The sequence below is a fragment of the Mesorhizobium sp. M00.F.Ca.ET.216.01.1.1 genome (assembly GCF_004010325.2).
Lineage (GTDB): Bacteria > Pseudomonadota > Alphaproteobacteria > Rhizobiales > Rhizobiaceae > Mesorhizobium.
The window spans coordinates 1-111,274 of the sequence record NZ_SADR02000005.1 but is presented as its reverse complement, the minus strand read 5'-3'; the positions used below and the strand labels follow the sequence as shown (position 1 = coordinate 111,274).

Below are 111,274 nucleotides of genomic sequence, written 5' to 3'. Positions count from 1 at the left end.
CAGCCGCTTCAGCAGCACAAGATATTCGTCGATGCGCTGCCAGACGGCGGTATGGCCGGCCGGACGTGTCTCGGCATCGTCGTCGCTAAGCGGCTCGCTGAGCATCCTGAGCGACAGCCGCCCGCCGCTTTTTGCGTCGAGGGCCGCCAGCTGCCGCGCCGCGACCGTCGGCTCGATCACGCCTGCCCAATGCGTCAGGACCACCTCCAGGGACGAGGTGCGGTCCAGCGCCTGGGCAGCGATATCCATGTTGGTCAGCAGCCCGGCCTGGTCGTCGACGACGATCTTCCGGAATCCGGCGTCCCCAATCAGCGACAGCTTTGTCGCTGTCTCGACGAAATCGTAGAAAAAGCCGGCGTCGGCAGGGTGAATTTTACCAGGAACATGCGTGAACTCGATCGGCATTGCCATCTCCTCCATCACGTTGGGAGCACAGGAGCGCAAAAGCACACCAGCGTTCGGTTCATTCAACTCCGATTGCCTGACGGGCCGTTGTCCTGATCAGTCACGACCCGATAACTGAGGGCTGGCCCCATGAATCAGGACCCCACGAATCAGGACCGCATGAATCAGGGCCCCAATCATCAGGGGATAAGGCCCACAACGACCGCCCCGGTGAACGCAAACGCAAGGGCAAAAACGAGATAGGCGAAGGCGCCTGCATAGGCCGGCCGCCAGGTCTGGTTAGTATCAAGCCTTTGGCCTCTGCGGTCAGTCCGAGCATTCTGGAAATAGGACATATCGACCTCCATCTCGGGATTAATCTATAAAATCAGTAGACTTTGTCGATTGCTATTTTCGAGCGGTTCTTGGAAGGATTTTCTCCAGCCGGAGGGCAAATTGGTTTTTTGCTGCTTAGCGCAAGCGTTTTCGAGACCATTGCCACGATGGCGGGAACGCCGGCGACGCGCTTGGCCACCCCGTGCATGAGGGATAGCATTGCCGCTTGGGCGAACAACGCGACGTCACAAGAACAGGGAGCAAAAACATGGGCGGAAGACTGGCCGGCAAGGTCGCCATAATTTCGGGCGGAGCGACGGGAATGGGCGGAGCGGCCTCGAAACTTTTCGCCGCCGAAGGCGCCAGGGTGGCGATCATCGATCGCAACGGCGAGGCCGCAGCCGCCACCGCGGCGGCGATCCGGGCACGCGGCCATGCCGCCGAGCACTGGGTTGCAGATGTGTCGGATGAAGCGCAGGTCGAGGCCGCAGTGAAAGGGGCGACCGAGAAATTCGGCCCGGTCACCACGCTGTTCAACCACGCCGGCACCATCGTCATCAAACCCTTCCTGGAAACCACGCTTCAGGAATGGGAATGGCTGCATGCCGTCAATGTGCGCTCGATGTTCCTGATGACGCGCGCCGTGCTGCCCGGCATGATCGCCGCCGGCGGCGGTTCGATCGTCTGCACCTCATCGATCTCGGCGGTAGCGGCGACGCCGATGGAAGTGCTCTACGACACCACCAAGGGCGCTTGCCACATGTTCGCGCGTGCCATCGCCGTCGAGTTCCGTGACCGCAACATCCGCTGCAATGCGGTCTGTCCCGGCTTCATCAAGACGCCGCACGGCCTGCGCGAGGTCGCCGATCTCGGAAAACTCGGCGTCGACGTCTCCGACGCGGCGATGGCCGCGCAACAAGGACGCATCGGCGAGCCAGAGGAAGTGGCGAAGGCGGCGCTGTTCCTGGCCAGCGACGACTCCAGCTTCGTCAACGGCGCGCATCTGTTCGTCGACAACGGCTTTACCGCGATGTGAGAAGGGAGTGGCGATCACCGTTCTTCCCGGCGGAACGGCTTGAGCAGCGCCGAGGGTGCGACGGCGCTGCGCGACATCACCGCCATGGCGACGATGGTGAAGACGAAAGGCAGCATCAGGAACGCCTCGTAGGGGATGTGGCCGAGTCCGCTTGCCTGCATGCGCAGTTGCAAGGCATCGACGAAGGCGAACAAAAGTGCCGCGCCTGCCGAACGCCAGGGATCCCAGCGGCCGAAGACGACGAGCGCGATCGCCACCCAGCCACGCCCCGAGACGACGCCGAAGGTAAAGGCGTTGAACTGCGCCATCGACAGGAAGGCGCCGGCCAGCCCCATCAAGGCGCCGCCGAGGACCACCGCCTGGAAGCGCGTCGCGATGACGCCGACGCCGGCTGAGTCGGCGGCGCGCGGATTTTCCCCGACCATGCGCACAGACAGGCCCCACGGCGTGCGGTAGAGCACGAAAGCGGCCAAGGGAATGGCCAGCATCGCCATATAAACCAGCGAAAACTGGTTGAACACCGCCGGCCCGAGCACCGGGATGTCGGACAGAATCGGGATCGGCAGCGTCTCGAACCCCTTGATGTTCGGCGGCACCGATTGCTGGCCGAAGATCAGCCGGTAGAGGAAATAGGCAAGGCCGGAGCAGAACAGCGTCACGCCGATGCCACAGACATGCTGGCTGAGGCCGAGCGCCACTGTGAACAGCGCATGCAGGGCGCCCATCAACGCGCCGGTCAGCACGGCGACGAGGACGCCAAGCCACAGGCTGCCGCTGAGGCTGGTCGCCGTGAAGCCGGTCATCGCCGAGAGCAGCATGATGCCTTCGATGCCGAGATTGAGCACGCCGGCCCGCTCGGAGAACATCTCACCCAGCGTCGCGAAGGCCAAAGGCGTGGCGATGCGGATGATCGCCGCCAGGAAGCCTACCTGAAAGATCTGTTCCAGCACCACGCTCATCTAGCTGCCCCGACCCGGCGAATGCGATAGGCGGTGAACAGCAGCGCCACCAGCATGGCGAGCAGCGCCGTGCCTTGGATGACCTCGCTGAGGAAGGCAGGGACACCGGTCGCCCGCGACATCGCCTCGGCACCGGTCATGACGGCGGCAAGAAAGATCGCCGCCGGCACCACGCCGAGCGGGTTGAGTCGCGCCAGCATGGCGACGACGATGCCGGAATAACCATAGCCCGGCGAGATATCGCTCATCACCTGGAAGTGCACGCCGCCGACCTCGCCGACGCCGGCAAGGCCGGCGAGTGCACCGGACAGCAGCGCCGTCGAGATCAGCACCCGCTCGACATGGATGCCGCCATAGCGCGCGGCTTCGGGGTTTTCGCCGGTGACCCTGATCCTGAAGCCGAGCGTCGTGCGCACGATCAGGAACCAGATCAAGGGTGCGGCGATCAGTGCCGCCAAAACGCCGAGATGCAGCCGCGTGCCTTCGAGCAACACCGGGAAATTCGCGGATTCCTCGATCGGCGGCGAGATCGGATAGCCGCTGAAACTGTCCTTCCACGGTCCCTCGATCAGCGCCATCAGCGCATAGAAGATGACCGAGTTGAGCAGCAGCGAGCTGACCACGTCGTCGACCTTGAATTTCACCCGCAGCGTCGCGGGGATGAGGGCCACCGCCGCTCCAGCACCCGCACCCGCCACCGCCATCAAAAACATGGCGAGCGGGCCCGGCATCGGGATGGCGCCGACAGCACAGCTCGCCACCGCACCGGCCAGCAATTGCCCCTCAGCGCCGATGTTCCAGAATTTGGCGCGGAAGGCGACCGCCACGGCAAGCCCGGTGAAGATCATCGGCGCGGCGCGCACCAGTGTCTCGGTGATGGCGTAGCTATCGCCCAATGACGCCGAAAACATCACGCCATAGGCCTCGATGACGCCAGCGCCGGCCAGCGCGATGAGGCCGCTGCACAGCACCAGCGTTGCCCCGATCGCCAGCAGCGGCAGGGCGAGGTTGAACCAGGCAGGCGTGCTGGTGCGGGCCTCGAGGCGGAACATCAGGCGGTCCCCTCCGCCCCGGTCATCATCAGGCCGAGTCGAGCCACAGTGGCGTCGGCGCTGGCCAGCGTGCCGGCGATGCGTCCCTCATACATCACCGCGATGCGATCCGAGAGCATCAGCAACTCTTCGAGATCCTCGCCGATGACGATGATGCCGCAGCCTTTCGTCCGCATGTCGAGGAACTTTTCGTGGATGAAGCGCGCGGCGCCGATATCGAGGCCGCGTGTCGGCTGCGAAACGATCAGCACCTTGGGATCGAAGGCAAGCTCGCGCGCCAGCAGCGCCTTTTGCAGATTGCCGCCGGACAGCGCGCCGGCGCGCGTCATCGGTCCGGGGCAGCGTATGTCATAGGCCTTGATCTGCGCCTCAGCGAAAGCGCGGATCGCGTCCGGCTTGAGCAGGCCGTTGCGGCTGAACGCGCCCGTGCCGATGCGCGGCAGCACCATTGAATCGGCGAGCGGCAAATTGGTGACCAGCCCGGTCGTCATGCGGTCTTCCGGAATGCGACCGAGACCGAGCGCCTGCACTTCGCGCGGCGAAAACCGCGAAACCATTTTGCCGGCTATCGTCATCTGGCCGGCATCGGCGGCGCGCACGCCGGAGATCACGTCCGCAAGCGCCCGCTGGCCATTGCCCGAAACACCGGCAATGCCGAGAATCTCGCCCGCGCGGACAAAGAGCGATACATCGCGCAGCGGCGTGCCGGCGTGGCCGGAGGTCGAGATACCCTCCAGCGTCAGCACCGCCGCACCCGGCGTCGATGGCCCCCTGGCCGGCGGCACGATCTCGTGGCCGCACATCAGCCGCGCCATCTCGGATGATGTGGTGCTGGCGGGAGCATCGACGCGGCCGGCGACGCGCCCATGTCGCAGCACCACGCAGCGATGGGTCAGCGCCCTGACCTCGTTGAGCTTGTGCGAGATGAAAATGATGCCGAGCCCCTGGGCTGACATCGAGCGCAGCGCGGCAAACAGCCCATCGACCTCGGTTGGCGCCAGCACCGCCGTTGGCTCATCGAGGATCAGCAGCCTTGCGCCGCGAAACAGCGCCTTGACGATTTCGAGCCGCTGCTGCTCGCCGACCGACAATGCCGAGACCGGAAGGTCCGGATCGAGGGTGAGCCCGTGCTGGCGGCCGATCTCGCCGAGCCGTGCCAGCCCGCCGGCGCGGTCGATCCGGCCTGATCTCCCTGATATGCCGATGAGCAGGTTTTCCAGCACCGAAAGCCGCGGCGCCAGATGAAAATGCTGGTGCACCATGCCGATGCCGGCGGCAAGCGCATCGGCCGAGCTGTTGATCGTCACTGGCTTGCCCTGGACCAGGATCTCGCCGGCGTCGGGCGCATAAGCGCCAAACAGCACGTTCATCAGCGTCGTCTTGCCGGCGCCGTTTTCGCCGAGCAGCCCGAGGATCTCGCCCGGCGCGACGCTCAGGTCCACGGCCTCGTTCGCCTTCACGGCGCCGAAGCTCTTGGAGATGCCGCGCATTTCAATGAGAGGGGCGGACAAGGGCAAGGGTGCTCCCGATCGGAATTGGCTTTACGATTCAGCTTTGACCTGTGGGAATGCGCTGCGCCCCCTCTGGCCTACCCTCTTTGCCAAAACTTGGCATCTCACCCTCAAGGGGGAGATCGGATGTCACTTCTGCTTTCGCCAATTTCCACATCGAAGAGCAGTACCGCCGGCGAAGCTGCCAATCTCCCCCCTTGAGGGGGAGATGTCCGGCAGGACAGAGGGGGTGGGACAAGCACCAGACCCCGAGACAGAGTCTTTAGTCCGATACTGGCGTGTTCTCGTCGACATCGACGCGGAAATTGCCGTCGAGGATTTCGGCCTTTTTCTTTTCGACCATCTCCTTGACCTCGGCAGGCAGGGTCTTGTCGAACTTGTGGTAGGGCGCGAGATACGACCCGCCCTTGGCCATGCGCGAGAAATCGCCATAGTCCTGCGCCGTGAAGACGCCGGCCTTGACCAGCTTGATCGCCTGCTCGACCGTCGGATACATGTCCCACACCGGCCCCGTGATCACCGTGTCGGGGCCGAGGCTCGCCTGGTCGGACATGTTGGAGATGGCGAGGATCTTCTTTTCCGCCGCCGCCTCGATGACGCCGAAGCGCTCGGCATAAATCACATCCGCGCCGGCGTCGATCTGGGCGACAGCCGCCTCCTTTGCCTTCGGCGGGTCGAAGAAGGAACCGATGAAGGCGACCTTCTTCTTGATGTTCGGATTGACTTCCTTGGCGCCGGCAAAGAAGGCGTTGACCAGCCGGTTCACTTCCGGAATGCCCATCGCCGCGACCGCGCCGATCGTGCCTGATTTCGACATCTTTCCGGCAATCATGCCGGAGAGATAAGCTGGCTCATGGATCCAGTTGTCGAAGACACCGAAATTCGGCTCGGCCGGCCCAGCGCCGGAGCCGAACAGAAAGGCTGTCTTCGGGAACTGCTTGGCCGTGCGGCGGGATTCACGTTCTGCCGCGAAGGCATCGCCCAGCACCAGCTGGTAGCCGCCTTGCGCATATTCGCGCATGACGCGGCTGAAATCAGCAGTCTGAACCTTCTCCGACCATTTGTACGCGATGCCGAGTTCCTTCTCGGCCTTCTGCAGGGCGACATGGATCTGGTTGTCCCATGGCTCCTCGATCGGTGTGGCGAAGATCGCCGCCACCTTCAGCTTCTTGTCCTTGGCGAAGGCACTGCCCGGCAGCAAGGCTGCCGCCAGGCCGAACGCGCCCAGCTCCAGCACATTGCGCCGCGAAAGCCCTTCGCGTTTCGATTGGATTTTGCTCTTCCCGTTTTCCATTGCATGCCCCTCTGATTGGCGCCGTGTCGAGCCGGCTTTGTTCTCTGGAATATCAGCAACGGAACTATGGAACGGCGCCTGGCTTTTGTCCACGTGGTCAAATTTGACGGCAAAAGAAATGTCGCCTTGGCAGTCGCCTCAGCGCAGCGCCTTCTGGCCGCCGGCGGCGGTGATGACGCCGACGATGATCAGCCCGGTCAGCACCAGGCGCACGCCGACGCTGACGCCGAAGGTGTTGAGCATGGTGAGCAGCAGCACCAGGAACAGCGCCGCGCCCCAAACTCCAGGCACATTGGCCTTGCCGCCCGCAACCGAGGTGCCGCCGATGACGACGACGGCGATCGAGGCCAAAAGGTACTCGTTGCCGATATCGACATTGGCGCCGCGGAAATAGCCGGCAAGCAGCGCCCCGTCGATGCCGCCGAGCGCGCCGCATAGCGTGTAGGTGAAAAAGCGGATGCGGCCGACATTGACGCCTGCCAGCCAGGCGGCACGGATGTTCTGGCCGATTGCCAGCACCGAGCGGCCATAGATCATGCGCTGCAGCGCGATGGCGGCGCCGATGGTGAACAGCACGGTGAGCATCGCCAGCACCGGAATGCCAAGAATCTGCCAATTGGCGAAATCGGCGAAGCCCGGCGGCGGCTTGATCTGCAGGCCGCGCCCGTAGCTGATGTCGATCGACTGGATGATGAAGCTGGCCGACAGCGTGGCAATGATCGGCGGAATGCGCAGAGCCCAGATCAGCAGATAGTTGGCGGCACCGATCGCCATGCCGCAGGCGAGCGCCGCCAGTAGCCCGACGGCGATCATCGAATCATTGCCGTCCATGACCTTCATGGCCACCGCGCTGGCGAGACCGATATTGGCCGGCAGCGACAGGTCGACATTGCCCGGCCCGAGCGTGATGACGAACATCTGCCCGACCCCGACGATGACAGTGAACACGGCGAGCGACAGCGCCGCGGTGATCATGCCGCCGCCGCCGTAGCCGCCGGTGAAGGCGATTGTCGCCAGCCACACAAGCAGCGCGCCGAGGAACGACCAGATCCACGGTTTGGTTAGCAGCATCCGCAGCGAGGTCATTGCTCATCTCTCCCTGCGGCTGATCAGCACCCGAGCCGCCAGCACGATGATAAGGATGGCGCCATTGGCCGCCACCTGCCAATCGGGCGGAATGTGCATGAAGGTCAGCAGCGGTGAGGCGGCGAGCGCCAGCGTCAGCGCTCCGATCACCGCGCCAATCGGCGACACCCGCCCGCCGACGAATTCGCCGCCGCCGAGGATGACGCCGGCGATCGACAGCAGCGTGTAGCCATTGCCGATATTGGCATCGGCCGAGGTGGTGATGCCGATCAGGGCCATGCCGGACAGCACGCCGAACAGGCCGGTCAGCGCAAACAGCACGATCTTGGTCCTGAGCAGCGACCAGCCGGCGCGCTCGAGGGCTGCGGCATTGCCGCCCGACCCGCGCAAGATCACGCCGTAGGAGGTGCGCATCAGGCCGAAATGGACGACCGCGGCGATCAGCAGCGCCGCGATGATCGGGAACGGAATGAGAGGCGGCTTGAAAGCCATGATCGACAGCAGCCAGTCCGGCGCCTTGCCGCCGGGCTTGGGCAGGATAAGGATGGCCAGGCCCTGCCAGACGAAGCTCATGCCGAGCGTCACCACGATTGATGGCAGGTTGCGCAGATGGATCAGAGCGCCGAGCAGCGCGTAGACGCCGATCGATCCGGCGAGGACCGCGACGCCGAGCAGCGGCGCATCCTTCAGCCATGTCGCCGTGACGCAACCGACGAAACCGACGAAGGTGCCGATCGACAGGTCGAGCTCGTTGCCGGAGATGACGAACATCTGCGCGATCGTCGCCAAAGCGATCGGGATCGCCAGGTTGAGCATCAGGCTGAAGCCGAAATAGCTGATGGCGCGCGGGTTGAGCCAGGCGATCGCCATCAGCACCAGCGCCAGTGACAGTGCCGGCAACAGGCTGCGCAGCATGCGCGCCCGCGCCGCGGCGCGGCGGGTAGAGGAACTCCTGAGGCCGTTCTCGACGGACGCCGCTGTCATCTCAGGCCGCGTCGCCGAACGAGGACTGGATGATCTTTTCCTCTGTCAGTTCGTCGCGACGAAGATTGGCGACAATCCGGCCGTTCTTGAACACGTAGATGTGGTCGCAATTGTCGAGCTCTTCGGTTTCCGTGGTGTACCAGAGGAAGGTGCGGCCGTTGCGAGCCTCTTCGCGCACGAGATCGTAGACCTCGAGCTTGGTGCCGATATCGACGCCGCGCATCGGATCGTCCATCAGCACAATCTTCGCGTCGGAGCCGAGCGCGCGGGCAAACAAGGTCTTCTGCTGGTTGCCGCCGGACAGCGAGAAGATGTTGTTGTTCAGGTCGGGCGTGCGGATGCCGATTTTCCCCCGCCAGAATTCGGCGAGTTCGGCTTCGCGCTGCGGCGAGATCAAGAGACCGTTGCGCAATCGCGCCAGCGAGCGGATGCCGATATTCTCGGCGATCGACCACTGCGGGAAAATCCCGTCCGCTTGGCGGTCGCCGGCGACCAGCGCCACCGGCGCGGTGACCTCGATGCCAGCCTTGGCGCGCGAAGCCGCGGCGAAGATCGCCAGCAGCAGGTCGGTCTGTCCATGTCCGGCAAGTCCGGCAAGTCCGATGATCTCACCCGCATTCGCGACAAGCTGCTTGCCGTCCTCTTGCCGCGCCGGACGAGCCCGGACCCGCAAGGGGCCGGCCTCTCGTTTCGCGATTTCGGCCGCGATCTTCTCACGCGCTTCCGCACCACCCATCGTGGTGACCAGCCTGTCGCGATCGAAAGCCTTCGCCGCATCGGCCGCGACGACCTTGCCGTCGCGCATGACCACGATGCGGTCGGCATTTTGCAGCACCTCGCCCAGCACATGCGAGATCAGGATGCAGCTTCCGCCAGCGGCGACGAAGCGGCGGACGAAGGCCAGCAACTGGCCGGCCGTATGCGCATCGAGCGAGGAGGTCGGCTCGTCGAGGATGACCAGCTCGAGCGGATCCTGCGTCACCGTGAAGGCGCGCGCCACCTCGACCGTCTGCCGCCTGCCGATGGAGAGGTCGCCGGCAATATCGGAAGCCGAGATGCTGTGGTCCGGAAAGATCTCGTCGAGTTTGGCGGCGATGAGATCGGCGGCCTTGCGCCGCCAACCGAGCCCGCGCAGCGCTGGATGGTTGATGCGCGTGTTTTCGGCGACGCTGAGGTTCGGGCACAGCGACAGTTCCTGGAACACGCAGCGTATGCCGAGCTGCTGCGCACGCGGCACCGAATAATTGTGCTCGATGCCGCCGCGCACTGCGATCTGCCCGCTGTCGGGCACCAGCGTGCCCGCCACCATATGCATGAGTGTCGATTTACCCGCGCCATTGTGACCGACAAGGCCGACGCACTCGCCGGCACCGACGTGGAAATCGACGCCGTCGAGCGCGCGGACGGCGCCGAAATGCTTTTCGGCGCCGTCCAGCCTGACGATGTCTGCGCTATCTCCAGCCATACTCCACGATATCCGGTTGGCACCGATCGTGCCACATCACTTGATGTTGGCTTTGATGGCCGCGATGGCATCTTCCTGCGTGTATTCGTGGCTGGCGACACCGCCCTTGGGAATGTTCGGCAGCGCCGCCTCGAAATCATCCTGGGTGAAGGCGAGGTACGGCACCAGCAGATCGTGCGGAATGTCTTTGCGACCGTCGAGCACCTGCTGCGCCACCCAGAAGGCAAGCGACGACACGCCGGGCGCAATGGAAGCCGACCAGGTCTGGTAGCCGTCCTTCTCCTTCTGTTCCTTCCACCATTGCAACTCGTCCTGGCGGTTGCCCATGATGATGGTCGGACGCGGCTTGCCGGCGGCCGCGAAGGCCTGCGCCGCGCCGTAGCCGTCACCGCCCTGGTCGACGATGCCGACGACTTCCGGCAGCGACGGCAGGATCGTCGCCACCGCCTTCTGCGCCGTCGTCTGGTCCCAGTCGCCGGTGACCGAGCCGACGATCTTGAATTCGGGATGGGCGGCGACGCCCTCCAGGATGCCGGCATGGATGGCATCGTCGATCGACGTGCCGGCAAGGCCGCGGATCTCCAGCAGGTTGCCGCCCTTGGGCTGGAACTTGGCCATCTGCTCGACTTCCTGCTTGCCCATGTCCTTGAAATCGACCACGACGCGGTAGGCGCAGGGTTCGGTGACGATGCCGTCGAATGAAACGACGGTGATGCCCGCATCGCAAGCCTGCTTGATGGCACCGTTGAGCGCGTCCGGCGAGGCGGCGTTGATGACGATGGCATCGTAGCCCTGCAGGATCAGGTTCTGCACCTGCGCTGCCTGGGTCGGAACTTCCTTGTCGGCAGTCGTGAAGACGTCGGCTGCCGCGACCACCTTGTCTTCGACCGCCTTCTTGGTGACGATGCCGTAGCTGTTCAGCATCGCCTGCCGCCACGAATTGCCGGCATAATTGTTGGAGAAGGCGATCTTCTTGCCGCTGGTATCGGCAAGTGCGGTGCCCGACGCGAGCATCGCCGCAAGGGCGCTTAAGATGAGTATCTTCTTCATGTCATAGTCCTCCCTGGTGTTGTCGACTGCTACAATTCTCGCCGGTTTTGACGCCGGCCTACCTCCAATCCTGATTTGAGCATGAATGGCCTCGGACTCAAAACAGTCTCAATCCCGGCACGCGCACCCTGAGCCGGTACAGCGATCTCGACGCGGCGATGTAAAGGCTCTTCAGATCGTCGTCGCCGAATGTGAAGTTCGCACAGTATTCCGGTGTCCGGATGACGCCCAAAATGTCGCCCGATGCGTCAAAAACATGGATGCCGCCCGGACCGGTGCAATAGACATTGCCGCGGCTGTCGATCTTCATGCCATCAGGCGATCCCGGTTCCTCGCCTTCGACCACCGCCCACACGGCGCCGCCATTCAGATCGCCATTCGCCTCGACGCCAAACACCCTGATGTGCCCTTGCTCGGTGTCGTTGATGAACAGGCGCGACTCGTCCAGCGAGAAGCAGAGGCCGTTCGGCTGCACGAAGTCATCAGCTAGCAGCGTCACTCGGGCGCCGTCGGCATCGATCCGGTAGATGCCCTGGAATGACAGCTCCTGCGCCCGCGGCACGCCGTAAAATTCCATCCGGCCGAAGCTCGGGTCGGTGAAATAGATCGACCCACCGGTGGCAACGACGATATCGTTCGGGCTGTTGAGCTGCCTGTTGCCGTGATGGGTGGCAAGAACCGTCGTGGTGCCGTTCGGCTCGGCGCGCGTAACCCGGCTCGTCGCATGCTCACAGGTGACCAGCCGTCCCTGGCGATCGAGCGTATTGCCGTTGGCCTTGTGGCTCGGCTCCCGGAACAGCTCGACTTCGCCCGAAGGTCGCCGCCGATACATGCGGTTTTCCGAAATGTCGCTGAACACCAGCCACTTCTCATAGGGGTGCCATACCGGCCCTTCGACGAAGCCGAAACCGCCCGCCAGTTTTTCCAAGGTGGCATTTCCGACGACGTCGCCGAAGCCGGAATGGCGAGCTCTCGCCGGCATCGACATTACTAGCCCTTAGGCTCGCCGACGGGCTTGCCGGCGACGAACCAGTCGCTGGCCGCTACGTCTTCGATCACCACCCAGATGGCGTCCATCGGCAGCTCGGCGATCTCGCTGATCGCCTCGGTGACGCGGCGCGAGATCTCGTTCTTGCGCTTTTGCGAATGGCCTTCGAGAACCCGTATGTTGACGAACGGCATGAGCGCTTTCCCATATTTTTTCTTCTTATGGGATTGAGGTTAGTCGCCGCTCAACCAGTCCGATACGGGTCAAAACACAACAGCGACTGTGCGTTTGCACAGTCGCTGCCCAGCGGCCGCGCCGCTGTTTCGCCGCAGGAATTATCCATCCTGCCGCGATGCCGCCTGTGCCAGCCAGGCATCGAGGCGGTCCTGTTCGCGCCGCAGCGCGTCGACATTGATCAGCCCGCGCGCCATCGCCAGATAGATTGCCCGGGTGCGCGAGTTGAACACCGAGGTATCGCTTGCTCCGTCCTCTGCCGGCACGATGCCAAGTTTATCGTAGACATGCTTGATACGGCTCTGTGCGCCGCGGATCGACAGGCCCCGGCGCTGCGCAATGGCCCTGTCGGTGAGGCCGAGCGCGATATCGATCAGGCTTTCATACTCGCCGTCGGTTATCCCTTCGAACCGGTCCTGGACGCGATGCTGGATGCCGCGTATCTCGCGGTCGATGATGCAGTGGCCTTCGCGGAAGACGCCGCGCAGCGCCAAACGCATTCCCTCTTCCGTCGCCGATTTGAGCACGTAGCCGTAGACCGAACCGGGCGGCACGATGCGCGCCACGCCGCGGACATAGGCCTCGTCGGCGAAATTCGACCAGAACAGGATGTGCGTGCCGGCATGGCGGTTCCAGATCGACCGGGCTACTTCGATCCCGGTCGCCTTGGGTAGCTGCAGGTCGAGCACGACATGCGGCGGCTCGCGCGCGGCCGCCAGATTGATGGCGTCCTCGCCGTCGCTCGCCTCGATCACCTCGACATCGCCGGGCCATAGTTGCTCCACGGTTCGGCGCGCGAATGTACGGTGCAGTCCATCGTTTTCCGCGATCATGACAAGCATCACATGGCCTCCGACACGGCTCGGTGTTCTGGCACAACTGCGGCCGTCATGGCCGGCTCCCGGTCAACCTCGATCACCACCCGCGTGCCACCGCCCTTGCGGCCGGCCCGCTCGAAGTGCAGGCGCGCTCCGATCAGGGCAGCGCGGGTGTGCATGTGCCCGATGCCACCAGGGGCGGCCGGATCGACGGTGCCGCATCCCTGGCCGTCGTCGGTGACGACGACCCGCAGCACGTGCTCGGTCGACGCCAGCAGGACATCGATGCGGCGCGCCGCGGCGTGACGAACCGCGTTGTTGATCGCTTCCTGCACGATCCGGTAGAGTGTCGTGCGCATCGTTTCCGACAGGCTGTCGGCGCCGCCGTCGCTGGTGTCGGCGATGCGCACGGCAATCGGCGGCTTAGCCCTGGCGACGCTGCGGTTGAGATGCGCCTCGACGGCGTCGCGCAAGCCGAACAGCTCGAGCACGCTCGGCCGCATGTCGTCGACGATGTGGCGCAACTCGGTGAGGCAGCCGACGACCTCCTGTTCGAGATCGGCGAGCTGGGCCGCGCGTGCCACGCCCTGGCTGCGAAAGGCCGAGACCTGGCGCGATATGCGGGCCAGGTCGGCAAGCGTCTGGTCATGCAGATCCATGGCCATGCGGCGGCGCTCCCGCTCCATACCCTCGGTCAGTTGCGAGGCTCCGACCCGCAACAGTTCCACCCGGTTGTGCGCCTCGCTCTCGGCAAGCATGGCCCGGCGCGCTTCCTCGGTCTGGATCAACGCAAAAATGTAAGGCGCGATGAGATCGGCGCATTGCTGGGCGACAGCCACGTCCGAAAGCGTGTAGCAGCCAAGGTTATGGCGGCTGATGTTGAGAGCGCCGATGATGCCACCCCGCGCCCTGAGCGGCACGACGATGCGGCTGCGCAACTTTGCGGCAAAGATCGGCCCATCGATTGCCTTGGCGAAATGGAAGCGCTGGTCGCAAAGCGCGTCGTCGGAAAGCAGATAGGGCACCTCGCCCCACAGCACGGAGCGTATCGGGCTGACCTCGGTCGGCAGCGGATGCTGTGCCAGCTCGCTCCAGCTGGTGTAGAAACCGGCTTCATAGCAGGCGTGCTTATGCCCGTCCTGCGACAGCACCGCCAAGTCCATATGGTCGTGCGGAATGAGCGTGCCGATCTCGATGGCGGTAGCCCGAAATGCGGTGCCCGGGTCGATATGGCCGGCAAGCGCCCGTGAAATCGCCAGCAAGCGGTCGATCAGTACCGGAGATACCTCCGACATCGTTTTGAGACCTCCCGTGACGACTTGGGCTGATTGCACCGAGCGAGACCGCAGCGTTGCCGTTCCTCAGACGCGCTCCCGATCCCTGTATTTCGCCAAGCTTCCCTGTCGTCGAAATAGTGGGCACTTGCCAGCGGCCCTGTCAACGAGGCCTGCGTTGCGGCAGGGCGATCAACTTGCGGTGCGCAGATTGAAAAGACTTCGCCTACTGGTCTAGGGATGAGGCAGGAGACCGATTGAATGGCAGCGACGCCGACTGTTGCTCAGGGCTCACCCGGAATCCCGGCGCGCTGGACGTCAAGCGCCAAGACCGGTCGGAACAGCGCTTTCGCCAGCTGGCCGCATCTGGTTCACGATCAGCCACGGCATTCGCCGGGTGACAGGATCGTCTTCACTTTTTTCTGGCCCGATGCCGGCCGTTGGGAGAATGTCGACTTTTCCGTCGGTATCGATGAGCCGGACAGATCTTCGATTCCTCAAGAAACCAGGACGAGACCATGCAGATAGGAATGATGGGACTGGGCAGGATGGGCGCCAACATGGTGCGGCGCCTGCTGCGCGATGGTCACCAATGCGTCGTCTACGACATCAACCCCGCGAGCGTCGAAGCCCTGGCCAAGGATGGCGCGATCGGCACGGCGTCGCTTGAAGAATTCGTCGGCAGGCTGACCAAGCCGCGCAGCGCCTGGCTGATGCTACCGGCGGCGATCACCGGCCGGATCGTCGACCAGGTGGCCGCGCTGATGGAGCCTGGTGATATCATCGTCGACGGCGGCAACTCGTATTACCACGATGCCGTCGACCAGGCAGCGCGGCTGGCGTCGAAGGGCCTGAGCTATGTCGATGTCGGCACCAGCGGCGGCGTCTGGGGTCTCGAGCGCGGCTATTGCCTGATGATCGGTGGCCCCGATGGCGCGGTCCAGCATCTCGATCCGATTTTCGCTACGCTGGCGCCGGGCACCGACGCGGGCGTGCCTGGTCCCAGCAAGGATGCCGGGACCGCGCCCTTCGGCTATCTCCATTGCGGACCGAGCGGCGCCGGCCATTTCGTCAAGATGGTCCACAACGGCATCGAATACGGCGTCATGGCTGCCTATGCCGAAGGCATGAACATCCTGAAGTCGGCAAATGCGGGCAAGCGGCTGCGGACGGCGGACGCCGAAACCAGCCCATTGGAAAATCCTCAATATTACCAGTTCGACATCGATCTTGCGCAAGTGGCCGAGGTCTGGCGGCACGGCAGCGTCATCGGCTCCTGGCTGCTCGACCTGACGGCAGGCGCGTTGAAGGCCGACTCAGCGCTGACGCAGTTCGGCGGCCGGGTTTCGGATTCCGGCGAAGGCCGCTGGACGCTGAAGGCGGCGATCGACACCGGCGTGCCGGCGCCGGTGCTGTCCTCGGCCCTGTTCGACAGATTCTCCTCGCAAGGCGAATCCGAATTCGCCGACAAGCTGCTGTCCGCCATGCGCTACGCTTTCGGCGGCCATGTCGAAAAACCGAAGACTGGCTTGTGACGGGCGAAAGGGAGACAGTCTCATGAGCCAGGACCGGTCCGACACGCTGGTGCTTTTCGGGGCGACCGGCGATCTCGCCCACAAGAAGATCTTTCCCGCACTTTACGCCATGGTGGCCAAGGGAACCCTGACCGAGCCGGTGATCGGCGTCGCCTTCGACCCTTGGGACTTGAGCAAGCTGCAGGCGCGCGCCCGCGACGGCATCGTCGATGCCGTTGGCAGCGTCGATGAGAAGGTCTTCGCCAAGCTCGCCGCGCTGCTTCGCTATGTCAGCGGCGATTACCGCAACGCTGCGACCTTCGATAAGCTGAAAGGCGCGCTCGGCCCGGCACAGCGGCCGCTGCACTATCTGGCGGTGCCACCAAACATGTTCGAAACGGTGATTCAGGGGCTGGAGCAATCGGGCGCGGCGCATGATGCGCGCCTGATGGTGGAAAAGCCGTTCGGCCATGATCTGCAATCGGCGCGCTGGCTGAACCGGGTCCTGCATCTGGTCTTCGACGAGCAGTCGATCTTCCGCATCGACCACTATCTCGGCAAGGAGGCGATCCAGAACCTGCTCTATTTCCGCTTCGCCAATTCCTTCCTTGAGCCGATCTGGAACCGTAATTTCGTCGAGAGCGTCCAGATCACCATGGCCGAGGATTTCGGCGTCGAGGGCCGCGGCCGATTCTACGACGAGGTCGGCTGCATCCGCGACGTCATCGAGAACCATCTGCTCAACATCCTGTTGCTGCTCGCCATGGAGCCGCCCGTCGGCCGGTCGGCCGACGATTTGATCGACGAGAAGGTGCAGGTGCTGCGGGCGATCCGGACGCTGACCAGGGACGATGTGGTGCGCGGCCAGTTCGACGGCTATCTCAACGAGCCGGGCGTGGCGCCGAACTCGCCGGTCGAGACCTTCGCCGCGGTGCGTTTCTTCGTCGACACATGGCGTTGGCAGGGCGTGCCCTTCTTCATCCGCGCCGGCAAATTCATGCCGGTGCACGCCACCGAGGTCATTGTCCGGCTGAAGCGGCCGCCCCTTAACGTCTTCGACCCGATCAAGCCCGACGACACCAACCACGTGCGTTTCCGCATCAATCCGCAAGTGGCGATCTCGATCGGCGCCCAGCGCAAGGCGCCTGGCGACGACATGATCGGCGAGCAGGTCGAACTCACCGCCCTCGACGACAGCAAGGGCGACATGCCGGCCTATGAGCGGTTGATTGGCGATGCCATGAACGGCAACCGCCAGCTGTTCACCCGCCAGGACGCCAGCGAACTCGCCTGGCGGATCGTCGGTCCAGTGCTCGGCGATACCACGGCTCCCCATATCTATAAGCCGAAAACATGGGGCCCCGCGGATGCAATGAACGGTTTCGGACCGCCCAATGGCTGGATCAATCCGTCGAAATAGTTTCCGGGAGGCAATGCAATGGCCAAGAGGGTGACGCCGTGCTGCCTGCCGACAGCACCGCGGCGACAACACGCGCGCCTTCGCAGGCGGATTTCGACTGTGGCGCGACAAGGCCTTGATTGTCTGATATTGTTCCGGTTTAGTATAGTTATTCAAAATAACGTGTGACGCCGGACCAAGTCGTTGCGTTGTGCAGATTTGCCGACTAGGAATTCCGCCACACTACAGCGCCGCGCGCCCTTTCTGGGGCGCGCAAAGGACGCTGCAGGATTTTGAGTTTGCGCATGATCTCTTTCCGAAAATCAATTCCGATTTTCGGGGTCATGGGCATGGACGGAGAAAATAGATTGGCCGACGACAGCAACAACGCTCGCAAAAACATCGACCTGCTCGAGCTGACAGCCCATATCGTATCTGCTTATGTCGAGAAGAATCGCTTGCCCGCTTCCGGCCTGAGCGATCTTATCGCCAGCGTCAGCGCCTCGATAAGCGGGCTTGGACAACCGGCCGCCCCTGCCGCCGCGCCGCTTACTCCTGCGGTCAACCCAAAGAGGTCGGTGACGCCGGACTACATCATCTGCCTCGAAGACGGCAAGAAGTTCAAATCCCTGAAGCGTCATATCGGCGTTCATTTCGGTCTGACGCCGGATGCATACCGCGCCAAATGGGGCTTGCCGGCCGACTATCCCATGGTCGCTCCGAACTATGCCGCCTCACGCTCGCAGCTGGCGAAAGCGATCGGCCTCGGCCGCAAGGCCGCCGTGCCGGCGCCCGCCAAAAGCAAGGCTAGGAAGGCCAAGGCCTAGGCCCGACCGATAACAGCGCCCCACCAATACAAGCGGGATGGGTGAGGCTGAATTGGTCGGACAGGCCGGGAATTCCTTGATCCAGGCCCGATTTTGACGCACACCCGCCGCGAACTGAGTTAAAGTTCCCTTGGCCGGACCAGCGCCCATCGTGGAAGTGCCCCGCCGGCATCGCATCCGCCCCGAAAATCGGTTCCGATTTTCGGACAGCACGATGCGAAGGCTAAAAAGTGTTGGAGCGTATTTTGTGCGTCCAAGTTGGACGCACGTCGCTCCAATGCGATCACAACGGGGCCTAACTCCATGACATCCCAGTCCCAATGACATCCCAATCCCACGCGTCTTCAGACCAGCGCTATGCCGCCTTCCGGCACAGAGCCTTCTTGAGTTACTGGACGGCGCGTTTCCTCTCCACATTCGCCACCCAGATCGTCTCCGTCGCCGTCGGCTGGCAGATTTACGACCTGACCCGCGATCCGTTCGATCTCGGTCTCGTCGGCATCGTCCAGTTCCTGCCGTCGCTGCTGCTGGTGCTGGTCACCGGGGTTGTCGCCGACCGTTTCGGACGCCGCCTGATCATGGCCGTGGCGGGGCTGCTGGAGGCGAGCTGCGCGCTCGCCCTTCTGCTGCTGACGCCACGCGGCCTCGGCGGACCGGTGCCGATCTTCATCGTGCTTGCCATGTTCGGCATCGCCCGCGCCTTCTTCGGACCGGCCTCTGCCTCGCTGTTCGCCAATCTTGTGCCACCCGAGGATTTCGGCAATGCGATCGCCTGGAATTCATCCGCCTGGCAGACGGCGACCATCGTTGGACCGGTCGCCGGCGGCTTACTCTACGGGCTTTCGGCGCAGGCTGCATATGGCACCGCCGCCGTCTTGATGCTCGTCGCCGCGGTGCTGATCTTCACCATCCCGAAGCCTGCGCAGCGCAGCGAGACCGATAAGCCGACGATGCAAACCCTGTTTGCCGGTTTCGGCTATATCTGGAGCGAGAAGATCGTGCTTGGCGCCATCTCGCTCGACCTGTTCGCGGTGCTTTTGTCCGGCGCCTCGGCGCTGTTGCCGGTCTATGCACGCGACATCCTCGAACTCGGCCCCTGGGGTCTCGGATTATTGCGCTCGGCCCCGGGCGTCGGCGCCATCTGCGTCGCCATCTGGCTGGCCGGACATCCGATCCGCGACCATGCAGGCTTGGTCATGCTCGGCTTCGTCGCTCTGTTCGGCGCCTTTACCGTGCTGTTCGGCCTTTCGACGATCACCTGGCTGTCGATTGTCGCGCTCGCCTTCCTCGGCGCCACCGACATGTTCAGCGTCTATATCCGCGAGACGCTGATCCAGCTGTGGACGCCGGACCAGGTGCGCGGTCGCGTCAATGCCGTCAACCAGGTTTTCGTTGGTGCCTCCAACGAGTTGGGCGAATTCCGCGCGGGCATCATGGCGGCATTGATCGGTACGGTGCCGGCAGTGGTCATTGGCGGTGTTGGGGCCGTTGCGGTCGCCGGCCTATGGGCTTTCCTGTTTCCCGAGCTCCGGAAAGTACAGCATCTCAGCGGCCGCGTCTGATCCTCATCGCGCCGCAGGCTTGCCGAAGATCATCGGCAGAAATTCGCCCAGCCAGCGTTTGAGATGCATGTCCCAGATCAGCCGGCCGCCGAGATGGTCGCGGCCGGGCTGAGCGCCGGGCAATTCGAAACGGTGCGCGCCACGCACCACCCAGCGCTGCATCATCACCCTGGTCAGTTCGCCATGGAACTGGATGCCCCAGGCATTGTCGCCGTAGCGAAAGGCTTGGTTGGGATAGGTTTCGGCTGTCGCCAGCAGCGTCGCATCCTTCGGCAGCGAAAAGCCCTCGCGATGAAACTGGTAGACCATCTCCGGCCAGTGCACCAGCTTCTTGCCTTCCTCGGTGGCTTTCAGCGGATACCAGCCGATCTCGACCAACCCCTCGCCGTGACCCTCGACCTTGCCGCCGAGATGCCTGACTAGCATCTGCGCACCAAGGCAGATGCCGAGCAACGGCCGGTTCTCCCCGAGCGGAACTTTCAGCCAGTCGGTCTCGTGGCGGACGAAATCATCCTCGTCATTGGCGCTCATCGGCCCGCCGAACACCACGGCGCCGGCATGGCCTTCCAGCGTTTGCGGCAAGGTGTCACCGAGCGGCGGACGGCGGATGTCGAGATCGAACCCTTCCTCAAGCAGCATGTGGCCGACGCGTCCGGGGCTCGAACTCTCCTGATGCAGCACGATCAGGATCTTTGGTTTCGAGCTCGGCTTGGGCGGCAAGGCTGGATCCTGTCTATTCGTCGCTTGACGTTCCGCTGGCGCCCGGTGCCGCGGCTGCCGCCTTGCGGCGCGCCTCGACACGGTCGCGGCGTTCGACGCCGATCAGCTCGGCGACGCGCCAGACGGTATTGTCCTCGAGCTCGTGCAACTCGCCGTCGGCATAGACGATCTCCCACATCAGGCCGATGAATGCCTTGCGCGCCTCGACGTCGAGGTGGCGCTTCAGGATACTGGTGAAGGCGTAGAGGTCGATCGCCTCGTTGTCGGCCCGCTCGCCGGCGGCGACCAGCGCATCGAGTTCGTCACCGGAGATCGAGTAGCTCTCCGCCAGCACCGCCTTGAACCGCTCCCACTCGACATCCTGGCGCACGCCGTCGGCGCTCATCACATGGAAGAGAAGGGCTGCGGCCGCGACGCGTGGATCGTCCGCGCTGGGGCGAGCACCGCCGCCGGTTGGCAACTCCTTCAGAAATGACAGAACACGTTCGAACATCGAATTATTCTCAATCGGCCGAAACTACCGTTTTCAAGACTATTGTCACGGTCGGGCGAGATCAAAACAAGCGGAACCGGCGTGGCGATTTCTCCGCTTCGTCGTCGGGGTCAACGCCCGGATCGTCGGGTAGTCGGGCCAGTTCCTCCGCCGGTTCGACGGCTTCGGCATTAGCCGGCACCGCGGCAAAGCCGGCGGCGGTGACCGCAGTGACCTGCTCTTCGCTGATGCGGCGCTCGGCTTCTCTTTCGATCGGAGTAGACGTCTTGCCGGCGGAAACGGCCGGATGATCGATCACCTCGGCCATCTTTTCCGTTGCCGGCCTGGCTGGCCCCGCAATGGCTGGCACAATGGCATCCGCTTCCTCATGGCCGTCGATGAGCTGGCCAAGCCGCTCCATCGGGGCGCGCCATTCGAACGCGTCGAGCTTGCCGGTGACAGGCGAAACCGGTGCCCAGCGTTCGGAAACGAAGCCGTCGGCAACCCAGGCCGGGTCGCGCGGTGCCCTGACCGCCTTCGCCAGCAATTGCCGCACCTTGCCTTGGTCGCCGGTCTCGGCTTCCTCGATGTCGGCCAGAAGCAGATACGCGCCTTCGCGGCGATCCATGCGGATCGCCGCCTCGGCCTCGCGCCGCGCGGTGGCGAAATCCTGCGCGTCGAGCGCCGCGCGCGCCACCGCCAGCGAGGATTCGGCGTGGTTCTTCTTCATCTCCTGCAGCTTCTTCGCCCGGCTCAGACGATCGAGCGCAGCATCGCCCGGTCGGGCGTGGGTATAAAGCTCGGCGATCTCCGGATGCGGCTCTGCCTTCCATGCCGCTTCGAGGATCTTCGAGCCCTTGCGTACGTCGTTTTGCCTGAATAGCAAGGTCGCCGCGACGACAGCCGCCGGTGCGAAATCCGGCCGCAGCCGGTTGGCCTCGACCGCTGCAGTCCTGGCGGCATCGGGATCGCTGTCGATCAGCGCTTGCGCCTTGGCGGTGAGCAGCACGGCGCGGCGGCGGTTGGCGGCGTCGCGCTCGATCTGCCGCGTCGACTTCTGTGCCTCGACCAGCTTCAGCGCGCCGTCCCAGTCGCCGCGCCCAGTCAGTTCCTCCAGCGTCGATTCGGCCGCCCATGCCAGTTGCGGCGCCATCACCGCGGCGCGGCCGGCATAGTGTCTTGCCGCGTTGCGGTCGCCTAGCCGCTCGGCCTCGAGATAGAGCCCGCGCAGGCCGAGCAGCCGCATTTCCGGGTCGTCGAGCATGGTCTCGAATTTTTCGCGCGCGCCTTCGTGGTCGCCTTCGAGCAGCGAGGCCTGTGCATCGAGCAGATGGATCAGCGGCTCCTGATCCGAGCGGATCAGCTTTGCCGCTTCCTTGGTCTTCTTGCGAGCGAGCGCGCCATCGCCGGCGCCGGCGGCGATCATGCCGGTCGACAGCGCCTGATAGCCACGGTCCCGGCGGCGCACGCGGAAATAGCGCGAGATGGTGTAAGGGCTGTTCCACAGCGCCTTGATCAGCCACCACACGATCATCACCGCGGCGACGACGGCGACGACAGCCACCGCCGCCACCATAAGGCTGACCTGGTACTGATAGCCGCCGAAGGTAACGACCATCTCGCCCGGCCGGTCGGCCAGCCAGGCGAAACCGAGCCCGAGCGCGAAAACGACGGCGAGGAAAAGCAGGATTCTGATCATCGGTTTTTCCTCACGCCTTCATCGCGCCGGCAATCAGCGAATCGATCTGCGTCTCGGCCTCCATCCGCGCCTTCAGTTTGCCGGCAAAGCCGACACCGGCAGCCTTCACCGCTTCGGGCAAGGTTCCGTATTCGCTAAGCGCCTTGGCATAGTCGCCCTGGTTGACCGCCACCTCCATGCGCGCGACCGTTTCCGGCACGCCACGACCTTCGACGGCGCCGATCGGCCTGACCTTGACCAGTGATTCGGCGCTCGACAGCAGATTTTGGAGGAAGCCGGCATTCTGGTCGGCGGGCGTCGCGGCAGCAACCATGGCATTGGCCGCATCGCCCGCTTCGGCGGCGATCTGGGCGCGGGTCGGAACGCCTTTCCCGGCATAGCTGCGCAAGGTCGCGATCTCCGGCGCGTCCGGCGAAATCGCTGCAAACGTTTCGAGCTCGGCCGAAAACGGCGCACCGCGGTCGAGCGCTGCCTTCAGCGCCGACGCGGCGATGGAAAGCGCGATCTTCGGCTGCGACGCCTGCGCTTCGACCTTGGCGGAAAGCTGCGACACCGATTGCTCCAGCGCCGCAAGCCGGCCTTGCTGCGCATTTGTCGTCTCGCCGGCGGCTTTCACCGCCGCGTCGAGCCCGGCCAGCTTCTCGTTGAGCGGACCGAGATCGACCGGAGCCATGTTGCCGGCCTTGCCGAGTGCGGCGACCGCCGTCTCGATCTGCTTGACCCGGTCGCCGAGCGCGGCAAGGTCGGCATTGTCGCCCGCGCCGCCCTGCTCGGCCGGCGATTTCAGCGCCGCTATATCAGCCTTGACCTGATCCAGCGCCGACGACAGCCCATCCACCTTGGCCGATGCCGTGCTGTTGCCGCCGGCCAGCCCGGCGATCTCGGTCTTCAGCGAGGCGATTTCGCCTTTGACGCCGTCAAGTGACGCAGTCTCTGCACCCGGACTCGGCGCGCCGAGCAGGCCGGCAAACTGCAGCCCTCCAGCGCCGACCAGGGCGATCACCCCGCCGATGATGCCGGCGGCGATACTGTTGATGCCGCCCCGCTTCGGCTCCGTAGCCATGTATTCATCCCCCATTTCGGCTGTTTTCGGCGCCTCTTCCGGCCCGCTGGCCTTGCTGGATGCATTCTCGAAATTGTAGTCGAAGGCCTTGGCGCGGCTTGGCGGCGCGTCCGAGCCGGCCGGATAGTGGGATTCCGGTTCCTCGGAGCCTTTGATACCGGCATCTTCCGTCCCCGCCTGCGCGGCGGCGTCAGCGTGTTCCCACGGCTCGAGATCGGTCTGGTCGGCGTGCACCGGCTCTTCTGGAGCCTGCGGCTGCGGGGCTGTTTCCTCCGCCTTCGCCTCGTCGGTCTTCGCGTCGTTGGTTTGGGCCTCGTCGGTCTGGGCCTTGGCGGCGTCCTCCTCGGCGACGCGCGCGACGGCACCGGGTTCGAGCTCGATGGTCACCGGCTCGCGACGGCTTTTCGAATGTCGCATCTTCGGCGTCTTGACCATGCTTGGGCTCCGCAAAATTTGGCTCGGGATGGTTGGAAAGGGTCTAGCACATCACCAAGCGGTGAAAAGGGGCGGCGTGATGACACGGGGTCAGCGCGGCGCCTGCAAAAGCTCCAGAAGCGCTTCCTCGCTGGCCTCCGGCGCAATGCTGATTTCTTCGCTAGAGATATCGTCCAAGGCTGCGGCGATACGTCCGGACAAGGCGAAAAACTGCGTCTTTTCAAAGAGAGCACGCAGCGCCGGTCGCCTTGTCAGGGCCTGCATCGCTACGGCTGCCTTGGCCGAATAGAGCAACACCGCCTCGACCGGCTGGCCGGACAGGCGCGCAACAATTGCCTCGTCGGAATAGTCCAGCGCGACGGTGTCGTAGGTCTCGATGGCGCGGACCCGGACGCCAGCAGCCTGCAGCCGCTCCTCGAATGCCGGAAACCGCACGCGCCCGCACAGATAGACGATCGGCTGTCCCGCAAAACCGCCGGCAATCGCTTCAGCCAGCGCCTCGGCATCGCCCGCGCCTTCGCTGACGAACAAAAAACCTGCCGCGCGGGCCGTTTCCGCAGTCCTTTTGCCGACGGCATGACAGGGCAAGGCGGCGAGCGCCGCGATGAGCTCTTTCGGTGCATGGCGCACGCCATTGGCGCTGGTGACGGCAACGGCCAAGGCATTGCCGGCGACCACACCGGCATCGACCGGCAAGGCAACCGTTTCCGTCAACGGTAGCAGGATCGGCTGAAAATCCTTGTCTCGCAGTCGTTGTGCTGTGCGCGAGGCGCCCGGTTGCGGCCTCGTCACCAGGACACGGGCCATGTCAGACCCAGCCGTCGAAGAATTTTTTGCCGGCCTTGGCCCGCACCATCCTGGCGGCTTCCTCGCCGATGCGGGCGGCCTCCGGCGCCGGTCCTTGCAGCTTGACCTCATGCGATTGCCTGCCGTCCGGCGAGATGATCAGCCCGGCGAAGAACACCGTTTCGTTGGCGATCGTCGCATGGCCGGCGATCGGTGTGCGGCAGGACCCGTCGAGGGCGCCCAGGAAGGCACGTTCGCAGGCCAGCGCCTGCCCGGTCGGCAAATCATGGATCGCCGTCAGCATGCGTTCCACATCGCGATCGCCGATGCGGCTTTCGATGCAGATCGCGCCTTGCCCCGGCGCCGGCGGAAAGACATCGAGCGGCATCAGGTTGGTGACGACGTGTTCAAGCCCGAGCCGCTTCAGCCCGGCAAAAGCGAGGATGGTGCCGTCAGCGATACCCTCGTCGAGCTTGCGCAGCCGCGTCTGCACATTGCCGCGAAACATCACCACGTCGATATCGGGCCGCATGCGCCGGATCAGCGCCTGGCGCCTGAGCGACGACGAGCCGACTTTGGCGCCTTGCGGTAAATCGCCAATCTTTTTCGCCGCCTTGCCGACAAAGGCGTCGCGCGCATCCTCGCGCGGCAGGAAGGCGGACAATTCCAGCCCGTCGGGCAACACCGTCGGCATATCCTTCGACGAATGCACGGCAATGTCGATGCGGCGCGCCAGCAGCGCTTCCTCGATCTCCTTGGTGAACAGGCCCTTGCCGCCGGCCTCCGACAGCGGCCGATCCTGGATGCGGTCGCCGCTGGTCGAGATGACAACCACTTCGAACGCCTGCTCCGGCATGCCGTGCGCCGCCATCAGCCGCGCCTGCGTCTCATGCGCTTGCGCCAACGCCAGCGGGCTGCCGCGTGTTCCGATTTTCAAGGTTGTTTGCATGGCGCGCGGTCCGTGATAACCCCCGGCAGACTGATGTCGCGATTTCGAAGTTTGCTTGATTTCGACATCGGGACACCGGCCTTGCCGGACTTTTCTCCTAGCGGGGAAAGCCCTGTTGTACAATCTCTAGGGACAGCGACCAATTGATCCGCGTTCTGGGCATTGAGACGAGTTGCGACGAGACCGCCGCCAGCGTGGTGACGCTTGATGGCAAGTCTTCGCCCAAAATCCTGTCTAACATCGTGCTCAGCCAGATCGAGGAGCATGCCGCCTTTGGCGGCGTCGTACCGGAGATCGCCGCGCGCGCCCATGTCGAGGCGCTGGACGGCATCATCGAGGCAGCGCTTGCCGATTCGGGCGTCGATCTCGCCGACATCGACGCGGTTGCCGCGACCGCTGGCCCCGGCCTTGTCGGCGGGCTGATCGTCGGGCTGATGACGGCGAAGGCGATCGCCGCGGCGGCGAACAAGCCGCTGATCGCCGTCAACCACCTCGAAGGCCACGCGCTGACGGCAAGGCTGACCGACGGGCTCGATTTCCCTTACCTGCTGCTGCTGGTTTCCGGCGGCCACACGCAGATCGTCGCCGTGCGCGGCGTCGGCGACTACCAGCGCTGGGCCACGACCATCGACGATGCGCTCGGCGAAGCCTTCGACAAGACCGCCAAAATGCTCGGCCTGCCCTATCCCGGCGGACCCAATGTCGAGAAGGCGGCGGCAACCGGCTACGCGACGCGTTTTGCCTTCCCGCGCCCGATGAAGGGCTCAGTGCAGCCCGATTTTTCCTTTTCCGGTCTCAAGACCGCCGTGCGCCAGGCGGCGACAGCGATTGCACCGTTGAGCGACCAGGATGTCGCCGACATCTGCGCCTCGTTTCAGGCGGCGGTGGCGGATGCGCTGGGCGATCGCGTTTCGAGAGCGCTGACGCGTTTTCGCGAGGCGTTTCCCAACACGAAAAATCCGGCTCTGGTCGCCGCCGGCGGCGTCGCCGCCAACCGCACGATCAAGGCGACGCTCGAAACCCTGTGCGATCAAGCCGGCTTCGCCTTCATCGCGCCGCCGCTGAACCTCTGCACCGACAATGCCGCGATGATCGCCTGGGCCGGCATCGAACGGCTGCGAGCCGGCATCGCGCAAGAAAACGCAGCCGATTTCGTGCCACGTTCGCGCTGGCCGCTGGACAGCATTTCTGCCCCGATGGTCGGCTCGGGCCGGCGCGGTGCCAAGGCATGACCGGCTCGAACAAACCCATGAGCGGCTGGCGGGTCGCCGTGCTCGGCGGCGGCGCCTGGGGCACGGCGCTGGCTCTGGCCATGCTGCGCGCCGGCCATTTCGTCCGCCTCTATGCGCGCGACCCGGAGACCGTCGCCGCGATCGACCGTGGCGAAAATCCGCGCTATCTGCCGGGCATCGCGCTCCAGGCCGGCATCGTGGCGACGACCGACATCGAGGCAGCGCTCGATGATGCCGACTGCGTGCTGGCGGCGACGCCGGCGCAGTCGCTGCGCGCCATGCTGACGGTTGCAAAAGATCATGTGCCGAAAGCCATCCCGCTGGTTCTCTGCGCCAAAGGCATCGAGCGCGACACCGGCGCGCTCCTGTCGGCGATCGTCGAGGAGGTCCTGCCCGGAAATCCGATCGCTGCCCTGTCCGGCCCGAGCTTCGCTACCGACGTGGCCCGTGGCCTGCCGACGGCGGTTGTGGTTGCCGCCCGTGACGAGGTCCTGGCGGCGGACCTTGCCGCCCGCTTTTCGGCTGAGAACCTGCGCTGCTATTCGAGCGACGATTTGATCGGCGTTGAGATCGGCGGCGCGTTGAAGAACGTCTTTGCCATCGCCGCCGGCGCGGTCACCGGTGCCGGACTCGGTGCCAGCGCCCAGGCTGCCATGGTGACACGCGGCTTCGTCGAACTGCGCCGCATCGGCGCCGCCTTCGGCGCCAAGCCGGAGACGCTGATGGGGCTTTCCGGCCTCGGCGACCTGTTGCTGACCTGCTCGTCCGCCCAGTCGCGCAATTTCGCTTACGGGCTGGCGCTAGGTCAAGGCAAGCCGCTTGCCGGGCTGCCGCTGGCCGAAGGCGTGCCGACGGCGGCGATCGCCGCTCGTATCGCAGCCGAACGCCTGATCGAGGCGCCGATCATCACCGCCGTCGCCGCCATACTGGACGGCACCATCACCATCAGCCAAGCTGTAACGGCGCTGATGACACGGCCGCTGAAGACCGAAACCGACGTATAGTTCCCCTACAATCCGGAGCTGGAAAGAAATGCTGTTTGCGTTGATTTGCAAGGACAAGCCGGGAAGCCTGCAGGTGCGCCTCGATACGCGGCCCGACCATGTCGCCTTTCTGGAAGGGTTGAACCGCGAGCAGAAGCTGGCTTTCGCCGGTCCCTTTCTTGATGCCGAGGGCAAGCCGAACGGTACCCTCGCCGTCGTCGAGGCGCCTGATCTGGCCGCGGCAAAAGCTCTGTCGGCAACTGACCCCTATGCCAAGGCAGGGCTGTTCGAGAGTGTCGAAATCCGGCAGTGGAACTGGAGCTTCAACAAGCCGGCGGCTGGTTAAATCTTTAAGCCGCAACGAGGAGAGAAGAATGAATTACTGGCTGCTCAAATCCGAACCCTCGACCTTCTCCTTCGAAGCGCTGAAGGCGAAGGGCAAGGCCGGCACGCAATGGGACGGCGTGCGCAACTATGCAGCGCGCAACAACATGAAGGCGATGCAGATCGGTGATCTCGGCTTCTTCTATCATTCCAACGAAGGGCTCGACGTCGTCGGCATCGCCGAGGTCTGCGCGCTTGCTCATCAGGACACGACCACCGACGATCCGCGTTGGGAATGCGTCGACATCCGCGCCTTCAGGGACATGCCGAAACCGGTGACGCTGGAACAGGTCAAGGCCAACCCCAAGCTGGCCGAAATGGCCCTGGTTCGGCTCGGGCGGCTTTCGGTGCAGCCGGTGACACCGGCCGAATGGCAAGAGGTCTGCCGCATGGGCGGCCTCACCCCCGCCCCGTGACGGTGCTGACACCAAATAGCGCGAAGAAATTCATCCTCGACAATACGGCGCTGATGGCGCCACCGCATGTGCCGGAGATTCTCCTGCATCTCGCCGACGAGGCGCATGAATTGTGGCTGCGGACCGAGGACGAGCTGGCCGAAATCGGGCTGCCGCCGCCTTTCTGGGCCTTCGCCTGGGCCGGCGGCCAGGGCCTGGCCCGCTATATCATCGACAATCCGTCAACAGTGCGCGGCAAGCACGTGCTCGATTTCGCTTCCGGTTCCGGCCTTGTCGCCATTGCCGCGGCGAAGGCCGGCGCGGCGGAGGTGACCGCCGCCGACATCGACCCGTTCTGCACGACGGTGATTGCTCTCAACACGAAAGCCAACGAGGTCGAAGCAAGATTCCTTGGCGCGAATTGCATCGGAACCGATGCAGGCTGGGAAGTCATCCTGGCCGGCGACGTCTTCTACGACAAGCCCCTGGCAGACCAGTTGATACCATGGTTCGCGGCGCTGAAGGCGCGTGGCGCCGACATTCTCGTCGGTGACCCCGGCCGCTCCTACCTGCCGAAGACCGGGCTGGAACCGCTTGCCGTCTACGAAGTGCCGGTGACGCGGGCGCTCGAGGACGCCGAGGTCAAACGCACGACCGTCTGGCGCCTTGCTTTACGGCGCGGCTGAACAGGCGTTCCATCGCGCGTCATACGGGAGGGGAAATTCATGGATTTTTCAGCGGTGAACTGGCTGGCGGTGATCGCTGCCGCCGTGGTGGCGTGGTTGTTCGGCGCCGCCTGGTACATGGCATTGGGCAGACCGTGGCTCAAGGCCGCCAAGCTTGATCCGGCGACCATGAAGAGATCGCCGCTGCCATTCGTCATCAGCTTCGTCGCCGAGCTCGTCATGGCGTTGGTCACGGCCCTGGTCGTCGGCGCAATGACCGGCGGCGAACCGAGCCCTGTTGCCGGGCTTGTCTTCGGCTCTGTCCTTTGGCTGGGGCTCGTCACCACGCTCTCCGTCAACCACCGCTACGAAGGCTTCCGCTGGGACCTGACGCTCATCGACGGTGGGCACTGGCTTGGCGTGCTGCTTATCATTGGCGCGGTGATCGGCTGGTTCGGAGCCCCCGCAGCCCGACGCTCCGCCACAGCGGTCAAGTCGGCGTCTTTGCGACTTCATCGATAAGCCATTCGCGAAAGGCAACGATGCGCGGATCGTCCGCCGCACTTTGGGGATAGACCAGGAAGTAGGCGAATTCCGGCGCGACCTTGATGCCAAGCTCGAACGGCCGGATCAACCGGCCCTCGGAAAGCTCGTTCGCCACCATGGCGAAGTCGGCGAGCGCCACCACATGGCCGTCGAGCGCGGCCTGGACGACATCGGTCGAGGTGCCGAACACGATGGTCCGGCTGTCGTCGAAATCGTCGACGCCGGCTGCCGCCATCCACATCCGCCAATTCGGCCACGTCACGCCTTGTCGCTCCCACTCGATATGGGCGAGCGTGTGATGGAAGAGATCGCGTGGCTCGCGCAGCGGCGGACCGGAAGCCAGCAGGCTGGGGCTGCACACCGGGATGATGATGTTGTCGAACAGCCGGTGGGCGCAAAGGCCCGGATACTTTCCCGCGCCGAAACGGATGCCGACATCGACGTCGTCCAGGTCGAAATCACGCAATTCAGAGGCAATGTCGAAGCGCAGCTCGATGCCCGGGCGCTGCTTGCGAAAATCATCGACGCGCCGCATCAGCCATTTTGTCGCGAACTGGGCGTCGAGGGTCACCTTCAGCAGCGCCGTTCCACGCGCCATCTTGTGCGCCCGCGAGACGGCCCGGCCAAGTAGGTCGAGCGCGTCGGTCGAGGCCTCGAACAGCACCGAACCCGCCTCGGTCAGCCGGATGGTGCGGCTGGTGCGAGTGAATAGCACGATCCCAAGCTGCTCCTCGATCTCCTTGATCTGGTGGCTGACGGCGGCCGGCGTCAGGCCGAGTTCGTCGGCGGCGCGGGTGAAATTGAGGTGCCGGGCCGCCGCTTCCAGCGTCCTCAGGGCACGGGTTCCCGGCAGCAGGCGCGCCATTTGATCTCCAAATAAAACTTGATGATCTGGAAAAAACTACTCGTTTCCCCTAGGAATTTCAATCCGGCATGATGCGGTCATCGAAACACTGTCAAACCGGATTTGATATCCGGATGAAACGGATCAAGCCATGTCACAGACCGTTCTGAAGCCTGCAGTCGTCCGCCCAGTCTGGTTCCGCGAGCTGTTCGAGTGGCTTCGCCACGCGAAAATTGCGCTCAACCTTCCATATGAGCCTAATCTCTCACACGACAACGTCGAGGATCTCTCCGATCGCCAATTGCGCGACATCGGCGGTGAACGGAAGGACATCGCGCGTGCGATGGATAAGGAACTCGGCCGGTTGGGCCTTCTCGACATCGGCTGGCAGAGGCCGAGATAGAGAGTAGGGGAGTAGGGGAAAGTTAGGCCGACGCCGACGTGCGTATCATACCCTACTCCCCTACTCCCTATTCTCCTACTCCCCTACCTCACCACCTTCACCACCGTGCGGTCGGACAGCAGCGGCAGCAGCCGCGCCATTGTGCGCGCCGTCACCGCCACGCAGCCTTGCGTCGGCGTAAAGCCGGGACGCGCCAGATGAAAGAAGATGGCGCTGCCGCGCCCGCGGCGGCGCGGCGAAATGTTCCAGTCGAGCACCAGGCAGGCGTCATAGAGGCGGTCGGCACGCAGCATCCGCTCGTGGCTGGCGCCGTAGGGGATCTTCACCGGACGATTGTAGTTGCGGTCGTCGGGGACCTCGCACCAGCCGAGATCGGGGCCGATCGGCGTCATCGCCAACCGGGTTCTGCGGCCGCCAGGAAAATGATCCCCGCGAAAATATCCTGACAATATCCGCATCGAGGCAAGTGGCGTGGCGCCATCGCCTTCGCGCTTGTCGGCCTTGATGCCACCCCGTCCCAATGCACAGGCGAACACCAGATTGCCGGCCCGCAGCAGCCCTTGGCTGCCATTGCCTGGCCTGGCGCGCACGGTAAGCACGCGAAGCCCTTTTGGCAAAATTGCGCTCGCCTCATTGCATGCGCGTTTTTTCTTGTATGATCGTGTCACGGAACAAATCACTGTGATCGGCTGTTGTGCCGGTCAGCTTCCGCATAAACGGAGGACGGTCAACTGATTATTCTTTTCAAAACAACGGATTGAGCCATGACATCACGTACCATTCTGATCGTCGACGACGATGATGACCTGCGCGGCACGCTTGTCGAGCAACTGGCTCTCTATGAGGAATTCGACGTCCTGCAGGAAGCGACCGCCGCGAAAGGCGTCGCCGCGGCCCGCGGCGGCCTCATCGATTTGCTGATCATGGACGTCGGGCTGCCCGACATGGACGGCCGCGAGGCGGTCAAGATTCTGCGCAAGGGCGGCTACAAGGCGCCGATCATCATGCTGACCGGCCACGACACCGATTCCGACACCATTCTCGGCCTCGAGGCCGGCGCCAACGACTACGTGACCAAACCGTTCCGCTTCGCCGTGCTGCTCGCCCGCATCCGCGCGCAGCTGCGCCAGCACGAGCAGAGCGAGGACGCCACCTTCTCGGTCGGCCCCTACACCTTCAAGCCCAGCCAGAAGCTGCTGATCGACCCGCGCGGCGCCAAGGTGCGACTGACCGAAAAGGAAGCCTCGATCATTAAATATCTCTATCGCGCCGACCAGAAGGTGGTGACGCGCGACGTGCTGCTCGAGGAAGTCTGGGGTTATAATTCCGGCGTCACAACGCACACGCTGGAAACACATGTCTACCGTCTGCGCCAGAAGATCGAGCGCGATCCTTCCAATGCGGAAATTCTTGTGACAGAAAGCGGCGGCTACAAGCTGGTTCCTTAAACATTTCATTATCCAATGAGCGGTCGGGCGGGCCGCTTTCGGGTGCGATCCTGGTGGGAGGTGGTTCTGGATCGACTCGCAAAGGAGGGATTGGACTGACCGTTCGGGGACACAGCTAGATGGCGCTGGATGACGATATCCGCATCCTGTCCGCCGTGAGGCTCTTCGAGGGCTTCACGCAGGAACAGTTGCGCCTGCTCGCCTTCGGCGCCGAAACCACCATGCTGCAAGCCGACCACAAGCTTTACCGCGAGGACGACGCGGCCGATTCGGCCTATGTCGTGGTCAGCGGGCGCATCGTGCTCTATCGCGAGCAAAATGGCGAACGCATTCCGATAGGCACCGCCGGCCCCGGCACCATGTTGAGCGAACTGGCGTTGATCGCCGACACCAACCGGCTGACCAGCGCGTTCGCCGAAATCGATTCGGAAGTGCTGCGGCTCAGCCGCAAGATGTTCCACCGCATCCTCGAAGAATATCCCGAACTGGCAGTGCAGCTGCACCACCGCATTTCCGAGGAGTTCCAGGCGATGATCCGCCGCATCGAAAAGCTGGCGCCGCGCTTCGAAGGCTGAGCTCCATGCCTAGCGGAACCTTTGAGAGGCCTATGGGACAGCGCCCCCTCTGTCCTACCGGACATCTCCCCCACTTGTGGGGAGATTGGCCGTCATCGCGGCTTTCGCTAATTTCCATTGCCGCATGAGTGAGCGGAGCGATGAAGCCGCCGATCTCGCCCCTTGTGGGGGAGATGTCCGGCAGGACAGAGGGGGGCGCGAAGGATCGCCACAGAACGGCTTTCCGTCGCCGAACCCGTTGTCTACGGGTAACTAGTCCAGGTCGAACCGCGCGATAACAGGCACATGGTCGGACGGTCGCTCCCACCCGCGCGCCAGCCGCAGGATTTCGTAGCCGGCAAAGTTCTGCACCAGGTTTGGCGACGACCAGACATGATCGAGCCGCCGGCCGCGATCCGACGCTTCCCAATCCTGCGCGCGATAGCTCCACCAGGTGTAGAGCTTCTGCTCATAAGGCACGTTGAGCCGCATCAGATCGACCCAGTCGCCGGCAAGCCGCATCGCCTCAAAACCTTCCGTCTCCACCGGCGTGTGGCTGACGACGTTCAAAAGCTGCTTGTGCGACCAGACGTCGTGCTCCAGCGGCGCGATGTTGAGATCGCCGACCAGGACCGAACCGGAGACCTCGTCATGCTCGGCGCGGACAGCGTTCATCTCGGCGACGAAATCCAGCTTGTGCCTGAACTTGCGGTTGATGACGGGGTCCGGCTCGTCACCGCCGGCCGGGACGTAGAAATTGTGCAGCAGGATCGACTTGCCGCCGGCGCGAACGGTGACGGAAAGATGCCGGCTGTCGTCGATTTCGCAGAAGCGGCGCTTCTCGACCACCGCGATCGGGCGGCGCGCAACCGTCGCCACGCCGTGATAGCCCTTCTGGCCGTGGAAGGCGATGTGGGTGTAGCCGAGCTTGCGGAAGGCTGCCTCGGGAAACAGCTCGTCCGGAACTTTCGTCTCCTGCAGGCAGAGCACATCGGGAGCCTGTTCCAGAAGCAGGCGCTCGACGAGCGGCATGCGCAGGCGGACGGAGTTGATGTTCCAGGTGGCGATGGAAAAGGGCATGTGCGGGTTCCGGCAACGCAAGATCCGCCAGATGGCTCCGACGGGAATGACACCTTTTGAAAGTCAGTCCCGGAAACTACTGCCAGCCGCGCACCGCAAAAACAAGCTCGCCGCGCTTGGCCAGACCCCTGTTGATGTCATGGTCGATCTCGGTACTGCCCCTCACCCTTCCCACAGCGATGGAAAGCTAGCGCGTCTTGGTGTTCAACTCGCGGTTGGCCGTATAGTCGATGGCGAAGGTGTCAGGGGCAAAACTCACGCCTTCCCTCACGTTGAAGATCATCACCGTCGTGTCCTTGCCTTGCGCATCGGTGATGGTCCACTGCCGCAGCTCGTAGGATTTTGGATCGAACATCATCGTGATCTTCGAATTGCCGAACACCGATTTGTCGGCAAGCTGGATGGTGGTGAGGTCGTTCTCTTCCTTGACGCTTCTGACGCGGCCGCCTGAGAGGTCGATCCTGTCGTCGAGCAACAGCTTCAGTGGCGTCTTCGACAGCGGATAGAGATCGGACGTGTTCAGTCTCTTGTTGAGGATGACCACCGACTTGCCGTCGGAGATCACCCTGAAATTCGACGCTCCGTCATAGTTGAAGCGGATCTTGCCCGGCCGTTCGAGAAAGAACTTGCCGCCGGTCTGCTCGCCCTTGGGCCCGAACTGCACGAACTCGCCGGTCATCGATTTGACCGAGGAAAAATGGTCGGCGATCTTTTGCGCCGTCGCCGGCACCGCAGCCTGCGCCGACGCCAGCAACTGGAATCCCGGCACGACGTTGATCGCCGCAGCGCCGGCAAGGACCAGACCGAGGCCAAGCACCTGGCGGCGGGTTGGGGCAAAGTCGCTGATCGGGGCGAAGGATGAGTTTTTCATACTGGTCACTCTCGTCTGTTTCGTGTTGTCGCTCTGGGCCCCCAGTTGGGCTTAAGTTTGGCGGGTCGACAGCGCTCAGTCGCAGCAACGCGCCAAGAGGTTCAAAGTTGCCGGCTCCGCCCCCGCCTATCGGACCACAGCGCCGCGCGTCCCATTGGACGCGCAAAGGACGCTGTAGCACTTAGATTTTGCGCATGATCCTTTTCCGAACCGAAGATCAGCGAAGCAAAAATCGAATCCGATTTTCGGGGTCATGCGCTTAGAACTTGTCGTCCTCCGTCGGTACCAGGATCTCGCGCTTTCCGGCGTGGTTGGCCGGACCGACAATGCCTTCCTTCTCCATCTTCTCGATGATCGAGGCGGCGCGGTTGTAGCCGATGCCGAGCCGGCGCTGGATGTAGCTGGTCGAGGCCTTGCCGTCGCGCAGCACCACGGCAACCGCCTGGTCATAGGGATCGTCGGAATCCTCGAAATTGCCGCCGCCACCGCCGCTGGATCCACCCTTGCCCGAAGGCTCGTCGTCGTCCTCGTCGTCATCCTCGGTGATGGCGTCGAGATATTCCGGCACGCCCTGCAGCTTCAGATGCGCGACGATTCTTTCGACCTCATCGTCGGAGACGAAGGGACCGTGCACGCGCTGGATGCGGCCGCCGCCGGCCATGTAGAGCATGTCGCCCATGCCGAGCAGCTGCTCGGCGCCCTGTTCGCCCAGGATGGTGCGGCTGTCGATCTTCGACGTCACCTGGAAGGATATGCGGGTCGGGAAGTTGGCCTTGATCGTACCGGTGATGACGTCGACTGACGGGCGCTGCGTCGCCATGATGACATGGATGCCGGCGGCACGCGCCATCTGCGCCAGACGCTGCACCGCGCCTTCGATGTCCTTGCCGGCAACCATCATCAGGTCGGCCATCTCGTCGATGATGACGACGATGTAGGGCATCGGCTCGAGATCGAGGTTCTCCGTCTCGTAGATCGCCTCGCCGGTCTGGCGGTCGAAGCCCGTCTGCACTGTGCGCGAAATCCTTTCGCCCTTCTTCTCTGCCTGCTGCACGCGTGCGTTAAAACCGTCGATGTTGCGGACGCCGACCTTCGACATCTTGCGGTAGCGGTCCTCCATCTCGCGCACGGTCCATTTCAGCGCCACCACCGCTTTCTTCGGATCGGTGACCACCGGGGTCAAAAGGTGCGGGATGCCGTCATAGACCGAGAGCTCCAGCATTTTCGGGTCGATCATGATCAGCCGGCAGTCCTGCGGCGTCAGCCGGTAGAGCAGCGACAGGATCATGGTGTTGATGGCGACCGACTTGCCCGAGCCGGTGGTGCCGGCGACCAGCACGTGCGGCATCTTGGCGATGTCGACGATGACCGCCTCGCCGTTGATTGTCTTGCCGAGCGCCAGCGCCAGCTTGGCCTTGGTCGTCTCGAAATCGCGGCTGGCCATGATCTCGCGCAGGTAGACGGTCTCGCGCTTGGCATTGGGCAGCTCGATACCGATCGCATTACGGCCGGGCACCACGGCGACGCGGCAGGCGATCGCGCTCATCGAGCGGGCGATGTCGTCGGACAGGCCGATGACGCGCGACGATTTGATGCCGGGCGCCGGCTCGAGCTCATAGAGGGTGACGACCGGGCCTGGGCGGACGTGGATGATCTCGCCCTTGACGCCGAAATCCTCCAGCACACCCTCGAGCAGGCGCGCGTTCTGCTCCAGTGCGTCCTTGGACAGGCTGGCATCGCGCACGACGTTCTTCGGCTCGGAGAGGAAATGCAGCGACGGCATTTCGAATTTTTCCGAGCCGATCAGCGAGGTCTGCGCCTCGCGCTGGACGCGAGCGCCCGGAACCGGACGCGGCGCCGGCGCCTCGACGCGGGTGGCGGCATCGGAGCGGAAATTCTGCACCTTCGCGGTTGGCGCGGCGCGACGCTGGCCTGCGGGCTCGGGGGCGAAATCCATGTCGTCGTTATCATCGAAGACATCGGCATCGTCGGGGTCGAGCGAGACGCTGCGGTCGTTGACCATGGCGGCGAAGAATTCCGGCTCGACGCGGGCGCGACCGTCCGGGCTCATCCGCGCTTCGGCGAACTCGGCCGATTCGACTCGTTCGGCGGCGCGGCGCCAGGCGCTGGCTCGCGGTTCCAGCTCCGGCTCGTACTCGTCCCGCTCCTCCCGGCGGCGCGCGGCGCGGCGGCGAAGATAGGCACGTAGCGACAGCCACCAGTGGGTGATGGCGCCGAGCGCCAATATGCCCTCGTCGCCCTCGTCGTCGTCATTGTCGAAAAGCAGGTCGTCCTGGTCGCGAGGATCGGGTGCGGCAGGCTGCTCCAGGACGGCAAAACCGTTCTTGCGCGCAATCAGCGCCGAGCCATGGGCAAACAGCCACAGCGCCGGTGCGATGAGCAGCACGACGAGCACGCTGGCGATGAGGCCGGTCGGATAGCCGCCGATGAAGAGCCCGGGGATCTTGAGCACCATGTCGCCGAACACGCCGCCGAGGCCGGTTGGCAGCGGCCACGTCTTGGGCGGCACCACGCAGCCGGCGATCGCCGCGGCAAGCAGCGCAAAACCGAACCACGAAAGCCCGCGCTTCGGCAGCCTGTCGACGCCGCGCGCGGTGAACAGCAGGAACCCCCAGACCACCGCCGGCACCAGGGCTGCGACGGCGGCGAGGCCGAAGAACTGCATGGCAAGGTCGGAGAAGACCGCACCCGTATAGCCCATGGCGTTGGTGACGGTATTGTTGGTGGCATGCGAGAAACTCGGATCGGCAACGTTCCAGGTGGCAAGGCTGGCAACACCGAAGGCGACCAGCACGAACAGGCCGGCGCCGGCCAGCCGGCCGACCTGGCGTCGCGCGAATGCCTGCATGCCGTGCCCCGTGTCGGTCAGCGCGAGCGGTGCTGAAGCCCCTGAACGCATGCCTCTTTCCCCGTTTGTCATGGACTGGCCGGGCGCATGACGCACTCCGGCAGATTCGGCTACCAGACTATCGGCGGGAAGGTTAAGGCAGCATTAACCATGGGGCGCGCGCCGGCATCTGCTACGCGGAAAGCGGCTTCAGAAATGCAAACACCCGCCCCGGCGTGAACCGGGACGGGCAACCGCAGCCGAGAATCGAGCTAAGCGGCTTTCGGGTTCATGCCTTAGTTGGCGCCACCGAGCGCCAGAACATTCGCGCAGAACTCGGCATGCGGCTTGCTCATCGCCGGGTCATTGCATTCCTTCTTCATCGCTTTCTGCTTTTCCATCGGCATCGCCGTGAAGGCAGCCTTGAACTCTGCCTTCGGCTTCATGGTCTTCATGCTGGAGTCCGTGAAGAACGGCGCCATGTTGTCGGGTTCGTCCAGAGCGCCGGCAAAGGCGGCGCCGCTGACCATGGAAAGAGCAAGCGCTCCGAGGCAGATGTTCCTGATGTTCATGATATTGTTCCTTCCCTGTTGTTGTGACGAGCGCCCAAACGACGATCGCCACCCCAGTTCGGAACCGGCACGGCCGATGTTTCACAGCAGCGGTCGATCAAGTGCCTCATCAAGCGAATGTGATCGAGCCCGAACCGCCGCCGACGCGGCGCTGCACGGCAAAAAAAGAGGCCCGGATGTGTTCCGGGCCTCAATGCGTGAGCCCGTTTCGGGAGCGTCACGACGGGATCTTTTCGGCGCCAGCAAAAACCCGGCGCCGGACAATCAATGCCTCACGGCACCACTTCGCCATGCTGGCTGATGTCGAGGCCTTCGATCTCTTCCTGCGAGCTGGGACGCAGGCCGACCAGCGCCTTGACGATGTAGAGGATGACGAAGGTTGCGATCGCCGTCCACAGGATGGTGAAGACGATGCCATAGAGCTGGGTAGCGACCGAGGCGCCCTTGCCGAGTGCGTTGATCTCCGGATCGGCGAGCGCGCCGGTGAGCAGCGCACCGATGACGCCGCCGACGCCGTGCACGCCGAAGGCATCGAGCGAGTCGTCATAGCCGAACATGTGCTTGACCTTGACCGCCGAGAGGTAGCACAGCACGCCGGCGACGATGCCGATGATGAAGGCGCCGGTCGGGTTGACGAAACCCGAAGCCGGCGTCACCGCGACCAGGCCGGCAACGGCGCCCGAGATGATGCCGAGCACGCTCGGCTTCTTGGCGACGATCCATTCCGCGAACATCCAGGCAAGCGCCGCGGCCGCGGTCGCAACCTGCGTGTTCATCATCGCCGCGCCGGCAAGGCCGTCGGCCGCCAGTTCCGATCCGGCATTGAAGCCGAACCAGCCGACCCACAGCAGCGAGGCACCGATCACCGAATAGACGAGGTTGTGCGGCGCCATGTTGGCGGTGCCGTAGCCTTCGCGCTTGCCGAGAACGAGCGCGCAGACCAGGCCGGCGACACCGGCATTGATGTGAACGACGGTGCCGCCGGCGAAATCGAGAACGCCGGCGCTGCCGAGGAAGCCGCCGCCCCAGACCCAATGCGCGATCGGGGCATAGACGAACAGCAGCCACAGTCCCATGAAGATCAGCAGTGCCGAGAATTTCATGCGTTCGGCGAAGGCACCGGCAATCAGCGCCGGCGTGATGATGGCGAAGGTCAGCTGGAACATCGAGAAGACGAATTCAGGAATGTTCGCCACCCCCGGTAGCCACAGCGTGGAAACGGTGATGCCGTGGTGGAAGAACTTCGAGAAGCCGCCGACATAAGCCTGCGTGCCGCCGCCGTCCGAGAAGGCCAGCGAATAGCCGAACATGAACCACAGCACCGTCACCAGACAGGTGATGGCAAAGCTCTGCATGATCGTGGCGAGCACGTTCTTCTGGCGCACCATGCCGCCGTAGAACAGCGCCAGGCCCGGGATCGTCATCATCAGCACAAGCGCCGTCGAGGTCAGCATCCAAGCGGTGTTGCCGGTATCGAGCGCAGGCGCGGGCGCAGCCGGTGCGGCCGGAGCCGCTTCCTGCGCCAATGCGGCGACCGAACCCAGTGCTGCGAGAGCGAGCGAGCCCAGCAGGGCTGCGCGTCCCGTCGTCTTCAAGGTGGAAGGAATATTCATTGAACTCTCCATTGGAATACGTGTTCGCAGCTCAGAGCGCATCGGTGTCTGTTTCGCCGGTGCGGATGCGCACCGCCTGGTCGATGCCGAAAACGAAGATCTTGCCGTCGCCGATCTGGCCGGTCTTGGCCGCCGCCGTGATGGCTTCGACGGCCTTGTCGACCATGTCGACACTGACCGCGACTTCGATCTTGATCTTCGGCAGGAAGCTGACCGCGTATTCCGCCCCGCGATAGATTTCCGTGTGTCCCTTCTGACGCCCGTAGCCTTTGACTTCGGTGACGGTCAGGCCCTGGATGCCGACTGCGGTGAGCGCTTCGCGCACCTCATCGAGCTTGAACGGCTTGATGATTGCCATCACGATTTTCATAAGGTTTCACCCTTTGCTGTTGCGGTCCCCCGCGTTTGCACGACTTCGCCGATCCAAATGAGAGCCGGAGAGTGCCTGCTAGGATTCAAGCTCCGTGCCAATTGCCGAAGCAGGGTGTTAACCTATTGTAAACAAAGAGATTGGGAGAGCCTGCAAAGCCCGCTGTTCACAGTAGCGGCAGTACGTCTGATTAAAAAATAGGCAATTTTTAAAAAATGCCTACTGTGCAGGCGGTCTCTTTAGCCGGATAAGCCCTTCCTGGGCAACCGAAGCGATCAAAGTGCCGTCGCGGGCAAACAGCGACCCGCGAGTGAAGCCCCGTGACCCCTGTGTCGAAGGGCTGTCTTGCGTGTAAAGGATCCAGTCATCGAGCGGGTGGCTGCGATGGAACCACATGGCATGGTCGAGGCTTGCGGCCTGGATGTCGCGATCGAAAATGGCGCGGCCATGCGCAAAGGTCGAGGTGTCGAGCAACGTCATGTCGGACAGGTAAGCGAGCACGGCTGCCTGCGTGGCGCGATCGGCCGGTACCGGGCCGGTCGTGCGGATCCAGATGTTCTGCTTCGGTTCCAGTTTTTCGCGGCTGGTGTAATGCTTCAGCATCACCGGCTTCATCTCGATCGGCCGGTCGCGCTCCCAATAGCGCTTGATGCCGTCGGGGACTGCCTCGCCGAACTTGCCCAGCAATTCGCGCTGCGACAGCAGGCTGTCGGGCGCCGGCACGTCCCGTGGCATCGGCACCTGGTGCTCGAGACCGACCTCGTCCTGCTGGAACGAGGCTTCCAGCGAAAAGATCGCCTGGCCGTGCTGGATCGCGACGACGCGGCGCGTGGTGAAGGAGCCGCCGTCGCGGATGCGGTCGACCTGGTAGATGATCGGCACCTTGGTGTCGCCGGGCCGCATGAAATAGCCGTGCAGCGAATGCACATGGCGCTCGGGTTCCACCGTCCGCTGGGCAGCGACCAGCGCCTGGGCGATGGTCTGCCCGCCGAAGATGCGCTGCCAGTCGAGTTTGGGGCTGCGACCACGGTACAGGTTGTGTTCCAGCTGCTCGAGGTCAAGAATGTCGAGAAGCTCGTCCATGGCCGCCGTCATGTTTCGCGCCCTCGCCGCAGCAGAAAATGTTATGGCGGTTTCCAACACGAACGGCGGGCAGTCAAGGCCGGAATGGCTGACGACGGCCCGGGATGGGCTCCCGGGACAACGAGGCCGCGAAAGGATTTGTCATGGTGGACCGCAGGGCAGATGCAAAAACCCCAGCCTCGCTCGACATTTTGATCGCCGGCGCCGGCTATGTCGGCCTCACCGCTGCCGTGTCGCTGAAACAGGCACGCCCCAGCCTCGCCGTCGCCGTCGTCGACGCCGCGCCCGCCGACGTCTGGCAGAAGGACGGCCGCGCCTCGGCCATCGCCGCTGCGGCCTCGCGCATGCTCGACCAGCTCGGCGTGTGGAACGAGATCGCTCCACAAGCGCAGGCGATCACCGAGATGATCATCACCGATTCGCGCGCCTCCGATCCGGTGCGCCCGGTGTTTCTCACCTTTGACGGCGAGGTCGCGCCCGGCGAGCCTTTTGCGCACATGGTCGCCAACAAGGATTTGAACGGCGCCTTGCGCCAGCGCGCCGAAAAACTCGGCATCGACATCATCGAAGGCGTCGCCGTCAGCGCCTTCGACAGCAACGGCGCCGGCATCACCGTGCACCTTGCCGATGGCGCGACGCTAAAGGCCCGGTTGCTGGTTGCTGCCGACGGCGTCAACTCGAAGCTGCGCGACATGGCCGGCATCAAGACTGTGAAATGGCAGTACGGCCAGTCCGGCATCGTCTGCACCGTCGCACATGAACGCCCGCACAATGGCCGCGCCGAAGAGCATTTTCTCCCAGCCGGCCCCTTCGCCACGCTGCCGCTCAAGCCGGACAAGGACGGCACCAACCGCTCGTCGATCGTCTGGGTCGAGCGGTCGGAAGATGCCGAAAAGCTGGTCGACGGCGACGACCTCGTCTTCGAGCACGAGCTCGAGCAGCGGTTTGGCCTGAAGCTCGGCGAGATCCATGTCGCCGACAAGCCGCGCGCCTGGCCACTCGGCCTGACCATCGCCCGCGCCTTCGTCGCGCCACGCATTGCGCTTGCCGGCGACGCCGCCCACGGCATCCACCCGATCGCCGGCCAGGGCCTCAATCTTGGCTTTAAGGATGTGGCGGCTCTTGCCGAAGTGCTGGTCGAGGCCGACCGGCTCGGCCAGGATATCGGCGCGCTCAACGTGCTCGAACGCTACCAGCAGTGGCGGCGTTTCGACACGCTGCAAATGGGCGTCACCACCGATGTCCTGAACCGGCTGTTTTCGAACGATATCGGCCCGCTACGCACTGTCCGCGACATCGGTCTGGGTCTCGTCGAACGCATGCCGCTGCTGAAGGATTTTTTCATCCGCCAGGCGTCCGGTCTGTCCGGCGACACGCCGAAACTGCTCAAGGGCGAGGCAATCTAACGCCCGAACAGCTTGCGCCGATCGCTCAGGACCCCGGCACCTTGTAGATCGCCCTGACCTCGATCGTGCCGATTTCGGCCAGCGGAATCCCGCCGGCAATCTCCAACGCCTCGTCGAGATCCTCGGCCTCGATCATGACGAAGCCGAGCAACTGTTCCTTGGTCTCGGCGAAGGGGCCGTCCGTGATCAGCCTCTTGCCCTTGCGCCGCCGGACGGTTTTCGAGGTCTTCACCGATTGCAGCGCCTGCGCGATGATCAGCCGGCCGCTTTGCTCCACCGACCTGTCATAGGCCAGCGAATCCGCGTCGAGCTTGGCCAACCGCTCGGGGGTCATTGCGTAAAGGTCTTTTTCTTCGCCGTAGACCAGGCAAACATATTTCATGTCTATCTCCCCTGCTGCGATGAACCATAGGACGAGGCAATCGAGATGTCAGGCGGGCCTTTGTCCGCTGCACTGTCGAGAACGGACAGCGCAACCCCAATGATGACGACCGCCGCAAGCAGTCGGCCGAAACCGGAAGGCGGCAGATGCGACCAGTAGGCTTCTTGTTCGTCGGCCTTACAGCCGGTGCTTGTCCAGTGCGCGGAAAACAGATTGTTCATGTGATCCTCCATCCGGCCACCAATTCCATGGCCGCCCGCAGGACGGCCGAGCCAGATGGAAGTCGACATTTTTGCACGCACAATTTTTTCTCAAAAAAATTCGGGCGCGCCGTCGCCAACATTGCATGACCGCCAAAGAGCGCGGTGGTCTTCCAGTGCGCCCGCGCTATAGTCGAGAAGAACGCTGGCGCTGGCCGGCGCATCGCGACAATCAAGGAGGAATTCATGGACCGCACCGCAAACGCCGTCTGGAAAGGCAATCTGAAGGAGGGCAATGGCACGCTCGACACCCAGAGCGGGGTCCTGAAGGGCACGCCTTATTCGTTCAAGACGCGCTTCGAAGACGAGAGCGGCAAATCCGGCACCAACCCGGAAGAGCTGATCGCAGCGGCGCATGCCGGCTGCTATGCCATGCAGCTTTCGCATTTCCTGGCCGAGAACGGCACGCCCGCCGCCCAACTCGACGCCAAGGCCGTGGTGACACTGATTCCAGGCACCGGCATCACCGGCAGCGCCATCACGCTGGTTGGCAAGGTGCCGGGCATCGATGCGGCGAAATTTAGGGAATTGGCCGAAAAGGCCAAGGCCGAGTGCCCGGTTTCGAAGGCGCTCGGCGCCATAAAAGTGTCGCTCGACGCCCGGCTCGGCTGAGAACCCGTTCAATGCCATGCGACGCCGGCTTTGGTGCCCGCGTTTCTGTCTGGTGGCATTCCGCGCGACCCGGCGGCGCACTTATCGAACCTGTCGCTAGCGTCCTTCGCCGGCCAGCGCATCGATGCGCGCGCGCAATCGTTCGACCTCTTCCTCGAGGGCCTGCACGCGCGCTTCGAGATCCGTAGCCGGCGAAGGCGATTGCAAGGGCGCTGCAGCCAATGGCATCTGCACCGGCCCGCACAGGAGATGAGCGTAGCGGTCCTCGCGCTGGCCGGGACCGCGATCGATCTGCTGCACGAGCGGCGGCTTGCGGCCGATCAACAGGTCGAGATTGCCGCGAAGCTCGTCGACGGACGGAAACCGCGCCATGCGCTCGCTCCGCGCCAGCAATTCATAGGCCGTCTGCGGACCGCGCAGCAACAACAGGCCAAGCAGCACGATCTGCGCCGAGGTCAGGGAAAAGCGCTGTGCGACGACATGCTCGTAGCGCTCGACGCGCGAGGCAAAGACCTGCCTGACAAGGCCCTTCTGCTCCAGCTGGCCAAGCGCGCGCCGGACTTCGGCAAGCTCCACCGACATCACCGGCTCGCGCGCCGTCTTCTGGTTCGCGGCGGCATGCGCGCCATTGAGCGTCAGCGGATAGACATCGGGCGTCAGTTCCTTCTTTTCGATCAGGCAACCGAGCACGCGGGCTTCGACGGGAGAGAGGATGGGAAGATCAGAGTCAGTCATTGGGATCGGCTATCGGTTCTTGGTACTGTAATTTTCGACAGAGCCTGGCGGCCGCTGACATCCATAGTTCCATTTTGCAGGCTACCGCAAACCTTGGAGGTTGGCCGAAGCCATCGCCCCTTCGTCATCCCAGGCGGAGCAAGGAGCGAAGCGACGCAGCGCAGACCCTGGGATGACTAAATCCAACGGCTTGCCGAAGATTACTTAGCCGGCGAGACGATCGCAGCGGTAATTGTAACGCAGACGCCACGCCTGCAGCTAAACCCTTCTCTCCACCATCATCTTCTTGATCTCGGCGATCGCCTTGGCCGGGTTGAGACCCTTCGGGCAGGCCTGGGCGCAGTTCATGATGGTGTGGCAGCGATAGAGCCTGAACGGGTCTTCGAGGTTGTCGAGCCGCTCGCCCGTGGCCTCGTCTCGGGAATCGATCAGCCAGCGATAGGCCTGCAGCAGCGTCGCCGGGCCGAGATAGCGGTCGCCGTTCCACCAGTAGCTCGGGCACGAGGTCGAACAGCAGGCGCACAAGATGCACTCGTAGAGCCCGTCGAGCTTTTCGCGATCCTCATGGCTCTGCAGCCATTCCTTGGCCGGCTCTGGCGACACCGTCTTCAGCCACGGCTCGATCGAGGCGTGCTGGGCGTAGAAATTGGTGAGGTCGGGCACTAGGTCCTTGACCACCGGCATGTGCGGCAGCGGATAGACCTTGATCGCGCCAGAAATGTCATCGCAGCCCTTGGTGCAGGCGAGCGTGTTCGAGCCGTCGATGTTCATGGCGCAGGAACCGCAAATGCCCTCGCGGCAGGAGCGGCGCAGCGTCAGCGTCGGGTCGATCTTGTTCTTAATGTAGAGCAGCGCGTCGAGCACCATCGGCCCGCAATCGTCCATGTCGACGAAATAGGTGTCCATGCGCGGGTTCTCGTCGTCATCTGGCGACCAGCGGTAGATCCTGTACTCGCGCAGATTGGTCGCGCCTTCCGGCTTCGGCCAGGTTTTTCCAACCTTGATCTGCGAGTTCCTGGGCAGCGTGAGTTCGACCATTTACCTGAGGTCCTTTCGGATGACGAGCTTCAGCCCGGACCAAATCGCATTTACGGCAGCGACCTTCACATCGACAAGGTCGAGCTTCAGCGCTTCCGCGCGGATGACGTCCTCGGTGACGTCGGTCGGCACCTTCGATGCCTTCTTCGGCCAGGACACCCAGACCATGCCGTGGCGCTCGATTGCCGCCTTGACATCGGCAAGGTGGTCCTCGATCTCGGCGCGCTGCCTGGTGAAGGCGTGGACGGCATCGTATTTCCGGGCAGAGCCGGAAATCTTCGACCAGGCCGGCAGCCGGTCGACATGGGCAAAGTCGACGGCGGCGGCCAGATCGCCGAGTTCCGCCGGCAGGGCGATGAAGGCGGCGGTCATGCCGTCCTTCAGGCCGAGCTTGGCCGGAAGAGGCGTGCCGGAATATCCCGCAGCCGCCAGCGCCATGGTCAGTACACCCTGGCCTTCGGCGCGATCTTGGCCGGGTTGATGCCGCCGTCCTTCTCCTTGAGCAGCGTTTCGGTGTGCACCGGCCGGTAGCTGAGCGTCACCTTGCCGGCTTCGCTCAGCTGGGCCAGCGTATGCTTGCGCCAGACCTTGTCGTCGCGGTCCGGAAAATCTTCCCGCGCATGCGCGCCGCGGCTCTCCTTGCGCGCCTCGGCGCCGTAGACGGTGGTGATGGCGTTGGCCATCAGGTTTTCCAGCTCCAGGGTCTCGACCAGGTCGGAGTTCCAGATCATCGAGCGGTCGAACACTTTTATGTCCTTGAGCTCGCCCCATATCTGCGAAATCCGCTTGCAGCCGTTTTCCAGCGATTCCTGGGTGCGGAACACCGCAGCGTCTTCCTGCATCGCCTTCTGCATCTTTTCGCGCAAGCTGGCGGTCGGCGTCGAGCCGTTGGCGTGGCGCAGCCTGTCGAAGCGATCCATGATCTTCTCGACCGAGGCTTCGTTGGGCGAAGGGATCGCCGCGTTGCGGTCGATCACCTGGCCGGCCCTGATCGCCGCCGCCCGGCCGAACACCACCAGATCGATCAGCGAGTTCGAGCCCAACCGGTTGGCGCCGTGCACCGAAGCGCAGCCGGCCTCGCCGACCGCCATCAGTCCGGGCGATACCTGGTCGGGACTCTTGGGCGTAGGATTGAGCACCTCGCCCCAGTAATTGGTCGGCACGCCGCCCATATTGTAGTGGACCGTCGGCAGCACCGGGATCGGCTCCTTGGTCAGGTCGACGCCGGCAAAGATCTTCGCCGATTCCGAAATGCCGGGCAGCCGCTCGTGCAGCACGGCCGGGTCGAGATGGTCGAGATGCAGGAAGATGTGGTCCTTCTTCGGGCCGACGCCGCGACCCTCGCGGATCTCCAGCGTCATGCAGCGCGACACCACGTCGCGCGAGGCAAGGTCCTTGGCCGACGGTGCGTAGCGCTCCATGAAGCGCTCGCCCTCGGAATTGACGAGATAGCCGCCCTCGCCGCGCGCGCCTTCGGTGATCAAGCAACCGGCGCCGTAGATGCCGGTCGGGTGGAACTGCACGAACTCCATGTCCTGAAGCGGAAGGCCGGCACGTGCGGCCATGCCGCCGCCGTCGCCGGTGCAGGTGTGCGCCGAGGTCGCCGAGAAATAGGCGCGGCCATAACCGCCGGTCGCCAGCACCACTATCTTTGCCGAAAAACGGTGGATGGTGCCGTCGTCCAGGTTCCAGGCAACGACGCCGGTGCAGGTGCCGTCCGGCTCCATGATCAGGTCGAGCGCAAAATACTCGATGAAGAACTGCGCGTTGTTCTTCAGCGACTGGCCGTAGAGCGTGTGCAGCATGGCATGGCCGGTGCGGTCGGCGGCCGCACAGGTGCGCTGCACCGGCGGTCCCTCGCCGAAATTCATCATCATGCCGCCGAACGGCCGCTGATAGATCTTGCCTTCCTCGGTGCGTGAGAACGGCACGCCATAATGCTCGAGTTCGTAGACGGCGGCGGGCGCCTGCTGGACCATGTATTCCTGCGCGTCGATGTCACCAAGCCAGTCCGAACCTTTGACGGTGTCGAAGAGATGCCACTGCCAGTTGTCGGGGCCCATATTGGCGAGCGAGGCGGCGATGCCGCCTTGTGCCGCCACGGTGTGCGACCGCGTCGGGAAGACCTTGGTGATGCAGGCGGTGCGCAGACCCTGCTCGGCCATGCCGAGCGTGGCGCGCAGCCCGGCGCCGCCGGCGCCGACCACCACGACGTCGAATTTATGGTCGACATAGGTGTAGGCGGGAGCCGTGTCGGCTCTTTTCGCGTCCTTGGCCAAAACGTCAGCCTCCGAGTGCCAGTTTGAGCAGGGCGAAGATCGAGGCGACGCCGACCACTATGGGAAAGAAGGTGTTGAGGACGAGCAGCGCCAGCTTCATGCCCTCGCCATGCACATAGTCCTCGATGATCGCCTGCATGCCGAGCCGCATATGATAGAGCCCGGACAGCAGCACGAGGGCCAGGATCAGCGCCACGACCGGATTGGCGAGCGCGGCGCGCACCTCCGCAAAGCCGGCGCCGTTGAGCGCGATCAGGAAGCCGACGAAGAACAGTATCAGCGGGATGTTGGCGATCGCTGTCAGTCGCTGGCGCCAGAAATGCTCCGTGCCCTCGCGGGCGGAGCCAAGGCCGCGAACCTTCGCCAGCGGCGTGCGCATGTCGGTGTTGTTAGCCTTCACGATCAGCTCCCCCGCGCCATGTAGCCGGCGATCCAGATCAGCAGCGTCAACACGATCGAGCCCGCGAGCGTCGCCCAGGCAATCCTGGAGGCCGTATCCTTTTCGAGACCCACCCCGGTGTCCCAGATTAGATGGCGGACGCCGCCCAGCATGTGGTGCATCAGCGCCCAGGTATAGCCGAACAGCACCAGCCGCCCCGGCCACGAGCCGAATGCCCAGTTGACCCAATCGAAGGTGGCCTCGGACCTCGCCGCCGCCATCAGCCACAGGGCGACCAGCAGCGTGCCGAAATAGAGCGCTCCGCCGGTGATGCGATGGATGATCGACATCGTCATGGTGATCGGCGGCCGGTACACGGTCAGATGCGGCGAAAGCGGTCTAGCGCGGGTGGCTGGTGATTTGCTCATGGCTCCCCCAGTTCGGCGTCTCTGGAGCCTCAGATGGAAATGCGGCATTGCCGCTTCCGGTTGCGACTTCGGACAGCCGGTTTCTAATGCGCTTTTTGCACCGCGTCAAAGCCGGAAAATCGTTTTGAAAACGTAATTTAGTCTGACGAAGGTAGGGGCCTTAGCTTCAATCGATTAGCTCCCGGCACAATGTCGCTGCAGTGCGGAATATGGCTTCCGCCCGGGCGTGAATCAGCGGGTGCAGGTCACCGGCGACGCGCCGCCCTTCATCACCAGCGCGTCGCGGCCGTCAATCACGATTGCGTCATGCGACTCGCCGAAGCGGCTGCTCTGGTTGGCGGGCGAGGCCGGCAGCTCCTCGCTGACGCCGTCGGCGCCGATCACACGCACCGACGTGCCGAGGTTTTCGACGGTCATCGTGCCGCCATCGGCACAGCTGTAGGTTGCAGTGCGCGGCTGCGGTGTGCTCACATCAGTGGCTGTAAAAGTGGCAGCGGCCGCAGGTTCTGGAGCATGGGAAATGGTCGCAGGCGTATTTCCCGCCTTCGGCGCGCTCGGCACGCAGGCGGCGGCAGCAGCGAGCAGCGGCAAAAGCGCAAGCGTCATCCGAAAAGCCCGGCGTAATGCCATATATGCTGTCCCCCGCGTGGCAAACTAGCCGCAATGCCTCGCCTAGATCAAGCTCACCCAAAACCACGGGGCCTCCGAGCTTTCGGATATTAACCATGTTCGCGAAGACCTTGCCGCCTGGCGCGTCAGCCTCTTAACAAAGGTTAAGAAAAGGTTAATTTTCGATTTGAACAGGCTCTAAAATACGGAGGATGCTATGTCGAATTCGGGCAGATTGCGCCTTGCGGCGCTCACGCTGACGGCGTTGGCCGTCGGCTCTACGGCACCCGCGCTTGCCGGGTTGCGCCATCACGACCGCGTCTATGCCGATTCCTTTGGCAACCTCGTCATCGACAGCGCCGCCGGCTATAAGCGCATCATCGTCGGCGAGGGCGGACTGGCCAAGAAGTTGTCCGATTACACCAGCGCCGGCCAGCCCGACGTTATCTATGAAAACGAATCGGACGACATCGTCGGACCTGGCTGCTATCAGCCGCCGGTCTTCGTGAAGGGCCGCAGCTATATGTACGGCCTCTCCGACGGCGAGATGCCCAATCTCAGCCCTTGCCGCTAAAGCATTTTGAGCCCAGGCGAATCGGAAAGCCGCTCCGCCTGCCGTGCACCGACCGGCCCGGTCGAGACGCGCACGCAATCGCGGCCGCTGCCTTTCGCCTGGTAGAGCGCTTCGTCGGCACGCCGCATGAGATCGGAAAACGCTTCGCCCGGATGGAGTTCGGCAACGCCGAAGCTGGCACTGCAGCGACGCTCGGACGGCAGGCAGTCGATCGGCAGGGTGCCGAAGGCGCTGCGTGTGCCTTCGGCGAACAGCCGCGCCGCGGCCAGGTTGGTTCCAGGCAGCATGATGGCGAATTCCTCGCCACCGATGCGCCCCGCGACATGATGGTCGGCCGCAGCCTCGCGCAGGAAACCGGCGAAGGTCTCGATGACCCGGTCGCCGGCGGCATGGCCGTAGCTGTCGTTGATGCTCTTGAAATGGTCGAGATCGGCAATGACCAGCGCGACCGGCACACTCCGCCGCACGGCGTCGCGCAGCGCGATCTCGGCATGGCGCTCGAAGCCGCCACGATTGAGCAGCCGTGACAGCATGTCCGCCTCCGACTTCGACGTTGCCTCGGCGAGCACATCGCGAACCAAGATGGCCAGCGTCAGCAGCGCCAACGCCAGGCCGAAGACGGTGCCGAGCGACTGCGACACCAGCGCGTAGCTGGTCTGCAAATAGGACTGCGGGTTGGCGCCCCAGCCGCCAAGCGCATGGGCGATGAACGGCTTGCTGGCGAACTGCACGGCGCTGGCTGCCAGAACGGCCATCAGGATGTGGTCGAGCCGCTCGCGCCTTTGCCTGGACGACCAGACGATACCGAGGGCTGCGAACTGCATGGCGGCATAGGGAAGCTGGTAGGCCATCATCCGGGCAAGCGACTGGCGCGGCAGGTCCTGCACGAAATAGACCGCGACCGCGGCGAAGACCAGAAAGAACAGCATCGGCAGCCAGGGCGCCACAACCCCGTATTTATGGGCGAGCCCGCCATTGAAGGCGATGGTGGCGCCGAGGAAGACTACAAAGGCCGCGACAACCACAGGCCGTGCATTGTCGAAGGCCGGGATGCTGAATTCGATGGCGAAATAGGCCATGCCCAACACATAGCCGAACGCCAGCCAACGCGCCGACACGCGCCCCACGTCGTAGACCGCGACGGTCACGAAGGCCGCCGCCAGCAGCCCGGCGACGAACAGATTGATCACGAGAATAAAGTCTGCGCTGCCCATCGTGTTTTCGCACTCCCCGCGACAGCAAATCACCGACGGGCGAAAAAGACGTTAATGTGTGGCCGTGTGGGGTTCTCGGATGGTCAACCGACGCTGGCGGAAACGAAGACCATTTCCGGCCGTTCGTAGGACAGGCGCACGCTGTCGCGGCCATTCTTCTTGGCCTTGTAGAGCGCCTCGTCGGCGCGCCGCATCAGCGGCTCCAGCCCCTCGTCGCCAGTGCGCGCGGCGACGCCGAAGCTCGCGGTCACCTTCATGCCCGGCGGAAGCCCGTCCACGCTGCCCGCCGAATAGAGCGTGCGGATGGCTTCGGCAAACAGCCGTGCCGCGGCAAGGTCGCTCAACGGCAAAAGCACGGCAAATTCCTCGCCGCCGATGCGCCCCGCAATTCCGCGCGCGCCGGCGGCGGCGGCAAGCTTGGCGGCGAAGTCGGCGATCACCCGGTCGCCCGCCGCATGCCCGTGCACATCGTTGAGTGCCTTGAAATGGTCGAGGTCGGCCAACACCAGCGCAACCGGCAACCTGGCCGTGGCACAGTGTTGCAAAAGCAGGCCAGCACGCGCCTCGAAGCCGCGACGGTTGAGAAGCCCAGACAGCGGATCGGTATGGGTCTCGGTCTTCAGCGCCTTCATCACATCGAGCGCGGCAGCCGAAAACAGGCAAAGCGCAATGAGCAGCGACAGCAGCGCATGCGACAACAGCGCCGTCGTCCAGTAGGACGAGGTATAGAACCCGTCATAGCTGTTGAAAGGTCCATGCGCGATGACGACGAGCAGGGTGCGCCCGATGAAGTTCAGCCCGGAAAGCAGCGCCAGCACGAACAGGATCTTTTCCGTCGGACCATTGTTGCGCACCGTGCGCAGTTCGGCGGCAACAAGCAGGCTGAGGCCGCCGAAGCCGAAATTCATGGCAAGGATGCGCCAGGTGAGATCCGGCTGGGCGAACAGGAACCAGCAGAACGCGGCCAGCCCGCCACCCGCCAGGAGGCCGATCGCAATATAAGGCACGCGCCGCCCATAGCGCGCCACGATCGCGCTGGCGAGGCAGCATGCGGCAAAGGTGAAGCATATATTGGAGACGAGCTTGGTCGGCACCATGCCGACCGGCAAGGTGAAATACTGTAGCAGGAAGCCGGCCGCGGAGACCGAATAGCTTGTCGCCAGCACGGCTAGGTAGGGGCGGTGGCGCTGGTAGAACCACAGCACGGCGAACGCCGCGCCGAGCGCCAGCGCGATCGTCGGATTGAGCAGCGCTATGAGCAGGCCGGTGTCCAAAAGACTGTGACTTTCCCTCGCTTACGTGAGGGAAGACCTTAGGCCGGAAGCCCAAACAAGCGGTTAAGCGAACCCCTTATACGAAAGATCCTCTAACAAAACGTCTGCATGGAACCTGAACCTGCGGCCGACGTTTTCCGGCAGCAATCAAGGTGAGACACTTTCATGGCCGATACGATCACGCTGACCGATCACGAGGCAATTCGCTCATGGGCCGCGGCGCGCGCCGGATTTCCAGCGATCGTCGACGTGTCGCCCGAGGCTGGGACGCAAGCCATGCTGAGGCTGGTCTTCGGCCAGCACGCTTATCAGGACGTGGATGAGGGCGAACGCCCGGTCAACGCGGGCGGCTACGAACTGGTCGAATGGGACGAGTGGTTCAAGCTCTTCGACGAACGTCAGCTGGCGCTGATAGTCGCGAAGGATCAACCTGGCCGTCGCGAGCAACACCACGAGTTCGTCAGGCGTGCCGGCTGAACCCCCCGAACCGCATCGCGGTTCGGGGCCCGGCAGCTCTATTTCCACTCGCGGATATCGACGAAGTGACCGGCGATCGCCGCGGCCGCGGCCATGGCCGGCGACACCAGATGGGTGCGGCCCTTGAAGCCCTGGCGGCCCTCGAAATTGCGGTTCGAGGTCGAGGCGCAGCGTTCATGCGGCTTCAGCCGGTCGTCGTTCATAGCAAGGCACATCGAGCAGCCCGGCTCGCGCCAGTCGAAACCGGCGGCGACAAAGATCTTGTCGAGGCCTTCGGCTTCCGCCTGCTCCTTGACCAGCCCGGAGCCCGGCACGATCATGGCATTGACGCGCGGATTGACCTTCTTGCCTTCGACGACCTTGGCCGCGGCACGCAGATCCTCGATGCGGCCATTGGTGCAAGAGCCGATGAACACGCGGTCGAGCTCGATATCGGTGATCCTGGTGCCCGGCGTCAGCCCCATATAGTCGAGCGCCCGCAGCTTCGAGGAGCGCTTGTTCTCGTCGGCGATATCCTCCGGGTTCGGCACGATGCCGAGGACCGAGACGACATCCTCGGGCGAAGAGCCCCAGGAGACGATCGGCGGCAATTTCGCAGCGTCGAGCACGATCACCTTGTCGAAGTGCGCGCCTTCGTCGGACTGCAGCGTCTCCCAGTAGGCGAGCGCGGCATCCCACGCCTCTCCCTTAGGCGCGCGCGGCTTGCCCTTAACATAGGCGAAGGTCGTCTCGTCCGGCGCGATCAGGCCGGCTCGCGCGCCGGCTTCGATCGACATGTTGCAGATGGTCATGCGGCCTTCCATGGAAAGCGCGCGGATCGCCTCGCCGGCATATTCGATGACATAGCCGGTCCCGCCGGCGGTGCCGATTTCGCCGATGATGGCGAGGATGATGTCCTTGGCGGTGACGCCTTGCGGTAGCGCGCCGTCGACGCGCACCAGCATGTTCTTGGCCTTGCGCTGGATCAGCGTCTGCGTGGCCAGCACATGCTCGACTTCCGAAGTGCCGATGCCATGCGCCAGCGCGCCGAAAGCGCCGTGCGTCGAGGTATGGCTGTCGCCGCAGACGATGGTCATGCCGGGCAGCGTAAAGCCCTGCTCCGGTCCGATGATGTGGACGATGCCCTGGCGGATGTCGTTCTCGGAATAGTATTCGATGCCGAAGTCCTTGGCGTTCCTGGCCAGCGCCTCGACCTGGATGCGGCTTTCCTCGTTCTTGATGCCAAACTTGCGCTCCGGCGAGGTCGACACATTGTGGTCGACCACGGCCAGCGTCTTTTCCGGATGCCGGACCTTGCGGCCAGTCATGCGCAGGCCTTCGAAAGCTTGCGGGCTGGTGACTTCGTGGACGAGGTGGCGGTCGATGTAGAGCAGGCAGGTGCCGTCGTCCTGGCGGTCGACCACGTGGTCGTCGAAGATCTTGTCGTAGAGGGTGCGCGGGGCGCTCATGTGCGTAAATCCGTCGATATGAAAATGGGAAGAGGTAAGACACCGGGGACTTCCTGCCCGGCGAAATCGGGTCGGTGAGGCAGCCTAGGTAAGTCGGCTGGTCAGCGCGCCGCAGACGCGCGCGGAGAACCGCGACGGCAGGCGTTTTCTGTCCTGCAGCACGAAACCCTTGTAGGCTGGATCGCCGAAAAGCTCTTCCATAGGCCTGCTCTTATCAATCTTTGCCGATTTCGGCAATCGGCGCTTGCGTGGGCCACTCCAGCGGCCTTCGGTCAAAGCACCTCGAACACAAAGGTTTTCACCAGCGCCTCGGGGTCGGCGATCGCATAGCAGCGGAACCACGGGCTTTCCTCAACCGGCCGCCATTTTTGCGCCCGCTCCAATTCGTCGAACACCGCCTGGAATCCGCCGCTCGCAAAGACCTGATCGCGAACCGTGAAAATGGCGTGGCCGCCGCTGCGGGTGATGCGCAGCAGTTCATGCAGGCCGGAAGCCGGCGCATGGCTGATGGTGAACACGCCGGTCGAGAAGAAGGCGCGGAAATGGCCGTCCGGCCACGGCAGCGGCCCGCCGAGCATAGCCTGCTTCAGCTCGTTATAGGCTTGGCGGCTGGCAGCGATGTCAAGCATGTCCTGCGACAGGTCGAGCCCGGCAATGTCATGATAGCCCAATGCCTTGAGCGACTGTCCCGACAGACCGGTGCCGCAGCCGGCGTCGAGCAGCGGTCCTTCGCCTGCCGGCACATGGCGCGCCACCCAGGCGGTGATCAGGAACGGCAGGAGATAGCCGAGCGACGCGGTTTCGCTGTCGTAGGTCGCAGCCCATGCGGCATAGGCCTCGGCAAGCGCTTCCGGCGTATCGGCCGTATAGACAGAATCGAGCGCCGCATTGGCTTTGTCGACGGTCATCGGTGGGCTCCTCCCGGCTAGTGCATGTCGCCCAAAAGTGCGCAGCGGCTTTGGGAACAACGACATACATAAAAACAAAGATCGTAGCGCCGTCTTCGCCTGCCGACTATTTCTGATGCTAACGGCGCAGCCGCTTCTCCAGCGCCCGCAAGGCCAACGACAGGCCGACGGTCAGGATGAGATAGATATAGGCGACGATCGAATAGGTCTCGAAGAAGCGGAATGAGCCGGCAGCGTAGATCTTGCCCATCTGGGTGATGTCGGCGACGCCCAGCACCGAGACCAGCGAGGAATCCTTGACCATGGCGACGAAATCATTGCCGAGCGGCGGCAGGATGGTGCGGATCGCCTGCGGAAAGACAATCAGCCGGAAGCGCTGCGTGCGCGTCAGCCCGAGTGCCTTCGCCGCCTCGATCTGGCCCTTCTCGACCGCCTGGATGCCGGCGCGAAAGACCTCCGAGATGAAGGCAGAGTAGCCGATGGTCAGCGCCATGATGGCGCGCCACAAAAGCGACACGTCGCGCACCAGAAGCTCGCCGAATAACCCGGCATTTTGCAGCGGCGCCGTCAGCACGTTCCACGCCGCGACGAAAGCCGGTGCACCGGCAAAGGCGATCCAGAACAGCAGCACCAGGATCGGCACGCCGCGGATGATCTCGACATAGAAGCGGGCGATCTGGCTGAGCCAGCGCGAGCCCGACAGTCCCATCAGCGCAATGCCGAGCCCGATCGCCGAGGCCAGCGCGAAGGCGACCACGGTGACGAAGACGGTGATGCCGATGCCCTTGGCGACGGTCACGAAAACCTGGGCATAGAGGTCGCTTGCAGCGATGAAGACAGCCGCCGCCACCGCGATCGCCGCAGCCGCGGCCAGCCACCACGGGAAGTCGGTTTTTGGACTGGAAGATGCCGGTGCGGACGGCATCAAGCGATACCGGCAAAGCTGATATCGCTGAGGCGACGCGCCACAAAGGAAATCACTGCCCCATCTTGTAGTCGAGGAACCACTTCTTGTTGAGCGCATCCAGCGTGCCGTCGGCCTTGAGCGACGCGATCGCGGCGTTGACCGGCTTCACCAGGTCGGAGCCCTTGGGGAAGATGAAGCCGAAATCCTCGGTGCCGAGCGGTCCGCCGATCAGCTTCAGCCCGCCATTGGAGGCGTCGACATAACCCTTGCCGGCGGTGCCGTCGGTCAGCACGACATCGACGTCGCCCGCCTTCAGCGCCTGCACCGTCGCGCCGAACGTCTCGAACAGTTTTATGCGCGGGTTCTGCTCATTGCCGTCGAGCACACTGTATACGGCGGTGTAGAAAGGCGTCGTGCCGGCCTGTGCGCCGATCAGCCCGTCCTTGAAGGTGCCGAACATCTTGGCGTCGGTGAAGCGGTTCTCGTCGCCGCGCACCAGCATGAACTGTTCCGAGCGCATATAAGGGTCCGAGAAATCGACCTTCTCCTTGCGGTCGTCCTTGATGGTGATGCCGGTCATACCGATGTTGTACTGGTTGTCGGAAACCGCCTGGATCATCGCATCCCAGGAGGTGTTCTGGTACTCGACCTGGAAATTCAGCCGCTTGGCGATTTCGTTCATCGCATCATATTCCCAGCCGATCTGCTTGCCGGTCTTGGCATCGATGAACTGCAGCGGCGGATAGGCGTTTTCCGTCACCACCACCACCTTCTTGCCACCGAGGTCGGGCAGCGTCTGCGCCCAGACGGTGACAGGCGCGAGAAGGCAGGCCAGCAGACCGGCCAGCAGCAGTTTCGATTTGGTCATGACACGCTCCCGAGTACTGAACCGCCTCGACACCGTCGAGGCTCGCAAGAAAATCCGGCGCCGACTTTAGCCGTCCGCAGGCGCCTTGCAAGCCGGTCCGATGCACCGCTTGGCGCGAAAGCGGATTTGGATGCTTCCAATCGGCAGATTCCGGGACGATCCCATGCCGCCATCAGGCCCGACTTCTTCAAAAACAACACGACTTCTTCAAAAACAAAAAGGCGGCCGAAGCCGCCTTTCCGAAACCTGTTTTGGAAAAATCTTATTCGGCGGCAGTCGTTTCCTCGGCCTTGGCGGCTTCATCGGCTGCCTTCTTGTCGGCGGCCTCCTGGGCGGCCTTCTCGGCAGCCAGCGCCTGGGCGGCAGCCACCTTCTCGGCCTCGATGCGCGCCTTCTCGGCGTTCAGCAAATCACGCTCTTCGTCGTTCAGCTTGCGGGCGCGCACGCCGGTGTTTTCCGAAATACGGGCCGACTTGCCGCGACGATCGCGCAGATAGTACAGCTTGGCGCGGCGTACCTTGCCGCGGCGCACGATCTCGACGCCCTCGACCATCGGCGAATAGACCGGGAACACGCGCTCCACGCCTTCGCCGTAGGAAATCTTGCGGACGGTGAAATTCTCCTGGAAGCCGGCGCCGGCGCGGGCGATGACGACGCCCTCATAGGCCTGGATGCGGGTGCGGGTGCCTTCGGTCACGCGGACCTGGACGCGCACGGTATCGCCAGGCTGGAACTCGGGAAGCTTGCGCTTGGCTTCGATCTTGGCGGCCTGTTCGGCCTCGAGCTGACGGAGGATGTCCATCTCAGTAGTCCACTTCTTGTTCTTCCGACAGTCAGAGCGTCCGACACTCGCCTTGCAGTTCCATTGACCGCTCGGCTATGCCCTTTGCTGGAAAACATCGGGCAGGGGCGACTACACCGTCATTGTTGACGGGTCCGGCAGACTTTTCTTCCGGTTCGGCGCGCACATACAGCTATTTCGGCGCTTTGTCACGCCTCGCCGTGTTCTTTTTTGTTCATCGGCCGCCGACGCAATCTTACCCCGCGGGGGTTGCGCCGGAGGCACAAGCTTTTTAAGCCGGTCAAGCAAGCACTCTCACCGGTGGCGACACCCTCCATGCCAGTCCTCGACGCGGTCCTGCTTTTCCTCGCGGGTTTCCTTTCAGGCGCCGTCAACGCTGTTGCCGGCGGCGGCACCTTCCTGACCTTCGGCGCCATGACGCTGGCCGGCCTGCCGCCGATCGTCGCCAACGCCACGTCGTCGGTAACGCAGTTTCCAGGCTACATCACCTCGACGCTCGCCTATTGGGCCGACATCAAGCGTTTCTGGCGCGGTGCACTGCTGCTCGGCCTCATCTCGGCGCTCGGTGCGCTGGCCGGCGCGCTCATCCTTTTGGCGCTCGACAACCCGTCGTTCCGCGCCCTGGTGCCGTGGTTGCTGCTGGCGGCAACCGCACTGTTCGCCGCCGGCCCCTGGCTGAAGCCGGCGCCAAAGCCGGGACATGAGGCTGCGGTGGGCTCGCTGGTCGGTTCGCTGGCGCAATTTGCGACCGCCGTCTATGGCGGTTTTTTCGGCGCCGGCATGGGCGTCATGATGCTGGCAACGCTCGGCCTCACCCAGAGCGGCGACTATCACCGCCTGAATGCGCTGAAAAACGTGCTGTCCGTCGTCATTGCGGCGATAGCCATCCTGGTCTTCGTCTCAGGTGGCGTCATCGCCTGGCCGCAGGCAATCATAATGATCCCGGGCGGCGCGCTGGGCGGCTATGCCGGTGTTTGGATCGCCAAGCGCGTGCCGCAGAATGCCGTGCGCGGCTTCGTCATTGCGGTCGGCCTGTTCCTGGCTTTTTACTATTTCGTCACGGAGTGAGGCCAGACCGTTATCCCGAACCTATCGAGATGGATCAGGCTCCAGCAGATCCGGTCGCCTTTCCCTGGTCAGCCTTTCCGCCTCGGCGCGCCGCCATGCGGCGATCTTCTTGTGATTGCCGGAGATCAGCACTTCGGGGATCTGCCGGCCTTCGAACTCCTGCGGCCGGGTATAGTGCGGATGTTCGAGCAGGCCGTTCTCAAAACTCTCTTCCTCGCCCGACACCGCATTGCCCATCACGCCGGGCAGCAGCCGCACCACGGCGTCGAGCAGCACCAGCGCTGCCGGTTCGCCGCCGGACAGGATGAAGTCGCCGATCGAAACCTCCTCCAGCCCGCGCGCTTCGATGACCCGCTGGTCGACGCCCTCGAAGCGGCCGCAGACAATCACCACGCCCGGTCCGGCGGCCAGTTCGCGCACACGGCGCTGCGTCAGCGGTTTGCCGCGCGGGCTCATCAGCAGGCGTGGCCTCGCATCGCCTGCCGGCGAAGCATGATCGATGGTGCTGGCCAGCACGTCGGCGCGCATCACCATGCCCGCGCCGCCGCCGGCCGGTGTGTCGTCGACAGTGCGGTGGCGGTCGGTAGCGAAATCACGGATCTGGATCGCCTCGAGCGACCAGGTGCCGGCCTCCAGCGCCCGGCCGGCCAGCGACAGGCCGAGCGCGCCCGGAAACATTTCCGGGTAGAGCGTCAGCACCGAGGCGAAAAAGCTCACCGGTTGCCCCCGGCATCCTTCGGTCCGCGCGGCCTGCCTTCCGGGTCGAATCCCTCGCGACCGGGAGCCTCGCTATCTTCATCGTCTATCAAGCCCGCAGCCGCTGGATCAATGCGAACAAAACCTTCGGCGATCGATACTTCAGGAACGGCGGCCTGCGTGAACGGGATCAGCACGCCTTTGCGCCCGGCGAGCGTCACGTCGAGAATGTCGCCGCCGCCGAAATTATGCACGGCAACGACCTTGCCGACGGCAGCGTTGGTATCGTCCCTGACTGCCAGCCCGATGAGGTCGGCATGGTAGAATTCGTCCTCCTCGCCATCGTCCGGCAGCATCGAACGGTCGACGAACAGCTCCGTGCCGGCGAGCGCCTCGGCGGCATTGCGGTCGTTGATCCCCTTGAAGCGGACGATGACGACGGTGTTGGCCGGCCTGATGTCGATGATCTGGAAGGCGCGGCCGTCCTTGGCATAGAGCGGCCCGTAATCGGCCAGCGCCATCGGGTCGCCGGTGAAGGTTTTCACGCGCAACTCGCCCTTGATGCCGTGCGCGGCACCGATCACAGCCATCTGGACGGGGTTCTGGGGCTTGCTCATGATGCGAAAGGTCCTTTCCCCTGCTCTAACTCTCCCCGATTGTCATTTCAATGACACCGCTCTTCACCGCTTCCTAACTTCGCCGTCGCAGGATGGAGTTCGGAAGCGGAAAGACTTGAGGCGCAATGCAGGAATTTCTCATCCCGGCGAAACCCGACCTGCAGGCGGCACGTGAGAGCTGGCTGAAGATGCTGGCGCGCGAACGCAGGCTGTCGCCTGAAACCGTGGAAGCCTATGAACGCGATACGCGCCAGTTCCTGCACTTCCTCACCGGCCATTGCGGCGGTTCGCCCGGCATTTCGGATATCGCCAATCTGCGCCCCGCCGACCTGCGCGGCTTCCTCACCGCCCGCCGCGCCGAGGGTGCCGGCGCCCGCACGCTCGGGCGCGGACTGGCCGGCATCCGCTCGTTGCTGCGTTTCCTGGAGCGGCGCGGCCTCGTCAACGCCGCCGGTGCGGCGGCGTTGCGCGCGCCGCGACAGCCGAAGTCGCTGCCCAAGCCGCTGACGGCCGTCGACGCAAAACAGGTCGTATCGGTGGAAGGTCAGTTGGCGGAAGAACCATGGATCGCAGCCCGCAACGCCGCCGTGCTGACCCTGCTCTATGGTTCGGGCCTGCGCATCTCCGAAGCGCTTGGCCTGTCCGGCGCCAATCTTACTTCGCCTGGTGAGACCATGCTGCGCGTCACCGGCAAGGGCGGCAAGACGCGGCTGGTGCCGGTGCTGCCGGTGGCGCTGCGGGCGGTTGCCGAATACCGCCGCCTCTGCCCCTTTCACCTCGACCCCAAGGTGCTTTTGTTTCGTGGTGCTCGCGGCGGTCCGCTGAACCCGGCCATCGTCCAGCGCGACATGGCGAAGCTGCGTTCGGCGCTCAACCTGCCCGACACCGCGACGCCGCATGCGTTGCGCCATTCCTTCGCCACGCATCTGCTTGGACGTGGCGGCGATCTGCGCACCATCCAGGAACTGCTGGGCCACGCCAGCCTGTCGACGACGCAGGTCTATACGGGCGTCGACACCGCAAGACTGCTCGAAATTTATGAGTCTGCGCATCCACGGGCGTGAGCGGCCGCATGATCCCGAAAAGTTGCAGACTTTTCGGATAAGATCATGTGCAGTGGTGCCATGTCGGGACAATTTCGTGGCACCGGTTAACTGTTTTGCCGCTTTTCATGTCTAGAACCGAACCATGAAACGTGTCATCGCCATCGCCGACCGCGCCGCTGTTGTGTCGCTCAAGCTGCTTGTGGCGCTCAACGTCCTGTTTTTGCTGTCTTTCCTGATCATCGCGCTGCTCGCCACCGGCAAGGCACATGCCGAAATCCCGGTCTGCACCGGCGCCGACATGTTGTCGGCCTTGCAGAAGGACGATCCTACCGCCTACCGCAAGATCGAGACCGAAGCGGCCGCGACACCGAATGGCAAGGGTCTGTTGTGGAAACTGGAAAAGCCGGGCCAGAAGCCGTCCTTCCTGTTCGGCACCATGCATATGACCGACCCGCGCGTCACCACGCTGCCGGTCGCCGCACAAAAGGCCTTTGATGCCGCCGACACCATCGTCATCGAGACCACGGAAGTGCTCGATCAGCAGAAGATGATGACGGCGATCCTCAAAGAGCCGGGCCTGATGATGTTCACCGACAACACGACGCTGTCGTCGCTGCTGTCGCCGGACGATGCGATGGCGGTGAACAAGGCGCTCGACGCACGCGGCATCCCGCCGGCGACCGTCGCCAAGATGAAGCCGTGGATGCTGTCGGCCATGGTGGCGCTGCCTGCTTGCGAGCTGGCCCGCAAGGCCGGCGGCGCGCCGGTGCTCGACATCAAGCTCGCCGAGGATGCCAAGGCCTCTGGCAAGGCGGTCGAGGGTCTGGAGACCGTCGCCGACCAGCTTCGCGCCATGGCCTCGCTGCCGCTTGCCTTTCACATGAAGGGGCTGGTGGACACGCTGAAACTCGGCGACAGGATGAACGACATCAACGAAACCATGATCGTGCTTTACCAGCGCGGCGATACCGGCATGTTCTGGCCGCTGTTTCGTTCGGTGCTTCCCGGCGACGAGGACGATCCGGCGGGTTACGCCGCGTTCGAGGAAACGATGATCACCAGCCGCAACAAGGTGATGGTCGACCATGCCAAACCGATACTCGCCAGGGGCAACGCCTTCATGGCGGTCGGCGCCCTGCACCTCCCCGGGTCCGAAGGACTGGTTGAGGACTTCCGCAAGGCCGGCTACATCGTCACCGCCATCGATTGAATTGCACGGGTGGGTTGTGTGCGAATCACCAGATCCTACTCGAATCACGGCGCGACTGCTGACTGGCATCGTCTCACCCTGAGAAGGTCGAAAAGGCTCATTTTGGCTCGATCACCGCCAATTTCGCGGGGGAAATGCATGCCGCAAAGCGATTCTTGGTCCAAATTGCCCTGTTTTCGGCGTTTTCCAACCCTAGCGTGAAACTCGTTCAACGATTGCGCGTTGATGGGTGTTGATTGAAACTTTTCATCCACGGAGGACACTTTTATGGCGAATCCAAACGACCCCTTCACCTCTCCGAACCCCCCTCCCAGGTCGGGCGGCGGCGGCAGTACCTGGCTGATTGCCCTGGTTGTCATTATCCTGGCCATTGTCGCCTACTATGTTTTCGGAAGACGCGGCGAAGAGCCATCAGCGCCTGCCCAACCGCCGGCCGCCAGCACGCCGGCGCCTGCTCCGGCTCCCGCGGAACCGATGAAACCAGCTGAACCGGCTCCTGCGCCGGCTCCCGCAACGCCTGCTCCGGCTCCCGCACAGCCTGCGCCCGCACCAGCCCCGGCGCCTGCTCAGCCTGCGCCAGCACCGGCTCAGTGATTACTGCGATTCAAACACGAGCGGCCCGCTGAAAAGCGGGCCGTTCTGTTTTTGAGCAGCCGGATAGTTCGGAAAATAGCGTGGGAAGTTAGATGTGGATCGGCTTGAAGAAGGTGGCCAGCGCCGCTTCCTTCACCGCTTCCGACATCGTCGGATGCGCATGGCAGGTGCGGGCAAGATCTTCCGACGATCCGCCGAACTCCATCAGCACCGCCGCCTCGTGGATCATCTCGCCGGCGCCAAAGCCGACGATGTGGACGCCAAGAACGCGGTCGCTGGCCTTGTCCGCGAGGATCTTCACGAAGCCGTCGGTGTGCAGCATGGCGCGCGCCCGGCCATTGGCGGTGAACGGGAACTTGCCGGCCCTGTAGTCAATGCCGGCCTTTTTCAATTCCTCTTCGGTCTTGCCGACCGAGGCGATTTCCGGGCTGGTGTAGACGACATTCGGGATCACCTCGTAGTTCACATGACCGGCCTGGCCGGCAATGGTCTCGGCCACTGCCACGCCCTCGTCCTCCGCCTTGTGGGCGAGCATCGGCCCGGCGATGACATCGCCGATGGCATAGATGCCGGGCACATTTGTCTTGAGGTGGCCGTCCGTCTTGACCCGGCCGCGCTCGTCGACCTCGACACCGGCTTCCTTCAGCCCGAGGCTGTCCGAATAGGCGCGGCGCCCCGTCGCGATCAGCACCGCATCCGCCTCGATCGTCTCGGCCGCGCCGCCCTTCAGCGGCTCGAAGGTCACCGTCGCCCGCTTCTTCGCCTTGGCGACCCCGGTCACCTTGGCACCGAGCCTGAATTCGAAACCTTGCTTCGACAGCATGCGCTGGAATTGCTTGGCGACCTCGCCGTCCATGCCGCCAAGGATGGTATCGAGGAATTCGACGACGGTCACCTTGGCGCCGAGCCGCGCCCATACCGAGCCGAGTTCCAGCCCGATGACGCCGCCGCCGACCACCACCAGATGGCCAGGCACCTTGTCCAGCGACAGCGCGCCGGTCGAAGAGATGATCACCTTCTCGTCGAAGTCGACCTTGACGCCGGATATGTCGGCCACGTCGGAGCCGGTGGCGATGACGATGTTGCTGGTCTCGATCTCCTCGACCTTGCCGTCCTCGCCGGTCACTGACACCTTACCGGCCGAAACCACCTGGCCGGTGCCGCGAAAGCTGTCGATTTTGTTCTTCTTGAACAGGAAGGCAACGCCGTTGACGTTCGACGCCACCGTGGCGTCCTTGTGCGCCATCATCTTCTTCAGGTTCAGCTTCGGCGCGCCGATCTCGATGCCGAGCGTGTCGAAGGAGTGGCCTGCCTCGGCAAACACCTCGGAGGCATGCAGCAGCGCCTTGGACGGAATGCAGCCGATGTTGAGGCATGTGCCGCCGAAGGTCGGGTTCTTCTCGACCACTGCCGTCTTCAGGCCGAGCTGCGCCGCCTTGATGGCGCAGACATAACCGCCCGGTCCAGACCCGATGATAACGACGTCATAAGCCATGATACTTCCTTTTCGTCTGGCGCTCAGCGGCCGCCGCCCACTTCCAAATTCGCGCCCGTCGTATAGGACGCCTCGTCCGACAGAAGCCAGAGAGCTGCGGCGGCAATTTCCTCAGCAGTGCCCGCGCGTTGCATGGGCACGACGCGGCGCATTCTCTCGATGCGGTCCGGCTGGCCGCCGGAGGCGTGGATTTCGGTGTCGATGATGCCTGGACTGATCGCGTTGACGCGAATGCCTTCGCCGGCGACTTCGCGGGCGAGGCCTATGGTGAAGGAATCAATCGCCCCCTTCGAAGCGGCGTAGTCGACATACTCACCCGGTCCGCCAAGTCTTGCAGCAATCGAAGAGATATTGACGATGGCGCCGCCCTTGCCGCCATGTCTGGTCGACATGCGCTTCACCGCTTCGCGGGCACACAGCATGGAGCCGATGACGTTGATGCGCATCATGCGCTCCAGCCGTGCTGCGCTCATCTCGTCGACACGCGCCCTCTGGTCGACGACGCCGGCATTGTTGGCGAGCGCGTCAAGCGGACCGAAGGCGCGATCGATGGTTTCGAACATCGACAGAACGTCGGCTTCGCTGCCGACATCGCCCTTGATGGCGAGCGCTTCGCCGCCAGCCTGGGCGATTGCCTCGACAAGCGCCGTGGCAGCAGCCTCATTCGACGCATAGTTGACCGCGACACGGTATCCCGCCCTGGCGGCAAGCCTGCATGTGGCGGCGCCGATGCCGCGGCCGCCGCCAGTGACCAGCAGCACTTTTTTGCTCTTGCTCATTCCTGGCAGCCTTTCAAGGCAAAGATGTCCCACGGCACCTTCGAAAACCCGCTGGCGCCGTAGGCCGCCGACATCTGCAAGGATGGCCCGAGGTCGGGAAAGATCAATGTCTTAGGGGCATCCGCGCCTTCGGCCGGCAGCAATGCGATATTGCCCTTGTCGTCGGCACTGTAGATGACGCCCTCCCAGACGGTGCAGGCGTCTAGCTCATCGCCGGTGACGTCGCCAGTCGGGCATTTGTACATCAGCGAGCCATGCGGCCGCGCCACGCCCTCCGTCCACATGACGATGCCGTCCAGCACGACACCTTTGTCGAGCGCCATCCTGAACGTGTTGGTGACGGTTGCAGATTCCATGGTCGGCCTGAAGTCGATGGTGGCCGCGTTTTCGCGATCGCCATAGACCGCGTGCTCGAGCGGGCAGGCGGCAAAAGCTGCCGGTGCCGTCAGCGCAACGCCAACCCAGCACGTCGCTGCGAGGAACACTTTTGACCGAAGGCGAGAGGAACTGGTCGTCATGCGGTGGCGCAGATCCTTTCTCCGGCTCACCTCGAATCAAACCCTAGAGGTCGAGCACCAGGCGTTCCGGATCTTCCAGGCTCTCCTTGACCCGAACCAGGAAGGTCACCGCTTCCTTGCCGTCGACGATGCGGTGATCGTAGCTGAGCGCCAGGTACATCATCGGCCGGATGACGATCTGGCCGCCGACCACCACCGGCCGGTCCTGGATCTTGTGCATGCCCAGGATGCCCGACTGCGGCGCGTTGAGGATCGGCGTCGACATCAGCGAGCCGTAGACGCCGCCATTGGAGATGGTGAAGGTGCCGCCCTGCATATCGGCGACCGATAGCTTGCCGTCGCGCGCCGCAAGACCCAGCCTGCCGATTTCCTTCTCGATCTCGGCAATCGACATCAGGTCGGCATTGCGCACCACCGGCACGACGAGGCCCTTTTCAGTGCCGACCGCGACGCCGATATGGGCATAGTTCTTGAAGATGATGTCGGTGCCATCGATCTCGGCATTGACCGAAGGAATTTCCTTCAGCGCATGCGTGACCGCCTTGGTGAAGAAGCCCATGAAGCCCAGCTTCACGCCGTGCTTCTTCTCGAACACATCCTTGTATCTGGTCCTGAGCGCCATCACCGCGCTCATGTCGACCTCGTTGAAGGTGGTCAGCATGGCGGCGGTCGACTGCGCTTCCTTGAGCCGGCGCGCGATGGTCTGGCGCAGCTTGGTCATGCGCACCCGCTCTTCGCGCGATGCGTCATCGGCCGGGGTCGGCGCGCGAGCAGTGGCCGGCGCCGGCACCGACCTCGGCATTTCGGCCGGCTGCGACGGCGCTCCTCTGGAGATCGCATCGAGCACGTCGCCCTTCAGCACCTGGCCGCGCTTGCCGGAGCCTGAGATCTGGTCGACCGCGAGATTGGCTTCGGCGAGCAGCTTTGCCGCCGCCGGCGCCGGCGGCATGGTGCGTACCTCGATCGCTCCGGCGTCGCCGGCGATCTTGGCGGTCTCGGCCGCGGCTTGCTTGGTGGTCGATGCGGCGGTCGGCGCCGAGGCTTGCGACACCGCTCCGTGCTTCGGTTCGGGCGCTGGCGTCTTTGCCGGTTCAGGTGTCGCCGCCTTCGCAGGTTCAGGTGGTGCCGCCTTTGCACCGTCGCCGGCAGAAATCGTCCCCAGCAGCGCGCCGACCTCGACCGTCTCGCCCTCCTTGACGGCGATTTCGGTCAGTGTCCCCGCACCGGCGGCCGGCACTTCCACGGTCACCTTGTCGGTTTCGAGCTCGACCAGCGGCTCGTCGGCTGCGATCGTATCGCCTACCTTCTTGAACCATTTGCCTATGGTCGCCTCGGTGACGGATTCGCCGAGAGTGGGGACGCGGATTTCGGTAGCCATTGTGCCTGTCCGTTCTGTCTCTTCTGGAGTTCTATTCGCCGAGCGCGTCTTCGAGGAAGGCAGCAAGCTGGGCGAGGTGCTTCGACATCAATCCGGTCGCCGGCGACGCCGAGGCCGGCCGGCCGGTGTAGCGCACCCGCTGATGCTTGGCATCGATATGCGCCAGCACCCATTCGAGATACGGATCGATGAACGACCAGGCGCCCATGTTCTTGGGCTCCTCCTGGCACCACACCATCTCGGCGTTGCGGAAGCGCGACAGTTCGGTGATCAGCGCCTTGGCCGGGAACGGATAGAGCTGTTCGACACGCAGCAGGTAGATGTCGTTGATGCCGCGCTTCTCGCGCTCCTCGTAGAGGTCGTAATAGACCTTGCCCGAGCAGAGCACGACACGGCGGATCTTCGAATCCTTGACCAGCTTGATCGCCTGGCCGGGAAGCAGCTGGGCGTCGTCCCACAACAGCCGGTGGAACGCGCTTTCGCCCGACATCTCCGGCAGCGTCGATACCGCCCGCTTGTGGCGCAGCAGCGACTTCGGCGTCATGAGGATCAGCGGCTTGCGGAAGTCCCGCTTCAACTGCCGGCGCAGGATGTGGAAATAGTTTGCCGGCGTCGTGACATTGGCCACCTGCATGTTGTCTTCGGCGCAAAGCTGCAGGAAGCGCTCGAGACGCGCCGACGAATGCTCGGGACCCTGTCCTTCATAGCCATGCGGCAGCAGGCAGACGAGGCCGGACATCCTGAGCCACTTGCGCTCGCCCGACGAGATGAACTGGTCGAACACCACCTGGGCGCCGTTGGCGAAGTCGCCAAACTGTGCTTCCCATAGAGTCAGCGCCTTCGGCTCGGCCAGGCTGTAACCGTATTCGAAGCCGAGCACGGCCTCTTCCGACAGCATCGAGTTGATGACCTCGAAACCGGCCTGCGCGGCCGACAAATTATTGAGCGGGATGTAGCGTGTCTCGTCGCGCTGGTCGTAGAGCACGGAATGGCGCTGCGAGAACGTGCCGCGCTCCGAATCTTGCCCCGACAGCCGGACCGGATTACCGTCGAGCAGGATGGCGCCGAACGCCAGTGCCTCGGCCGTCGACCAGTCGATGCCTTCGCCCGACTCGATTGCCTGGCGGCGGTTCTCGAGAAACCGCAGGATCGTCCTGTGCGCCTCGAAATCCTTCGGCACCTCGGTCAGCTTCTTGCCGATCTCCTTCAGCGTCTTGACCGGAACGGCGGTCTTGCCGCGCCGCTGTTCGTCCTGGTTGTCGGCCGTGCGCAGGCCGGACCAGGCGCCGTCCAGCCAGTCGGCCTTGTTGGGCTTGTAGTGCTGGCCGACCTCGAATTCCGATTCGAGGTGTGCCCGCCAGTCGGCCTTCATGTTGTCGAATTCGGCCTGGGTGATGTGGCCCTCGCCGATCAGTCGGTCGGCATAGATCTGCACCGTCGTCTTGTGGCTGCGGATGCTGCGATACATGATCGGCTGGGTGAAAGCCGGCTCGTCGCCCTCATTGTGGCCGAAGCGGCGGTAGCAGAACATGTCCACCACCACCGGCTTGTGGAACTTCATTCGGAACTCGATCGCCACCTTGGCGGCATGGACCACGGCTTCCGGGTCGTCGCCGTTGACGTGGAAGATCGGCGCCTCGATCATCTTGGCCACATCCGACGGATAGGGCGACGAGCGCGAGAAACGCGGATTGGTGGTGAAGCCGATCTGGTTGTTGATGATGAAATGCAGCGTGCCGGCGACGCGGTGGCCGCGCAGGCCGGACAGGCCGAGGATCTCGGCGATCACGCCCTGGCCGGCGAAGGCTGCATCGCCATGCAGGAGCAGCGGCAGCACCTTGGCGCGCTCCTCGAGCGGCACGATCTCCTCGCGGCTGCGGCCGAACAGATAGTCCTGCTTGGCCCGCGCCTTGCCCATCACCACCGGATCGACGATTTCCAGGTGTGAGGGATTGGCGGTCAGCGACAGATGCACCTTGTTGCCGTCGAACTCGCGGTCCGAGGAGGCACCGAGATGGTACTTCACGTCGCCCGACCCCTCGACCTCGTCGGGCGCCGCCGAGCCGCCCTTGAACTCATGGAAGATGGCGCGGTGCGGCTTGGCCATCACCTGCGACAGCACGTTCAGCCGGCCGCGATGCGCCATGCCGAGCACGATCTCCTTCATGCCGAGCTGACCGCCGCGCTTGATGATCTGCTCCAGCGCCGGGATCAGCCCCTCTGCACCGTCGAGGCCGAAGCGCTTGGTGCCCTTGTACTTGATGTCGATGTACTGCTCGAAACCTTCGGCCTCGACCAGCTTCTGCAGGATCGCCTTCTTGCCGGGTGCGGTGAAGGTGATCTCCTTGTCGGCGCCTTCGATGCGTGCCTGGATCCAGGCCTTCTCCTCGGGATCGGAAATATGCATGAACTCGACGCCGAGCGTCGAGCAGTAGGTGCGGGCCAGGATGTCGAGCATCTGCCGGATGGTGCCGAATTCGAGCCCGAGCACATTGTCGAGGAAGATCGGCCGGTCGTAGTCGGCGGCGGTGAAGCCGTAATTTTCCGGCGACAGCTCATTGTAGTCCTCGAGCGGCTTGGCAATGCCGAGCGGATCGAGATTGGCGTGCAGGTGACCGCGCATGCGGTAGGCGCGGATCATCATGATGGCACGGACGGAATCGCGCGTCGCCTGGTGCACGTCGGCGTCGGAAAGGGCGACGCCGTTGATGACCGCCTTGTCCTTGACCTTCTTTTCCAGGTGCTTTTCGACGACGCCCCAGTTGCCGTCGAGCGCCGACACCAATTCGCCATTGGTCTGCAGCGGCCATGAGGGCTTGGTCCAGGAGGCGCCCTTGGCATTCTTGCGGACGTCGCCGGCGTCGTCCTTCAGCGCCGCGAAGAAGTCCTGCCATTCGGGATTGACCGATTCATGGTCATCCTCATAGGCGGCATAGAGCGCGTCGATATAGTCGGCATTGCCGCCATAGAGGAAAGAGGTAAGCGAAAATTGGTCGTTGGCCTGATCTTGTCTTGCCATGTCTCTTTAGCGGAGCCTGTGCTCCGTCTCCTTTTCAGAGTGAATAGTGAATAGTTCGTAGTGCGTAGAAAAAGAGGACTTCCCTCGTTTGCACTGCCTCTCATCCGTTCCTCACCATTCACTACTCACCATTCACTAACCCTTGATCGCCTCGACCAGCGTCGTGCCGAGCCGGGCCGGCGATGGCGAAACCCTTATTCCGGCCGATTCCATCGCCGCGATCTTGTCCTCGGCGCCGCCCTTGCCGCCGGAGATGACCGCGCCTGCATGACCCATCGTGCGGCCCGCCGGCGCCGTGCGGCCGGCAATGAAGCCGGCCATCGGCTTCTTGCGGCCGCGTTTGGCCTCGTCTTTGAGAAATTGCGCGGCGTCTTCCTCGGCCGAGCCGCCGATCTCGCCGATCATGATGATCGACTTGGTTTCGTCGTCGGCGAGGAACATCTCGAGCACGTCGATGAACTCCGTGCCTTTGACCGGATCGCCGCCAATGCCGACGGCGGTGGTCTGGCCGAGGCCGACATTGGTGGTCTGGAACACTGCCTCATAGGTAAGCGTTCCCGAGCGGGAAACAACGCCGACCGAGCCCTTGCGGAAGATGTTGCCGGGCATGATGCCGATCTTGCATTCGTTGGGGGTCAGCACGCCGGGGCAGTTCGGGCCGATCAGCCGCGATGTCGAGCGGTCGAGCCTCGCCTTGACCTTGATCATGTCGATCACCGGGATGCCCTCGGTGATGCAGATGATCAGCGGGATCTCGGCTTCGATCGCTTCCAGGATCGCTTCGGCCGCACCTGCCGGCGGCACGTAGACGACCGAAGCGTTGGCGCCGGTTTTTGCCTTGCCTTCGGCGACGGTGGCAAAGATCGGCAGGCTCTCCCCCTTGGCGCCGATCCACGTCTCGCCGCCCTTCTTGGGATGGATGCCGCCGACCATTTTTGTCCCGTGATAGGCCAACGCCTGCTCGGTGTGGAACGTGCCGGTCTTGCCGGTCAGGCCCTGCACGAGCACCTTGGTGTTCTTGTCGACGAGAATGGACATGGTGGCCCTTTTTACAAACCGTTGATCTTTTACAAACCGTTGATCGAGTGAGGCGAGACGCGCCGGTAGGCGCCGCTCATCATGTCTTGCCAAGCTTCACTGCCGGCCGCGCGAAATTCCAGGTAGCTATCGTCCGGATTGAAATCATGGGAAAGCGAAAAGGGCGGCACCGCGTTCATTGTCAGAGCCGCTTCAAGTCGGCGACAGTGAGGTCGCTCTTGGCATTGCCGGTGTTCAGCGTCGTCGCCGGCTCGAACATCAGCACCACCGGCTCCTTGCTCAGCGAGCGCGGACGGTGTTCGACGGCCCGCGGCACGACGATGAACTCGCCGCTGCCGAGTTCCACCGTGCCGTCGCGGAAATCGATGGCGATGCGGCCGCGCAGCACGAGGAACGCTTCGTCCTCGTTGTCATGCGCGTGCCAGTCGAAGATTTCGCCGAACTTGGCGATCTTGACCTGGGAGTCGTTGACGTCACCGGCGATGTGCGGATCGAAGACTCGTCTGATCTTCGCATCCGCCGCCTCGACCAGGTTTATCTTGTGCGGAGGCACCGGATCAGCCCTCTACTGCCGCCACGATCTTCTTGGCCGCATCGTCGAGGTCGTCGGCAGAGACCACGTTGAGGCCACTCTCGTTGATGATCCTCTTGCCGAGCTCGGCATTGGTACCTTCCAGCCGCACCACCAGCGGCACCTGCAGCCCGACTTCCTTGACCGCGGCGATGACGCCTTCGGCGATGATGTCGCACTTCATGATGCCGCCAAAGATATTGATCAGGATGCCTTTGACCGCTGGATCCTTGGTGATGATCTTGAAAGCCGCCGTCACCTTCTCCTTCGACGCGCCGCCACCGACATCGAGGAAGTTGGCCGGCTCGGCGCCATAGAGCTTGATGATGTCCATCGTCGCCATGGCCAGGCCGGCGCCGTTGACCATACAGCCGATATTGCCGTCGAGCGCGACATAGGCGAGGTCGTATTTCGACGCCTCGATTTCCTTCTCGTCCTCTTCGGTGGTGTCGCGCAGCTCTAGCACGTCGGGGTGGCGGAACAGCGCGTTGTTGTCGAATGACACTTTCGCGTCGAGCACGCGCAACTGGCCGTTCTTCATGACGATCAGCGGGTTGACCTCGAGCAGGCTCATGTCCTTTTCGACGAAGGCCTTGTAGAGGATCGGAAACAGCGTGTCGCCATCCCTGGCGGCGTCGCCGTCGAGCTTCAGCGCGCCGTTGAGCTTTTTCAAATCGTCCGCGGTCACGCCCTTTTCCGGGTCGATGGCGACGGTGATGATCTTTTCCGGCGTGTCATGGGCGACCGCCTCGATGTCCATGCCGCCCTCGGTCGAGACGACGAAGGCGATGCGGCCGACCGCGCGATCGACCAGCAGCGACAGATAGAGCTCGCGCTCGATGTCGGCGCCGTCCTCGATGTAGAGGCGGTTGACCTGCTTGCCGGCCGGGCCGGTCTGCTTGGTGACCAGCGTGTGGCCAAGCATCTCGTTGGCGTTGGCAACGACCTCGGCCACCGACTTCGCCAGCCGCACCCCACCCTTGGCATCGGGCGAAAGCTCCTTGAACTTGCCCTTGCCGCGGCCGCCGGCATGGATCTGGCTCTTCACCACGTAAAGCGGGCCGGGCAGCGCCTTGGCGGCGGCTTCCGCCTCGCTCGCCTGGAACACCGGCACGCCTTCGGCAACCGGTGCGCCGAAGCTCTTCAGCAGCGCCTTGCCCTGATATTCATGGATATTCATGCTCGATATCTCCAGATCAATCTACTGCGGGATCACTTCGAGGCGAGATGCGGAGCGATCTTGACGCAGGCCTCGGTAAGACCCTGCACCGCCGCCACCGAACTGTCGAACATCTTCTGCTCGCTCTTGCTGAGGTCGATTTCGATGACGCGCTCGACGCCGCCGGCGCCGATCACCACCGGCACCCCGACATAGGTGTTCTTGACGCCGTACTGGCCCGAGAGATGCGCGGCACACGGCAGCACGCGCTTCTTGTCCTTGAGATAGGCTTCGGCCATCGAGATCGCCGAGGCCGCCGGCGCATAATAGGCCGAGCCGGTCTTGAGCAGGCCGACGATCTCGGCGCCGCCGTCGCGGGTGCGCTGCACGATCTGGTCGAGCTTGTCCTTCGAGGTCCAGCCCATCTTGATGAGGTCCGGCAGCGGGATGCCGGCGACCGTCGAATAGCGGATCATCGGCACCATGGAATCGCCATGGCCGCCAAGCACGAAGGCGGTGACATCCTCGACCGACACCTTGAATTCCTCGGCCAGGAAATAGCGGAAACGCGAGCTGTCGAGCACGCCGGCCATGCCGACGACATGACTCTTCGGCAGGCCGGAGAATTTTTGCAGCGCCCACACCATGGCATCGAGCGGGTTGGTGATGCAGATGACGAAGGCTTTCGGTGCATACTTCTTGAGGCCGGCGCCGACCTGTTCCATGACCTTCAAATTGATGCCCAGAAGGTCGTCGCGGCTCATGCCCGGCTTGCGCGGCACGCCGGCCGTGACTATGCAGACATCGGCGCCCTCGATGCCGGCATAGTCGTTGACGCCGGTCAGCCTGGCGTCGAACCCATCGACCGGCGACGACTGCGCGATATCGAGCCCCTTGCCCTGCGGGATGCCTTCGGCGATATCGAACAGCACCACATCGCCAAGGTCCTTGAGGCCGATCATGTGGGCGAGCGTGCCGCCGATCATGCCCGAGCCGATGAGCGCTATCTTGTTGCGTGCCATGTCAGGATGTTTTCCCTTTTGACTGTGACGGCGCCCAAATCTTTAACGACTTGATAGCGCCGAGGAAGGAGGCCGGAACGATGCGGGAACCCGCGAGATTTCGCCGCACCCAATAGCCCCGGCGGAAATAATTTTCAAACGATTATTTTGGAGTGAATAATTTCAATCGGTTAGAAACAATGGGAATTACGTAAACGTCAAAATTGATAAGCCGACTTGGGAAATTTTACACAATGACGATCGAGGCTGTTTCCATGCGATGCCGCCCTTGTGACGCAGGCCGCCGGGGACGTGTTCGACCAGCCGGTGAGGGCTGACAGGCTGGCCGCCTATCTCGCCTCGCCAGGTCATTTCATGATCGCAGCACTTGCCGATGGCATCGCTCTTGCCGAGAGTGCCGAAGGAGCGGATGAAGCTCTTGAGCTTGAGCGTATCGGCGCGATGGCAGGCAATGCCGGCGCGCAGGCACCCTTCGAGCACCAGGCCTTCATGGCCTCCAGTCGGTTCGCAGACGACAAGGTCCGCTTGTTTGCGGCTCTTCAAGAAGCACGTATCGCACGGCGCTGATTGGCGATGATGCGGGTGGTGGCGCCGTCGGAAGCGGTGATGGTGTCCTTGGCGATGTCGAGGCCAAGGCAAAGACGTGGTTGTTGGTGCAGGAAGGCCATGCCGATGCTATCCTTATAAGGCTTCGGATTGTTTGCGGGCGTGGCGGCAGGCCAGCAGCCCAATCAACTCTCCAAGCGATGGCGGACAAGACGGCAGGGACCCTGGTGACGTCGGGTGCTGCCCGATCCTAGGGACGGTCGCCTGCCGCCGGAACTGCGGGTTTGTTTGTGAGCCCGCAGTTCCGGCCGCCAAACTACCCGATCCTTCCCAAACAATCCTATGGCGGAGCAGGAGCGAAGCGACGTCGCGGAGACCCTGGGATCCATTCCGTGACAGGGAGGAAAATGTGGCGATCCAGGATGACGAACGCATGGTGGCTACGCCTGTGCCCGCTGCGCTTCAGCGGCCGTCCGTTCCTTCTGCCTCTCCACCCAATCCTCCAGCCATTCGTGGCCCTGCATCTCCATCAACCGCGATACCGTGCGCTCGAATTCGAAGACCTCGTTGCCGCGCCTGGCCGCATAGAGCTGCGCCGGTGGTGCCGCGGCACTCAGCACCAGCCGCACATGATGGTCGTAGAGCGTGTCGATCAGCAGGATGAAGCGCTTCGCCTCGTTGCGCTTGCCCTCGCCGAGCACCGGCACATGGTCGATGAAGACGGTCGAGAAGCGGCCGGCAATGGCCAGGAAATCGCGGGCGCCGAGCGGCTTTTCGCAAAGATCGGCGAAGGAAAAACGTGCCGCCTCGCCGGCCGCGCGCGGCACCACCACCTGCCGGCCCTTCACCGTCAGCGCCGTCTCGGTCGTCGGCCGGCCATGCGTCATCACCTCCCAGGCCTCGTCGAGGACGGCATCGGCGGCGGTATCCGCCGGGGTGATATAGACCGGCATGCGGCTGAGCTTGTCGAGGCGGTAGTCCTTGTCGGCGTCGAGGGTGAGCACCTGCGCGTGCCGTTCCAGGATACCGATGAAAGGCAGGAAAAGCTGGCGGTTCAAACCGTCGCGATAAAGATCCTCCGGCGCGACATTGGATGTGGCGACCAGCACCACGCCACTGCCAAACAACGCCGAGAACAGCCTGGAAAGGATCATCGCATCGGCGATGTCGGTTACGGAAAACTCGTCGAAGCACAGCACCCAGGCTTCGTCGGCCAGGGCTCGGGCCACCGGCGGGATCGGGTCGTCCTCCCTGACGTCGCCGTTCTTGCGCGCCAGCCGGTGCTTCTGGATGCGGTCCTGCACGTCGGCCATGAAGTCATTGAAATGCACGCGGCGCTTGCGCCTGACCGGCAGCAGCTCGAAGAACATGTCCATCAGCATGGTCTTGCCGCGGCCGACGCCGCCGTGGATGTAGAGGCCCTTGACCGCCTCCTGCGCTTGGCGCCTGCGGGCAAATAGCCAGCCCAGCGCGCTCGATTTCTGCGCCAGCCGCTTTACCGAGATCTCATCGATCAACCGGTCGAGTGCGGCGGCGATCCGCTCCTGCGCCGGATCGCGCGCGATCGTTCCGGTCTCGACCAGATGGTCGTAGCGCTGCCTGACGGTCGCATGGGTCTGGAGGCCGTCACGCAGATGCATCGGTCACTTCGTTATCGAGCGGATCAGCCTCTTGTAAGCGAGATCGGCAGGCCGTTGGAAGTCTGGCCGTCGAATTTCTCGCCGCCCGAGGAATAGAGCCGCGCCAGCGTGCCGCCATTCTCATCGTAGAGCGTCAGCTGCTTGCCGGCGACGTTCCAGGATTTGATGCCGTCGATCGGCGCCGGGCAGTGCAGCGGTCCTGCGCGATAGCCGGAACCGAATTTGGTCTGCGGCGTCGCCACCTTGCAGCTCTGGCCGGAAACGTTGGCGGTCCATACGCCGGCGACGCTGGTCGCCGTCAGGTCCGCTGCTCCGGCGGGAGCCGTACCGTCCGGCGGCAACGCGGCCACCTGGGCATTCTGCGGCGCCGTCGGGAATTGCGACGGGTCGGTGGTTCCGGGCGACGCTGGTGGCGGCAGCTGGTTCGCAGTCACCTTGCCGGCGGGCGCGGCTTCCAGCGGTGCCGGCTGCTCCGAGTCCATCGACGAAAAGCGCGAGGTTGAACAGCCGCTTGCAACAAGCGCAGCCAGCGATACGGCCACCAGGCCGGTCTTCGAAAAATTCATTACAACCTCCGTCGGATTCGGCTGGGGGGTGCCATCCGCACAATCTCCCCTCACCAAGATGGAGAAGGTGGCAAAATTTCAACCCGATATGGTTAAAATACGGTTTGCAGCAAGATTGTTGCAAATTTATCGCGATCAAGCGGCCAGACGCAACCTACATAGCCTCTCGGCCCCTGGGGTTCGGCGGCCAAATGCTTGCGCCAGCCGGCTTCGGCTCTATCTCTGAGGAAACAGAATTCTGCGGGAGATGAAAACTTGGCTGCGAGAAAAAGAGCCGCCAATCGCTATTATAGCGGCCCGCCCAGCGATCATTTCGACGGCACCTTGTTCTTCAACCCCAACGGCAAGCCGCCGGGACGCTTCGCCGATCTTTTGAAATGGCAGCTTGGCGGCGAACGCTCGAAATGGCCGGCGGCAAATCCGAGCCCGTTTGCGCCGGCAAGACCGGCAGCGCGGATCGACGGCCCAGGTCTGCGGGTCACCATGGTCGGCCACTCCACGCTGCTGATCCAGACGGCCGGGCTGAATATCCTCACCGATCCTGTCTGGTCGCCGCGCGTCTCGCCGCTCTCCTTTGCCGGGCCAAAGCGCGTCAATCCGCCGGGCATCGCCTTTTCCCAACTGCCGCCGATCGACCTCGTACTAGTCAGCCACAACCACTATGACCATCTCGACGTCGCCACGTTGAGGCGGCTGAAGGCAAGGCACGATCCGCTGGTGGTGACCCCGCTCGGCAACGACGCCATCATCGACGACGCCGTTGCCGGCATGCGAGTGTCGGCGCACGACTGGGGCGACCGCTTCGACGTCGGCGAAGACGTCGCCATCCATGTCGAGCCGGTGCATCACTGGTCGGCGCGCGGCGCACGCGACCGGCGCATGGCGCTGTGGGCGGGCTTCGTGGTCGAAACACCCGCCGGCAAAGTCTATTTTGCCGGCGACACCGGTTTCCACGACGGCATCAACTACCGGCTGATGGCCGAGAAACATGGCCGCTTCCGCGTCGCCATCCTGCCGATACGAACCGCGCTGGTTCATGGAGCCGCATCACCAGAACCCGGATGAGGCGGTGCAGGGCATGCTTTTGTGCAATGCCGCCTATGCCGCCGGCTGCCACTGGGGCACTTTCCGGCTTACCAACGAGCCGGTGGACGAGCCGGTCCGCAAGCTTGCCGAGGCGCTCGATCATCAGGAAGTCCCTCGGGAGCGCTTTCGCGCCCTGCTTCCCGGCGAGGCCTGGGACGTGCCGGCGGTCCAGACTGACAGCCGGCCAACGGAACCCAAGGCATTGCAAACACGTTTGTAGGTCGGTTCCAATCTGCCGGCTGCAGCGTGGACCGTTTCAAATCCACCGGCCGCGAGGTATTTTCGATGCTCAGATGGATTGTCATTCTTTTGATCGTCGCTGCGGCTGCGAGCTTGCTCGGCATGCCGGCATTGGCAGGAGCTGCCGCCACGGGCGTTCGTATTCTCATCGGTATCGTTCTGATCGTCTTCCTGCTGATGGTGCTGGGTGTGTTTACGGTTACCTAAATGCGCCCCGCACTGGTAATTTCGGCCGGTATCCGCCATATAGGCGCCAAACTGGCAAGAGACCTTTCGATCGATGGCAAGCACTGCCCCTTTCGCCAAGATGAACGGCATCGGCAACGAGATCATTGTTGCCGACATGCGCGGTCGCGCCGATCGGGTGACGCCGGCGGCGGCCCTTGCGCTTGATGCCGATGCCGCGACGAAATTCGATCAGATCATGGCGATCCACGACGCCAGGACGCCGGGCACGGCCTTTTTCATCGAGATATTGAATTCCGACGGCTCCGGAGCACAGGCTTGCGGCAACGGCATGCGCTGCGTCGTCCAGGCGCTCGCCGCCGAGACCGGCCAGAAGTCGTTTGCCTTCGAGACCGTCGCCGGCATTCTCAACGCCGAGGAACATGCCGACGGGTTGATCTCGGTCGACATGGGCAAGCCGCGTTTCGGCTGGCAGGATATCCCGCTGGCCGAGGAATTCCGCGACACCCGTATGATCGAGTTGCAGATCGGCCCGATCGATGCGCCGGTGCTGCATTCGCCGTCGGTCGTCTCAATGGGCAATCCGCACGCCATCTTCTGGGTCGACCGCGACGTCTGGTCCTACGAGCTCGAGCGCTTCGGTCCGCTGCTAGAGAACCACCCGATCTTTCCCGAGCGCGCCAACATCACCATCGCGCAGGTGACCTCGCCCGAAACCATGGTCATCCGCACCTGGGAGCGCGGCGCCGGCCCGACCAAGGCGTGCGGCACAGCCGCCTGCGCCGCGGTGGTCGCTGCAGCTCGTACCAAGCGGACTGGCCGCAGCGTCACGCTGATGACGCCTGGCGGCAGCTCGCTGCATGTCGAGTGGCGCGGCGACGACCACGTCATCCTCACCGGTGCTGCCGAATGGGAATTTTCCGGCAGTTTCGAACCGTCGACCGGCGTGTGGGCCCGCGACACCGAGAGCGCCGCCTGATGGCGCCTCTCTCCAAGGGGTCCGTCTCCAAGGGTATTGACGTCGTCACCTTCGGCTGCCGGCTGAATACCTATGAGTCCGAGGTGATGCGTCGCGAGGCGGAAAGTGCCGGCCTCGGCGCGCTGGAAGGCGGCGCCATCATCTTCAACACCTGTGCCGTCACCGGCGAGGCGGTGCGCCAGGCCAAACAGTCGATCCGTAAAGCCCGCCGCGACAACCCGCAGGCCCGCATCATCGTCACCGGCTGCGCCGCGCAAACCGGGCCGCAGAATTTTGTCGCCATGGACGAGGTCGATCTCGTGCTTGGCAACGAGGAGAAGTTGAAGGCGCATTCCTATCGTGCGCTGCCGGATTTCGGCGTCAACGACACTGAGAAGGCGCGCGTCAACGACATCTTTTCCGTGCGCGAGACGGCCGGCCACATGGTCGACGCCATCGAGGGCCGTGCGCGCGCCTTCGTTCAGGTGCAGAACGGCTGCGACCATCGCTGTACCTTCTGCATCATTCCCTACGGCCGCGGCAATTCACGCTCGGTGCCGATGGGTGCCGTGATCGAGCAGGTCAAACGGCTGTGCGGCAACGGCTACGCCGAGATCGTACTGACCGGCGTCGACATGACCAGTTTCGGTGCCGACCTGCCGGGCAGCCCGAAGCTCGGCAGGCTGGTGAAGACCATTTTGAAGCAGGCGCCTGACGTGAAGCGCCTGCGCCTGTCCTCCATCGATTCGATCGAGGCCGACGACGAATTGCTCGAAACCATCGCCAGCGAGCCGCGGCTAATGCCGCATCTGCATCTGTCACTGCAGTCGGGTGACGACATGATCCTGAAGCGGATGAAGCGCCGGCACAACCGAGAGCAGTCGATCCGCTTCTGCGAGGACGTGCGCAGGCTTCGCCCCGACATCGTCTTCGGCGCCGACATCATCGCCGGCTTCCCGACCGAGACGGACGAGATGTTCGAAAATTCGTTGGAAATCGTTGAGGAGTGCGGGCTGACGCATCTGCACGTCTTCCCGTTTTCGCCGCGCGAGGGTACGCCCGCCGCGCGCATGCCGCAGCTTCGTCGCGAGGTCGTCAAGCAGCGCGCCGCACGGCTGCGTGCCGCCGGCGAGGCCGCATACCGCCGCCATCTGGCCGCGCTCGCGGGAACGCGCCAGTCGATCCTGGTGGAGCGTGATGGGCTTGGCCGCACTGAGGGATTCACGCTGGCCGCGGTCTCCACAGGCGCGCCGGGCGACATCGTCGAGGCTGATATCACCGGCCACGACGGCGCCCGCCTGATCGCCGCGCCGCTTGCCGCCCGCGCCGCCTGAGAAACGCAAAGCATGGCTGGATTTTTCAAGAAGATATTTTCGTTCGGCAAGAAGGAAGTCGTCGAGGAGCGGGTCGACGAAACCGCGCCGCTGCCGCCGATCAAATGGGACGCGCTGGAGGCGCTGAAACCGGCCGCCGAGCAGGCCGCTCCGGAGTCTTCGAAGCGCGAGGAGCCGAAGCCCGAGACGGCGGTTGCGCCGGTTGTGGAGCCGGAGGCGGAAGCCGCGCCGGCGATGGAGCCGGAAGCACCGCCGCCGGCTTCTCCAGTCGAGGAAGCGCAGCCGCCGGAACCGGAAACTCCTGCGCCCGAGGAGATCCCGGCCGCTCCCCAGCCGGCGCCCCCGGAGGTGCCGACATCAGAGCGTGGCCCTGCCCCTCATCCGCCTGCCGGCACCTTCTCCCCGTATAGAGACGGGGAGAAGGTGCCGGATCGTAAGGCCGAGCCTCTTTCTGAAAGCGTCGAAGAAGAAGCCCCAACGCCGACGCCCCCCTCACCCCGTCCTTCACGGGGAGAGGGTAAGGGTGAGGGGTGGCGCGAACATGCGCAAGACTCGGCGCCGCCCGCTGACGTGACGCCGGCAGCACCTGAGCCTGAAGCTCCTCCGGCTGAAATCGCGCCCCCTATTCGCCAGCCCGCGCCGGTCGAGACGCAGCCGATCCTTGATGACATCGCGCCCGAACCACAAGCCGTGCCGCAACCTTTGCCGGAGCCGAAACCTGCTCCCGCCCCCGGCAAGGTAACCGTCACCAAAAAGGTCGAGCAAAAGGCCGAACCGCAGAAGGCGCCCGAGCCGGCCCATCGACGCTCGTGGTTCCAGCGTATGAAGGAGGGGCTTGCCCGCTCTTCCAGGGAACTGTCGGGCAACATCGCCGGCGTTTTCACCAAGCGCAAGCTGGACGAGGACACCCTGCAGGATCTGGAGGATGTGCTGATCCGGGCCGACCTCGGCATTGAGACGGCCTTGCGCGTCACCGATGCGCTGGCCGCCAGCCGTTACGGCAAGGATGTCTCCGACACCGAAGTCCGCGCCATCATGGCGACCGAGGTGGAGAAGGTGCTGACCCACGTCGCCATGCCGCTGGAACTCGATCTCAGCCACAAGCCGCATGTCATCCTGGTGGTCGGCGTCAACGGCACCGGCAAGACCACGACCATCGGCAAGCTGGCGGCCAAGCTGACCGATGGCGGCCTGTCGGTGATGCTCGCCGCCGGCGACACCTTCCGCGCTGCCGCGATTGAGCAGCTGAAGATCTGGGGCGAGCGCACGAAGTCGCCGGTCATCGCCTCGAAGCTCGGCGCCGATGCCGCCGGCCTCGCCTATGACGCCTTCGAACGGGCAAAAGAGGCCGGCTCGGACGTGCTGATCATCGATACCGCCGGACGGCTGCAGAACAAGACCGAGCTGATGGCCGAGCTGGAGAAGATCGTCCGTGTGCTGGGCAAGCTCGATCCGGAAGCCCCGCACACCGTGTTGCAGACGGTCGATGCCACAACCGGCCAGAACGCGCTCAACCAGGTCGAGATCTTCCGCAATGTCGCCGGCGTCAACGGCCTGGTGATGACCAAGCTGGACGGCACGGCGCGCGGCGGTATTCTGGTGGCGATCGCGGCAAAGCACAAATTGCCGGTCTATTTCATCGGCGTCGGCGAACAGGTCGACGACCTCGAACCCTTTTCGGCAAGCGAATTCGCCAGGGCGATCGCTGGAGTGGCCTAACAAGCATGATCCCAAAAAGTTGCAGACTTTTTGGATCAGATCATGCGTAAGAAGGAACCTATGAACATCCTCGAACGCGACCCGTCCGATCCGCAGAAGCAGAAGAAGGAGGGCGTCAATCCACTGCTCAAGCTGGTGCTGGAGCTCGGCCCGCTGCTGGTTTTCTTCTTTGCCAACGCGCGTGGCGGATGGCTGGTGCAGAAAATTCCGGCACTGGCCGAATTCGGCGGACCGATCTTCGTCGCCACCGGCCTGTTCATGGCCGCGACCGCAGTTGCGCTGATCGCTTCCTGGCTGCTCACCCGCACCTTGCCGATCATGCCGATGGTGTCTGGTGTCGTCGTCTTCATCTTCGGAGCGCTGACGCTCTATCTGCAGGACGACATCTTCATCAAGATGAAGCCGACCATCGTCAACACGCTGTTCGGCGGTGTGCTGCTCGGCGGCCTGTTCTTCGGCAAGTCGCTGCTCGGATACGTCTTCGAATCGGCCTTCAGTCTCGACGCCGAAGGCTGGCGAAAGCTCACCTTCCGCTGGGGGCTGTTCTTCCTGTTCCTGGCCCTTGTCAACGAAGTTGTCTGGCGGAATTTTTCCACCGACGCCTGGGTTACCTTCAAGGTCTGGGGCATCATGCCGATCACGCTTCTGTTCACCTTCAGCCAGATGCCGCTGATCCTGCGCCATACGCTCGAGGACAAGGCCGGAAAAGAAGAGAAGGCCGGCAAATAGGGGGACGGGAATGGAATTCCTGGCGACGCGCGAACAGCTGAGGACGATCTACAAGACGCCCCGGCCGACCGACGGCTCCATCCGCAAGGAACTGAAGGCGCTCGACGGCCACTGCCGCTCCTTCATCGCTAAAAGCCCGTTCGTGCTGATCGGCTCGTCCGACGGCGCCGGCAATGCCGACGTGACGCCGAAGGGCGACAAGCCTGGCTTCGCCGCCGTGCTCGACGACAAGACCATCGCCATCCCCGACCGGCCCGGCAACAACCGTCTCGATACGCTGGAGAACATCCTTCTCAACCCGTCGGTCGGGCTGCTCTTCCTCATTCCGGGCATGAACGAGACGCTGCGCGTCAATGGCGATGCTCGCATAACCATTGATCCAGGTTTGCGCGAAAAACTCGCGGTCGACGGAAAGCAGCCGCAAAGCATTGTCGTGGTGACGGTCAAGGTCGCCTACATGCATTGCGCCAAGGCCTTCATGCGCTCCGAACTGTGGAAACCGGAGACATGGTACGACCGCGCGATGCTGCCGACGCTGGGCGAAATCCTGCGCGACCAGCTGGCGCTCGCCGAGAGCGCCGGCGACATCGATCGATCGCTGGACAAGGACTATCAGAAGACCTTGTGGTAGGTTTTCAGGCACGATTCTCTCGTACCCGGCTCCGCGCTTCCCGTGATCGAAATCCTCGCCATCTCCGGCAGCCTGCGGGCCGCCTCCACCAATTCGGCGTTGCTCGCGGCGTTGGCGCAAAACGCACCGCCCGTCTGCCGTATCACCGTCTATGACGGGCTTGGCCGGCTGCCGATCTTCAACCCCGATGACGAAGGCGAACGGACGCCGCCGGAGGCCTCCAGGCTGATCGACGCTGTCACCGACACCGACGGCGTCATCGTCTCCTGCCCGGAATATGCCCATGGCGTGCCAGGCGGCCTCAAGAACGCGCTCGATTGGCTGGTGTCGCGCGACGCCGCCGTCTGCAAGCCGGCCATGCTGGTGCACGCCTCGCCGCGCTCGCTGTTCGCCCGCGAGGCGCTGGCCGAGGTCATGCGCACCATGTCTTTCGCGCTTTATGAAGAAGCAGCGCTCGAGATCGCCCTGGTCGGCAAGAAGCCGCCGGAAGTGGCAGAAATCCTGGCGGAGCCTGCAAACCGCCTGGAGATGCGCGAGGCGGTTTCGGCCTTTGCCGGCTTCATCCGCGGTTGAGTTGGATGGTCTAACGAGGCGACCAGAGACGCTCTGGTCACGCAATTTGCTGCCGAGGATGGTCTACAAAGGGTGGATAGCGGTTCTTTAGCGCGGAGTGTCAGCGAAAGGCAACGCGACCACCTGGTGATTGTCCTCGAATACGATGTAGCCCGGACGCTCCGTTCTAAGTTCATCGATCTGGACGTGGCCCGCCTCTTCAACGAGAGCGACAAGCAAGCGCAATCTCCGGACATGCTCGTGAGCGCTGGCCTTGACCCACGAAATCGCCGTCCCCTGCGCGCGAGGATGACGCGATGTCGAGAACCGTGTCGATTTTGCCATATTATTCTCGAACCAGATCAGCTGCTCGGCAAGTTCTTCGACGCATGAGGTTGTGGCCGGAAGGGCTCTACTAAGGCCATACGCCACTTTGAATATCCCGCTGCGGTGGCCGAAGGGCGGGTGCGTCGAGTGCGTTACAAATCGCAGGACAGTGCCGGTCATCTAGACTCCGCCGGACTCGACAAAACGTCAGTTAACGATCATTAGCCACCGGAGGGATCAAGATGACACCTTGACACGGCAAACCGTTGTCAAGGAACGATCGCTCTCCGGCAGGCGCTCAAAAAGTCCTGGCGCCGTTGACCATCAGCCGGACCATGTAGAGCGAGGTCGTGCCGGCGATGTAGAGGCAGTTCAGCTTGTTGCCGCCGAACACGCAATTGGCGACGACTTCCGGCACCTTGACCTTGCCGATCAGCGTCCCGTCCGGATCGTAGCAATGGACGCCGTCGGCGGCACTGGTCCAAATGCGCCCCTGATCGTCGAGCCTGAAACCGTCGAACAGGCCGGCCGTGCAATCGGCGAAAAACTTTCCGCCGGAAACCTTCTTGCCGCCCTTGCCGACATTGAACACCCGGATGTGGGCCGGGTGTTCAGCGCCATGCGTGCGGCCGGTATCGGCGACGTAGAGCTTGCTCTCGTCGAGCGAGAAGGCAAGCCCATTGGGCCTGACCATGTCGGTGATCACGGCTTCTGCCTCGCCGCTGCCCGGATCGACCCGGTAGACGTGGCAGGCGCCGATCTCGCTCTCGGCCTTGTCGCCCTCATAGTCGGTGTCGATGCCGTAGCTCGGATCGGTGAACCAGATCGAGCCGTCGGACCTCACCACCGCATCGTTCGGCGAGTTCAACCGCTTGCCGCGCCATGTGTCGGCGATGGTGATGACGGAGCCGTCGTGCTCGGTGCGGCTGACACGGCGGCCCGAATGCTCGCAGCTTACCATGCGGCCCTGCCGGTCGACGGTGTTGCCGTTGGAATTGCCGGACGGCTGCCTGAACACGCTGACGCTGCCGTCGGTCTCGTCGTAGCGCAGCATGCGGTTGTTGGGGATGTCGGACCAGACCACATAGCGGCCGGCCGCGAACCAGGCAGGCCCTTCCGCCCACCGGCACCCGGTGAACAGCTTTTCCACTTGCGCGCTGCTGTTGAACAGCCGCGCAAAGCGCGGATCAAGAATTTCGTAGTCGGCGGCAGCCATGGTTTCCCTCCCAGTTGGCCCAGATCGGCATTGTCGGCGCGATCAAGCCAGCCGGCGACCGATATGGCAAGATCGATATCGCCGCTTCACCGAAACAATAGGTTAGGGCGCTGTTAACCGGCTATGCGTCCAGTGCAATGGTGCATTGCAACATCTTCTTTTTGCAACGCACCATTACTATGTCATGCTCCGTATCGATCAAGGGAGGAACAATCCGCCGCCAATGCGGCACAGAAGGAACCTTGCTATGATCCTCGACAGCCTCATGACCCGCGCTCGTGCAAGCATTGCCAAGCGCAAGCACTACAACCGCCTCGTCGCCGAAATCGACAGCTTCACCAGCCGCGATCTGGCCGACATGCGTGCCGACCGCAGCGAAATGCTCTACCAGGTCCGCAAGCAGATCTACGGCTGAGCCGGCGCCTGATCCCGAAGGTCAGCGCAGTAAAAAGTTGCAGACTTTTCGGACAAGATCATGCGCAACTGGAACCGTTTGATCGGTTCAACCGATCCATTCGATCCAGCGGCCATGATAGTCGCAACGGGCAAGGTGACGCGTGGCGCCGCCTGGCCACCGGGTGAGTGACAGCGTGGCAAAGGGGTCGTTGATCGCCAGCGGCTCCATGCGCAACCACGCGACAGGCATGCGGCTTGTGGCCGAACTTCCAGCCCGCTCTAGGCGGGCCGTGATCGCCGCCTTCGTCGGTTCGGGCAAATATTGCCACATGACGGAATGGTAGAGCACGAAGTTGCTCCCGCGCTCTCGCCTCGCCAGCGCCTTCTCGACGAAATCCGCCGCATCCGCTTTGACCAGCGATGGTGCAAACTGTTCCGCGATCGACAATGCGGCATCGAGCCGAGCAAGCCGGGCCGTCTGATCTGCCCAGACATAGGACCGCAGTCGCAGCCGCGCCGCTGTGTCGGCAATATCGATCGGCGCGATGTCGCAACCGACGCGGTGGCGAACCGCGAGCGCCCCTTCAAGCGCAACCAAATTGCCCCGCACCTCCGGCATCAGTCTGACCGGCGAAGCCGCATCGCCCCATTCGGCATCCCCATAGCGATAGTGAAACCGGTCGAACAAAAGGTTCAGCCCGGCACTGGCGCCGATTTCGCAAAGGTCGAGCGGCAGGTCGGCCTCCCGCGCCACTGTCAGCAAGCCGGGCAAAAGCATGGCCGACCGCGCTATTTCGTTGGTCTGCGGCGCATTGCCAAGGCCGGCAACGATCCGCGCGTCGGATCGCGCGATCGCTGTCGCCAGCACCGCCGCAATCTGGTCCTCGCTCGAATCGTTGGGTGGATAGACGCCAGCTAGCCCGTCGTCGGCGCCGGTCAGCACCAGCGCGTGCAGCGCACCGCACAGCCGCAGCGCAACGGCATCGGCGCGCGCATTACGCGGCCAGCCGAGAATGGCCCGTCCGGTTTTCGTGCTTGCGTCCAGAGTCCTTGCCAGCACCCGGCATAGTCTTGCCGTGAAGGGTGATCCCAGCACATCGCAAGCTTTGGCCTGTCCGAGAAAATGTGAGCGGATGTTTTCTTCGCTCATCAATGACCTCCGACTCGATCGATTAGGGCTTGGCCAGAGCCTTCTTGATCTCCGGCAAAAGCAGCGTCTCAGCCGAATCCGCCGTCAGCGGGCCGACGTGCTTGTAGGCGATCTTGCCGTCCTTGCCGACGACGAAAGTCTCCGGCACGCCGTAGACGCCCCAGTCGATCGCCGCGCGGCCAGCCTCGTCGACGCCGATCGCCTGGTATGGATTGCCGAGGTCGCCGAGGAACCGGCGCGCGTTTTCCGGCTGGTCCTTGTAGTTCAGTGCAGCCATGACAAAGCGCTTGTCCTGCGACAGGGCCAGAAGCACCGGATGTTCTTCCCGGCACGGTGCGCACCAGGATGCGAAGACGTTGACCAGCGTGACCTTGCCGGCGAACTGCCTGGAATCGAGCCCCGGCAGGTTGGTGCCCTCCAGCGCCGGCAGGTTTGTCTGCGGCGCCGGCAGGCCGATCAGCGCCGACGGCACTTCCGAAACGTCGCGCCCGGACAGCAACTGAGCCAGGAACAGCCCGGCCAGGACGAGGAAAATCAGCAGCGGCAAAAGCACGATCAGGCGCCGCCCGCGTGCCGGTGTCCCGGTTTGCGTGCTCATGATTTCCCCGCCTTGTCGGAGCGCCGGCGCACGCCGGACGCTTCCAGTTCGGCGAGCTCTCTCTTGCGCGCGCGTTGGTCGATGAGGATCCAGCCGATCAGCCCGGCCAGCACCACCGCCGTGATGGCATAGGCGGCGGTAACATAGAGCGCATGCACGCTCACGCGACCCGCTCCGCGAGCACGCAACACTTCAATGCGATAACGCCGCTTCGTTCGCTCATATGCCTTCCCTTAGCCCCGCGCCGTTGGCTGCGCAATTGGCCGCAGCGCCGCAGCCTTAGCAGCCGCGCCTCAATCCGTTCCGTGGCGCAGCGCCAGCGCCGCTGCCGCCGGCCCGAGCACCGCAAGAAACAAGGTCAGCGCGGCAAGAATGAGGAACGGCTGCAAGAACGGATCGGGCTCGGCCACCGCGCCGTAGCTTGCCGAGACGCCGAAGATCAGCACCGGAATGGTCAGCGGCAGCACCAGCACCGAGATCAGCAGTCCGCCGCGCGGCAGCGCTACCGCCACCGCCGCACCGGCGGCACCAATGAAGGTGATCGCCGGCGTGCCGACCAGAAGGGTCAGCGCTGTGGCGCCGATGCTGATCGGCTCCATGTTCATGAACAGCCCGAGCAAGGGAGCGGCGATCACCAGTGGCAGCACGCTTCCTGTCCAATGCGCCAGGCATTTCGTCAGCACGGTCAGTGCCAGCATGTGGCGCTCGTTGCCGAGCACCAGAAGATCGAGCGAGCCGTCTTCGCGATCGGCTTGAAACAATCGGTCGAGACCGAGCAGGCAGGCGAGCAAGGCAGCGATCCACAGGATCGCCGGGCCGATGCGGGCAAGCAGCTTCAGGTCGGGCCCGACGCCGAAGGGGATCGTCGCGATCACCGCGAGGAAGAAGATCACCCCGGTCAGCGCCCCGCCGCCGGCGCGGATGCTGAGGCGGATATCACGCAGGAAGAGGGCTAGCATGGTTTGAGATGCTCGTGCTTGAGCACCCCCCTCAGTCCTGCCGGACATCTCCCCCTCAGAGGGGGAGATTGGATGTCATGTCGACCTTCGCCAATCTCCAACGTCGCAGGATGAGCGGAGCGCCAGAACTGCCAATCTCCCCCCTTGAGTGGGAGATGTCCCGCAGGACAGAGGGGGGCGCCGTAGAGCACCGACATCAAACGGTCACCCCCATCCTCAATTCCTTCGCCCCGTCGATCCCCAGCGGCAGATGCGTCGCCGCGACGATGATCCCGCCTGCCCGGCAGTGCTGCATCATCAGCGCTGCAAACCGCGATTCCGAAGCCTTGTCCAGCCCGGCCGTTGGTTCGTCGAGCAGCCACAGCGGCCGATGACTGACCAGCAGTTTTGCGATCGCCGCGCGGCGGCGTTGCCCGGTCGAGAGATAGCCGAACGGTAGATGGCCGATGCCGCCCAGGCCGACGGCTTCCAGCGCCTCTTCGATATCGAGAACCGGCTCACCCGAAAACTCGCGCCAGAAGCGCAGATTTTCCGCCACGCTCAGCGCCGTCTTCATCGCGTTCTGGTGGCCGAGATAGTGGCAGGCCGAGGCGATCGACGGAAAGTCCTCGCCACCGCCTTCGATCGACACGCGGCCTTCAGCATTCGGCAGCAGTCCGGCGATCACCCTGAGCAGCGTCGATTTCCCGGCGCCGTTCGGGCCGGTGACGACCAGCGCCTGGCCTTTTTCGAGGGCAAAGCCGACGCCGGAAAAGACCGTCTCGCCACCGCGTTCGCCACCCAGATTTTCAGCGATCAGCCGCATCCATTCCCCTTCGCCGAAAGTCCGCGTGCAGCTTCGGTGCGCCGCAGCAAAAATGGCGATTCCGTGTCTAGAACTATTCCAGGAAATTCTCTATATCCGGGTCATCCGTGCCAGCGGTCGGCATGGGAACCGAATTAGCGCCGAACCAGCGCACGCGCCGCCTTGAACGGCTCGGGTTGGCTGGGAGCGGACAGCGGAAATGGCCGTACCCGCACCTTTGCGCGTGATTGCATGCCATCGGCGTCCGTTCCCTTTCAGGCTGAACAGACAGGACGGATCGCACGTGTCAAAATCACTCGATAGTTTCAATTGCCGCCGCACACTGAGCGCAGGCGGGACCGACTATGTCTATTACGACCTTGTCGAGGCCGAAAAGAACGGCCTCACCGGCATCGCCCAGCTGCCCTACTCGATGAAAGTGCTGCTGGAAAATCTGCTGCGCAACGAGGACGGCCGCTCCGTCACCAAGGAGAGCATCCAGTCGGTCGCCGGCTGGCTGACCGACAAGGGCACTGCCGGCGTCGAGATCGCCTATCGCCCGGCCCGCGTGCTGATGCAGGATTTCACCGGCGTTCCGGCGGTGGTCGACCTTGCCGCGATGCGCGACGCCATGGCCTCGCTGGGCGGCGACCCGCAAAAGATCAATCCGCTGGTGCCGGTCGATCTGGTCATCGACCACTCGGTCATCGTCGATGAGTTCGGTACGCCGCTGGCCTTCGCCCGCAACGTCGAGCTTGAATATGAGCGCAACGAGGAACGCTACAAGTTCCTGAAATGGGGCCAGCAGGCCTTCCGCAATTTCCGCGTCGTGCCGCCCGGCACCGGCATCTGCCACCAGGTCAATCTCGAATATCTCGGCCAGGTGGTGTGGACCAACACCGAGGACGGCGAGACCACCGCCTATCCCGATACCTGCGTCGGCACCGATTCGCACACCACCATGATCAATGGCCTCGGCGTTCTCGGCTGGGGCGTCGGCGGCATCGAGGCCGAGGCCGCCATGCTCGGCCAGCCCGTCTCCATGCTGTTGCCCGAAGTCATCGGCTTCCGCCTCACCGGCAGACTCAAGGAAGGCGTCACCGCCACCGACCTCGTTCTCACCGTCACCCAGATGCTGCGCAAGAAGGGCGTCGTCGGCAAGTTCGTCGAATTCTTCGGGCCGGGCCTGTCCAACATGACGCTGGCCGACCGCGCCACCATCGGCAACATGGCGCCCGAATATGGCGCCACCTGCGGCTTCTTCCCGGTCGACAGCGAAACCATCCGCTACCTCACCATGTCCGGCCGCGAGGAGAGCCGCATTGCGCTGGTCGAGGCATATTCCAAGGCGCAAGGCATGTGGCGCGACAGCGGCTCGGCCGATCCGGTCTTCACCGACCTGCTCGAGCTCGATCTTGGCGATGTCGTGCCGTCGATGGCCGGCCCCAAGCGTCCCGAAGGCCGCGTTGCGCTGGAAGGCATCCCGGCCGGCTTCGCCAAGGCGATGGAGACCGAATACCGGAGAGCCGCCGAAATCGGCAAGCGCTACGCCGTCGAGGGCACCAACCATGACCTCGGCCATGGCGATGTCGTCATCGCCGCCATCACCTCCTGCACCAACACCTCGAACCCGAGCGTGCTGATCGGCGCCGGGCTTTTGGCGCGCAACGCCAACCGGCTCGGCCTCAAGCAGAAGCCTTGGGTCAAGACCTCGCTGGCGCCTGGCAGCCAGGTCGTCGCCGAATATCTGGAGAAATCCGGCCTGCAGAAGGAGCTCGACCAGATTGGCTTCAACCTCGTCGGCTTCGGCTGCACGACATGCATCGGCAATTCCGGCCCGCTGCCGGCGCCGATCTCGAAGATCATCAACGATAAAGGCTTGATTGCTGCCGCGGTGCTATCCGGCAACCGCAATTTCGAAGGCCGCGTCTCGCCCGACGTGCAGGCGAACTATCTCGCCTCGCCGCCGCTGGTCGTCGCCCATGCGCTGGCCGGCACGGTGACCAAGGATCTGACCGTCGAGCCGCTCGGCGAAGATCGCAACGGCAACCCTGTCTACCTCAAGGACATCTGGCCGAGCTCGGTCGAGATTCAGGAGTTCATCGAGAAGAATGTGACGCGCGAGCTGTTCGCCCGCAAATATGCCGACGTCTTCAAGGGTGACGAATACTGGCAGAAGGTCAAGGCGCCGGCAGGCCAGACCTACGCCTGGGACGACAGCTCGACCTATGTGCAGAACCCGCCCTATTTCGCCGGCATGACCGCAGGCTTCGGCAAGATCGGCGACATCAAGGGCGCCCGCGTGCTCGGCCTGTTCGGCGACAAGATCACCACCGACCACATTTCACCGGCGGGTTCGATCAAGGCAGCCTCGCCGGCAGGCCAGTACCTGACCGAGCATGGCGTCGGCGTTGCCGACTTCAACCAGTACGGCACACGGCGCGGCAATCATGAAGTGATGATGCGCGGCACCTTCGCCAACATCCGCATCCGCAACCACATGCTGGGCGAGAACGGCCGCGAGGGCGGCTACACCATCCACTATCCGTCGAAGGAAGAGAAATCGATCTACGACGCCGCCATGGAGTACAAGAAGGATGGCGTGCCGCTGGTCATCTTCGCCGGCGTCGAATACGGCAACGGCTCGTCGCGCGACTGGGCGGCCAAGGGCACCAATCTTCTGGGCGTCCGCGCCGTCATCGCCCAGTCCTTCGAGCGCATCCACCGCTCGAACCTGGTCGGCATGGGCGTCATCCCCTTCGTCTTCGAAGAGGGTACCTCATGGGCTTCGCTCAACCTGAAGGGTGACGAGCTGGTCGAGATCGATGGGCTGAGCAGCATCAAGCCGCGCCAGAAGATGACCGCCAGGATCACCTACGGCGACGGCACGGTGAAGAACGTTCCCATCACCTGCCGTATCGATACGCTGGACGAACTCGACTACTTCAAGAACGGCGGCATCCTGCAATATGTGCTGCGCGACCTGGCGGCGTAAGCCCCGCCAGCCATCGAGAAATCCAGCCATCGAGAGATACCGAACCGCCGGAGCCAGGCTCCGGCGGTTTTTCTATACTATTTTGCTCTTGGCGCGCCGTAGCGCGCTGTCGCCGCCAGAAGCACGCCGAGCATCAGCCCATTGAGGATATGCCACAGGAAGTGCGTGCCGAGCGGAAAGCTGCCGCAAACCAGCGGATCGGCCACCCGGCAGACGACCGAGACGACGAAGATTGCCGACCCCGCCAGATTGTACCAGCCGGCGCGGCTGCCGCTGGCCGCCGTCAGCACGCCGAAGAACGCGAGCGCCAGGAAGGGTGGCAGGTAGCCCGTGGTGCCGTTCGAAGCCTGGCGCAGCCAGTCCGGCACGGCGAAGGTCAACAGGCCGGTGACGGCATAGAAGACGACAAAAATGGCGATCGCCTTGCCCCATTTCATGCCGAGGAACCGGCGCAGGTTGAACAGCGTATAGGCCAGCGTGAAACCGGCGATGGGCAGGACGTCGGCCCAGATCGCGCCCCTTGTGGCGAAGGTGTGGAACAGCGTCGAGCCGACGCCGATTGCCACCACCCACCAGGCCAGCACCACGGCGAAGGTGCCGGTGCCGCGCCGGCGTACTTCCCACACGCCCCATAGCCCGGCAGCAAAAAAAGCCAGATTGGTCAGCGCATTGGCCGGCTCGGCCCAGAGTTCCGGCCCGGTCCGCTCGCAATAGAGGTCGACCGGCGTCAGCAGGGTTTGCCACATGATGAGATCGCCGCCCGAATCGGGTCTACTTTTAAGTGCAGCCGGTCCTATTGCGTCCTTGCCAGTGGTTGCAACGGCAAAGTTTCACCGCAACGTGACTTCCCGTTGACTGGCGCTTCTGCCAAATATTTGGGCAACCAGAACAAGGCCGGCATCACCGGCGGGAATCGGAACGGCCATGGCATTTCCAGAACCATTGCGGCTTGCGGCGTTAGCGCTGGCCTTCTCGGCACTCGCCGGCACCGGGCTTGCCGGCGAGATCGACAAGCCCAAAACCGACGGGCCCCAGATCGACAGGCCGCAGATCGATAGACCATTGGGCGTGGTTGAGCTTTTCACCAGCCAAGGCTGCAATTCCTGTCCGCCGGCCGACGAGCTGTTCGCCGAGCTAGCAGCGAAAGAGGACATCGTCGCGCTCGCCTATCATGTCGACTACTGGGACTATCTCGGCTGGCAGGATACGCTGAGCCGCAAGGAGAACACCGAGCGGCAGTATGACTATATGCGCGCCTTCGGCAGCCGCTCGGTCTACACGCCGCAGGCCGTCATCAACGGCCGCAGCCACGTCAATGGCGCCAGCCGCAGGGAGGTCGACGGCGCGCTCGCCCGCATGGAGAGGGTCGGCGAAGGCATGCGGGTCGGCATCAAGGTCAGCCGGACCAGCGACCGCGTCATGATCGACGCCGGCGACGCCGGCAGTAGCGGCCCCAGCGATGCCCATGTCGTCATCGTCTATTTCAACCCGCCGCAGACGATCAAGATCGGCCAGGGCGAAAACAGCGGCCGCAGCCTGACCTACTGGAACGCCGTCTCCGGCATGCAGACCGCCGGCATGTGGCACGGCAAGGCGCAGCGCTACGAATTGCCGTTGAGCGAGATCTCCAAGAAGAAGGGCGGCTGCGCGGTATTGCTGCAGTCGGTCGGCAAGGACGGCATGCCCGGGCCGATTCTGGGCGCCGCCTTCATTCATAAGCCTTGAACTGAACGTCGCGCTGCCCCTCATCCGCCTGCCGGCACCTTCTCCCGTATGGTGACGGGGAGAAGGAGGCTGGCCGCGACGTTGGCGCCCATCTGCGACGCTGGCAGTTGGCGAAACCATCTGTGACGGCGTCTTTCTCCCCGTCACTATACGGGGAGAAATGCCCGGCAGGGCAATGAGGGGCAGCGCCGACCTGAGATATCCGTTTTGGAACCAAACCAGCGGCCCAGCGGCCAATAAAAAACCGGCGCCAGCTTGCTTCCGACGCCGGTCATTTAGGTTTTGGGATCGTCGCACCCGATTTTTCCTTGGAAAAACCGAGGTTGGTTCGATCCGACGCAGACCCGTGGGCGGGGGGCTTGGGGTTTACGAGCCGGTGCCGGACCGAACCGTCTCAGGCAACGCCGGTAAATTCGTCGGACATTGGGGCATTAGCGCGGATAAAAAAAGGCAGAAATGTGGCAAAGCATCACCAATTCCAACAGGCCGTTTCATAAATGTGACTGGACGTTGCGGAAACAGCGCAGCGGCGGCTTGCTTAGCCGGGTCTTGCAATTCCGGAGCGAACACGCCAACTTTGGTTGTGTAAGATTCATTGTGAGGGATCGAGGCATGACCGATCGCGGCAGTGGGACGGAGGATGGGGACGCATCCGCAATATTGATCCCGCTGCATGAGGCAAGACGCCAGCGCCTCGAGCAGCCGGTAAGCTTCGACCGGCGCGAGCTGGACCAGATCCTCAGGCTTTACGGGCGCATGGTCGCCGCCAATGAATGGCGCGACTATGCCATCGATCATCTCTCCGATCGCGCCGTCTTTTCCGTGTTCCGCCGCACCAGCGAGGTGCCGTTGTTCCAGATCGTCAAGGATCCGAAGCCGGCACGCCGGCAAGGTGCATTTTCGGTCATCGCCGCCGGCGGCCGCATCCTCAAGCGCGGCCAGGAGCTCGGCCGCGTGCTTGGCGTCTTCGACCGCACGCTGAAGCTGGTCGAAGCCTAACTTATTATTTTTGCTGACGAAACCTCTGTTCAGGCAGTGAGTCTGGGTCGGGCGGAACCAGAGCCCCGCCATTCATTGGCAGTTGCATGAACACGGTGTCCAGCCAGCGTCCGTGCTTGTAGCCGGAGCCTTCGAGGCGCCCCGAATGGCGAAAGCCGAGCTTCTCATGCAGCCGCACCGAGGCGCTGTCCGGGTGGCCGTCGCCGATGACCGCGATGATCTGGCGAAAGCCCGCCGCCTGTACCGCTTCGATCAGCCCTTGCATCAACTTGAGCCCGATGCCTTGCCCCTTGGCTTCGGGCGCGACATAGACAGAATCCTCGACGATGAAGCGATAGGCCGGGCGCGGCCGGAAGGGGCCGGCATAGGCATAGCCGAGCACGATGCCGTTTTTTTCCGCCACCAGATAGGGAAAGCCGCCCGCCATCAAACTGTCGAATCGGCTGCCCATCTCGGCACGGCTGGGCGGTTCAAGCTCGTAGCTCGCCGTGCCGTGGATCACCGCGTCGGCGTAGATTTCCGCGATTTGGCCGAGATCGGCCGTAACAGCGGCCCGTATGGCGATGCTGCTCATAATTTATGCAAATCGTTCATCTGCCCGCTATAACAGCAAAGGCCGGCACAATCGGGATAGGGGGGCACCTCGCGGCTCCTCCCCTCCCACACCACCGAGCATACGGGTCCCGTACACGGCGGTTCGGTCGTTATGCGACATTGGCCGGAGCAAGGGAAGTGAGGCCGATGGCTGCGAGGAACGCATTTGGCAGGGCAATGGCGAGCGCGGGGCTGTTGCTGATCCGCCAAGGGCCTTGCACGCTGCCGGCGGTTTGTGCCGCCAGATGGTGCCCGACACCTCGACGACGCAGCTCCGCAAAGCGGGTACGCCCGCCCTTCCATTGCTTCCAGGCGATGGATCGGAACCTTCGCCTGATCCACTGGTCGAGGCTGCGCAGTACCGACGGGGTCTCGCAAAAGCCGAAGTAGCCGCGCCACCCTTTCAGGTAGAGCGACAGCTCCTTGGCTATCTGCACGAGGCTCGCGCCCCGCGTCCGCATTGTCAGCACCCGCACGCGCTCCTTGAATCGGACCACAGCCTGCGGTGCGATCCGACGCCTTGGCATCTTCTCGTCCGTGAAGCTGAAGCCGAGGAACTTGCGCCGGTGCGGCGAAGCGACTGCGCTCTTGTGCATGTTAACCTTTAGCTTCAGACGTCTGTCGAGGAAGCGTTCGACACTTGCCATCACCCGTTCACCCGCCCGCACGCTGCGCACGTAGATGTTGCAGTCGTCGGCGTAGCGCACGAGGCAATGCTTGCGTCGTTCCAATTCCTTGTCGAGTTCGTCCAGCATCAGATTCGACAGCAGCGGCGAGAGCGGGCCGCCTTGCGGCGTTCCCTCGTCGATTGGGCCAACCAGCCCGCCTTCGAGTACACCCGAGGCCAGAAAGCCCCGGATCAGCCGAAGGAGGCGCGGATCGGACACCCGCTTGGCCACCAGCCCATCAGGATGTCATGGTTGACCCGGTCGAAGAACTTCTCCAGGTCGATGTCCACCACAACGCGATGACCCGACGCGATGAACGCTTGCGCCGCGGCGACCGCCTGATGTGCCGAGCGTGCGGGTCGGAACCCGTAGCTCGACGCGCTGAACCCGTCGTCCCATGCTTCTTGCAGCACCTGCATCACCGCCTGCTGGATGAAGCGGTCGAGCACCGTCGGGATGCCGAGCGGACGGGTACCGCCGGACGCCTTCGGGATAGCGACACGCCGCACCGGCTGCGGCTTGTAGGAGCCTTCGAGCAATTGGGCGCGGAGTTCGGGCCAGTGGTCTTTCAGATGCAGCGCCAAGGCCTCGACACTCATGCCGTCGATCCCCGGCGCCCCCTTGTTGCGCCGGACCTGCGCCAGCGCCTTCCTCAGATTGTCGCGATCGACAATCGCTTCCATGCATGGTCCGGCCATCGCCGCCGGACTTTCGGGGGCGGCGTTCGCCGCACGGGCTTCGTCCCTTCCCCAAGGCAGTCACGGGCTTCACCCGCTCCCATCTCAGAGAAGGCCAGCTCAAGCTGGATTTTCTGCCACATGGCCAATGCGAGAACTCCGTCCTACTCGTCCTTCCAACCGTTCGGGCCTTCGTTCGGCAGACGCCTCCCTACTATGCCCTCTGCTGACTTCTGCACCGCGATCAGCGCGCCTCACGGCGGGCTCAGTCCGGAATTCCGGACACGACGCAGATCTCCCGAGGTAAGATCGACCGCCTTCCCCGCACACCCGCCGCATTTACCACCCCGGCCCTTGATGACCATGGACTTCGCGGTCCCTTGCCCGCTCGTCCGGCCGGGTAGGCCTCATATCCGCTTCTTGTCCATCGGGTCGCGGGTTTGCTCCACGCTTCCTCCAAACCCCGCCTCACGACGACGCCCTTGCGCCTTGCTAACCCTTCGCCGCCATCAGGCTGGGTAAAGGACTTCCACCTCCAAGCTGTCGATCTTCTTCGGCACACAAAGAAAAGGCCGCCTTTCGGCGCCCTTTCCAATCTCGCTGGTCCAGAGACCGCCTCCAAGGGGTGTCTTAGCGGCGGTCGCCCATGAACTGCAGCAGGAACATGAACAGGTTGATGAAGTCGAGATAGAGCGTCAGCGCGCCCATGATCGCCTTGCGGCCGGCGACAGCGGTGTCGTCGCCCTCGAAATACATCTCCTTGATCTTCTGCGTGTCATAGGCAGTGAGGCCCGAAAAGATCAGCACGCCGATCGCCGAGATGGCGAAGGACAGCGCCGACGACTGCAGGAAGATGTTGATCAGCATCGCGATGATCAGGCCGAACACGCCCATGACCAGGAACGAGCCGAACGCAGTCAGGTCGCGCTTGGTCGTATAGCCATAGAGCGACAACGCGCCGAAGGCCGCGGCGGTGGCGAAGAAGGTCTGCGAGACGCTCGCGGTCGTGTAGACCAGGAAGATCGACGACAGCGACAGGCCGACGAGGCCGGCATAGACCCAGAACGTCGTCTGGGCGGCCGAAACGCTCATCGACTGGACGCGGAACGACAGGAACAGCACCGCAGCCAACGGAGCCAGGATGACCACCCAGCGCAGCGGCGACCCAAAGATCGCGTAGCCGAAGGAGGTCAGCATCTCGCCGCTCGGCAGCGTGGCGACCGCCGAAGCCGGATCGGAGGTGGTGGCCAGCATGATCGTGCCGACCGCGGCAAGGCCGGTGATGAGGAGGCCAAGCCCCATCAGATTGTAGACCTTGATCATATAGGCGCGCAGGCCCTGATCGATGGCAGCGTCGACGCGGGCGCCGGGCACGGCGGGCGACTGGTAGTTGCGGATGGGTTCAGCCATGGGAGTCCTCTTTTGCTTCTGCCCCGTCCGGTGTCAGGCCTCTCAAGGCCCAGGCGCCGCTGGCGGGGCTCCAGCATGCCTGCGACGAAATATGATGGTTATTGGCGTCAAGGACAAGGCCGTAACCGGATGTAATGCTTCGTGAAGCACCCAAAACCCGATTTACCGGCCTCCGGAAGCCCAACATTAACAAGATTTAACCAAGCCCTGATCAGATCAGGGCTTGCAGCTCAGAGATTGCGCAGCACCGGAGCTGCCTTGTGCCCGAGCACCCGCCAGGTGCCGGCGAGGCCGATGCCGACCGTGATCACCAGTGCAAAGACGATGGTTGCCACCGCCACTTCGGGCATGAAATGCGATGGCAGCGTCATGATGTGCGCAACGACGAACCATGCCGCGATGCCGCCCGCCGCCAGCGCGAAGATCGCGGTGGCAAGCCCGATCAGCATGTATTCCAGCGAAAAGGCTGTTATCAGCGTCCTCCTGGTCGCGCCCAGCGTCTTCAGCACCACCGCGTCATGAATGCGGGCCCGGTTGCCGGCGGCGAGTGCGCCGGCCAGCACCAGCACCGAGGCGATCAAGGCGACGCCGGCCGCCGCCCTGATCGCCGTGCCGAGCTGCGCCACCAGCCGGTTGACGATGTCGAGCGCATCCTTGACCCTGACCGTCGTCACCGCGGGGAAGGCGCGGGTGACGGCATTGAGAAGACGGGCATCGTCCGCCGCCGACGCGTTCTTCTCGGTCAGCGTCGCCAGCCAGCCATGCGGCGCACCCGTGAATGTGTTGGGCGAAAACACCATGACGAAATTGATTCCCATCGTCTCCCACTCGACCTGGCGGAAATTGGCGATCCTCGCCGTCACATTGCGGCCGAGCACATTGACGGTGATGGTGTCGCCGAGCTTCAGCCCGATCTCCTTGCCTTCCTGGGCCGAGAACGAAACCAGCGGCTCACCGGCATAATTGTCGGGCCACCATGTGCCTTCGGTGAGCGTCGCGTTTTCGGGCAGTTTCGCGTCGTAGGTCAGGCCGCGATCGCCGCGCAGCACCCAGGCGCCTTCCGGCGGCACCTTCACCTTGTCGACAGCGATGCCGTTCAGCGCCATCACCCGGCCGCGCAGCATCGGCACCTTGACCAGTGTGCCCTGCGGCGCCTGCTTGCCGATCATCGCAGAAAATGTATCGACATCGCTGCTCTGGATATCGACGAAAAAGAAGTTCGGCGCCCGTTCCGGCAGGCTGCCGGAGATCTGCCGCCTGAGATTGCCGTCGATCAGCGCCAGCGTCACCAGAAGCGTCAGCCCCAGGCCCAGCGACAGCACCACTGATGGCGTCAAGGCGCCCGGCCGATGGATGTTGCCGACAGCGAGCCGGAGTGCGGTGGAGCGGACGCGCGGGCTCCTTTTGGCAATCCACTGCACCAGCGTCCCGACGACGCGCAGCACCAGAAAGGCAAAAACCGTGGCGCCAACGAAGATCGCGGCGATGCGGCGGTCGCCGGAAAACAGGATGGCCAGCGCCGCCAGCAGCAGCGCGATGCCGAGTGCCACCCCAATGTAGATAGGACGTGGAAAGCCGCGGCCTTCGAACCCCATCTCGCGGAACAGCGCCGTCGCCGGCACGTCGCGGGCGCGGCCGAGCGGCAGCAACGCGAAGGCGAGCGTCACCAGCAGGCCGAACAGCGCCGCAATGCCGAGTGCGCCGGGATAGAACCCGCCTTCGGCCGGCACCGGAATGACGGAATGAAGGGCGGCGCTCGCCGCGAACGGCATTAGCGCGCCGAGGATGAGGCCAAGCGCGATGCCGAGGCCGGCGATCATCAGGATCTGCACCAGATAGACGGCAAAGACGAATCCGCCCGAAGCGCCCAGGCTCTTGAAGGTGGCGATGACGCCGCGCTTGCCGTCGAGATAGGCGCGAACCGCATTGGCGACGCCGACGCCGCCGACCACCAGCGCCGTCAGCCCGACCAGCGTCAGGAACTGCGAGAACCGCTCGATGTTGGAGGACAGCGCCGGTGCCGCATTGCTGCGCGTGCGGATCGACCAGCCGGCCTCCGGGAAGTCCTTTCCGGCCTGCTCCTGGATATCCTTGATCTGCGCTTCGCCGGTATTGGTGGGCAGGCGGATTTTATACGTATTCTCGACCAGGCTGCCCGGCCGGACCAGGCCGGAGGCGGCAAGCCCGTCCACGGAGATCATCAGCCGCGGCGCGAAGCCAAAGCCGTCGGACACTTGATCCGGCTCGCTGATGAGCCTGGCGCGCAGTTCGAATGTGGCGCTGCCGAGCTTCAGCCGGTCGCCGATTCTGACGTTCAGCCGATCGAACAGAAGGTCTGGCGCGGCGGCGCCGAAGACGCCGGATCTTTCGCCGAACAACTCCTGCTTCGACAGCGCCGGCTCGGTGTCCAGCGTGCCATAGAGCGGATAGGCGTCGTCGACCGCCTTGGCTTCGACCAGCGCCTGGTCGGAGCCGTCTTCGAGACGCGCCATCGAACGCATGTTGGCGCTGTGCGCAACCGCGCCCAGCCCGTCGAGGAAGGCGTGCTCGGCTTCCGTCGCATCGCGCTGGTTGATCTGGAAACGAAGATCGCCGCCAAGCAGCGTCTGGCCTTGGCTGGCAACGCCTGCGGTGATCGACTGCGCCACCGAATTGACGCCGCCGATGGCCGCGACGCCGAGCGCGATGCAGGCAAGGAAGATCAGGAAGCCGGACAGCCCGCCGCGCATCTCGCGCAGCGAGAACCGGAAGGCGAGCTTTAGCGTGCGCGACAATGGCATAATGACATCAGGCCGGGACATCAGGCCGGCACGCCAGGGCGCCGCGCGTCCTTTTGGACGCGCAAATGACGCTCTACCACCTTGAATCTACGCATCGTGTTTTCCGAAGATCGGTTCCGATTTTCGGGCCGATGCGGTAGCCGGCATTGGCCCGTCCTCGATCCGGCCTGAGCGCATCGAAACCTGCCGCGAGCAGCGACCTGCGAGCGCCGGATCATGGGTGACCAGCACCAGCGTCATGCCGCGCTCGGCCGCCTTGGCGAACAGCAGGTCGGCGACCTGGCGCCCCGTCGTCTGGTCGAGGTTGCCGGTCGGCTCGTCGGCGATCAGGATGCGCGGCGAGGGCGCCAGCGCCCGGGCGATCGCCACACGCTGCTGTTCGCCGCCCGACAATTCGCCGGGATAATGGGTGACGCGATCACTGAGCCCCACCGCCGCCAGTTCGCGCACCGCCACCCCGAACGGATCGGCGTGGCCGGCCAGCTCAAGCGGAACGGCGACATTTTCAAGTGCCGTCATATTGGGAATAAGGTGGAAGGACTGGAAGACAATGCCGATGTTTCGCCCACGAAACGATGCGATCTGGTCTTCGCTCCTGCCGTTGAGTAGCTCGCCGGCAATTCGCACCGTGCCAGAATCGACCTTTTCCAGGCCGGCCAGGACCATCAGCAGCGTCGACTTGCCGGAACCCGAAGGCCCGACGATGCCGGTTGCCTCGCCTGCTGCCACGTCGAGGCTGACGCCTTTCAGCACATGCACGGAAGATGCGCCTTCGCCGAGCGTCAGCGATACGTCTTTCAGCGCGATGACGGCTTCTGTCAAAATGAAAACGTCCTATATGGAATGGCGAAGGACCTTCGCCAAAAGAATTTTCCTGGTCATATGGGGCCTGCCGCATGGCTTTCAAACACACTCTTGCTGCAGCCTTCATCCTTTTTCTCGCGATTTGCGGCGCCATTTCGCCGGCCAGCGCCGAGACCTTCAAGATCGTCGGTTTCGGCGACAGCCTGATGGCGGGCTTTGGCCTCGGGCCGGGCGAAGGCTTTACCGAAAAACTGCAGGCAGCACTTCGCGCCAGGGGTCACGATGTGACCATCGCCAATGCCGGCGTTTCCGGCGATACGTCGAGCGGTGGCCTGTCGCGGCTCGACTGGTCGGTGCCGGACGGCACGCAACTCGTCATCCTCGAGCTTGGCGCCAACGACATGCTGCGCGGCCTTTCTCCCGAGATCACGGAAAAGAACCTGGACGGCATGCTGGCGAGGCTGAAGCAGCGCAAGATCGCGGTGTTGCTGGCCGGCATGCGCGCCGCCCCCAATCTCGGCGCCGGCTACCAGGACGCCTTCGACGCAATCTTTCCGAAACTGGCCGGGAAATATGGCATTCCGCTCTACCCGTTCTTTCTCGACGGCGTCGCCGGCGAGCCAAGCTTGCAGCTCGAGGACCGTCTGCACCCCAATGCCAAGGGTGTCGACCGCATTGTCGAGCGCATCCTGCCTGCCGTGGAGAAGGCCATCGCAACGGTGCGGGACAGTTCCTGACGGCAATGGTGCCGGGAGGCTTTCCGCAGGGGAAGCTTTTAGGCAGGCCTGCGACCAATAAACCGCTTGCCCCGCTTGAATATCGATGATTCGCTAGGGGCAAGAGTTCGATTCGAGGACAGGAGGCTTGCCATGCCACGTCTTTTTACCGCCCTCGAAATACCGCGTGATGCCGCTCTTTCGCTGTCCCTGCTCAGGGGCGGCCTGCCCGGGGCCCGCTGGATCGACGTCGAGAACTATCATCTGACGCTGCGCTTCATCGGCGATGTCGAGGGCCATGTCGCCGACGAAATCGCCAACGCGCTCGATCGTATCCACCGCCCGCCCTTTCCGCTGGCGCTGTCCGGCGTCGGCGCCTTCGGCCAGAAAAAGCCGCATGCGGTGTGGGCGGGCGTCTCCGCCTCGCCTGATCTTTCGGCGCTGCAAGGTGAAATCGATCGCATCTGCCAGCGGCTCGGTGTTCCCGCCGATCCGCGCAAGTTCACGCCGCATGTGACGCTGGCCAGACTGCGCAATTCGAGCCCGCTCGACGTCGCCCAGTATCTTTCGGCACGCGGCAACTTTTCGACGCTGCCTTTCCGCGTCGGCCGCTTCGTCCTGATGTCGTCGCGCGATTCGGTCGGCGGCGGGCCCTACATCGTCGAGGAGGCCTGGCCGCTTTTGGGCGCCGCCGCCTCGAGCCGCGTCGCCAGCGCCTCCGACGCTTCGCGGATCATGCGGTAGACCGCAGCAAACGCATCCTGCCCCTCGTAGTAGGGATCCGGCACGTCGCGTGTTCTTCCCTGCGCGAGCTCCAGGAACAGGTGGACGCGGTCGCGCATGTCGGCCGGCACCAGCGCTTTCAGGTCCCGGACGTTCGATCGGTCCATGCCGAGAATCAGGTCGAAACGCGAAAAATCGTCCGGCGTCAGCTTGCGCGCCCTCTGCCCGGAAATGTCGATACCGTGCCGCGCGGCGATCGAGACCGAGCGCGGGTCGGGTGCCGAGCCGGCTTCCCAGTCGCTGGTCCCTGCTGAATCGAGCAGGATGTCCCGATCGAGGCCGCGCTCCGCCAGGACGGCGCGCAACACACCCTCAGCCAAAGGCGAGCGGCAGATATTGCCGAGGCAGACGAAAAGAATGGATTTTATCGGCTTTGCACTCATCGATCCGGCGCTATGGTGAAGGCTGCTGATCCAGATAGCACGGGATGCGAACATGGCGAGAGAGAAACTGGGCAAGGACGCCGTTGCCGGGGCGCTGAAAGATCTCGACGGCTGGTCGCTGGCCGCGGATGGCGGCTCGATCACGCGCAGCTTCGTCTTCGAGGACTTCTCCGAGGCCTTCGCCTTCATGACGCGCGTTGCCCTGGCGGCGGAGAAGCTGGACCATCACCCCGACTGGTCGAACGTCTACAAGACCGTGGACGTCACGCTCAACACCCATGATGCCGGCGGCCTGACCGCGCTCGATTTGGAGCTGGCCCAAGTGATGAACCGCTACTTCGGCGGCTGAGCACGTCAGCATCTTGTAGCGCGGTTCGGGTTTTCCCACATTTTGCGCTGGCGGGCGCGTAAAGCGGTATGCCCGCAAGGAGAGGTTGATGGCGCAAAAATCCGGTTTTGATTTCTTCGGCTTTGGCGGCAAGCTGGGCGATGAGAGCGAAGTGCGCGAGAAATTCTGGCGCACGGCGAAGCGGGCCGCCCGCCAGATTCCGTTCATGGAAGAGGTAGTCGCCGCCTATTACTGCGCCATGGACAAGAACACGCCGTTGCGCGCCAAGGGCATATTGCTGGCGGCGCTCGGCTATTTCGTGCTGCCGGCGGACGTCATCCCCGATTTCATCTTCGGGCTCGGCTTCACCGACGACATCGCCGTCTTGACCGCCGCGATCACCACCGTCAGCGCCCACATCACGCCAGCGCACCGGCTCGCCGCCAAGAAGGCGATCGGCGACAAGAGTTGAGCCGGCGCCGGTAGAGAATGGCGCGATATCCGGCTCCCCGGCCATCAAACCCACCGCCGCACCCGCGCCTTGTAGGCGCGATAGTCATCGCCGAACTTCCGCTCGAGATACTGCTCTTCCCGCGCGATGACGCCGGTATTGATCACCCACAGCAACGGGACGACGAGCGCAATGGCCCAAAAACTTCCCGCCGCGACGCCGAGGCCCAAATAGATGAGGGTCGTTCCCAGATAGAACGGGTTCCTGGTTCGCCGATAGATGCCGTCGACGACCAGCGCCGTCGTCGGCAGGGTCGGCGGAATGTTGGTACCAGCAGCGTTAAAGCGCCCCGCCGCCATAAAGATGAGCACGAAGCCGCACACCGCGAGCACGGCGCCGGCCAGATAGCGGGCGAGCGCCTGCCCGGCCAGGACCGGGAGCGGAATGATCGCCTCGAGGACCGCTGCCGCCGCCAGGAAGGCGAGAAAGATCAAGGGCGGCAGTGCGATGACCCCGGGAACGTCGGGCGCGCCCGATCCGCCCGACGCCTCCCCGCCATCCGATCGCGGCGCTGCGCCGCCGGCCACCGCCCGTATGGCGACACGAATGCCGAACACGATCGCCAGGACGACGGTGCCGCCCGCCAGGATCAGGACCGTCTCGGAAATGGCCACGGCCAAATCTCCCTTACGCCGCCAACGAGGGCGCCCTGGCCGAAGCGCCGCGGAAGCGAACGTAGGCATGATACCGCCTGGAGGGAAATTCGTCACGCGCCTCGTGCAAGCTAGGATGGCTGCAAGACCTAGCTGCTTGAAAAGTCAAACTCTTGCCGTTTTCGTGGCCTCCAAGTCGCGAAAGGGGACATTGCGACTGCCGCTTTTCGCAAAGCGGCGCGAAAATGGCGGCGGTTTCCTGGGGTGGATGTCCTTTTCCAGAGGAAAATTCACCGTTTGGTAACCCAGATTAAATCAAAATGAAGCGACGGGCAGGACGCCGAGCCGGCCTGCTCCGCACAGTTGGAATACGGGAAAAGCGATGCGCGGATTGATTGCTACAGTTTCCAGCCTGGTCCTGGTGGCCTTGACAGCGCCGGCGCTGGCGCAGTCGGCGACCAAGATCGGCCAGCATAATGCCTGGGGCACCTACAGCTACCAGGCGTCCGGCGGCAAGGTCTGCTACGTGCTGACCGTGCCGACCGACAAGCAGCCGCCGACGCTCGACCATGGCGACATGTTCTTCTTCGTCAGCCAGCGGCCGGGACAGCAGGTGTCCTACGAGCCGCAATTCATCGCCGGCTACAATTTTCAGGAGAACTCAAAGGCCACCGTCACCATCGACGGCAAGAGCTTCTCGATGTTCACCCGCGGCAAGTCAGCCTGGGTCGAGAACGCCGCCGAGGAGCCGGTATTGATTGCCGCGATGAAGACCGGCACCGACATGAAGGTGTCGGCGAAATCCGGCCGCGGCAACACCACCACCTATGTGTTTTCATTGAAGGGCATTTCAGCGGCCCTGGCATCGATTGCCAAGTGCAAATAAGCACAGGCAAATCCGAGTTTGCATGAAAGGCCGGGCCGCAGGTCCGGTCTTCGCTTTTCACCGGCCTGCCGGCATGCATATGAGGCTCTCTGCCCCAGGCGAGGCACTCTGCCCCGGGCGAGCCTCACTCTGCCCGCATGACTCCGCCAGCAACCTGTGCTATGCGCCGCGCTTCGTTTCGGGCACGATGCTGTAATCGGCCGCAAATCGCTTATATTGGCGCAACAATGACCCTTTCATTCGATCTTACCGCCGAAGGCGCCCGTGACGCGTTGCGCGCCCGCGCCACGCCGGCTGAAAAGCCGTCGCTGATCGGCCTGACGCGGGCCGAGCTGGGTGCGGCCCTGGTCGCCGCCGGCATCGTGCCGGAGCGCCAGGCCAAAATGCGCGCCCAGCAACTCTGGCACTGGCTGTATGTGCGCGGTGTTTCCGACTTTGCCGGCATGTTCAACATCTCCAAGGATTTGCGCGCCGCGCTGGACAGGCATTTCACCGTCGCCAGGCCAGAAATCGTCGAGGAGCAGATTTCCTCAGACGGCACGCGCAAATGGCTGTTCCGCTTTCCGCCGCGCGGCGCCGGCCGGCCGGTCGAGATCGAGACCGTCTACATCCCCGAAGAGGGCCGCGGCACGCTCTGCATCTCCTCGCAGGTCGGCTGCACGCTGACCTGCTCGTTCTGCCACACCGGCACGCAGAAGCTGGTGCGCAACCTGACCGCCGAGGAAATCCTCGCCCAGCTTTTGACCGCCCGTGACCGGCTCGGCGATTTTCCCGACCGCGACACGCCCGACGGCGCCATCGTGCCGGCTGAGGGCAGGAAAATCTCCAACGTCGTCATGATGGGCATGGGTGAGCCGCTCTACAATTTCGAGGCGGTGAAGAAGGCGCTGCTGATCGCTTCCGACGGCGACGGCCTGTCGCTATCCAAGCGCCGTATCACTTTGTCGACCTCCGGTGTCGTGCCCGAGATCCTGCGCACCGGCGAGGAGATCGGCGTCATGCTGGCGATCTCGCTGCATGCCACCAATGACGATTTGCGCGACCTTCTGGTGCCGATCAACAAGAAGTATCCGCTGAAGGAACTGATTGCCGCGTGCCGCGCCTATCCCGGCCTGTCGAACGCCAAACGCATCACCTTCGAATATGTGATGCTGAAGGACGTCAACGATTCGATCGAGGACGCCAAGGGACTGATCAAGCTGCTCAAGGGCATTCCGGCCAAGATCAATCTTATCCCGTTCAACCCGTGGCCGGGCACCAACTACCAGTGCTCGGACTGGGAGACGATCGAGAGGTTCGCCGACTACATCAACAACGCCGGCTATGCCTCGCCGATCCGCACGCCGCGCGGCCGCGACATTCTTGCGGCCTGCGGCCAGCTCAAGTCGGAATCGGAACGGATGCGCAAAGTCGACCGGCTGGCGCTGGAAGCGATGATGATCGCGGGACACGGCGAGGCGTGAATCGTCTCATCGCCTATCTCGTTCGCTTCGCCGTCATCCTGATCGGCTATGTCGTCGCATCACTGGCCGCCAGCGCCTTCCTCAACCTCCTTTTCCTGGCCTCCCTTGGCTACACGCCTGAGCATCCTGAGCCGGCGGCGACCGCCTCGCTGTGGTTTTCAATTCCGTTCGTCGCGCTGTTCGTCGCCTATTTCGCCTTCATGCCGGCCGCAATCGCCATCCTGATTTCGGAAATCCTCAGCCGCCGCGACTGGCTTTTCTATGCGCTGGCGGGTGCAGTTGTTGCCGCGGTCTTCCTCGGCTTCGCTCGCCAAACCGCCGATGCCAATTTCGCAGCCACCGACACCCGCGACATGCTGGCGGTGATCGGCTGCGGCATGGTCGGGGGTATTTTCTACTGGCTGAGCGCCGGGCGTTGGGCCGGAAGTTGGCGTGAGGCGGGGGATGCGCCTACTTCGCCTGGGCCGTCAGGATCTTGAGCGCGAAGGCCGAAAACACCCCGGCAAACAGATAGTCGACCACCCGCGTGACGCGCGGGCTGGCCTTCATCGCCTTCGAGAACTTTTCCGCCGCCAGCACCATCGGCGCTGTCACCGGGATCGACAGCACAACGAACATCGCACCGAGGAAGAACAGTTTGCCGGGCGCGTTGGGATCATGCGCGGAGACGAACTGCGGCAGGAAGGTCATGAAGAACAGGATGATCTTCGGGTTGAGCAGATTGACGCCGAGCCCCGCCGCCCAGCTGCGGAACAGCGAAATCTCAGGTCCGGTCTTCTTCTCCGGCGAAAACGCTGACCCCTTGGTGACGGCTTGCCACGCCAAAAACACCAGATAGCCGGCGCCGAAGATCTTCAGGGCCAGGAAGGACATCGGCGAGGCGACGATCAGCGCCGAGACGCCGACCACCACCAGCGTGGTGTGGATCAGCGTGCCGCACAGCGCACCGGCCATCGAGGCAAAGCCGGTGGCGCGGCCCTGGCTCAGCGTGCGCGAGACGAACAGCGTCATGTCTGGCCCGGGCGTGATCGCCAGGATCACGGTGGCGATGGCGAACTGGATCAGCGTGGTGGTATCGGGAATGAAGGACATGAACGGCCCCTGCAAAAGAAAGGCGCAGCCTATAGCGCAAGCGCCTTCCCGGCACCAGCGACTGGCCGGCGCAACGGCTGATCCAGTATGCCCAGTGGCGACCAGGGGACCCTTCGTCTCTTGCGCAGCCCGGAAAGCCCGTGATACTCGCCCGCCGAGAACCCCTGTCGTGGAACCGCCAAAATGTCCCCCAGCATGCTGAAAGCAAAAGATGTCAAGAAAGTCGTGCTCGCCTATTCCGGCGGCCTCGACACCTCCATCATCCTGAAATGGCTGCAGACCGAGCTCGGCGCCGAGGTCGTCACCTTCACCGCCGACCTCGGCCAGGGCGGCGAGCTCGAGCCGGCACGCCGCAAGGCCGAGATGATGGGCATCAAGGATATCCGCATCATGGATGTCCGCGAGGAATTCGTGTCCGATTTCGTCTTCCCGATGTTCCGCGCCAACGCCGTCTACGAAGGCACCTATTTGCTCGGCACCTCGATCGCCCGCCCGCTGATCTCGAAACACCTCGTTGAGATCGCAAAAGAAACCGGCGCCGATGCGATTGCCCACGGCGCCACCGGCAAGGGCAACGACCAGGTCCGTTTCGAGCTGTCGGCCTATGCGCTGAACCCTGACATCAAGGTCATCGCACCATGGCGCGACTGGTCGTTCAAGTCGCGGACCGACCTGATCAACTTTGCCGAGCAGCACCAGATACCGGTGCCGAAAGACAAGAAGGGTGAGGCGCCGTTTTCGGTCGACGCCAATCTCCTGCATTCGTCTTCCGAAGGCAAAGTGCTGGAGGACCCGTGGAGCGAGCCGCCGGAATTCGTCCACCAGCGCACCGTCTCGCCGATGGACGCGCCGGACAAGGTCACCGAGATCGAGATCGAGTTCCTCAGGGGCGACCCGATTGCGCTCAACGGCAAGAAACTATCGCCGGCGACGATGCTGGCGGCGCTCAACGATCTCGGCCGCGACAACGGCATTGGCCGGCTCGACCTGGTCGAGAACCGTTTCGTCGGCATGAAATCGCGCGGCGTCTACGAGACCCCCGGCGGCACCATCCTGATCGCCGCTCACCGGGCGATCGAATCGATTACGCTGGACCGCGGCGCCGCCCACCTCAAGGACGAGTTCATGCCGCGCTACGCCGAGCTGATCTACAACGGCTTCTGGTTCGCGCCCGAGCGGCTGATGCTGCAGGCGATGATCGACAAGAGCCAGGAGGATGTCGAAGGCACGGTGCGGCTGAAGCTCTACAAAGGCAACGTCATCGTCACCGGCCGCAAGTCGAAGAAGACGCTCTATTCCGACGCGCTGGTCACCTTCGAGGACGACCGCGGCGCCTACGACCAGAAGGACGCCGAAGGCTTCATCCGGCTCAACGCGCTCAGGCTGAGGACGCTGTCGGCGCGCAACCGTTAGAGAAGCTGTGCGATCTTCCCCTTGCGGAGCAGGCTATGCAAAACCCACAATCATGCATGCCTGCCCAGCGATCCTGAGTCCGCTCCACGGCAAATAGCTTTTGACCGCTCCCGGTAGAGTCGAGGTGTGGCGCGGTGGCGGTAGGTTGAACATATCTGTTTGCCGCCCCTTTCGTCTGGCGGTGCCTTAGTGGTTCAACCGTAGCTCCGTTTCCACACCCCGCTCATCGAACCGGACAT

117 protein-coding genes and 2 pseudogenes (1 of these 119 cut by a window edge) are annotated in these 111,274 nt (G+C 63.7%); 42 read left to right on the top strand and 77 right to left on the bottom strand.

The genetic code is table 11. The features are described 5' to 3' along the window. Positions 1–405 carry the 5' portion of an LLM class flavin-dependent oxidoreductase gene (locus EN859_RS08945; protein WP_127852996.1) on the bottom strand. Its footprint begins 534 nt before the window's first position, so only the first 405 of its 939 coding nucleotides appear in the window; the start codon lies at positions 403–405; the stop codon falls past the left edge of the window. 583 nt (positions 406–988) lie between these two features. Between EN859_RS08945 and EN859_RS08935 the strand changes: the two genes are divergently transcribed. Beyond that, complete coding sequence (locus EN859_RS08935; protein ID WP_127852994.1) at positions 989–1,756, top strand: SDR family oxidoreductase; 768 nt, start codon at positions 989–991, stop codon at positions 1,754–1,756. A gap of 14 nt (positions 1,757–1,770) precedes the next feature. On the opposite strand, the gene EN859_RS08930 is transcribed toward EN859_RS08935, so the two are convergent. From EN859_RS08930 to EN859_RS08875, 12 genes are all read right to left on the bottom strand, one after another. After that, positions 1,771–2,715, bottom strand: a complete 945-nt coding sequence (locus EN859_RS08930) for an ABC transporter permease (RefSeq protein ID WP_127852993.1) — start codon at positions 2,713–2,715, stop codon at positions 1,771–1,773. Beyond that, positions 2,712–3,767: an ABC transporter permease gene (locus EN859_RS08925; protein ID WP_127852992.1), complete on the bottom strand. Its 1,056-nt coding sequence runs from the start codon at positions 3,765–3,767 to the stop codon at positions 2,712–2,714. Before EN859_RS08925 ends, EN859_RS08930 begins: the two co-directional genes overlap by 4 nt. Beyond that, positions 3,767–5,278 (bottom strand): ABC transporter ATP-binding protein, encoded by a 1,512-nt coding sequence (locus tag EN859_RS08920; protein WP_127852991.1) that lies wholly within the window; start codon positions 5,276–5,278, stop codon positions 3,767–3,769. The genes EN859_RS08925 and EN859_RS08920 overlap by 1 nt, the downstream gene beginning before the upstream one ends. A gap of 262 nt (positions 5,279–5,540) precedes the next feature. Continuing rightward, positions 5,541–6,572: a BMP family protein gene (locus EN859_RS08915; RefSeq protein ID WP_127852990.1), complete on the bottom strand. Its 1,032-nt coding sequence runs from the start codon at positions 6,570–6,572 to the stop codon at positions 5,541–5,543. 138 nt (positions 6,573–6,710) lie between these two features. Further along, complete coding sequence (locus EN859_RS08910; protein WP_127852989.1) at positions 6,711–7,658, bottom strand: ABC transporter permease; 948 nt, start codon at positions 7,656–7,658, stop codon at positions 6,711–6,713. Positions 7,659–7,661: 3 nt separating this feature from the next. Further along, positions 7,662–8,642 (bottom strand): ABC transporter permease, encoded by a 981-nt coding sequence (locus tag EN859_RS08905; protein WP_127852988.1) that lies wholly within the window; start codon positions 8,640–8,642, stop codon positions 7,662–7,664. Position 8,643: 1 nt separating this feature from the next. After that, a complete protein-coding gene (locus EN859_RS08900; protein WP_127852987.1) occupies positions 8,644–10,107 on the bottom strand; it encodes a sugar ABC transporter ATP-binding protein in 1,464 nt (487 codons plus the stop codon). 36 nt (positions 10,108–10,143) lie between these two features. After that, the gene (locus EN859_RS08895) at positions 10,144–11,157 is read right to left on the bottom strand and encodes an ABC transporter substrate-binding protein (protein ID WP_127852986.1); all 1,014 of its coding nucleotides are present in this window, start codon (positions 11,155–11,157) and stop codon (positions 10,144–10,146) included. A 97-nt stretch (positions 11,158–11,254) separates the two neighbouring features. After that, positions 11,255–12,139, bottom strand: a complete 885-nt coding sequence (locus tag EN859_RS08890; protein ID WP_245525510.1) for an SMP-30/gluconolactonase/LRE family protein — start codon at positions 12,137–12,139, stop codon at positions 11,255–11,257. A gap of 8 nt (positions 12,140–12,147) precedes the next feature. Then, on the bottom strand, positions 12,148–12,339 hold the full coding sequence (locus EN859_RS08885) for a 4-oxalocrotonate tautomerase family protein (protein ID WP_127852984.1): 192 nt from the start codon (positions 12,337–12,339) through the stop codon (positions 12,148–12,150). 141 nt (positions 12,340–12,480) lie between these two features. Further along, positions 12,481–13,221 carry a response regulator transcription factor gene (locus EN859_RS08880; protein ID WP_127852983.1) on the bottom strand — a complete coding sequence of 247 codons (741 nt, stop codon included), beginning with the start codon at positions 13,219–13,221 and terminating at the stop codon, positions 12,481–12,483. Further along, complete coding sequence (locus EN859_RS08875; RefSeq protein ID WP_127852982.1) at positions 13,221–14,492, bottom strand: histidine kinase; 1,272 nt, start codon at positions 14,490–14,492, stop codon at positions 13,221–13,223. Before EN859_RS08875 ends, EN859_RS08880 begins: the two co-directional genes overlap by 1 nt. A gap of 497 nt (positions 14,493–14,989) precedes the next feature. Between EN859_RS08875 and gnd the strand changes: the two genes are divergently transcribed. The 5 genes and pseudogenes from gnd to EN859_RS08850 all read left to right on the top strand — a co-directional run bounded on the left by gnd (position 14,990) and on the right by EN859_RS08850 (position 19,773). Further along, the gene (gnd, locus tag EN859_RS08870; protein ID WP_127852981.1) at positions 14,990–16,006 is read left to right on the top strand and encodes a phosphogluconate dehydrogenase (NAD(+)-dependent, decarboxylating); all 1,017 of its coding nucleotides are present in this window, start codon (positions 14,990–14,992) and stop codon (positions 16,004–16,006) included. A 22-nt stretch (positions 16,007–16,028) separates the two neighbouring features. Next, on the top strand, positions 16,029–17,405 hold the full coding sequence (gene zwf / locus EN859_RS08865; protein WP_127852980.1) for a glucose-6-phosphate dehydrogenase: 1,377 nt from the start codon (positions 16,029–16,031) through the stop codon (positions 17,403–17,405). A 41-nt stretch (positions 17,406–17,446) separates the two neighbouring features. Then, positions 17,447–17,532: pseudogene (locus EN859_RS40455) on the top strand (ROK family protein); the annotation flags it as partial. Positions 17,533–17,752: 220 nt separating this feature from the next. Further along, a complete protein-coding gene (locus EN859_RS08855; protein ID WP_127852979.1) occupies positions 17,753–18,211 on the top strand; it encodes a MucR family transcriptional regulator in 459 nt (152 codons plus the stop codon). A gap of 320 nt (positions 18,212–18,531) precedes the next feature. Next, on the top strand, positions 18,532–19,773 hold the full coding sequence (locus EN859_RS08850) for an MFS transporter (protein WP_127852978.1): 1,242 nt from the start codon (positions 18,532–18,534) through the stop codon (positions 19,771–19,773). A 3-nt stretch (positions 19,774–19,776) separates the two neighbouring features. Here the strand turns inward: EN859_RS08850 and EN859_RS08845 are convergent, their stop codons facing one another. From EN859_RS08845 to hemC, 6 genes are all read right to left on the bottom strand, one after another. After that, positions 19,777–20,493, bottom strand: coding sequence for a glutamine amidotransferase (locus tag EN859_RS08845; RefSeq protein ID WP_127852977.1), 717 nt, complete (start codon positions 20,491–20,493; stop codon positions 19,777–19,779). A gap of 13 nt (positions 20,494–20,506) precedes the next feature. Beyond that, positions 20,507–20,986: a TerB family tellurite resistance protein gene (locus EN859_RS08840; protein ID WP_127852976.1), complete on the bottom strand. Its 480-nt coding sequence runs from the start codon at positions 20,984–20,986 to the stop codon at positions 20,507–20,509. Positions 20,987–21,047: 61 nt separating this feature from the next. Beyond that, complete coding sequence (locus EN859_RS08835; protein WP_127852975.1) at positions 21,048–22,664, bottom strand: heme biosynthesis protein HemY; 1,617 nt, start codon at positions 22,662–22,664, stop codon at positions 21,048–21,050. 10 nt (positions 22,665–22,674) lie between these two features. After that, positions 22,675–24,162, bottom strand: a complete 1,488-nt coding sequence (locus EN859_RS08830) for a COG4223 family protein (protein WP_127852974.1) — start codon at positions 24,160–24,162, stop codon at positions 22,675–22,677. Between the two features lie 90 nt (positions 24,163–24,252). Next, complete coding sequence (locus tag EN859_RS08825) at positions 24,253–24,969, bottom strand: uroporphyrinogen-III synthase (RefSeq protein WP_127852973.1); 717 nt, start codon at positions 24,967–24,969, stop codon at positions 24,253–24,255. Position 24,970: 1 nt separating this feature from the next. Further along, positions 24,971–25,897, bottom strand: coding sequence for a hydroxymethylbilane synthase (gene hemC / locus EN859_RS08820; RefSeq protein WP_127852972.1), 927 nt, complete (start codon positions 25,895–25,897; stop codon positions 24,971–24,973). A gap of 146 nt (positions 25,898–26,043) precedes the next feature. Here hemC and tsaD point away from each other — a divergent pair, with 146 nt between their 5' ends. The 6 genes from tsaD to EN859_RS08790 are packed head-to-tail and all read left to right on the top strand — an operon-like array spanning position 26,044 to position 30,078. After that, the gene (tsaD, locus tag EN859_RS08815; RefSeq protein ID WP_189501808.1) at positions 26,044–27,129 is read left to right on the top strand and encodes a tRNA (adenosine(37)-N6)-threonylcarbamoyltransferase complex transferase subunit TsaD; all 1,086 of its coding nucleotides are present in this window, start codon (positions 26,044–26,046) and stop codon (positions 27,127–27,129) included. Continuing rightward, on the top strand, positions 27,126–28,133 hold the full coding sequence (locus EN859_RS08810; RefSeq protein ID WP_127852970.1) for an NAD(P)H-dependent glycerol-3-phosphate dehydrogenase: 1,008 nt from the start codon (positions 27,126–27,128) through the stop codon (positions 28,131–28,133). The genes tsaD and EN859_RS08810 overlap by 4 nt, the downstream gene beginning before the upstream one ends. 28 nt (positions 28,134–28,161) lie before the next feature. Beyond that, complete coding sequence (locus EN859_RS08805) at positions 28,162–28,458, top strand: YciI-like protein (RefSeq protein WP_127852969.1); 297 nt, start codon at positions 28,162–28,164, stop codon at positions 28,456–28,458. 28 nt (positions 28,459–28,486) lie between these two features. Further along, on the top strand, positions 28,487–28,912 hold the full coding sequence (locus EN859_RS08800) for an EVE domain-containing protein (RefSeq protein WP_127852968.1): 426 nt from the start codon (positions 28,487–28,489) through the stop codon (positions 28,910–28,912). Next, complete coding sequence (locus tag EN859_RS08795; RefSeq protein WP_189501779.1) at positions 28,867–29,577, top strand: methyltransferase; 711 nt, start codon at positions 28,867–28,869, stop codon at positions 29,575–29,577. Before EN859_RS08800 ends, EN859_RS08795 begins: the two co-directional genes overlap by 46 nt. Positions 29,578–29,616: 39 nt before the next feature. Beyond that, positions 29,617–30,078, top strand: coding sequence for a DUF1761 domain-containing protein (locus EN859_RS08790; protein WP_127852966.1), 462 nt, complete (start codon positions 29,617–29,619; stop codon positions 30,076–30,078). Here EN859_RS08790 and gcvA read toward each other — a convergent pair. Further along, on the bottom strand, positions 30,047–30,967 hold the full coding sequence (gene gcvA / locus EN859_RS08785) for a transcriptional regulator GcvA (protein ID WP_127852965.1): 921 nt from the start codon (positions 30,965–30,967) through the stop codon (positions 30,047–30,049). The genes EN859_RS08790 and gcvA overlap by 32 nt on opposite strands. Before the next feature lie 130 nt (positions 30,968–31,097). Here gcvA and EN859_RS08780 point away from each other — a divergent pair, with 130 nt between their 5' ends. Next, positions 31,098–31,349: a hypothetical protein gene (locus EN859_RS08780; RefSeq protein ID WP_127852964.1), complete on the top strand. Its 252-nt coding sequence runs from the start codon at positions 31,098–31,100 to the stop codon at positions 31,347–31,349. Between the two features lie 83 nt (positions 31,350–31,432). On the opposite strand, the gene EN859_RS08775 is transcribed toward EN859_RS08780, so the two are convergent. Then, entirely contained in the window at positions 31,433–31,969 is a 537-nt protein-coding gene (locus tag EN859_RS08775) for a L,D-transpeptidase (RefSeq protein WP_189501806.1), read from the bottom strand. 144 nt (positions 31,970–32,113) lie between these two features. On the opposite strand from EN859_RS08775, the gene EN859_RS08770 reads away from it, so the two are divergent. Then, the gene (locus tag EN859_RS08770; protein WP_127852962.1) at positions 32,114–32,797 is read left to right on the top strand and encodes a response regulator transcription factor; all 684 of its coding nucleotides are present in this window, start codon (positions 32,114–32,116) and stop codon (positions 32,795–32,797) included. A 119-nt stretch (positions 32,798–32,916) separates the two neighbouring features. Then, positions 32,917–33,372: a Crp/Fnr family transcriptional regulator gene (locus EN859_RS08765; protein ID WP_127852961.1), complete on the top strand. Its 456-nt coding sequence runs from the start codon at positions 32,917–32,919 to the stop codon at positions 33,370–33,372. A 252-nt stretch (positions 33,373–33,624) separates the two neighbouring features. Here the strand turns inward: EN859_RS08765 and EN859_RS08755 are convergent, their stop codons facing one another. The 7 genes from EN859_RS08755 to tesB all read right to left on the bottom strand — a co-directional run bounded on the left by EN859_RS08755 (position 33,625) and on the right by tesB (position 41,800). Beyond that, positions 33,625–34,431, bottom strand: coding sequence for an exodeoxyribonuclease III (locus EN859_RS08755; protein WP_127852960.1), 807 nt, complete (start codon positions 34,429–34,431; stop codon positions 33,625–33,627). Positions 34,432–34,618: 187 nt separating this feature from the next. Further along, positions 34,619–35,302 (bottom strand): outer membrane lipoprotein carrier protein LolA, encoded by a 684-nt coding sequence (locus EN859_RS08750; protein ID WP_127852959.1) that lies wholly within the window; start codon positions 35,300–35,302, stop codon positions 34,619–34,621. Positions 35,303–35,561: 259 nt separating this feature from the next. Beyond that, a complete protein-coding gene (locus tag EN859_RS08745) occupies positions 35,562–38,222 on the bottom strand; it encodes a DNA translocase FtsK (protein ID WP_127852958.1) in 2,661 nt (886 codons plus the stop codon). A 224-nt stretch (positions 38,223–38,446) separates the two neighbouring features. Continuing rightward, entirely contained in the window at positions 38,447–38,722 is a 276-nt protein-coding gene (locus EN859_RS08740) for a hypothetical protein (protein ID WP_127852957.1), read from the bottom strand. Positions 38,723–38,994: 272 nt separating this feature from the next. Further along, entirely contained in the window at positions 38,995–40,335 is a 1,341-nt protein-coding gene (locus EN859_RS08735; protein ID WP_127852956.1) for an ammonium transporter, read from the bottom strand. Between the two features lie 31 nt (positions 40,336–40,366). Then, positions 40,367–40,705, bottom strand: coding sequence for a P-II family nitrogen regulator (locus EN859_RS08730; protein WP_127852955.1), 339 nt, complete (start codon positions 40,703–40,705; stop codon positions 40,367–40,369). Positions 40,706–40,924: 219 nt separating this feature from the next. Continuing rightward, positions 40,925–41,800 (bottom strand): acyl-CoA thioesterase II, encoded by an 876-nt coding sequence (gene tesB / locus EN859_RS08725; protein WP_127852954.1) that lies wholly within the window; start codon positions 41,798–41,800, stop codon positions 40,925–40,927. Positions 41,801–41,931: 131 nt separating this feature from the next. On the opposite strand from tesB, the gene EN859_RS08720 reads away from it, so the two are divergent. Further along, on the top strand, positions 41,932–43,194 hold the full coding sequence (locus EN859_RS08720; RefSeq protein WP_127852953.1) for a ubiquinone biosynthesis hydroxylase: 1,263 nt from the start codon (positions 41,932–41,934) through the stop codon (positions 43,192–43,194). 25 nt (positions 43,195–43,219) lie between these two features. Here the strand turns inward: EN859_RS08720 and EN859_RS08715 are convergent, their stop codons facing one another. Continuing rightward, a complete protein-coding gene (locus EN859_RS08715; RefSeq protein WP_127852952.1) occupies positions 43,220–43,576 on the bottom strand; it encodes a YciI family protein in 357 nt (118 codons plus the stop codon). Between the two features lie 2 nt (positions 43,577–43,578). Next, complete coding sequence (locus EN859_RS08710) at positions 43,579–43,797, bottom strand: hypothetical protein (RefSeq protein WP_127852951.1); 219 nt, start codon at positions 43,795–43,797, stop codon at positions 43,579–43,581. 225 nt (positions 43,798–44,022) lie between these two features. Between EN859_RS08710 and EN859_RS08705 the strand changes: the two genes are divergently transcribed. Further along, positions 44,023–44,448, top strand: coding sequence for an OsmC family protein (locus tag EN859_RS08705; RefSeq protein WP_127852950.1), 426 nt, complete (start codon positions 44,023–44,025; stop codon positions 44,446–44,448). Positions 44,449–44,544: 96 nt separating this feature from the next. Here the strand turns inward: EN859_RS08705 and EN859_RS08700 are convergent, their stop codons facing one another. The 7 genes from EN859_RS08700 to EN859_RS08670 form a co-directional block, all read right to left on the bottom strand. Continuing rightward, entirely contained in the window at positions 44,545–45,183 is a 639-nt protein-coding gene (locus EN859_RS08700) for a DUF480 domain-containing protein (RefSeq protein WP_127852949.1), read from the bottom strand. 258 nt (positions 45,184–45,441) lie between these two features. After that, positions 45,442–46,221, bottom strand: coding sequence for a succinate dehydrogenase iron-sulfur subunit (locus EN859_RS08695; protein WP_127852948.1), 780 nt, complete (start codon positions 46,219–46,221; stop codon positions 45,442–45,444). Next, on the bottom strand, positions 46,222–46,659 hold the full coding sequence (locus EN859_RS08690) for a DUF3052 family protein (RefSeq protein WP_127852947.1): 438 nt from the start codon (positions 46,657–46,659) through the stop codon (positions 46,222–46,224). A gap of 2 nt (positions 46,660–46,661) precedes the next feature. Then, on the bottom strand, positions 46,662–48,500 hold the full coding sequence (sdhA, locus tag EN859_RS08685) for a succinate dehydrogenase flavoprotein subunit (protein ID WP_127852946.1): 1,839 nt from the start codon (positions 48,498–48,500) through the stop codon (positions 46,662–46,664). A gap of 4 nt (positions 48,501–48,504) precedes the next feature. After that, positions 48,505–48,900 (bottom strand): succinate dehydrogenase, hydrophobic membrane anchor protein, encoded by a 396-nt coding sequence (gene sdhD, locus EN859_RS08680; protein ID WP_127852945.1) that lies wholly within the window; start codon positions 48,898–48,900, stop codon positions 48,505–48,507. A 2-nt stretch (positions 48,901–48,902) separates the two neighbouring features. After that, the gene (sdhC, locus tag EN859_RS08675) at positions 48,903–49,307 is read right to left on the bottom strand and encodes a succinate dehydrogenase, cytochrome b556 subunit (protein WP_127852944.1); all 405 of its coding nucleotides are present in this window, start codon (positions 49,305–49,307) and stop codon (positions 48,903–48,905) included. A 231-nt stretch (positions 49,308–49,538) separates the two neighbouring features. Further along, positions 49,539–49,913, bottom strand: a complete 375-nt coding sequence (locus tag EN859_RS08670) for a hypothetical protein (RefSeq protein WP_348632916.1) — start codon at positions 49,911–49,913, stop codon at positions 49,539–49,541. A gap of 220 nt (positions 49,914–50,133) precedes the next feature. Between EN859_RS08670 and EN859_RS08665 the strand changes: the two genes are divergently transcribed. Further along, complete coding sequence (locus EN859_RS08665) at positions 50,134–50,490, top strand: hypothetical protein (RefSeq protein WP_127852942.1); 357 nt, start codon at positions 50,134–50,136, stop codon at positions 50,488–50,490. On the opposite strand, the gene EN859_RS08660 is transcribed toward EN859_RS08665, so the two are convergent. Together EN859_RS08660 and EN859_RS08655 are read right to left on the bottom strand one after the other, a co-directional pair. Continuing rightward, positions 50,487–51,704 carry a GGDEF domain-containing protein gene (locus EN859_RS08660; RefSeq protein WP_127852941.1) on the bottom strand — a complete coding sequence of 406 codons (1,218 nt, stop codon included), beginning with the start codon at positions 51,702–51,704 and terminating at the stop codon, positions 50,487–50,489. The genes EN859_RS08665 and EN859_RS08660 overlap by 4 nt on opposite strands. 83 nt (positions 51,705–51,787) lie before the next feature. Then, entirely contained in the window at positions 51,788–52,978 is a 1,191-nt protein-coding gene (locus EN859_RS08655) for a GGDEF domain-containing protein (protein ID WP_127852940.1), read from the bottom strand. A gap of 165 nt (positions 52,979–53,143) precedes the next feature. Here EN859_RS08655 and EN859_RS08650 point away from each other — a divergent pair, with 165 nt between their 5' ends. After that, complete coding sequence (locus tag EN859_RS08650; protein WP_127852939.1) at positions 53,144–53,455, top strand: hypothetical protein; 312 nt, start codon at positions 53,144–53,146, stop codon at positions 53,453–53,455. Positions 53,456–53,493: 38 nt separating this feature from the next. Here the strand turns inward: EN859_RS08650 and leuC are convergent, their stop codons facing one another. From leuC to rplS, 5 genes are all read right to left on the bottom strand, one after another. Beyond that, positions 53,494–54,903 carry a 3-isopropylmalate dehydratase large subunit gene (gene leuC, locus EN859_RS08645; RefSeq protein WP_127852938.1) on the bottom strand — a complete coding sequence of 470 codons (1,410 nt, stop codon included), beginning with the start codon at positions 54,901–54,903 and terminating at the stop codon, positions 53,494–53,496. Positions 54,904–55,175: 272 nt separating this feature from the next. Next, positions 55,176–55,811 carry a class I SAM-dependent methyltransferase gene (locus tag EN859_RS08635; RefSeq protein ID WP_127852936.1) on the bottom strand — a complete coding sequence of 212 codons (636 nt, stop codon included), beginning with the start codon at positions 55,809–55,811 and terminating at the stop codon, positions 55,176–55,178. 118 nt (positions 55,812–55,929) lie between these two features. Then, complete coding sequence (locus EN859_RS08630) at positions 55,930–56,736, bottom strand: amino acid ABC transporter permease (protein ID WP_127852935.1); 807 nt, start codon at positions 56,734–56,736, stop codon at positions 55,930–55,932. Between the two features lie 52 nt (positions 56,737–56,788). Beyond that, positions 56,789–57,586, bottom strand: coding sequence for a transporter substrate-binding domain-containing protein (locus tag EN859_RS08625; RefSeq protein WP_127852934.1), 798 nt, complete (start codon positions 57,584–57,586; stop codon positions 56,789–56,791). A gap of 262 nt (positions 57,587–57,848) precedes the next feature. Continuing rightward, positions 57,849–58,388, bottom strand: coding sequence for a 50S ribosomal protein L19 (rplS, locus tag EN859_RS08620; RefSeq protein WP_127852933.1), 540 nt, complete (start codon positions 58,386–58,388; stop codon positions 57,849–57,851). 315 nt (positions 58,389–58,703) lie between these two features. On the opposite strand from rplS, the gene EN859_RS08615 reads away from it, so the two are divergent. Next, complete coding sequence (locus EN859_RS08615; protein ID WP_127852932.1) at positions 58,704–59,456, top strand: sulfite exporter TauE/SafE family protein; 753 nt, start codon at positions 58,704–58,706, stop codon at positions 59,454–59,456. A 21-nt stretch (positions 59,457–59,477) separates the two neighbouring features. On the opposite strand, the gene trmD is transcribed toward EN859_RS08615, so the two are convergent. Then, a complete protein-coding gene (gene trmD, locus EN859_RS08610; protein ID WP_127852931.1) occupies positions 59,478–60,173 on the bottom strand; it encodes a tRNA (guanosine(37)-N1)-methyltransferase TrmD in 696 nt (231 codons plus the stop codon). Further along, on the bottom strand, positions 60,170–60,769 hold the full coding sequence (gene rimM / locus EN859_RS08605) for a ribosome maturation factor RimM (RefSeq protein ID WP_127852930.1): 600 nt from the start codon (positions 60,767–60,769) through the stop codon (positions 60,170–60,172). Before rimM ends, trmD begins: the two co-directional genes overlap by 4 nt. Positions 60,770–60,894: 125 nt before the next feature. Here rimM and EN859_RS08600 point away from each other — a divergent pair, with 125 nt between their 5' ends. Beyond that, positions 60,895–61,833 (top strand): tyrosine recombinase XerC, encoded by a 939-nt coding sequence (locus EN859_RS08600; protein ID WP_127852929.1) that lies wholly within the window; start codon positions 60,895–60,897, stop codon positions 61,831–61,833. Positions 61,834–61,957: 124 nt separating this feature from the next. Then, complete coding sequence (locus EN859_RS08595; protein WP_127852928.1) at positions 61,958–63,025, top strand: TraB/GumN family protein; 1,068 nt, start codon at positions 61,958–61,960, stop codon at positions 63,023–63,025. A 682-nt stretch (positions 63,026–63,707) separates the two neighbouring features. On the opposite strand, the gene lpdA is transcribed toward EN859_RS08595, so the two are convergent. From lpdA to EN859_RS08530, 14 genes are all read right to left on the bottom strand, one after another. Beyond that, positions 63,708–65,114, bottom strand: a complete 1,407-nt coding sequence (gene lpdA, locus EN859_RS08585; protein WP_127852926.1) for a dihydrolipoyl dehydrogenase — start codon at positions 65,112–65,114, stop codon at positions 63,708–63,710. A 23-nt stretch (positions 65,115–65,137) separates the two neighbouring features. Then, complete coding sequence (locus tag EN859_RS08580; protein ID WP_127852925.1) at positions 65,138–65,893, bottom strand: SDR family oxidoreductase; 756 nt, start codon at positions 65,891–65,893, stop codon at positions 65,138–65,140. Next, a complete protein-coding gene (locus EN859_RS08575; protein WP_245525509.1) occupies positions 65,890–66,411 on the bottom strand; it encodes a hypothetical protein in 522 nt (173 codons plus the stop codon). The genes EN859_RS08580 and EN859_RS08575 overlap by 4 nt, the downstream gene beginning before the upstream one ends. Before the next feature lie 43 nt (positions 66,412–66,454). After that, positions 66,455–67,789, bottom strand: coding sequence for a 2-oxoglutarate dehydrogenase complex dihydrolipoyllysine-residue succinyltransferase (gene odhB, locus EN859_RS08570; protein WP_127852924.1), 1,335 nt, complete (start codon positions 67,787–67,789; stop codon positions 66,455–66,457). A gap of 31 nt (positions 67,790–67,820) precedes the next feature. Then, positions 67,821–70,808, bottom strand: a complete 2,988-nt coding sequence (locus EN859_RS08565; protein ID WP_127852923.1) for a 2-oxoglutarate dehydrogenase E1 component — start codon at positions 70,806–70,808, stop codon at positions 67,821–67,823. Between the two features lie 135 nt (positions 70,809–70,943). Then, the gene (gene sucD, locus EN859_RS08560) at positions 70,944–71,846 is read right to left on the bottom strand and encodes a succinate--CoA ligase subunit alpha (protein WP_127852922.1); all 903 of its coding nucleotides are present in this window, start codon (positions 71,844–71,846) and stop codon (positions 70,944–70,946) included. 29 nt (positions 71,847–71,875) lie between these two features. After that, positions 71,876–72,025, bottom strand: coding sequence for a hypothetical protein (locus EN859_RS38030; protein WP_189501777.1), 150 nt, complete (start codon positions 72,023–72,025; stop codon positions 71,876–71,878). 2 nt (positions 72,026–72,027) lie between these two features. Further along, a complete protein-coding gene (locus EN859_RS08555) occupies positions 72,028–72,399 on the bottom strand; it encodes a cupin domain-containing protein (protein ID WP_127852921.1) in 372 nt (123 codons plus the stop codon). Positions 72,400–72,403: 4 nt separating this feature from the next. Further along, entirely contained in the window at positions 72,404–73,597 is a 1,194-nt protein-coding gene (sucC, locus tag EN859_RS08550; RefSeq protein ID WP_127852920.1) for an ADP-forming succinate--CoA ligase subunit beta, read from the bottom strand. A 32-nt stretch (positions 73,598–73,629) separates the two neighbouring features. Beyond that, positions 73,630–74,598, bottom strand: coding sequence for a malate dehydrogenase (gene mdh, locus EN859_RS08545; protein WP_127852919.1), 969 nt, complete (start codon positions 74,596–74,598; stop codon positions 73,630–73,632). A 186-nt stretch (positions 74,599–74,784) separates the two neighbouring features. Then, positions 74,785–75,141 (bottom strand): hypothetical protein, encoded by a 357-nt coding sequence (locus EN859_RS38025; RefSeq protein ID WP_189501775.1) that lies wholly within the window; start codon positions 75,139–75,141, stop codon positions 74,785–74,787. Then, a complete protein-coding gene (locus tag EN859_RS40230) occupies positions 75,138–75,266 on the bottom strand; it encodes a hypothetical protein (protein ID WP_281015599.1) in 129 nt (42 codons plus the stop codon). The genes EN859_RS38025 and EN859_RS40230 overlap by 4 nt, the downstream gene beginning before the upstream one ends. 318 nt (positions 75,267–75,584) lie before the next feature. Next, a complete protein-coding gene (gene zapE, locus EN859_RS08535) occupies positions 75,585–76,784 on the bottom strand; it encodes a cell division protein ZapE (RefSeq protein WP_127852918.1) in 1,200 nt (399 codons plus the stop codon). Between the two features lie 23 nt (positions 76,785–76,807). Next, a complete protein-coding gene (locus tag EN859_RS08530; protein ID WP_127852917.1) occupies positions 76,808–77,350 on the bottom strand; it encodes a protease inhibitor Inh/omp19 family protein in 543 nt (180 codons plus the stop codon). Between the two features lie 255 nt (positions 77,351–77,605). Between EN859_RS08530 and EN859_RS08525 the strand changes: the two are divergent. The 8 genes and pseudogenes from EN859_RS08525 (at position 77,606) to EN859_RS08490 (ending at position 84,806) form a co-directional block, all read left to right on the top strand. Beyond that, positions 77,606–78,656: pseudogene (locus EN859_RS08525) on the top strand (MBL fold metallo-hydrolase). A 65-nt stretch (positions 78,657–78,721) separates the two neighbouring features. Continuing rightward, positions 78,722–78,883 (top strand): DUF1328 domain-containing protein, encoded by a 162-nt coding sequence (locus tag EN859_RS08520; RefSeq protein WP_127853167.1) that lies wholly within the window; start codon positions 78,722–78,724, stop codon positions 78,881–78,883. Positions 78,884–78,956: 73 nt separating this feature from the next. Further along, positions 78,957–79,841, top strand: a complete 885-nt coding sequence (gene dapF / locus EN859_RS08515; RefSeq protein WP_127852916.1) for a diaminopimelate epimerase — start codon at positions 78,957–78,959, stop codon at positions 79,839–79,841. Continuing rightward, positions 79,841–81,154 carry a tRNA (N(6)-L-threonylcarbamoyladenosine(37)-C(2))-methylthiotransferase MtaB gene (gene mtaB / locus EN859_RS08510; protein WP_127852915.1) on the top strand — a complete coding sequence of 438 codons (1,314 nt, stop codon included), beginning with the start codon at positions 79,841–79,843 and terminating at the stop codon, positions 81,152–81,154. Before dapF ends, mtaB begins: the two co-directional genes overlap by 1 nt. Positions 81,155–81,166: 12 nt before the next feature. After that, on the top strand, positions 81,167–82,873 hold the full coding sequence (gene ftsY, locus EN859_RS08505; protein ID WP_127852914.1) for a signal recognition particle-docking protein FtsY: 1,707 nt from the start codon (positions 81,167–81,169) through the stop codon (positions 82,871–82,873). Positions 82,874–82,933: 60 nt separating this feature from the next. Beyond that, entirely contained in the window at positions 82,934–83,602 is a 669-nt protein-coding gene (locus EN859_RS08500) for a septation protein A (RefSeq protein WP_127853166.1), read from the top strand. Between the two features lie 10 nt (positions 83,603–83,612). Continuing rightward, positions 83,613–84,233 (top strand): pyridoxamine 5'-phosphate oxidase family protein, encoded by a 621-nt coding sequence (locus EN859_RS08495; RefSeq protein WP_127852913.1) that lies wholly within the window; start codon positions 83,613–83,615, stop codon positions 84,231–84,233. 42 nt (positions 84,234–84,275) lie between these two features. Continuing rightward, positions 84,276–84,806, top strand: coding sequence for an NADPH-dependent FMN reductase (locus tag EN859_RS08490; protein ID WP_127852912.1), 531 nt, complete (start codon positions 84,276–84,278; stop codon positions 84,804–84,806). 87 nt (positions 84,807–84,893) lie between these two features. Here EN859_RS08490 and EN859_RS08485 read toward each other — a convergent pair whose 3' ends face one another. After that, a complete protein-coding gene (locus EN859_RS08485; protein ID WP_127852911.1) occupies positions 84,894–85,292 on the bottom strand; it encodes a hypothetical protein in 399 nt (132 codons plus the stop codon). 118 nt (positions 85,293–85,410) lie between these two features. After that, positions 85,411–86,328 (bottom strand): SMP-30/gluconolactonase/LRE family protein, encoded by a 918-nt coding sequence (locus tag EN859_RS08480; RefSeq protein WP_127852910.1) that lies wholly within the window; start codon positions 86,326–86,328, stop codon positions 85,411–85,413. 247 nt (positions 86,329–86,575) lie between these two features. Here EN859_RS08480 and EN859_RS08475 point away from each other — a divergent pair, with 247 nt between their 5' ends. Beyond that, positions 86,576–86,743, top strand: coding sequence for a hypothetical protein (locus EN859_RS08475; protein WP_127852909.1), 168 nt, complete (start codon positions 86,576–86,578; stop codon positions 86,741–86,743). An 87-nt stretch (positions 86,744–86,830) separates the two neighbouring features. Here the strand turns inward: EN859_RS08475 and EN859_RS08470 are convergent, their stop codons facing one another. The 5 genes from EN859_RS08470 to ccmA form a co-directional block, all read right to left on the bottom strand. Continuing rightward, complete coding sequence (locus EN859_RS08470; protein ID WP_127852908.1) at positions 86,831–87,874, bottom strand: DUF2332 family protein; 1,044 nt, start codon at positions 87,872–87,874, stop codon at positions 86,831–86,833. A 22-nt stretch (positions 87,875–87,896) separates the two neighbouring features. Then, positions 87,897–88,472 carry a DsbE family thiol:disulfide interchange protein gene (locus EN859_RS08465; protein ID WP_127852907.1) on the bottom strand — a complete coding sequence of 192 codons (576 nt, stop codon included), beginning with the start codon at positions 88,470–88,472 and terminating at the stop codon, positions 87,897–87,899. Further along, the gene (ccmD, locus tag EN859_RS08460; protein WP_127852906.1) at positions 88,469–88,636 is read right to left on the bottom strand and encodes a heme exporter protein CcmD; all 168 of its coding nucleotides are present in this window, start codon (positions 88,634–88,636) and stop codon (positions 88,469–88,471) included. Before ccmD ends, EN859_RS08465 begins: the two co-directional genes overlap by 4 nt. A 129-nt stretch (positions 88,637–88,765) precedes the next feature. Further along, positions 88,766–89,431 (bottom strand): heme exporter protein CcmB, encoded by a 666-nt coding sequence (gene ccmB, locus EN859_RS08455; RefSeq protein WP_127852905.1) that lies wholly within the window; start codon positions 89,429–89,431, stop codon positions 88,766–88,768. Positions 89,432–89,627: 196 nt separating this feature from the next. After that, the gene (gene ccmA / locus EN859_RS08450; RefSeq protein WP_127852904.1) at positions 89,628–90,236 is read right to left on the bottom strand and encodes a heme ABC exporter ATP-binding protein CcmA; all 609 of its coding nucleotides are present in this window, start codon (positions 90,234–90,236) and stop codon (positions 89,628–89,630) included. Positions 90,237–90,519: 283 nt separating this feature from the next. On the opposite strand from ccmA, the gene acnA reads away from it, so the two are divergent. Then, positions 90,520–93,210, top strand: a complete 2,691-nt coding sequence (acnA, locus tag EN859_RS08445; RefSeq protein ID WP_127852903.1) for an aconitate hydratase AcnA — start codon at positions 90,520–90,522, stop codon at positions 93,208–93,210. 77 nt (positions 93,211–93,287) lie between these two features. Here acnA and EN859_RS08440 read toward each other — a convergent pair whose 3' ends face one another. Beyond that, positions 93,288–93,956, bottom strand: a complete 669-nt coding sequence (locus EN859_RS08440; protein ID WP_127852902.1) for a ceramidase domain-containing protein — start codon at positions 93,954–93,956, stop codon at positions 93,288–93,290. A gap of 178 nt (positions 93,957–94,134) precedes the next feature. Here EN859_RS08440 and EN859_RS08435 point away from each other — a divergent pair, with 178 nt between their 5' ends. Continuing rightward, positions 94,135–94,935 carry a thioredoxin family protein gene (locus EN859_RS08435; RefSeq protein WP_127852901.1) on the top strand — a complete coding sequence of 267 codons (801 nt, stop codon included), beginning with the start codon at positions 94,135–94,137 and terminating at the stop codon, positions 94,933–94,935. A 612-nt stretch (positions 94,936–95,547) separates the two neighbouring features. Continuing rightward, on the top strand, positions 95,548–95,934 hold the full coding sequence (locus EN859_RS08425; protein WP_127852900.1) for a DUF2794 domain-containing protein: 387 nt from the start codon (positions 95,548–95,550) through the stop codon (positions 95,932–95,934). Between the two features lie 4 nt (positions 95,935–95,938). Here the strand turns inward: EN859_RS08425 and EN859_RS08420 are convergent, their stop codons facing one another. The 6 genes from EN859_RS08420 to EN859_RS08400 form a co-directional block, all read right to left on the bottom strand. Continuing rightward, complete coding sequence (locus EN859_RS08420) at positions 95,939–96,508, bottom strand: GNAT family N-acetyltransferase (RefSeq protein ID WP_127852899.1); 570 nt, start codon at positions 96,506–96,508, stop codon at positions 95,939–95,941. Between the two features lie 130 nt (positions 96,509–96,638). Continuing rightward, entirely contained in the window at positions 96,639–97,427 is a 789-nt protein-coding gene (locus tag EN859_RS40225) for a reverse transcriptase domain-containing protein (protein WP_281015598.1), read from the bottom strand. Further along, a complete protein-coding gene (locus EN859_RS40220) occupies positions 97,388–97,879 on the bottom strand; it encodes a reverse transcriptase domain-containing protein (protein ID WP_281015597.1) in 492 nt (163 codons plus the stop codon). The genes EN859_RS40225 and EN859_RS40220 overlap by 40 nt, the downstream gene beginning before the upstream one ends. Before the next feature lie 624 nt (positions 97,880–98,503). Continuing rightward, complete coding sequence (locus tag EN859_RS08410) at positions 98,504–99,283, bottom strand: Bax inhibitor-1/YccA family protein (protein ID WP_127852898.1); 780 nt, start codon at positions 99,281–99,283, stop codon at positions 98,504–98,506. Between the two features lie 230 nt (positions 99,284–99,513). Continuing rightward, the gene (locus EN859_RS08405) at positions 99,514–102,063 is read right to left on the bottom strand and encodes an ABC transporter permease (protein ID WP_127853165.1); all 2,550 of its coding nucleotides are present in this window, start codon (positions 102,061–102,063) and stop codon (positions 99,514–99,516) included. 87 nt (positions 102,064–102,150) lie between these two features. Beyond that, positions 102,151–102,885, bottom strand: a complete 735-nt coding sequence (locus tag EN859_RS08400) for an ABC transporter ATP-binding protein (protein WP_127852897.1) — start codon at positions 102,883–102,885, stop codon at positions 102,151–102,153. 74 nt (positions 102,886–102,959) lie between these two features. Here EN859_RS08400 and EN859_RS08395 point away from each other — a divergent pair, with 74 nt between their 5' ends. Together EN859_RS08395 and thpR are read left to right on the top strand one after the other, a co-directional pair. After that, on the top strand, positions 102,960–103,604 hold the full coding sequence (locus tag EN859_RS08395; protein ID WP_127852896.1) for an arylesterase: 645 nt from the start codon (positions 102,960–102,962) through the stop codon (positions 103,602–103,604). Positions 103,605–103,736: 132 nt separating this feature from the next. Then, a complete protein-coding gene (gene thpR, locus EN859_RS08390) occupies positions 103,737–104,327 on the top strand; it encodes an RNA 2',3'-cyclic phosphodiesterase (RefSeq protein WP_127852895.1) in 591 nt (196 codons plus the stop codon). On the opposite strand, the gene EN859_RS08385 is transcribed toward thpR, so the two are convergent. Next, on the bottom strand, positions 104,237–104,749 hold the full coding sequence (locus EN859_RS08385) for a low molecular weight protein-tyrosine-phosphatase (RefSeq protein ID WP_127852894.1): 513 nt from the start codon (positions 104,747–104,749) through the stop codon (positions 104,237–104,239). The genes thpR and EN859_RS08385 overlap by 91 nt on opposite strands. A 52-nt stretch (positions 104,750–104,801) precedes the next feature. Here EN859_RS08385 and EN859_RS08380 point away from each other — a divergent pair, with 52 nt between their 5' ends. Together EN859_RS08380 and EN859_RS08375 are read left to right on the top strand one after the other, a co-directional pair. Further along, positions 104,802–105,098, top strand: a complete 297-nt coding sequence (locus EN859_RS08380) for a 4a-hydroxytetrahydrobiopterin dehydratase (protein WP_127852893.1) — start codon at positions 104,802–104,804, stop codon at positions 105,096–105,098. A gap of 88 nt (positions 105,099–105,186) precedes the next feature. Next, entirely contained in the window at positions 105,187–105,549 is a 363-nt protein-coding gene (locus tag EN859_RS08375) for a YkvA family protein (protein ID WP_127852892.1), read from the top strand. Positions 105,550–105,593: 44 nt separating this feature from the next. On the opposite strand, the gene EN859_RS08370 is transcribed toward EN859_RS08375, so the two are convergent. Next, positions 105,594–106,202 (bottom strand): isoprenylcysteine carboxylmethyltransferase family protein, encoded by a 609-nt coding sequence (locus EN859_RS08370; RefSeq protein ID WP_189501773.1) that lies wholly within the window; start codon positions 106,200–106,202, stop codon positions 105,594–105,596. A 361-nt stretch (positions 106,203–106,563) separates the two neighbouring features. Here EN859_RS08370 and EN859_RS08365 point away from each other — a divergent pair, with 361 nt between their 5' ends. The 3 genes from EN859_RS08365 to EN859_RS08355 all read left to right on the top strand — a co-directional run bounded on the left by EN859_RS08365 (position 106,564) and on the right by EN859_RS08355 (position 109,009). Continuing rightward, complete coding sequence (locus EN859_RS08365) at positions 106,564–107,067, top strand: invasion associated locus B family protein (protein ID WP_127852890.1); 504 nt, start codon at positions 106,564–106,566, stop codon at positions 107,065–107,067. Between the two features lie 227 nt (positions 107,068–107,294). Further along, positions 107,295–108,530 carry a 23S rRNA (adenine(2503)-C(2))-methyltransferase RlmN gene (gene rlmN / locus EN859_RS08360; RefSeq protein WP_127852889.1) on the top strand — a complete coding sequence of 412 codons (1,236 nt, stop codon included), beginning with the start codon at positions 107,295–107,297 and terminating at the stop codon, positions 108,528–108,530. Next, on the top strand, positions 108,527–109,009 hold the full coding sequence (locus EN859_RS08355) for a hypothetical protein (protein ID WP_127852888.1): 483 nt from the start codon (positions 108,527–108,529) through the stop codon (positions 109,007–109,009). The genes rlmN and EN859_RS08355 overlap by 4 nt, the downstream gene beginning before the upstream one ends. Here EN859_RS08355 and EN859_RS08350 read toward each other — a convergent pair. Continuing rightward, positions 108,981–109,622: a LysE family translocator gene (locus EN859_RS08350; protein ID WP_127852887.1), complete on the bottom strand. Its 642-nt coding sequence runs from the start codon at positions 109,620–109,622 to the stop codon at positions 108,981–108,983. The two genes, EN859_RS08355 and EN859_RS08350, sit on opposite strands and share 29 nt — an antisense overlap. A gap of 195 nt (positions 109,623–109,817) precedes the next feature. On the opposite strand from EN859_RS08350, the gene EN859_RS08345 reads away from it, so the two are divergent. Then, on the top strand, positions 109,818–111,035 hold the full coding sequence (locus EN859_RS08345; RefSeq protein WP_127853164.1) for an argininosuccinate synthase: 1,218 nt from the start codon (positions 109,818–109,820) through the stop codon (positions 111,033–111,035). Positions 111,036–111,274 lie beyond the last annotated feature (239 nt).

Coding starts and splice junctions, on each gene's coding strand:
- EN859_RS08805 (WP_127852969.1), top strand. CDS start 28,162: ATGCTGTTTGCGTTGATTTGCAAGGACAAGCCGGGAAGCCTGCAGGTG.
- ccmA (WP_127852904.1), bottom strand. CDS start 90,236: ATGCGGCTGATCGCTGAAAATCTGGGTGGCGAACGCGGTGGCGAGACG.
- EN859_RS08710 (WP_127852951.1), bottom strand. CDS start 43,797: ATGAACAATCTGTTTTCCGCGCACTGGACAAGCACCGGCTGTAAGGCC.
- EN859_RS08810 (WP_127852970.1), top strand. CDS start 27,126: ATGACCGGCTCGAACAAACCCATGAGCGGCTGGCGGGTCGCCGTGCTC.
- EN859_RS08420 (WP_127852899.1), bottom strand. CDS start 96,508: ATGAGCAGCATCGCCATACGGGCCGCTGTTACGGCCGATCTCGGCCAA.
- EN859_RS08770 (WP_127852962.1), top strand. CDS start 32,114: ATGACATCACGTACCATTCTGATCGTCGACGACGATGATGACCTGCGC.
- EN859_RS08885 (WP_127852984.1), bottom strand. CDS start 12,339: ATGCCGTTCGTCAACATACGGGTTCTCGAAGGCCATTCGCAAAAGCGC.
- EN859_RS08575 (WP_245525509.1), bottom strand. CDS start 66,411: ATGACGACCAGTTCCTCTCGCCTTCGGTCAAAAGTGTTCCTCGCAGCG.
- EN859_RS08670 (WP_348632916.1), bottom strand. CDS start 49,913: ATGACGCTTGCGCTTTTGCCGCTGCTCGCTGCTGCCGCCGCCTGCGTG.
- mtaB (WP_127852915.1), top strand. CDS start 79,841: ATGGCGCCTCTCTCCAAGGGGTCCGTCTCCAAGGGTATTGACGTCGTC.
- EN859_RS08825 (WP_127852973.1), bottom strand. CDS start 24,969: ATGGCCCGTGTCCTGGTGACGAGGCCGCAACCGGGCGCCTCGCGCACA.
- EN859_RS08800 (WP_127852968.1), top strand. CDS start 28,487: ATGAATTACTGGCTGCTCAAATCCGAACCCTCGACCTTCTCCTTCGAA.
- EN859_RS08595 (WP_127852928.1), top strand. CDS start 61,958: ATGAAACGTGTCATCGCCATCGCCGACCGCGCCGCTGTTGTGTCGCTC.
- EN859_RS08480 (WP_127852910.1), bottom strand. CDS start 86,328: ATGGCTGCCGCCGACTACGAAATTCTTGATCCGCGCTTTGCGCGGCTG.
- EN859_RS38030 (WP_189501777.1), bottom strand. CDS start 72,025: ATGAACGCGGTGCCGCCCTTTTCGCTTTCCCATGATTTCAATCCGGAC.
- EN859_RS08380 (WP_127852893.1), top strand. CDS start 104,802: ATGGCGAGAGAGAAACTGGGCAAGGACGCCGTTGCCGGGGCGCTGAAA.
- EN859_RS08880 (WP_127852983.1), bottom strand. CDS start 13,221: ATGCTTGTCATGATCGCGGAAAACGATGGACTGCACCGTACATTCGCG.
- zapE (WP_127852918.1), bottom strand. CDS start 76,784: ATGCATCTGCGTGACGGCCTCCAGACCCATGCGACCGTCAGGCAGCGC.
- gcvA (WP_127852965.1), bottom strand. CDS start 30,967: ATGGCGCGCCTGCTGCCGGGAACCCGTGCCCTGAGGACGCTGGAAGCG.
- EN859_RS08520 (WP_127853167.1), top strand. CDS start 78,722: ATGCTCAGATGGATTGTCATTCTTTTGATCGTCGCTGCGGCTGCGAGC.
- EN859_RS08410 (WP_127852898.1), bottom strand. CDS start 99,283: ATGGCTGAACCCATCCGCAACTACCAGTCGCCCGCCGTGCCCGGCGCC.
- EN859_RS08440 (WP_127852902.1), bottom strand. CDS start 93,956: ATGTGGCAAACCCTGCTGACGCCGGTCGACCTCTATTGCGAGCGGACC.
- EN859_RS08695 (WP_127852948.1), bottom strand. CDS start 46,221: ATGGTCGAACTCACGCTGCCCAGGAACTCGCAGATCAAGGTTGGAAAA.
- EN859_RS08485 (WP_127852911.1), bottom strand. CDS start 85,292: ATGACCGGCACTGTCCTGCGATTTGTAACGCACTCGACGCACCCGCCC.
- EN859_RS08465 (WP_127852907.1), bottom strand. CDS start 88,472: ATGAGCACGCAAACCGGGACACCGGCACGCGGGCGGCGCCTGATCGTG.
- EN859_RS08365 (WP_127852890.1), top strand. CDS start 106,564: ATGCGCGGATTGATTGCTACAGTTTCCAGCCTGGTCCTGGTGGCCTTG.
- EN859_RS08700 (WP_127852949.1), bottom strand. CDS start 45,183: ATGACTGACTCTGATCTTCCCATCCTCTCTCCCGTCGAAGCCCGCGTG.
- EN859_RS08385 (WP_127852894.1), bottom strand. CDS start 104,749: ATGAGTGCAAAGCCGATAAAATCCATTCTTTTCGTCTGCCTCGGCAAT.
- EN859_RS08895 (WP_127852986.1), bottom strand. CDS start 11,157: ATGAAGAAGATACTCATCTTAAGCGCCCTTGCGGCGATGCTCGCGTCG.
- EN859_RS08730 (WP_127852955.1), bottom strand. CDS start 40,705: ATGAAAATCGTGATGGCAATCATCAAGCCGTTCAAGCTCGATGAGGTG.
- EN859_RS08795 (WP_189501779.1), top strand. CDS start 28,867: ATGGCAAGAGGTCTGCCGCATGGGCGGCCTCACCCCCGCCCCGTGACG.
- EN859_RS08580 (WP_127852925.1), bottom strand. CDS start 65,893: ATGAGCAAGAGCAAAAAAGTGCTGCTGGTCACTGGCGGCGGCCGCGGC.
- EN859_RS08910 (WP_127852989.1), bottom strand. CDS start 7,658: ATGACCTCGCTGCGGATGCTGCTAACCAAACCGTGGATCTGGTCGTTC.
- EN859_RS08840 (WP_127852976.1), bottom strand. CDS start 20,986: ATGTTCGAACGTGTTCTGTCATTTCTGAAGGAGTTGCCAACCGGCGGC.
- EN859_RS08745 (WP_127852958.1), bottom strand. CDS start 38,222: ATGCGTTCAGGGGCTTCAGCACCGCTCGCGCTGACCGACACGGGGCAC.
- rlmN (WP_127852889.1), top strand. CDS start 107,295: ATGACCCTTTCATTCGATCTTACCGCCGAAGGCGCCCGTGACGCGTTG.
- EN859_RS08890 (WP_245525510.1), bottom strand. CDS start 12,139: ATGCCGGCGAGAGCTCGCCATTCCGGCTTCGGCGACGTCGTCGGAAAT.
- sucC (WP_127852920.1), bottom strand. CDS start 73,597: ATGAATATCCATGAATATCAGGGCAAGGCGCTGCTGAAGAGCTTCGGC.
- sdhC (WP_127852944.1), bottom strand. CDS start 49,307: ATGAGCAAATCACCAGCCACCCGCGCTAGACCGCTTTCGCCGCATCTG.
- EN859_RS08740 (WP_127852957.1), bottom strand. CDS start 38,722: ATGAACATCAGGAACATCTGCCTCGGAGCGCTTGCTCTTTCCATGGTC.
- zwf (WP_127852980.1), top strand. CDS start 16,029: ATGAGCCAGGACCGGTCCGACACGCTGGTGCTTTTCGGGGCGACCGGC.
- EN859_RS40230 (WP_281015599.1), bottom strand. CDS start 75,266: ATGGCCTTCCTGCACCAACAACCACGTCTTTGCCTTGGCCTCGACATC.
- EN859_RS08875 (WP_127852982.1), bottom strand. CDS start 14,492: ATGTCGGAGGTATCTCCGGTACTGATCGACCGCTTGCTGGCGATTTCA.
- dapF (WP_127852916.1), top strand. CDS start 78,957: ATGGCAAGCACTGCCCCTTTCGCCAAGATGAACGGCATCGGCAACGAG.
- EN859_RS08425 (WP_127852900.1), top strand. CDS start 95,548: ATGACCGATCGCGGCAGTGGGACGGAGGATGGGGACGCATCCGCAATA.
- EN859_RS40220 (WP_281015597.1), bottom strand. CDS start 97,879: ATGGAAGCGATTGTCGATCGCGACAATCTGAGGAAGGCGCTGGCGCAG.
- EN859_RS08720 (WP_127852953.1), top strand. CDS start 41,932: ATGGTGGACCGCAGGGCAGATGCAAAAACCCCAGCCTCGCTCGACATT.
- EN859_RS08345 (WP_127853164.1), top strand. CDS start 109,818: ATGCTGAAAGCAAAAGATGTCAAGAAAGTCGTGCTCGCCTATTCCGGC.
- EN859_RS08705 (WP_127852950.1), top strand. CDS start 44,023: ATGGACCGCACCGCAAACGCCGTCTGGAAAGGCAATCTGAAGGAGGGC.
- EN859_RS08405 (WP_127853165.1), bottom strand. CDS start 102,063: ATGCCATTGTCGCGCACGCTAAAGCTCGCCTTCCGGTTCTCGCTGCGC.
- EN859_RS08930 (WP_127852993.1), bottom strand. CDS start 2,715: ATGAGCGTGGTGCTGGAACAGATCTTTCAGGTAGGCTTCCTGGCGGCG.
- EN859_RS08735 (WP_127852956.1), bottom strand. CDS start 40,335: ATGAATATTCCTTCCACCTTGAAGACGACGGGACGCGCAGCCCTGCTG.
- EN859_RS08350 (WP_127852887.1), bottom strand. CDS start 109,622: ATGTCCTTCATTCCCGATACCACCACGCTGATCCAGTTCGCCATCGCC.
- EN859_RS08830 (WP_127852974.1), bottom strand. CDS start 24,162: ATGGTCAAGACGCCGAAGATGCGACATTCGAAAAGCCGTCGCGAGCCG.
- EN859_RS08500 (WP_127853166.1), top strand. CDS start 82,934: ATGAACATCCTCGAACGCGACCCGTCCGATCCGCAGAAGCAGAAGAAG.
- EN859_RS08395 (WP_127852896.1), top strand. CDS start 102,960: ATGGCTTTCAAACACACTCTTGCTGCAGCCTTCATCCTTTTTCTCGCG.
- EN859_RS08665 (WP_127852942.1), top strand. CDS start 50,134: ATGTCGAATTCGGGCAGATTGCGCCTTGCGGCGCTCACGCTGACGGCG.
- EN859_RS08375 (WP_127852892.1), top strand. CDS start 105,187: ATGGCGCAAAAATCCGGTTTTGATTTCTTCGGCTTTGGCGGCAAGCTG.
- EN859_RS08925 (WP_127852992.1), bottom strand. CDS start 3,767: ATGTTCCGCCTCGAGGCCCGCACCAGCACGCCTGCCTGGTTCAACCTC.
- EN859_RS08530 (WP_127852917.1), bottom strand. CDS start 77,350: ATGAATTTTTCGAAGACCGGCCTGGTGGCCGTATCGCTGGCTGCGCTT.
- EN859_RS08660 (WP_127852941.1), bottom strand. CDS start 51,704: ATGGGCAGCGCAGACTTTATTCTCGTGATCAATCTGTTCGTCGCCGGG.
- EN859_RS08765 (WP_127852961.1), top strand. CDS start 32,917: ATGGCGCTGGATGACGATATCCGCATCCTGTCCGCCGTGAGGCTCTTC.
- EN859_RS08690 (WP_127852947.1), bottom strand. CDS start 46,659: ATGGCGCTGGCGGCTGCGGGATATTCCGGCACGCCTCTTCCGGCCAAG.
- EN859_RS08495 (WP_127852913.1), top strand. CDS start 83,613: ATGGAATTCCTGGCGACGCGCGAACAGCTGAGGACGATCTACAAGACG.
- EN859_RS08435 (WP_127852901.1), top strand. CDS start 94,135: ATGGCATTTCCAGAACCATTGCGGCTTGCGGCGTTAGCGCTGGCCTTC.
- ftsY (WP_127852914.1), top strand. CDS start 81,167: ATGGCTGGATTTTTCAAGAAGATATTTTCGTTCGGCAAGAAGGAAGTC.
- EN859_RS08900 (WP_127852987.1), bottom strand. CDS start 10,107: ATGGCTGGAGATAGCGCAGACATCGTCAGGCTGGACGGCGCCGAAAAG.
- sucD (WP_127852922.1), bottom strand. CDS start 71,846: ATGTCCATTCTCGTCGACAAGAACACCAAGGTGCTCGTGCAGGGCCTG.
- EN859_RS08635 (WP_127852936.1), bottom strand. CDS start 55,811: ATGACCGTCGACAAAGCCAATGCGGCGCTCGATTCTGTCTATACGGCC.
- EN859_RS08905 (WP_127852988.1), bottom strand. CDS start 8,642: ATGACAGCGGCGTCCGTCGAGAACGGCCTCAGGAGTTCCTCTACCCGC.
- odhB (WP_127852924.1), bottom strand. CDS start 67,789: ATGGCTACCGAAATCCGCGTCCCCACTCTCGGCGAATCCGTCACCGAG.
- EN859_RS08565 (WP_127852923.1), bottom strand. CDS start 70,808: ATGGCAAGACAAGATCAGGCCAACGACCAATTTTCGCTTACCTCTTTC.
- EN859_RS08850 (WP_127852978.1), top strand. CDS start 18,532: ATGACATCCCAATCCCACGCGTCTTCAGACCAGCGCTATGCCGCCTTC.
- EN859_RS08755 (WP_127852960.1), bottom strand. CDS start 34,431: ATGCCCTTTTCCATCGCCACCTGGAACATCAACTCCGTCCGCCTGCGC.
- EN859_RS08615 (WP_127852932.1), top strand. CDS start 58,704: ATGCCAGTCCTCGACGCGGTCCTGCTTTTCCTCGCGGGTTTCCTTTCA.
- tesB (WP_127852954.1), bottom strand. CDS start 41,800: ATGACGGCGGCCATGGACGAGCTTCTCGACATTCTTGACCTCGAGCAG.
- EN859_RS08915 (WP_127852990.1), bottom strand. CDS start 6,572: ATGGAAAACGGGAAGAGCAAAATCCAATCGAAACGCGAAGGGCTTTCG.
- EN859_RS08625 (WP_127852934.1), bottom strand. CDS start 57,586: ATGACCAAATCGAAACTGCTGCTGGCCGGTCTGCTGGCCTGCCTTCTC.
- lpdA (WP_127852926.1), bottom strand. CDS start 65,114: ATGGCTTATGACGTCGTTATCATCGGGTCTGGACCGGGCGGTTATGTC.
- hemC (WP_127852972.1), bottom strand. CDS start 25,897: ATGCAAACAACCTTGAAAATCGGAACACGCGGCAGCCCGCTGGCGTTG.
- mdh (WP_127852919.1), bottom strand. CDS start 74,598: ATGGCACGCAACAAGATAGCGCTCATCGGCTCGGGCATGATCGGCGGC.
- EN859_RS08600 (WP_127852929.1), top strand. CDS start 60,895: ATGCAGGAATTTCTCATCCCGGCGAAACCCGACCTGCAGGCGGCACGT.
- thpR (WP_127852895.1), top strand. CDS start 103,737: ATGCCACGTCTTTTTACCGCCCTCGAAATACCGCGTGATGCCGCTCTT.
- ccmB (WP_127852905.1), bottom strand. CDS start 89,431: ATGCTAGCCCTCTTCCTGCGTGATATCCGCCTCAGCATCCGCGCCGGC.
- leuC (WP_127852938.1), bottom strand. CDS start 54,903: ATGAGCGCCCCGCGCACCCTCTACGACAAGATCTTCGACGACCACGTG.
- EN859_RS08475 (WP_127852909.1), top strand. CDS start 86,576: ATGATCCTCGACAGCCTCATGACCCGCGCTCGTGCAAGCATTGCCAAG.
- EN859_RS08935 (WP_127852994.1), top strand. CDS start 989: ATGGGCGGAAGACTGGCCGGCAAGGTCGCCATAATTTCGGGCGGAGCG.
- rimM (WP_127852930.1), bottom strand. CDS start 60,769: ATGAGCAAGCCCCAGAACCCCGTCCAGATGGCTGTGATCGGTGCCGCG.
- EN859_RS08470 (WP_127852908.1), bottom strand. CDS start 87,874: ATGAGCGAAGAAAACATCCGCTCACATTTTCTCGGACAGGCCAAAGCT.
- EN859_RS08650 (WP_127852939.1), top strand. CDS start 53,144: ATGGCCGATACGATCACGCTGACCGATCACGAGGCAATTCGCTCATGG.
- gnd (WP_127852981.1), top strand. CDS start 14,990: ATGCAGATAGGAATGATGGGACTGGGCAGGATGGGCGCCAACATGGTG.
- EN859_RS08790 (WP_127852966.1), top strand. CDS start 29,617: ATGGATTTTTCAGCGGTGAACTGGCTGGCGGTGATCGCTGCCGCCGTG.
- EN859_RS08750 (WP_127852959.1), bottom strand. CDS start 35,302: ATGAAAAACTCATCCTTCGCCCCGATCAGCGACTTTGCCCCAACCCGC.
- EN859_RS08715 (WP_127852952.1), bottom strand. CDS start 43,576: ATGAAATATGTTTGCCTGGTCTACGGCGAAGAAAAAGACCTTTACGCA.
- EN859_RS08780 (WP_127852964.1), top strand. CDS start 31,098: ATGTCACAGACCGTTCTGAAGCCTGCAGTCGTCCGCCCAGTCTGGTTC.
- rplS (WP_127852933.1), bottom strand. CDS start 58,388: ATGGACATCCTCCGTCAGCTCGAGGCCGAACAGGCCGCCAAGATCGAA.
- EN859_RS08835 (WP_127852975.1), bottom strand. CDS start 22,664: ATGATCAGAATCCTGCTTTTCCTCGCCGTCGTTTTCGCGCTCGGGCTC.
- EN859_RS08630 (WP_127852935.1), bottom strand. CDS start 56,736: ATGCCGTCCGCACCGGCATCTTCCAGTCCAAAAACCGACTTCCCGTGG.